Annotated in this window: 103 protein-coding genes (2 of these 103 running past the window's edge); 60 read left to right on the top strand and 43 right to left on the bottom strand. The window is 52.2% G+C overall.

What is annotated here, in order from left to right; all coding sequences use genetic code 11:
- Window positions 1–1,018, top strand: partial view of a YrzE family protein gene (locus F0P93_RS11960; protein WP_150876615.1) — the 3' portion only. Its footprint begins 17 nt before the window's first position; 1,018 of the gene's 1,035 nt are visible here — the last part of the coding sequence; its start codon lies beyond the left edge, outside the window; its stop codon occupies window positions 1,016–1,018.
- An 82-nt stretch (window positions 1,019–1,100) separates the two neighbouring features.
- Here the strand turns inward: F0P93_RS11960 and F0P93_RS11955 are convergent, their stop codons facing one another.
- From F0P93_RS11955 to F0P93_RS11945, 3 genes are all read right to left on the bottom strand, one after another.
- Complete coding sequence (locus F0P93_RS11955) at window positions 1,101–1,337, bottom strand: PspC domain-containing protein (RefSeq protein ID WP_150876614.1); 237 nt, start codon at window positions 1,335–1,337, stop codon at window positions 1,101–1,103.
- Between the two features lie 141 nt (window positions 1,338–1,478).
- Window positions 1,479–3,629 carry an FUSC family protein gene (locus F0P93_RS11950; RefSeq protein WP_150876613.1) on the bottom strand — a complete coding sequence of 717 codons (2,151 nt, stop codon included), beginning with the start codon at window positions 3,627–3,629 and terminating at the stop codon, window positions 1,479–1,481.
- 63 nt (window positions 3,630–3,692) lie between these two features.
- Entirely contained in the window at window positions 3,693–3,917 is a 225-nt protein-coding gene (locus tag F0P93_RS11945) for a hypothetical protein (protein ID WP_150876612.1), read from the bottom strand.
- A 514-nt stretch (window positions 3,918–4,431) separates the two neighbouring features.
- On the opposite strand from F0P93_RS11945, the gene darT reads away from it, so the two are divergent.
- The 4 genes from darT (at window position 4,432) to F0P93_RS11925 (ending at window position 8,509) form a co-directional block, all read left to right on the top strand.
- A complete protein-coding gene (darT, locus tag F0P93_RS11940; RefSeq protein ID WP_191908788.1) occupies window positions 4,432–5,040 on the top strand; it encodes a type II toxin-antitoxin system toxin DNA ADP-ribosyl transferase DarT in 609 nt (202 codons plus the stop codon).
- Window positions 5,027–6,088, top strand: coding sequence for a type II toxin-antitoxin system antitoxin DNA ADP-ribosyl glycohydrolase DarG (gene darG / locus F0P93_RS11935; RefSeq protein ID WP_225309459.1), 1,062 nt, complete (start codon window positions 5,027–5,029; stop codon window positions 6,086–6,088). The genes darT and darG overlap by 14 nt, the downstream gene beginning before the upstream one ends.
- Before the next feature lie 119 nt (window positions 6,089–6,207).
- A complete protein-coding gene (locus F0P93_RS11930; protein ID WP_150876610.1) occupies window positions 6,208–7,326 on the top strand; it encodes an AI-2E family transporter in 1,119 nt (372 codons plus the stop codon).
- A gap of 58 nt (window positions 7,327–7,384) precedes the next feature.
- Window positions 7,385–8,509 (top strand): DmpA family aminopeptidase, encoded by a 1,125-nt coding sequence (locus F0P93_RS11925; RefSeq protein WP_150876609.1) that lies wholly within the window; start codon window positions 7,385–7,387, stop codon window positions 8,507–8,509.
- Window positions 8,510–8,513: 4 nt separating this feature from the next.
- Here the strand turns inward: F0P93_RS11925 and F0P93_RS11920 are convergent, their stop codons facing one another.
- The 3 genes from F0P93_RS11920 to F0P93_RS11910 all read right to left on the bottom strand — a co-directional run bounded on the left by F0P93_RS11920 (window position 8,514) and on the right by F0P93_RS11910 (window position 11,702).
- A complete protein-coding gene (locus F0P93_RS11920; protein ID WP_150876608.1) occupies window positions 8,514–9,566 on the bottom strand; it encodes a methyltransferase in 1,053 nt (350 codons plus the stop codon).
- Between the two features lie 241 nt (window positions 9,567–9,807).
- Window positions 9,808–10,272: a hypothetical protein gene (locus F0P93_RS11915; RefSeq protein WP_150876607.1), complete on the bottom strand. Its 465-nt coding sequence runs from the start codon at window positions 10,270–10,272 to the stop codon at window positions 9,808–9,810.
- A gap of 158 nt (window positions 10,273–10,430) precedes the next feature.
- Window positions 10,431–11,702: an SGBP N-terminal domain-containing protein gene (locus tag F0P93_RS11910; protein ID WP_150876606.1), complete on the bottom strand. Its 1,272-nt coding sequence runs from the start codon at window positions 11,700–11,702 to the stop codon at window positions 10,431–10,433.
- 213 nt (window positions 11,703–11,915) lie between these two features.
- Here F0P93_RS11910 and F0P93_RS11905 point away from each other — a divergent pair, with 213 nt between their 5' ends.
- On the top strand, window positions 11,916–13,901 hold the full coding sequence (locus F0P93_RS11905; RefSeq protein WP_150876605.1) for a tetratricopeptide repeat protein: 1,986 nt from the start codon (window positions 11,916–11,918) through the stop codon (window positions 13,899–13,901).
- Here the strand turns inward: F0P93_RS11905 and F0P93_RS11900 are convergent.
- The 3 genes from F0P93_RS11900 to F0P93_RS11890 all read right to left on the bottom strand — a co-directional run bounded on the left by F0P93_RS11900 (window position 13,898) and on the right by F0P93_RS11890 (window position 15,834).
- Entirely contained in the window at window positions 13,898–14,365 is a 468-nt protein-coding gene (locus F0P93_RS11900; RefSeq protein ID WP_150876604.1) for a hypothetical protein, read from the bottom strand. The genes F0P93_RS11905 and F0P93_RS11900 overlap by 4 nt on opposite strands.
- A gap of 30 nt (window positions 14,366–14,395) precedes the next feature.
- On the bottom strand, window positions 14,396–15,037 hold the full coding sequence (locus F0P93_RS11895; protein WP_150876603.1) for a response regulator transcription factor: 642 nt from the start codon (window positions 15,035–15,037) through the stop codon (window positions 14,396–14,398).
- A 245-nt stretch (window positions 15,038–15,282) separates the two neighbouring features.
- Window positions 15,283–15,834, bottom strand: a complete 552-nt coding sequence (locus F0P93_RS11890) for a DUF4833 domain-containing protein (protein ID WP_150876602.1) — start codon at window positions 15,832–15,834, stop codon at window positions 15,283–15,285.
- 154 nt (window positions 15,835–15,988) lie between these two features.
- On the opposite strand from F0P93_RS11890, the gene gldG reads away from it, so the two are divergent.
- On the top strand, window positions 15,989–17,644 hold the full coding sequence (gldG, locus tag F0P93_RS11885) for a gliding motility-associated ABC transporter substrate-binding protein GldG (RefSeq protein ID WP_150876601.1): 1,656 nt from the start codon (window positions 15,989–15,991) through the stop codon (window positions 17,642–17,644).
- Window positions 17,645–17,825: 181 nt separating this feature from the next.
- Window positions 17,826–18,962, top strand: coding sequence for a DNA polymerase III subunit beta (gene dnaN / locus F0P93_RS11880; RefSeq protein ID WP_150876600.1), 1,137 nt, complete (start codon window positions 17,826–17,828; stop codon window positions 18,960–18,962).
- Between the two features lie 137 nt (window positions 18,963–19,099).
- Here the strand turns inward: dnaN and F0P93_RS11875 are convergent, their stop codons facing one another.
- From F0P93_RS11875 to F0P93_RS11855, 5 genes are read right to left on the bottom strand one after another with little or no spacing between them, the layout of a single operon-like run.
- Complete coding sequence (locus F0P93_RS11875) at window positions 19,100–20,473, bottom strand: FAD-dependent oxidoreductase (RefSeq protein WP_150876599.1); 1,374 nt, start codon at window positions 20,471–20,473, stop codon at window positions 19,100–19,102.
- A gap of 13 nt (window positions 20,474–20,486) precedes the next feature.
- Window positions 20,487–21,899 carry a RagB/SusD family nutrient uptake outer membrane protein gene (locus F0P93_RS11870; protein WP_150876598.1) on the bottom strand — a complete coding sequence of 471 codons (1,413 nt, stop codon included), beginning with the start codon at window positions 21,897–21,899 and terminating at the stop codon, window positions 20,487–20,489.
- Between the two features lie 12 nt (window positions 21,900–21,911).
- Window positions 21,912–25,340, bottom strand: coding sequence for a SusC/RagA family TonB-linked outer membrane protein (locus F0P93_RS11865; protein WP_150876596.1), 3,429 nt, complete (start codon window positions 25,338–25,340; stop codon window positions 21,912–21,914).
- 5 nt (window positions 25,341–25,345) lie between these two features.
- Complete coding sequence (locus tag F0P93_RS11860) at window positions 25,346–26,347, bottom strand: FecR family protein (RefSeq protein ID WP_150876594.1); 1,002 nt, start codon at window positions 26,345–26,347, stop codon at window positions 25,346–25,348.
- Window positions 26,348–26,374: 27 nt separating this feature from the next.
- Window positions 26,375–27,034 (bottom strand): RNA polymerase sigma-70 factor, encoded by a 660-nt coding sequence (locus tag F0P93_RS11855; protein WP_150876592.1) that lies wholly within the window; start codon window positions 27,032–27,034, stop codon window positions 26,375–26,377.
- A 393-nt stretch (window positions 27,035–27,427) separates the two neighbouring features.
- Between F0P93_RS11855 and F0P93_RS11850 the strand changes: the two genes are divergently transcribed.
- Window positions 27,428–30,433 (top strand): DEAD/DEAH box helicase, encoded by a 3,006-nt coding sequence (locus F0P93_RS11850; protein WP_150876590.1) that lies wholly within the window; start codon window positions 27,428–27,430, stop codon window positions 30,431–30,433.
- Window positions 30,434–30,438: 5 nt separating this feature from the next.
- Here F0P93_RS11850 and F0P93_RS11845 read toward each other — a convergent pair whose 3' ends face one another.
- The gene (locus F0P93_RS11845; RefSeq protein WP_150876588.1) at window positions 30,439–30,930 is read right to left on the bottom strand and encodes a GtrA family protein; all 492 of its coding nucleotides are present in this window, start codon (window positions 30,928–30,930) and stop codon (window positions 30,439–30,441) included.
- Window positions 30,931–31,271: 341 nt separating this feature from the next.
- Here F0P93_RS11845 and F0P93_RS11840 point away from each other — a divergent pair, with 341 nt between their 5' ends.
- The 6 genes from F0P93_RS11840 to F0P93_RS11815 all read left to right on the top strand — a co-directional run bounded on the left by F0P93_RS11840 (window position 31,272) and on the right by F0P93_RS11815 (window position 35,443).
- Complete coding sequence (locus F0P93_RS11840; protein ID WP_150876586.1) at window positions 31,272–31,766, top strand: Xre family toxin-antitoxin system antitoxin; 495 nt, start codon at window positions 31,272–31,274, stop codon at window positions 31,764–31,766.
- 3 nt (window positions 31,767–31,769) lie between these two features.
- On the top strand, window positions 31,770–32,300 hold the full coding sequence (locus tag F0P93_RS11835) for an RES family NAD+ phosphorylase (protein ID WP_150876584.1): 531 nt from the start codon (window positions 31,770–31,772) through the stop codon (window positions 32,298–32,300).
- A 76-nt stretch (window positions 32,301–32,376) separates the two neighbouring features.
- Window positions 32,377–33,534, top strand: coding sequence for a 5-(carboxyamino)imidazole ribonucleotide synthase (locus F0P93_RS11830; RefSeq protein ID WP_150876582.1), 1,158 nt, complete (start codon window positions 32,377–32,379; stop codon window positions 33,532–33,534).
- A 71-nt stretch (window positions 33,535–33,605) separates the two neighbouring features.
- Window positions 33,606–34,088 carry a 5-(carboxyamino)imidazole ribonucleotide mutase gene (gene purE / locus F0P93_RS11825; protein WP_150876580.1) on the top strand — a complete coding sequence of 161 codons (483 nt, stop codon included), beginning with the start codon at window positions 33,606–33,608 and terminating at the stop codon, window positions 34,086–34,088.
- 95 nt (window positions 34,089–34,183) lie between these two features.
- Complete coding sequence (locus F0P93_RS11820) at window positions 34,184–34,984, top strand: LysM peptidoglycan-binding domain-containing protein (RefSeq protein ID WP_150876578.1); 801 nt, start codon at window positions 34,184–34,186, stop codon at window positions 34,982–34,984.
- Between the two features lie 72 nt (window positions 34,985–35,056).
- On the top strand, window positions 35,057–35,443 hold the full coding sequence (locus tag F0P93_RS11815; protein WP_150876576.1) for a Dabb family protein: 387 nt from the start codon (window positions 35,057–35,059) through the stop codon (window positions 35,441–35,443).
- A gap of 63 nt (window positions 35,444–35,506) precedes the next feature.
- On the opposite strand, the gene F0P93_RS11810 is transcribed toward F0P93_RS11815, so the two are convergent.
- The gene (locus F0P93_RS11810) at window positions 35,507–36,085 is read right to left on the bottom strand and encodes a YcxB family protein (protein ID WP_150876574.1); all 579 of its coding nucleotides are present in this window, start codon (window positions 36,083–36,085) and stop codon (window positions 35,507–35,509) included.
- A 206-nt stretch (window positions 36,086–36,291) separates the two neighbouring features.
- Here F0P93_RS11810 and F0P93_RS11805 point away from each other — a divergent pair, with 206 nt between their 5' ends.
- On the top strand, window positions 36,292–36,801 hold the full coding sequence (locus tag F0P93_RS11805; protein ID WP_150876573.1) for a phosphoribosyltransferase family protein: 510 nt from the start codon (window positions 36,292–36,294) through the stop codon (window positions 36,799–36,801).
- Window positions 36,802–36,808: 7 nt separating this feature from the next.
- On the opposite strand, the gene F0P93_RS11800 is transcribed toward F0P93_RS11805, so the two are convergent.
- The 4 genes from F0P93_RS11800 to F0P93_RS11785 all read right to left on the bottom strand — a co-directional run bounded on the left by F0P93_RS11800 (window position 36,809) and on the right by F0P93_RS11785 (window position 42,267).
- The gene (locus F0P93_RS11800; protein WP_150876571.1) at window positions 36,809–37,726 is read right to left on the bottom strand and encodes a helix-turn-helix domain-containing protein; all 918 of its coding nucleotides are present in this window, start codon (window positions 37,724–37,726) and stop codon (window positions 36,809–36,811) included.
- Window positions 37,727–37,745: 19 nt separating this feature from the next.
- Window positions 37,746–38,645, bottom strand: coding sequence for an NAD(P)H-binding protein (locus tag F0P93_RS11795; protein WP_150876569.1), 900 nt, complete (start codon window positions 38,643–38,645; stop codon window positions 37,746–37,748).
- A 107-nt stretch (window positions 38,646–38,752) separates the two neighbouring features.
- Window positions 38,753–40,504 carry a M14 family metallopeptidase gene (locus tag F0P93_RS11790; RefSeq protein ID WP_150876567.1) on the bottom strand — a complete coding sequence of 584 codons (1,752 nt, stop codon included), beginning with the start codon at window positions 40,502–40,504 and terminating at the stop codon, window positions 38,753–38,755.
- A gap of 86 nt (window positions 40,505–40,590) precedes the next feature.
- The gene (locus F0P93_RS11785; RefSeq protein WP_150876565.1) at window positions 40,591–42,267 is read right to left on the bottom strand and encodes a M14 family metallopeptidase; all 1,677 of its coding nucleotides are present in this window, start codon (window positions 42,265–42,267) and stop codon (window positions 40,591–40,593) included.
- Window positions 42,268–42,464: 197 nt separating this feature from the next.
- Here F0P93_RS11785 and F0P93_RS11780 point away from each other — a divergent pair, with 197 nt between their 5' ends.
- A complete protein-coding gene (locus tag F0P93_RS11780) occupies window positions 42,465–43,397 on the top strand; it encodes a sugar phosphate isomerase/epimerase family protein (protein ID WP_150876564.1) in 933 nt (310 codons plus the stop codon).
- A gap of 117 nt (window positions 43,398–43,514) precedes the next feature.
- Here F0P93_RS11780 and F0P93_RS11775 read toward each other — a convergent pair whose 3' ends face one another.
- Together F0P93_RS11775 and F0P93_RS11770 are read right to left on the bottom strand one after the other, a co-directional pair.
- The gene (locus F0P93_RS11775) at window positions 43,515–44,747 is read right to left on the bottom strand and encodes an ABC transporter permease (RefSeq protein ID WP_150876562.1); all 1,233 of its coding nucleotides are present in this window, start codon (window positions 44,745–44,747) and stop codon (window positions 43,515–43,517) included.
- Between the two features lie 6 nt (window positions 44,748–44,753).
- On the bottom strand, window positions 44,754–45,380 hold the full coding sequence (locus tag F0P93_RS11770; RefSeq protein ID WP_150876560.1) for an ABC transporter ATP-binding protein: 627 nt from the start codon (window positions 45,378–45,380) through the stop codon (window positions 44,754–44,756).
- Window positions 45,381–45,454: 74 nt separating this feature from the next.
- Between F0P93_RS11770 and purN the strand changes: the two genes are divergently transcribed.
- Entirely contained in the window at window positions 45,455–46,054 is a 600-nt protein-coding gene (gene purN, locus F0P93_RS11765) for a phosphoribosylglycinamide formyltransferase (RefSeq protein ID WP_150876558.1), read from the top strand.
- 10 nt (window positions 46,055–46,064) lie between these two features.
- Window positions 46,065–46,481: a YbjQ family protein gene (locus tag F0P93_RS11760; protein ID WP_150876556.1), complete on the top strand. Its 417-nt coding sequence runs from the start codon at window positions 46,065–46,067 to the stop codon at window positions 46,479–46,481.
- A 3-nt stretch (window positions 46,482–46,484) separates the two neighbouring features.
- Here F0P93_RS11760 and F0P93_RS11755 read toward each other — a convergent pair whose 3' ends face one another.
- Window positions 46,485–46,721: a DUF4834 domain-containing protein gene (locus tag F0P93_RS11755; RefSeq protein ID WP_114405469.1), complete on the bottom strand. Its 237-nt coding sequence runs from the start codon at window positions 46,719–46,721 to the stop codon at window positions 46,485–46,487.
- Window positions 46,722–46,943: 222 nt separating this feature from the next.
- Window positions 46,944–49,838 carry a carbamoyl-phosphate synthase large subunit gene (gene carB / locus F0P93_RS11750; RefSeq protein ID WP_150876555.1) on the bottom strand — a complete coding sequence of 965 codons (2,895 nt, stop codon included), beginning with the start codon at window positions 49,836–49,838 and terminating at the stop codon, window positions 46,944–46,946.
- A 654-nt stretch (window positions 49,839–50,492) separates the two neighbouring features.
- Between carB and F0P93_RS11745 the strand changes: the two genes are divergently transcribed.
- Window positions 50,493–51,968, top strand: coding sequence for a hypothetical protein (locus F0P93_RS11745; protein ID WP_150876553.1), 1,476 nt, complete (start codon window positions 50,493–50,495; stop codon window positions 51,966–51,968).
- 15 nt (window positions 51,969–51,983) lie between these two features.
- The gene (blaOXA, locus tag F0P93_RS11740) at window positions 51,984–52,775 is read left to right on the top strand and encodes a class D beta-lactamase (RefSeq protein WP_150876551.1); all 792 of its coding nucleotides are present in this window, start codon (window positions 51,984–51,986) and stop codon (window positions 52,773–52,775) included.
- Window positions 52,776–52,834: 59 nt separating this feature from the next.
- On the opposite strand, the gene ggt is transcribed toward blaOXA, so the two are convergent.
- Window positions 52,835–54,592, bottom strand: coding sequence for a gamma-glutamyltransferase (gene ggt / locus F0P93_RS11735; RefSeq protein WP_225309458.1), 1,758 nt, complete (start codon window positions 54,590–54,592; stop codon window positions 52,835–52,837).
- A gap of 162 nt (window positions 54,593–54,754) precedes the next feature.
- On the opposite strand from ggt, the gene F0P93_RS11730 reads away from it, so the two are divergent.
- Window positions 54,755–55,060, top strand: a complete 306-nt coding sequence (locus tag F0P93_RS11730) for a GNAT family N-acetyltransferase (RefSeq protein ID WP_150876549.1) — start codon at window positions 54,755–54,757, stop codon at window positions 55,058–55,060.
- A gap of 111 nt (window positions 55,061–55,171) precedes the next feature.
- On the opposite strand, the gene F0P93_RS11725 is transcribed toward F0P93_RS11730, so the two are convergent.
- The gene (locus F0P93_RS11725; RefSeq protein WP_150876547.1) at window positions 55,172–56,524 is read right to left on the bottom strand and encodes a DUF418 domain-containing protein; all 1,353 of its coding nucleotides are present in this window, start codon (window positions 56,522–56,524) and stop codon (window positions 55,172–55,174) included.
- A 197-nt stretch (window positions 56,525–56,721) separates the two neighbouring features.
- Between F0P93_RS11725 and F0P93_RS11720 the strand changes: the two genes are divergently transcribed.
- Together F0P93_RS11720 and F0P93_RS11715 are read left to right on the top strand one after the other, a co-directional pair.
- Window positions 56,722–57,393: a DUF4369 domain-containing protein gene (locus F0P93_RS11720; protein ID WP_150876546.1), complete on the top strand. Its 672-nt coding sequence runs from the start codon at window positions 56,722–56,724 to the stop codon at window positions 57,391–57,393.
- A 93-nt stretch (window positions 57,394–57,486) separates the two neighbouring features.
- Window positions 57,487–58,410: a phosphate/phosphite/phosphonate ABC transporter substrate-binding protein gene (locus tag F0P93_RS11715; protein ID WP_150876544.1), complete on the top strand. Its 924-nt coding sequence runs from the start codon at window positions 57,487–57,489 to the stop codon at window positions 58,408–58,410.
- A 12-nt stretch (window positions 58,411–58,422) separates the two neighbouring features.
- Here the strand turns inward: F0P93_RS11715 and F0P93_RS11710 are convergent, their stop codons facing one another.
- Entirely contained in the window at window positions 58,423–59,349 is a 927-nt protein-coding gene (locus tag F0P93_RS11710) for a sugar phosphate isomerase/epimerase family protein (RefSeq protein ID WP_150876542.1), read from the bottom strand.
- A gap of 246 nt (window positions 59,350–59,595) precedes the next feature.
- Between F0P93_RS11710 and F0P93_RS11705 the strand changes: the two genes are divergently transcribed.
- The gene (locus F0P93_RS11705) at window positions 59,596–61,668 is read left to right on the top strand and encodes a caspase family protein (RefSeq protein ID WP_191908787.1); all 2,073 of its coding nucleotides are present in this window, start codon (window positions 59,596–59,598) and stop codon (window positions 61,666–61,668) included.
- A gap of 45 nt (window positions 61,669–61,713) precedes the next feature.
- Here F0P93_RS11705 and recG read toward each other — a convergent pair whose 3' ends face one another.
- Window positions 61,714–63,816, bottom strand: a complete 2,103-nt coding sequence (gene recG, locus F0P93_RS11700; protein ID WP_150876538.1) for an ATP-dependent DNA helicase RecG — start codon at window positions 63,814–63,816, stop codon at window positions 61,714–61,716.
- A gap of 235 nt (window positions 63,817–64,051) precedes the next feature.
- On the opposite strand from recG, the gene F0P93_RS11695 reads away from it, so the two are divergent.
- Both F0P93_RS11695 and F0P93_RS11690 read left to right on the top strand, forming a co-directional pair.
- Window positions 64,052–66,451, top strand: a complete 2,400-nt coding sequence (locus F0P93_RS11695; protein ID WP_191908786.1) for a T9SS type B sorting domain-containing protein — start codon at window positions 64,052–64,054, stop codon at window positions 66,449–66,451.
- A 179-nt stretch (window positions 66,452–66,630) separates the two neighbouring features.
- The gene (locus F0P93_RS11690) at window positions 66,631–67,101 is read left to right on the top strand and encodes a response regulator (RefSeq protein ID WP_150876535.1); all 471 of its coding nucleotides are present in this window, start codon (window positions 66,631–66,633) and stop codon (window positions 67,099–67,101) included.
- Here F0P93_RS11690 and F0P93_RS31725 read toward each other — a convergent pair.
- The 5 genes from F0P93_RS31725 to rplU all read right to left on the bottom strand — a co-directional run bounded on the left by F0P93_RS31725 (window position 67,087) and on the right by rplU (window position 71,335).
- Complete coding sequence (locus F0P93_RS31725; protein ID WP_225309457.1) at window positions 67,087–68,271, bottom strand: OmpA family protein; 1,185 nt, start codon at window positions 68,269–68,271, stop codon at window positions 67,087–67,089. The two genes, F0P93_RS11690 and F0P93_RS31725, sit on opposite strands and share 15 nt — an antisense overlap.
- 12 nt (window positions 68,272–68,283) lie before the next feature.
- A complete protein-coding gene (locus tag F0P93_RS11680) occupies window positions 68,284–69,687 on the bottom strand; it encodes a DUF5723 family protein (RefSeq protein ID WP_150876533.1) in 1,404 nt (467 codons plus the stop codon).
- A gap of 156 nt (window positions 69,688–69,843) precedes the next feature.
- Window positions 69,844–70,446, bottom strand: a complete 603-nt coding sequence (locus tag F0P93_RS11675; protein ID WP_150876532.1) for a NifU family protein — start codon at window positions 70,444–70,446, stop codon at window positions 69,844–69,846.
- 153 nt (window positions 70,447–70,599) lie between these two features.
- Window positions 70,600–70,908, bottom strand: a complete 309-nt coding sequence (gene rpmA, locus F0P93_RS11670; RefSeq protein ID WP_150876530.1) for a 50S ribosomal protein L27 — start codon at window positions 70,906–70,908, stop codon at window positions 70,600–70,602.
- A gap of 115 nt (window positions 70,909–71,023) precedes the next feature.
- Window positions 71,024–71,335 carry a 50S ribosomal protein L21 gene (gene rplU, locus F0P93_RS11665; protein ID WP_138990084.1) on the bottom strand — a complete coding sequence of 104 codons (312 nt, stop codon included), beginning with the start codon at window positions 71,333–71,335 and terminating at the stop codon, window positions 71,024–71,026.
- A 280-nt stretch (window positions 71,336–71,615) separates the two neighbouring features.
- Between rplU and F0P93_RS11660 the strand changes: the two genes are divergently transcribed.
- The 3 genes from F0P93_RS11660 to F0P93_RS11650 all read left to right on the top strand — a co-directional run bounded on the left by F0P93_RS11660 (window position 71,616) and on the right by F0P93_RS11650 (window position 73,842).
- Entirely contained in the window at window positions 71,616–72,245 is a 630-nt protein-coding gene (locus F0P93_RS11660) for a thioredoxin family protein (protein WP_150876528.1), read from the top strand.
- 152 nt (window positions 72,246–72,397) lie between these two features.
- Window positions 72,398–72,922: a sll1863 family stress response protein gene (locus F0P93_RS11655; protein WP_150876526.1), complete on the top strand. Its 525-nt coding sequence runs from the start codon at window positions 72,398–72,400 to the stop codon at window positions 72,920–72,922.
- Between the two features lie 224 nt (window positions 72,923–73,146).
- Window positions 73,147–73,842, top strand: a complete 696-nt coding sequence (locus F0P93_RS11650; RefSeq protein WP_225309456.1) for a DUF3291 domain-containing protein — start codon at window positions 73,147–73,149, stop codon at window positions 73,840–73,842.
- Here the strand turns inward: F0P93_RS11650 and F0P93_RS11645 are convergent.
- Together F0P93_RS11645 and F0P93_RS11640 are read right to left on the bottom strand one after the other, a co-directional pair.
- Complete coding sequence (locus F0P93_RS11645; protein ID WP_150876523.1) at window positions 73,837–74,529, bottom strand: YjjG family noncanonical pyrimidine nucleotidase; 693 nt, start codon at window positions 74,527–74,529, stop codon at window positions 73,837–73,839. The genes F0P93_RS11650 and F0P93_RS11645 overlap by 6 nt on opposite strands.
- A 77-nt stretch (window positions 74,530–74,606) precedes the next feature.
- A complete protein-coding gene (locus tag F0P93_RS11640) occupies window positions 74,607–74,912 on the bottom strand; it encodes a (2Fe-2S) ferredoxin domain-containing protein (protein WP_150876521.1) in 306 nt (101 codons plus the stop codon).
- A 405-nt stretch (window positions 74,913–75,317) separates the two neighbouring features.
- Here F0P93_RS11640 and F0P93_RS11635 point away from each other — a divergent pair, with 405 nt between their 5' ends.
- The 3 genes from F0P93_RS11635 (at window position 75,318) to nth (ending at window position 76,920) form a co-directional block, all read left to right on the top strand.
- Window positions 75,318–75,917 (top strand): RNA polymerase sigma factor, encoded by a 600-nt coding sequence (locus F0P93_RS11635; protein ID WP_114405445.1) that lies wholly within the window; start codon window positions 75,318–75,320, stop codon window positions 75,915–75,917.
- Window positions 75,892–76,128, top strand: coding sequence for a hypothetical protein (locus tag F0P93_RS11630; protein ID WP_150876519.1), 237 nt, complete (start codon window positions 75,892–75,894; stop codon window positions 76,126–76,128). Before F0P93_RS11635 ends, F0P93_RS11630 begins: the two co-directional genes overlap by 26 nt.
- Before the next feature lie 138 nt (window positions 76,129–76,266).
- Window positions 76,267–76,920 carry an endonuclease III gene (nth, locus tag F0P93_RS11625; RefSeq protein WP_138990077.1) on the top strand — a complete coding sequence of 218 codons (654 nt, stop codon included), beginning with the start codon at window positions 76,267–76,269 and terminating at the stop codon, window positions 76,918–76,920.
- A gap of 75 nt (window positions 76,921–76,995) precedes the next feature.
- Here the strand turns inward: nth and F0P93_RS11620 are convergent, their stop codons facing one another.
- Window positions 76,996–77,415, bottom strand: a complete 420-nt coding sequence (locus F0P93_RS11620; protein ID WP_114405442.1) for a nucleoside-diphosphate kinase — start codon at window positions 77,413–77,415, stop codon at window positions 76,996–76,998.
- Window positions 77,416–77,524: 109 nt separating this feature from the next.
- On the opposite strand from F0P93_RS11620, the gene F0P93_RS11615 reads away from it, so the two are divergent.
- The 4 genes from F0P93_RS11615 (at window position 77,525) to rdgB (ending at window position 81,305) form a co-directional block, all read left to right on the top strand.
- Window positions 77,525–78,541: a DHH family phosphoesterase gene (locus tag F0P93_RS11615; RefSeq protein WP_150876518.1), complete on the top strand. Its 1,017-nt coding sequence runs from the start codon at window positions 77,525–77,527 to the stop codon at window positions 78,539–78,541.
- Window positions 78,542–78,733: 192 nt separating this feature from the next.
- Window positions 78,734–79,648, top strand: a complete 915-nt coding sequence (locus F0P93_RS11610) for an FKBP-type peptidyl-prolyl cis-trans isomerase (protein WP_150876516.1) — start codon at window positions 78,734–78,736, stop codon at window positions 79,646–79,648.
- Between the two features lie 112 nt (window positions 79,649–79,760).
- Window positions 79,761–80,651, top strand: a complete 891-nt coding sequence (locus tag F0P93_RS11605; RefSeq protein WP_191908785.1) for an FKBP-type peptidyl-prolyl cis-trans isomerase — start codon at window positions 79,761–79,763, stop codon at window positions 80,649–80,651.
- A gap of 66 nt (window positions 80,652–80,717) precedes the next feature.
- A complete protein-coding gene (gene rdgB, locus F0P93_RS11600) occupies window positions 80,718–81,305 on the top strand; it encodes an RdgB/HAM1 family non-canonical purine NTP pyrophosphatase (RefSeq protein ID WP_150876513.1) in 588 nt (195 codons plus the stop codon).
- 112 nt (window positions 81,306–81,417) lie between these two features.
- Here the strand turns inward: rdgB and F0P93_RS11595 are convergent, their stop codons facing one another.
- Window positions 81,418–83,526, bottom strand: coding sequence for a peptidylprolyl isomerase (locus F0P93_RS11595; RefSeq protein ID WP_150876511.1), 2,109 nt, complete (start codon window positions 83,524–83,526; stop codon window positions 81,418–81,420).
- A gap of 289 nt (window positions 83,527–83,815) precedes the next feature.
- Between F0P93_RS11595 and F0P93_RS11590 the strand changes: the two genes are divergently transcribed.
- Complete coding sequence (locus F0P93_RS11590) at window positions 83,816–84,127, top strand: hypothetical protein (RefSeq protein ID WP_150876510.1); 312 nt, start codon at window positions 83,816–83,818, stop codon at window positions 84,125–84,127.
- Between the two features lie 264 nt (window positions 84,128–84,391).
- Here F0P93_RS11590 and F0P93_RS11585 read toward each other — a convergent pair whose 3' ends face one another.
- Both F0P93_RS11585 and F0P93_RS11580 read right to left on the bottom strand, forming a co-directional pair.
- The gene (locus F0P93_RS11585) at window positions 84,392–85,258 is read right to left on the bottom strand and encodes an alpha/beta hydrolase (RefSeq protein WP_150876508.1); all 867 of its coding nucleotides are present in this window, start codon (window positions 85,256–85,258) and stop codon (window positions 84,392–84,394) included.
- A gap of 168 nt (window positions 85,259–85,426) precedes the next feature.
- Window positions 85,427–85,978 (bottom strand): DUF4142 domain-containing protein, encoded by a 552-nt coding sequence (locus F0P93_RS11580; protein ID WP_150876506.1) that lies wholly within the window; start codon window positions 85,976–85,978, stop codon window positions 85,427–85,429.
- A gap of 557 nt (window positions 85,979–86,535) precedes the next feature.
- Here F0P93_RS11580 and F0P93_RS11575 point away from each other — a divergent pair.
- A complete protein-coding gene (locus tag F0P93_RS11575) occupies window positions 86,536–86,988 on the top strand; it encodes a hypothetical protein (protein WP_150876505.1) in 453 nt (150 codons plus the stop codon).
- 79 nt (window positions 86,989–87,067) lie between these two features.
- Entirely contained in the window at window positions 87,068–87,598 is a 531-nt protein-coding gene (locus tag F0P93_RS11570) for a DUF1684 domain-containing protein (protein WP_225309455.1), read from the top strand.
- Between the two features lie 66 nt (window positions 87,599–87,664).
- On the opposite strand, the gene F0P93_RS11565 is transcribed toward F0P93_RS11570, so the two are convergent.
- Window positions 87,665–89,137, bottom strand: coding sequence for a mandelate racemase/muconate lactonizing enzyme family protein (locus F0P93_RS11565; RefSeq protein ID WP_150876501.1), 1,473 nt, complete (start codon window positions 89,135–89,137; stop codon window positions 87,665–87,667).
- 279 nt (window positions 89,138–89,416) lie between these two features.
- Here F0P93_RS11565 and F0P93_RS11560 point away from each other — a divergent pair, with 279 nt between their 5' ends.
- The 6 genes from F0P93_RS11560 to F0P93_RS11535 all read left to right on the top strand — a co-directional run bounded on the left by F0P93_RS11560 (window position 89,417) and on the right by F0P93_RS11535 (window position 94,353).
- The gene (locus tag F0P93_RS11560; protein WP_150876500.1) at window positions 89,417–90,349 is read left to right on the top strand and encodes an RraA family protein; all 933 of its coding nucleotides are present in this window, start codon (window positions 89,417–89,419) and stop codon (window positions 90,347–90,349) included.
- A 126-nt stretch (window positions 90,350–90,475) separates the two neighbouring features.
- A complete protein-coding gene (locus tag F0P93_RS11555; RefSeq protein WP_150876498.1) occupies window positions 90,476–91,408 on the top strand; it encodes an RraA family protein in 933 nt (310 codons plus the stop codon).
- 190 nt (window positions 91,409–91,598) lie between these two features.
- The gene (locus F0P93_RS11550) at window positions 91,599–92,444 is read left to right on the top strand and encodes a helix-turn-helix domain-containing protein (protein WP_150876496.1); all 846 of its coding nucleotides are present in this window, start codon (window positions 91,599–91,601) and stop codon (window positions 92,442–92,444) included.
- 128 nt (window positions 92,445–92,572) lie between these two features.
- Window positions 92,573–93,166 (top strand): c-type cytochrome, encoded by a 594-nt coding sequence (locus F0P93_RS11545; RefSeq protein WP_150876494.1) that lies wholly within the window; start codon window positions 92,573–92,575, stop codon window positions 93,164–93,166.
- A gap of 56 nt (window positions 93,167–93,222) precedes the next feature.
- Complete coding sequence (locus F0P93_RS11540; protein WP_150876492.1) at window positions 93,223–93,843, top strand: YceI family protein; 621 nt, start codon at window positions 93,223–93,225, stop codon at window positions 93,841–93,843.
- Window positions 93,844–93,891: 48 nt separating this feature from the next.
- A complete protein-coding gene (locus F0P93_RS11535) occupies window positions 93,892–94,353 on the top strand; it encodes a regulatory protein RecX (protein ID WP_150876490.1) in 462 nt (153 codons plus the stop codon).
- A 181-nt stretch (window positions 94,354–94,534) separates the two neighbouring features.
- On the opposite strand, the gene F0P93_RS11530 is transcribed toward F0P93_RS11535, so the two are convergent.
- Complete coding sequence (locus F0P93_RS11530) at window positions 94,535–95,524, bottom strand: ribonucleotide-diphosphate reductase subunit beta (RefSeq protein WP_150876488.1); 990 nt, start codon at window positions 95,522–95,524, stop codon at window positions 94,535–94,537.
- 301 nt (window positions 95,525–95,825) lie between these two features.
- On the opposite strand from F0P93_RS11530, the gene F0P93_RS11525 reads away from it, so the two are divergent.
- The 4 genes from F0P93_RS11525 (at window position 95,826) to F0P93_RS11510 (ending at window position 101,763) form a co-directional block, all read left to right on the top strand.
- Window positions 95,826–96,587 (top strand): glycosyltransferase family 2 protein, encoded by a 762-nt coding sequence (locus F0P93_RS11525; RefSeq protein ID WP_191908784.1) that lies wholly within the window; start codon window positions 95,826–95,828, stop codon window positions 96,585–96,587.
- Window positions 96,588–96,750: 163 nt separating this feature from the next.
- Window positions 96,751–99,381, top strand: a complete 2,631-nt coding sequence (locus F0P93_RS11520; protein ID WP_150876484.1) for an XrtN-dependent VIT domain-containing protein — start codon at window positions 96,751–96,753, stop codon at window positions 99,379–99,381.
- Window positions 99,368–100,429: an exosortase N gene (xrtN, locus tag F0P93_RS11515; RefSeq protein WP_150876482.1), complete on the top strand. Its 1,062-nt coding sequence runs from the start codon at window positions 99,368–99,370 to the stop codon at window positions 100,427–100,429. The genes F0P93_RS11520 and xrtN overlap by 14 nt, the downstream gene beginning before the upstream one ends.
- A 278-nt stretch (window positions 100,430–100,707) precedes the next feature.
- A complete protein-coding gene (locus tag F0P93_RS11510) occupies window positions 100,708–101,763 on the top strand; it encodes a zinc-binding metallopeptidase family protein (RefSeq protein WP_150876480.1) in 1,056 nt (351 codons plus the stop codon).
- An 89-nt stretch (window positions 101,764–101,852) separates the two neighbouring features.
- On the opposite strand, the gene F0P93_RS11505 is transcribed toward F0P93_RS11510, so the two are convergent.
- Window positions 101,853–103,679 carry an ABC transporter ATP-binding protein gene (locus F0P93_RS11505; RefSeq protein WP_150876479.1) on the bottom strand — a complete coding sequence of 609 codons (1,827 nt, stop codon included), beginning with the start codon at window positions 103,677–103,679 and terminating at the stop codon, window positions 101,853–101,855.
- Between the two features lie 97 nt (window positions 103,680–103,776).
- On the opposite strand from F0P93_RS11505, the gene F0P93_RS11500 reads away from it, so the two are divergent.
- The 6 genes from F0P93_RS11500 to F0P93_RS11475 all read left to right on the top strand — a co-directional run bounded on the left by F0P93_RS11500 (window position 103,777) and on the right by F0P93_RS11475 (window position 109,235).
- Window positions 103,777–104,115 (top strand): PadR family transcriptional regulator, encoded by a 339-nt coding sequence (locus F0P93_RS11500; protein ID WP_114405403.1) that lies wholly within the window; start codon window positions 103,777–103,779, stop codon window positions 104,113–104,115.
- Window position 104,116: 1 nt separating this feature from the next.
- Complete coding sequence (locus F0P93_RS11495; RefSeq protein ID WP_150876477.1) at window positions 104,117–104,782, top strand: hypothetical protein; 666 nt, start codon at window positions 104,117–104,119, stop codon at window positions 104,780–104,782.
- 4 nt (window positions 104,783–104,786) lie between these two features.
- On the top strand, window positions 104,787–105,449 hold the full coding sequence (locus tag F0P93_RS11490; protein WP_150876476.1) for a hypothetical protein: 663 nt from the start codon (window positions 104,787–104,789) through the stop codon (window positions 105,447–105,449).
- A gap of 110 nt (window positions 105,450–105,559) precedes the next feature.
- Window positions 105,560–106,438 (top strand): PE-PGRS family protein, encoded by an 879-nt coding sequence (locus F0P93_RS11485; RefSeq protein WP_150876474.1) that lies wholly within the window; start codon window positions 105,560–105,562, stop codon window positions 106,436–106,438.
- 57 nt (window positions 106,439–106,495) lie between these two features.
- Entirely contained in the window at window positions 106,496–107,974 is a 1,479-nt protein-coding gene (gene crtD, locus F0P93_RS11480; protein WP_150876472.1) for a 1-hydroxycarotenoid 3,4-desaturase CrtD, read from the top strand.
- Between the two features lie 79 nt (window positions 107,975–108,053).
- A complete protein-coding gene (locus tag F0P93_RS11475; protein WP_150876471.1) occupies window positions 108,054–109,235 on the top strand; it encodes a cation:proton antiporter in 1,182 nt (393 codons plus the stop codon).
- Here the strand turns inward: F0P93_RS11475 and F0P93_RS11470 are convergent.
- Entirely contained in the window at window positions 109,232–109,570 is a 339-nt protein-coding gene (locus tag F0P93_RS11470) for a hypothetical protein (protein ID WP_150876470.1), read from the bottom strand. The two genes, F0P93_RS11475 and F0P93_RS11470, sit on opposite strands and share 4 nt — an antisense overlap.
- Before the next feature lie 239 nt (window positions 109,571–109,809).
- Here F0P93_RS11470 and F0P93_RS11465 point away from each other — a divergent pair, with 239 nt between their 5' ends.
- The 4 genes from F0P93_RS11465 to F0P93_RS11450 form a co-directional block, all read left to right on the top strand.
- The gene (locus F0P93_RS11465; RefSeq protein ID WP_150876469.1) at window positions 109,810–111,243 is read left to right on the top strand and encodes a M16 family metallopeptidase; all 1,434 of its coding nucleotides are present in this window, start codon (window positions 109,810–109,812) and stop codon (window positions 111,241–111,243) included.
- A gap of 38 nt (window positions 111,244–111,281) precedes the next feature.
- The gene (locus tag F0P93_RS11460; RefSeq protein WP_150876468.1) at window positions 111,282–113,369 is read left to right on the top strand and encodes a M16 family metallopeptidase; all 2,088 of its coding nucleotides are present in this window, start codon (window positions 111,282–111,284) and stop codon (window positions 113,367–113,369) included.
- A 196-nt stretch (window positions 113,370–113,565) separates the two neighbouring features.
- Window positions 113,566–113,997 (top strand): hypothetical protein, encoded by a 432-nt coding sequence (locus F0P93_RS11455; RefSeq protein WP_150876467.1) that lies wholly within the window; start codon window positions 113,566–113,568, stop codon window positions 113,995–113,997.
- A gap of 494 nt (window positions 113,998–114,491) precedes the next feature.
- Window positions 114,492–115,343, top strand: partial view of an SDR family oxidoreductase gene (locus F0P93_RS11450; protein ID WP_150876466.1) — the 5' portion only. It continues 21 nt past the right edge of the window; 852 of the gene's 873 nt are visible here — the first part of the coding sequence; its start codon is at window positions 114,492–114,494; the stop codon falls past the right edge of the window.

The raw sequence follows: 115,343 nt of genomic DNA, 5'->3' as shown, positions 1-115,343 counted from the left end.
TTACGAAGACCGGCCGAACCGGATGAATTTTATGAAGCGCATTTCCTGGAGTGCCGTCTTCGCTGGTGTACTTGTAGCTATCGTTACCCAGATGTTGTTAACCCTGCTTGGATTAGGTATCGGATTGGGCACGATCGATTCTGTCGAAGAGCGTAACCCAACAGCCGGATTAGGCATCGGAAGTGCGATCTGGTACATTATCAGTAGTCTGATCTCCTTGTTTTTGGGTGGCTGGGTGGCCGGACGGCTAGCCAGCACCCCCCGTCTGTTCGACGGTGTCATTCACGGAGTATTGACCTGGTGTCTGGTGACACTATTGACTATTTATTTTCTGACGACCACCATTGGCAACCTCATCGGGGGAGCCGGTCGGTTGGTTGGTGGAGTTGTCAGATCGGCTGGAAACGTGGCTGCTTCAGCCGCACCGGGCCTGGGAAATATGGTGCAGAACCAGCTCAAGGAAAATGGAATTGATGCCGACAAGCTCGATTTGAGCAGCCTGAAAAATGAGGTCAATACGATCCTTCGCCAAACGGGCGATCCAGATCTGAATCCAAACGTACTGGAACGGAAAGCCGACAGAGCCGCCGGTCAGGCTGAAAACACAGCCGAGCGGGCGGCATCGAATCCACAAGCTGCGGACGATATGGCCAGCGGATTGTTCAACCGGCTTTTTAAAGAAGGACAAAGCACCATCAACCAGGTTGACAGAGACGATGCCGTGAATGTGGTGATGAAGCGGACTGGCAAAAGCCGGGCCGAATCCGAGCGCATTGTAGACAACTGGATCAATACGTACAGGCAGGCGGCTGTAAAATTCGAGCAAACGAAAAAAGAGACCGAAGCCAAAGCGCGGCAGATCGCCGACGATACTGCTTCAGCCGCGTCGAAAGCCGCAATCTTTGGTTTTTTTGGTTTGCTCATTGGTGTCGTTGCTTCAGGCTACGGCGCCAAGATGGGTACTGACTCAAAAGACGATCACAACAGGTATGACCGCCCGGTGGGAGCAGCGCAATAAACCTGATTAAAAATTGAGTACGTAAGCAGCCAAAAAAAGCGGACTTTAGCGGTCCGCTTTTTTTTGTGATTTGCAATCCGTATTACCTGGGTGGATACGGTTGGTCGGTGTGCGCCGTCAAATACCGCTCGCCTTTTGGCATGACGATCCACAAAACGATGTAGATCAGGACGGTAGGAACGGGGTTGGGCACGACGACCATCAGGACGAAGAAAATACGGACTAAAACTTTATCAATTCCGAAATAATCAGCGAGTCCGGCGGATACACCACCCAGCATGGATTCGGAAGGAATGCGGTGCAACTGTTTCGTATTCATGGCTTTATTAGGCTGGTTGTTTACTGTTTTCTGTTCGTTTGCTGTTACTGTTGATTCAAAGGTACTGTGCAATGCCAAGTAGTAAAAGAACTTTCTTACCAACGGATTCGGGGCTATATGACAGGTGAAAAACCGGGATGTTCAGGTCAGAATGGTGTCGGTGAGTTTGCCGATGTCGTGGCTCACTTTCTGAATAAAATCGAGTTGTTCTTTCAGGGAGCGATCTTCTGTGACAACGGTTTCCGGTTTTTCCGGCAACACCGGCTCGGAAGCGGGAGGCTCGGCCGCAGGTTGGGGCGGGGCAGGGTCGAGTTTTTTCAAACTTTCGTTCAAGACCGTCAGCGAACGCCGGACAGGACGCAGGATTTCGGGTGGACAGGCCGAGGGATGTTCGGCGTTCAGCCGGGCGGAGGTAATGGTGGCGATGTTGGACGATAGAATGTGGTTCAACACCACGAATTGGTGGATTTCATTCTTATGCCATTGCTTGCTCTGCGGTTCGGAAGTCATGCGCTGAAAAGCCGCCGACAGGTTGGCCGAACTGACGTAGACGTCCTTGCGGACTAGTTTGTATTCCAGCAGCGTCAGCGGTTTTCCCGACAGGCTTTCAACCAGTTTGCGCAGATACGCGCGGTTGGCTACCAGCACATCACGCAGCAGATTTTTGAGTTGCTGCGATTCCCAGTGCGGAAAAAGGTAACTGGCGGCAAAGGCAATCACGCAGCCAATCAGCGTATCGACTACCCGCTCTTCGGCCACGCTGATGCCGCCCAAACCCAGAAACCGGAACAGGATGAGGATGTAAGGCGTCATCAGGATGACCATCACGATGTAGTTGGTTCGCTGGAAACTGTAGGCACCGATCATCAGAAACAGCATCACCCAGAACAAACCGGTGGTGTTTGGAATCAGAATCAGCAGCCCCACACCGATCAATCCGCCGATCACCGTGCCGATGATCCGTTCGTAATTGCGTTGTTTGGTCAGGCTGAACGCCGGTTTCAGAATCAGTGAAGCGGTCAACAGAATCCAATAGCCATGATTACCATACGCAATCAGTTTAGCGGCCACAAAGCCAACCAGACAGGCAATGGTGACCCGGAGCGAATGCCGGAAAATCGAGGAGCTGAGCGTCAGGCTGTTGACCGCCAGTTTCGGGTCGATTTCCTGATGCGAAACAAAGCGGGAATATTCGGCGGTTCTATTCTTTTGCGGTTTTTCGCTCAAAACCGTCGGCGAATACGTATGAATGTCGTTCAGCCGCTGGTTCAGGTTGCGGAGGGTGATCAGAATTTTTTTCAACACCAGGTTGCTGCCTTCGGTGTCTTGTTTGCCAATGTCGTCGATCTTCGTTTTGAGTCGTTCCAGGTGCCGCATGAGATCTTTCCGGCTTTTGTAGGGGCGGTTCGACTGGATGGCCAGGCCGATGTAGTCCATTTCGATGGCCAGTTGGCGGATAAGCCGCGCAATGTCGTCCAGAACCCCGGTTTTGCCAAACCGTTCCCGAATGGACGGATAATCGTAATACATCGCCGTAATCTGCTCGTACAGATCCAGGATGTCGCTAAACGTCAGCACCAGCAGGCGGCCTGTCCAGGTCGTTTCTTTCACGATCACGCGGGTTTTGAACAGGATTTCCCGGACGGCATCCTGTTTTTCGCTGACAATGGCCTGTTGTGCCATCAGTTTCCGGTAATCTTCCTGTAAATCGGTCCGAATGCTGTAAAAGTCGGCCTTGATCATCAGGAATTTCGAAATTTCGTGGATGCATTCGCCCAGGGCCTGCTGAGCGGCCCGGTAGGGGCGGAGTTGGGAAAACGTCAGGCTGATGGCTGTATACCAGAGCCCTCCCGCGCAAACGAGTGCGCCATACTGCCAGACAGCCGCCGGTTCGAGTTCCCGGTCCATGGTCAGAATCATCGCCAGCAAACCCGCCGTTCCGACGGCGGTGGCCCGGTTGCCGTAGAGGGCAAACATCGAGAAGAAAAAACTGAAGAGCAGAATTTCGACGCCCAGGAGCCAGACGTTCAGGCGGGCAAAACCGGTGATGAGCGAAACCAGCACCACCACCAGCAGGCCGTATAACATGCCATTCCGCCGGTGGACGACCGGGCCGGGCGCATCGGTAATGCTAACCCAGAAGGCCCCCAGCGAAATGATCAGACCGGTTTCGAATTGCCCAAACCGGTAAAGCACCACAGAAGGAATCAGGATGGCTAACGTAATGCGCAGGCCATCCGAAAAATGCTGACCAAATAGAAAATACCGGACTTCCCGGATCTGCCTTTTCATAGTGGCAAGGTAGGCGGTATTGCCCGTGTAACCAACTCCGAAAAGCGATATTCCCGTTTGTTCCTAACGAACTGCGACGGGATACCCGGCTTTTTCCAGTTGACGGACCCAGTGGGGAGGCACCACGCAGAACCGCCGTTTGTCCAGACGCAGAATGCTGTGGAGTTCGCCCGTGCGTTTGTCGATGCACTGCCGGCGGTAAAGCGCGTCGGAAAGGCAGTCGAACTGTGGAAATGTTTTCAGAAAATCAGAGGATTCAGCTTGCTGCTGGGTCAACGGTAACGACATACACACGTAAACTTAAAGGGGCGATTAGGTATAACACGGATCAAAAAAAGACGCTTCAAAAAGTGTTACGGTGGGGTAAATAGACGGTTGGAAAACCGAATGGTGTAGCGTTTTCGAGAAAGTACCCGATCACTTAAACACAGTTACAAAAATAGATGGTTTATTAAATAAATACAACTATTTAGAGGTGTAAATATTCCTGTATTAATATAATATTACGGGTATTTTTTACCGATCACTCACTTATTGTTATGATAATAGGGAGTTTGCTTCTAATCGGATTCTAATCTCAGTGCAGCATCTTCAACAAGAAATTTACTATTTCGGGATGATTTTATCAGACAAGAAGTAGGATAGATATGGAAGTCTGGCGTTCAAACGCTGGCCGGGACAGACGCCGTTGACGTTTCAGCCGGTCGGTATTTAACTTACTCGCTGCCCATTCGCGTGGGTTTCATTGCTTTTTGGTAATTTCGTCGCCATGTCACTGCCGTCCCCCATTTGGATTTATCGCATGACTCATCTTGCGAATCTGCCGTATCTGTTAAAGCATGGTTTGGTGACCCGGCATTCTCCGGTATTTAGTCCTGATTACCTGTCAATTGGTGAGAATACACTTATTCAGGAACGGGCAGAACGGCAAATTCCCGTGCCACCTCACGGGCTGTTCTCAGAGTATATCTCTTTTTACTTCGGTCACCGGTCACCGATGCTGTATCAAATTATAACAGGTTGGGAAGGGGTCACTAAAGTTCGGCAGGAAGATATTGTATACCTGGTTAGCTCATTGCAGAAACTGCAACAACAAAATTCGGTGTTCGTCTTTACGGATGGGCATGCTGCCAGCCGTTTGACTCGCTTCTTTACAAATTGGGAAGATTTAAGTCAGGTGGATTGGGATGTAATCACGAGTACTGACTGGAAAAACACTGAAGATGATCCGGACCGCCAACGGCGCAAACAGGCAGAAGTGCTGATTTATCAACAGGTTCCAATCGCGACTATCGAATTTTTATTGACGTACACCACTGAAAAACGCCAAATCGTTTTAGATTTGGTGGAACAAGCCGGGCTTACTATTCCCGTTCGTGTTTCAACGAAAGCCTATTATGATCGTCTATAAAACTGGAAATCTGCTGGAAGCCAACACCGAAGCCTTGGTTAACACGGTCAATACCGTGGGCGTAATGGGTAAAGGAATCGCTTTGCAGTTTAAAGAGGCATTTCCGGAGAACTTTCGGTCATATCAACAGGCTGTCAGGCAGGGCCAGGTTCGGATTGGGTCAGTACTCGTTGTGCCGATTACACAGATGAATGGTACCCGATTTGTTATTAATTTCCCGACCAAAGAACATTGGAAATCGCCATCGAGGCTTACCTATATTGAGAAGGGATTAGATGATCTGGTATACGTGCTGAATACGTATGACATTTATTCAATTGCGTTACCGCCTTTGGGGTGTGGTAATGGAGGATTAAATTGGCAGGATGTAAAACCGCTTATCGAGCAAAAGCTGGGCAATTTACCTACCGATGTAATTGTGTATGAACCGAATGACGCGGTTAGAGAAGTACTGGCTCGGCAAGAAAGCAGAAAAGAAGTAAAACTAACGCCCGCTCGGGCCATGATGCTGTATCTTCTGATCCAATACCGCCGACTGGGGGAATACGCTACAGAGTTTGCGGCCCAGAAACTGGGCTACTTTTTGCAGCGATTTGGGGATAAACAGTTAAAACTTCATTTTAAAAAACATCATTACGGCCCTTACTCGAATGAAGTGCGGCATCTTCTTTATTCGTTAAACGGCGCATTTATTCGCGGGTTTGAACAAAAAGATTTAAAACCGTTTGAACCTTTCGAGCTTATTCCGGAAAAAGCACCTGATATTTTAAGATATGTTGAGTCGAGCCTTCCAGAGCAGGACAGAATTCGTCTTAAGCAGGTTGCCGAATTGATCGATGGTTATGAATCGCCATGGGGACTGGAACTGCTTTCTACAGTTGATTATCTGGCACGTGAGCATGAAACGCTGGATGCATCCGATATTAGCAAATTTCTGATGCAATGGTCAGCCCGAAAAAGCCGGTTATTTAATCCGTATCAGACCGAGCAGGCGCTGGAGCAACTACGCATTTTTCCAGAATTGCTGGAAGCTCACAAGGTGGAATGACGTTTCCCCAAACAATTCCCCGCCAATCCCGTTAAAAGGTGATTCAACCAGTCCGAAACGTGCAGAAATGAGTGAGGTGACCGGGGCGATACACACAACTTACGTAAACGTCACTTACCATGTCTTCGGTTACACCCCCGCCGTTTTACCACCGGCTTTCGCACACGCTTCTGGCTTTGGGTCTGATCATGACCGCGTTTTACCTCGGTCAGGACATCATTGTGCCGTTTGCTATGGCCGGTTTGCTGGCGGTTTTGCTGCGCCCCGTCGAAGCCTGGCTCGTTCGGCGCGGTTTACCGAGAGTAGTGGCCATTAGTCTGGCATTGTTTCTGGCAATTGGAGCGATCGTGGGGCTGACCATGCTGATTTCGATGCAGATCGCCCACTTTGCCGACGACTGGCCAAAGTTGCAAAAAAACCTCAACGACTTCTACAACGATGCCCGGCGCTGGATTCGGCAGGAATACAATGTGAGCTACAGCAAACAGGATCAATACCTCAAAAAAGCCCAGGATCAAACGATGGATACGTTGCAGGGCTCCGGAACCCTCGGCGTCATCACCGGGCCGCTGGGAACGTTGCTGATTCTGCCGATTTATATTTTTTTGTTGCTGTATTACCGTGCCATGCTGATTCAATTCATCATCCGGCTGTTTACCAGCCAGCATACGGAACGCGTTCGTGAAGTGCTGGGCGAAATCCGGAGCGTCATTCAGAGTTACGTGGTGGGGCTGGTGACCGAAACCGTCTGTGTGGCCGTGCTGAATTCCGTCGGTTTGCTGGTTCTGGGTGTTCAATACGCGGTTCTGATGGGCGTGATTGCGGCCATTTTGAATTTAATTCCCTACATCGGTGGGTTGGTAGCAACTGGTCTGGCAGTGGCGGTAACCTTTGTCAATCATCCTGAACCATCGATGTTGCTGGGTGTCGTGGCGGTATTTCTGGTGGTGCAGTTCATCGACAACAACTTCCTGGTGCCGGTCATCATCGGTTCCAAAGTGCGGATCAACGCGCTGGTTTCCATCGTGGGTGTACTGGTCGGCGGGGCGCTGTCGGGTGTTTCCGGGATGTTTTTGTCGATTCCGATCATCGCCATTCTGAAAGTGATTTTCGACCGGGTCGAAGGCATGGAGCCCTGGGGCATTTTGCTGGGTGACCAAACCTCGGAGGAAGACATCAATAAAATGCTGCGATTACGACGGCGGAAGAAGAAAATTCCGTCGACCCAGCCGAGCTAGCCAAACCGGCGCATCGCCGACCTGTTGGAAAAGACCGCTTCTCTGCCTATTTTCCGGTATGAAAACCGCCTTCCGCGTATTCCTGACAGCCCTGCTCTTCATAGGCTGTTATACCATGCACGCTCAATCGACCAAACGCCCCCGCGACTACGGCATTCGCTTCGGCGTCATGCCCACCGGCCCTCTCAATGCCATCACCGATGTGCCAGGCGTGCGGGTCGGGCAGGTAACCTTGCAGGAAGGTCAGCGGGTGCGGACGGGCGTGACGGCCATTCTGCCCCACGGCGGCAATCTGTTTCAGGAAAAATGCCCGGCGGCTATCTACATCGGTAACGGTTTTGGCAAACTGGCGGGCTACACGCAGGTCGAGGAACTCGGCACGCTCGAAACGCCCATTGTGCTGACCAACACCCTCGGCGTTCCGACGGCCGCCGATGCCGTGATCGATTACACCTTAGCACAACCCGGTAATGAACAGGTGCGCTCGCTGAATCCGGTGGTCGGCGAAACCAACGACGGCGGTCTGAACGACATCCGCAGCCGCCCCGTTACGAAACAGCACGTTCTGGATGCCATCAAACAGGCCAAAACCGGTGCGGTGGACGAAGGCAATGTTGGTGCCGGAACCGGTACGGTTTGCTTCGGTTTCAAAGGTGGTATTGGCACGGCTTCGCGAAAGCTGCCGGTTTCGCTCGGTGGTTATACGGTTGGGGTGCTGGTGCAGACCAACTTCGGGGGCGTTTTGCAAATTGCGGGCGTACCCGTCGGCGTGGAACTGGGCAAATTCTCGTTTAAAGAAAAACTTGATGGTTCGTGCATGATGGTGGTGCTGACCGACGCCCCGCTGGACGCCCGGAATCTGAAACGACTCGCCAAACGAGCGTTCATGGGCATGGCCCGCACGGGCGGAATCGCGTCTAACGGCAGTGGCGATTATGTCATCGCTGTCTCGACCGCCAACCGCATTCCCAATGCCTCGAAAAGCACCTTCGATGAGGTGAAACTCCTTCGCAATGACGAGACTTCGCCCTGCTTTATGGCCGCCATCGAAGCCACCGAAGAAGCGATCATCAACTCGCTGTTTGCCGCCCGGTCGATGACCACCAGCAATGGGTATCAGGTTGAACAACTGCCGGTTGAGAAAGTGGTCGACCTCCTGAAAAAAGCCGGACAGGTGAAGTAACTCCTTATCGTTTCCGCGCCCAAATCAGCCCGTAATCCATCTGCGTTGGAAGGTTCTCGTCAGTGGGTTCCAGTCCTGCTTTGCTAAACCAGTTGCGGTATTCCCGGCGGCTATAGCAACGCCCTTTAGTACCCCAGAACAATTGGGCGGAATAGTCGGTAACGGCCAGCGGACCATCCAGCGCGTCGTTCAGAAACGCATCGTGTACCCACAATTCTCCACCCGAGCGAATGGCGGCAGCAAACCGGTCGGCCAAGAGCTGACAGGTTTCCGTCGGCCAGTCGTGAAACAGGCTGGCAGCCAGTAAAATATCCGTCTGCGGGATGTCATCGGTCAGCATGTCGCCGGGCTGGAACGTCACCCGGTTTTTAACGGTTTCGGCGCCAGGACGTCCGCTTTGGGCAAACGCATCGAGTAGTTCTTCGGCTACGGCCAGAACCGCCGGACGATCCAGAATCGTGGCCGTGGCCGATGGGTTGAGCAGCAGCCATTCGTAGGTATAAAAACCGGTGCCACCCGCCACGTCGAGTAAATGTCCCTCGCTTTTCGACAGCTTTCCGGCCACAATCGGCGCCAGTTTCTGAGCCCTGCCAGCCAGCCCGAGCGTAAACATCCGGCTCAGGTCAACATCGTCCATCGGCGATGGATCGTCGCCTTCCTTGACATACGAAATACCGCCTGACGTATCCAGCGGCCCATCGTTCCGCAGCCGAATCGCCATTTCCACGGCCCCCGGATCGTTCTTTTCCAAACCAACGTATCCGATCAGATTGGGGGTCTGGTTTTGGGTAAGAAACCGCCCTAATGCCGTGATCTGAAGCGCACCGATTTCGTTGACTTCCAGCATGTCCATCGCGCAAAGTGCCGGAAAAAGGACGCTGGCGGGGCGGCTTTTCAGTCCAATCCGCTGACTGAGTTCGGCGATCGACAGCGGGCCGCTGCTGAGTTCTTCAAAAACCGCCAGATGATGAACGGCGGCAATCAGCAATCGGGAGCCAAACATGGCGCGCAGGTGTCGGGTAATGGGAGCGAGGTCGGGTTGGGGAGCTTGTTGCATTCGTATGAAGTAAAAAGAATGATAAATTTAAAATGATGAACGCTAAATGTAAAAGTATTACCCAATCCAGCACTTTTGCATTCGGCGTTCATCATTTTAAATTTATCATTCTATTTTTATCCCTTCCAACTCCAAAAGCAGAAACGCTTACCGAAAGTCGCAGCGGTTTTTCGAAAACCGGTTCTTTTGACAGTCTCGGTCAGTCCCCGTTGGCAGAATCAAACCGATACGAAGGCTGCTGTCAGGGATTGATAAATTCGTTGAGGTCCAGCCGGGTACGTATTCTGCCAAGTTCAATGTCATCAAATTGGTAAACCTTGGTTACCGTGAAAAAAACTTTGTAATTGAAATCCTCATTAGCGGCCGAAAGGGTCTGCGTTGATCCAATTCCCCAGTCATTGGATTGACCCAAAGTCAGTTCATTCGCCGGGAGCGGATCATTGGCAGATGAATCGTCTATTTCAATTCCTGAACATCTGACCACAAACTGCGTCTTGTTGTTGTTCACATCAACGTAGAACTCCCGGCCGATTGGGTGGTCGCTATTGTCCCTGATATTGTTTGCCCGCCAGTTGTATTGTTGAGAATCAACCGTAATGTTGAGACTCCACTCGGCTGAATTGCCCGGTTCACTGAACCAGCCATCATAGCTCTCCGATTTCCTGACCTGAATACTGTCGATCGTTACTTTAATTCTCTTTTCCATTTTAGTAGATTAATCAAATATGTGATGAATACCGGGAAATGCTTGGAAATTGTGTTTTACGGCGGGTGATGAATCTGATTTACTGCACGGCTCCGCTCGAACCAGGCATGTATACTTTGCCTTTGATGACAGGTTTTCGGCAGGGCCTGTCCATCAAATCAATTGGGGCTCAATTGATAAAAGCCGACACCATTCACAGAAAAGTAGTAGATGGATTTTCCATCGGAAACATTCAGATAAGCCGGATTAACAAATTGAGACGGAGACTTAACGGTTGCCCATTTATCGGTATCGGAGTCATAGATAAAGGTTTCAGAATATCCCTGAGCATACAATTTTTTCCCGATTACAAACACCGCTACAGGAACCTCTTTAGCTAGGGGAGAGCTAGCCTTACTCGTCCATTTTTTGCCTGCATAATCAAATTCGGTAAGCTCAAAACTGGTAAGTGCCTTACTGTCTTTATCCGCAGTACCCAAGAAAAGCAGCTTTCCGTTACAGGCCCTCATAAACAACCCCTTATCACTGTTGGAACCAAGCCGGGCATTACCGGGATACGTATCTATTTTAAAGCTAGCCAATTCATTCTTATCCAGATTCAGCACACCCCAACCCCCATTAGTTGAATAGTAGTAAAGTTTACCGGCATCATACGAGTATTGAGCCACACTGCTGGCATTACCCAGCACTCCTAAGGTGGTAAAAACCGCCGGTTCCTTGGTAAAATCGCACTCACTGATGGTATTCTTGGCATCCCCACTGAAGCCAACGCCCACGTAACTTTTTCCATTGTGGGTAAATGCCAGTTCGATTCGATTCCTTCTATTCAGCGCGATATCACTTTTTTTCACCCAGTTGTCCGTAGCAGGGTCATATTGGTATAAGCGATCCAGCGTGCTACCAGAATTTGTTTTCGAATAGGCCAGTAGATAAATCTTACCATTATTAGCTAATAATGCGCCATCGTTAGCCAAATAACTTCCAATATCAGCACCACTAACCGTTGCTTTTTGGGTCATTTTGAGCAATCCTGTATTCACGATAGGCGTACTGACCACTATGGTCACCGTATACACCTGCGTGCTGGCGTCTTCCGCCGTCACCGTATAGGTGACGGCCTTGCTGAAATCCTGCACCACGCCCGTAGCGGGCGAAACCGTGGCTTTCTCGGAAACCGTGAGGGTCGGAACGAGCTTCGTCAGGTCAGTGCCAGTCGGGACCTCGGCTTTGACGGTTTTGGCCGTCGCGTCGATCGTGGCCGTAACGGCGGGCGTCAGCGTATTGAAGGCGAAGGTTTTGAGGTCTTTGGCCGAACTTTTGGTCGGCGTAACGGGGGTTGGGGTGACGGTGGTTTCTTTTTTCTTGCAGGAAATGACCCCGAACAGCAGCAAATAAAGAAGAACCGTGAAGAATGATACTGGTGATTTCATGATTGAGGTACGTTTATGGTCTATCTAAGCGAATGCGGTGCCGTGGCTGGCCGGTCGATGGCATCAAAGGTCGATACGAAGATGCTCCTCAGAAATCCCTGATACAGATGATTTTGCATCCTAGAATTTGAGGATATGCGCATCCGGAAACCGGCTGGCCGGTGCTATGAATAGTGTGGGGGATCGCTTATGTTTGCGAATTACCCGCCGAACATGAAGAAATTGCTGCTCATACTGTGTTTACTGGCCCGGATGGGCGCTGCCCAAACACCGGAGATCGACAGTTTGAAACAGAACCTAAAAGTGTTGCGGGCGCAGCCCGTGAGTCTCGGGCGCGACACCACGATTTACGGGTCGCTGAAACAACTGATGACGCGGTACGTCGAGGTCAATCTGGACTCCGCCCTTCACTACACCGCCCAGATGATTGCCCTGAGTCAGCAACCTAAATTGCAAAAGGACCTGATTTATGCGTACCAGTTTGAAGGGTATATCTACCAGATTAAAGGGGATCATTACCAAAGTATTCAAGCTCATTATAAAGCACTCCTGCTCGCTGAAAAATTAAAAAATCATACGCGGGCCGCCGTGTCATTAGGCGGTCTGGCCCACGCGTATATGAGCCTGAAAGACTATTCAAAAGCCATTGAGTTGTGTGAGAAAGGGCTGGGAATTCTCCGGGATCACCCGAACCCCAAAGCCCAGATGCCCATTCTGAATGTATTGGGTGGGGTTTACAAAGAACAGGGTCGGCTTGGCGAAGCGTTAACGGTTTATCAGGAACTCAATACGGTTTCCAAAGAAGCCGGGAATCTCTGGTATGAAACCCAGAGCCTGCACGCGATCGGGTGGGTGTATGACGGGATGGGAAACAGTCCGAAAGCACTAACGTTTTATCAGAAGTCACTGGCACTTTCCGAACAAACCGGTAGCGTGGATTTAAAAGGAAGTATTTTGCTCAACATCGCCGGTTTATACATCACTCAAAAGAAATGGAAGGAAGCGTTGGCGTATTGTAATCAGGCCCAAAAATTTGCGCGAAGCGTCAACAATTCGAGCGTTGTGGTGGAGGCAGAAGAAAAACTTTACCAGATTTTTAAACAGACCGGCGAGACCAGCAAAGCCCTGAAGGCACACGAAAACTTTACGGTTTTAAAAGATAGTTTGTCGAAGGAGCGAAATGAGCAGCGGATTGAAGCGTTGCAGGCTCAGTATGATAATGTTCAGAAACAGAACGAATTGCAGAAGCAGCAGGTGCAGTTACTGGCGCAGGAAAACCAAAACCAGGAGCTGGCCCAAACCCGGAACGTCCTGTTTCTGGGCATAGCGGGAATTCTGTTTCTGGCGGTATTGCTGTTCTGGAACAACCGGCGGCTGCAAAGTAAAAACCGGCAGATCAACCAGCAGAAAGTGCTGCTTGAACAGGCGCAGGAACAACTTTCGGATATCAACAAAACCCTGGAAGTGCGGGTGGAAACCCGAACTCAGGAGCTGGTGCAGGCCAACCGGGAACTGATTGAGAAAAATGAGGAAATCAAAGGAGCCCTTTTTAAAGGGCAAACCATCGAGCGGAAACGCGTGGCCATCGAACTCCACGACAACCTGAGTAGCCTGCTGAGTGCGGTCAACATGAGTATTCAGCACATCAACCCCCAAAATCTGTCGGATCAGGAACAATCTGTCTACCGGAATGTGAAGCAAATGGTGAAAAGTGCGTATTCGGAAGTACGGAATATTTCGCATAACATCCTCCCGGCCGAGCTTGAAAAGGAAGGATTAGCGAGCGTTTTGACCACGCTGATTGCCAAATTAAACCAGAATTCTCCGTTGCAGTTTCGGCTATCGACGTCGCTCTTTCGGGAACGTCTTCCCGCCGAAATTGAATTTAATGTATACAGCATTCTGCTGGAACTGATCAACAATGTCATCAAGCACGCTCAGGCGCTGAAAGTCGACATTGAACTGAAGCAAACCAGCCGCGGAATTGAATTATCCGTCGCCGATGACGGGATTGGCCTTCCTGCAGAATCCGGAAAACAAGGCGTCGGGCTGCAAAACATCAAAAGCCGTCTGGATGCGCTGGGCGGCACGTTTGAGGCCCGTCAGCGAATGCCTCAGGGAACCGAAATGGCGATAAACATCCCCATCGAAAGTAGGTACTCTGATGGGGATGTTCAGGGATTGGAATGGAGCGCTTAACTCATCCGTCTGCCGGATTCTACCCGGGCCAGGTTACCAGCTTCGAAGTGATTAAGATCGAGTGAAATAGCGGTAAATTGCTTCGGGGGAGCGCCGGGAGGCACTTTACTATCCCTAGCGGCTGCAGAGATCCCAGGGGCAGGAAGGATAAAGGGCTGAACAGGAGCCATACCAGCAGGAATATACCCGGTCAATGTAGAGAACCTTTCTTCCGTATAGGTTACAACCAGATTGAGGAAAGAAACCGCTTGCCCGCCAATCTTGCAGGAAAAAATTTCCTTTTCCAGAATATCCGCATACGGTATTGTAAAATCATGATAATTAGACTCTTCACCGTCAAAGAGTTTTACCTTAACTAGTCGGTTTACAGTATCATGATCGATTGTGGCAAAACCTTGCAGCCGGAGGGTTCTGCTCTCATGGGAGGAGTCGGGTACGGTTTGGTCGAGGGATTCGTCGGACATAGAATGAGCAATTTAAGGGTTGAAATGGTTTTAAATTAGCTGGAATTTGATGGCATACTTCACCAGTCCAATCGTCGTTTGGGTGCCCAGTTTCTGCATGAGGTGTTTGCGGTGGGTTTCGACGGTGGTGGGGCTGATGAATAGTTTTTCGGCAATCTGCGTCCCCGAAAATTCCTGAGCGATGAGCTTCAGCACTTCCAGTTCGCGTTGGGTAATCGTGATTTTCTGCGGTTTGTCGACCGCCGGGTTCAGCTCCTGTACGGGGTCGTGTGCCAGTTGCATCAACACGGCGTCGCTGTAAAATTTCCGGCCTTCGCAGATGGTTTTCAGGGCGGTTTCCAAATCTTCCCGTTCCGCACTTTTCAGTACGTAGCCGTCGGCTCCGGCCCGCAGGGCTTCCTTGATGGCTTCGGGCTGGTCGGCCACGGTGAGCAGGCAAATTTTGACGTCCGGGAAATGCGCCCGGATCTGGAGCGTTAGCTCGATCCCGCCCATCACCGGCATTTGCAGATCGGAAACCACCAGATCAATGCCTTTTTCGACCTCCAGCGCGGTCAGAACCTGCCTGCCGTTGGTGTATTTGCCTACCACTTCAATTCCGTCGATACTCGACAGCAGCATTGATATACTTTCCAACAGAATCCGGTGATCTTCGGCGACAAGAATGCGCATGACAGTGGTTTTTGGGACTAAATTGTCTGAATAACAGGCCGAAAATTAATAGTACACTATTTTTCTCGTTTGGACGCCTATTATCATACAATTTTTTGTACAAATATCCCAAACCGGGTGCTGCCTTGAAATCCTCAAATTCGGGGTTTTTGCATCCTTAAATTGGAGGATTGACACCGGTTTTCGGAGTTTCGGTTTCGCGGGCGCAGAAAGATCGGCTGATGGAGTGGTTGGGCGGGTTGTAATTACACCATCATGCGTTCGTAAACCGCATTTCCGGCCACCGGGTCGATGCCAAACAGTTCGACGTACAGCACCTTCGGCATCAGGCCCGAACCGGATTCGAGTTGCACGAAGACTTTTTGCAGACACGCTTTTCGCCCGTTAATGGTGGTGAGGGCTATTGGCTTTCCCTGTTGCATATCCACCCAGATGGTGCGTTTTTTGAAAGCGTTCAGGTAAATTTCAAAACTGTTTTCGCTGCGATTCACTACCTTGTGTTTGTAGCCGTACGCCAGTTTCCACTGAATCATCGACAGCGACTCGCGTTGACCCTGCTCGGCGTACCGAATCCAGTACACGCTGACCGGATCGTTCGCATCCAGCCGCCGACCGGCTGTTAGATTCGCTTCATAAATAACGGTGTTGGTGTTATTGCTCCGCTGAATGTAAAACAGCCGGTTGGGGGCAGACGGCGGCACTGGAAACTCGCGGACACCGGCCAAAACCGGGATGAACGCGCTGGTCAATTCCAGCAAAAACAGAAAAAAGACGGTGTGGAGGCTCTTTGTGATCATGATTCAGTAGTTTGTTGTTTACGACCCTAAGACCGCTATCGCCGATGTTACCCCTACGCCGGTTTTGAAAATTTAGCGGATCGTGCAGCGTGCAGCCCGTCATTTTTTCTTCTACTTTCGCACAACTTAACTGCTTTCAGCGTTTTACGCAGGTATGAAGTCATTCCTTTTTCGATTCTGTGTTGTTCTGGCCGTCCTGGTACTTGTCAACTTGCTGTCGTCGTTTTTGTTTTTTCGGGTCGATCTGACGCAGGACGGTCGCTACACGCTGTCGGAAGCCACCGAAAACCTGCTGGCGAATCTCGACGATGATGTGCACGTCAATGTGTACCTGACGGGCAAGCTGCCGGCTGGTTTCAAACGGTTGGAAACCAGCATTCGGGAAACACTGAACGAGTTTCAGGCGAGGTCCGGCAAAACCCTGACGTTCCGGTTTATCGATCCAACCGCCAATCCGGATGCCAAACAACGCGCCGAGCAACAGACGCAACTGATTCAGAAAGGACTGGCTCCCACCAGCCTGAATTTTACCGCCGAAGGCAATCAGCGCACCGAACAACTGATTTTTCCGTGGGCGATTGTCTCCTATCAGGGTCGCGAACAGCCGGTTTTGCTGCTGCGCGGAAACCGCTCCAATTCGTCGGAAGAGCAGTTGAACCAGTCGATTGAAAACGTGGAATACGAGCTGGCGTCGGCCATTCGTCGTCTGACCATTAAGGAGAAAAAAGTGCTGGGGGTGGCGGTTTCGTACACCACTATCGAACCGCTCCGGCTTTCCGATCTGCTGGCGACACTCAATGAGTTTTACGACATCAAGCTGATCAATTTGCAGGAATCCCGCGATCTGGTAGGGCTGGATGGGCTGATTGTTCCCAAACCCGACCGCGCGTTTTCGGAAGCCGACAAATACAAAATCGACCAGTTTGTGGTCAATGGCGGCAAGGCCCTGTTTTTTGTCGATGGCCTGAAAATCGACAGCGTAGGGCGGGAGGGAACCTACGCCCAGCCGCTCGACCTGAACCTGAACGACCTTTTTTTTCGGTGGGGAATCCGGGTTAACAACGACATTATCAAGGATTTGAGTTGCGCCATGATTCCGCTGAACGTCGGCGATATGGGCGACAAACCGAACGTTCAGATGCTGCCATGGCGGTTTTTTCCGCTGGTCAATACCTTTGGCAAAAGTCCGATTGTCCGCAATCTGGACGCGATTTACACCCGGTTTACGAGCACACTCGATACGGTACAGGCGGTGGGCATTGCGAAAACGCCCTTGCTGATGACCTCGCAGTATACTAAAATCCTGAAAGCCCCGGCGTTGGTGAGCTACAACGAAGCCCGTCAGCAACCCGATCCGCGCACCTACAACAACGGCGTTCAGATGATTGCCTGTTTGCTGGAAGGTCGTTTTCAGTCGCTATATGCCAACCGCATTCTGCCCGGCGATCCGCGCGCTGCGGCTTTCAAAGCCCAGGGAGAATCTACCAAAATTTTGGTTTGTTCCGACGGCGATCTGCTCATCAACGACATCAATTACCGCACCAACGCGCCCTATCCGCTGGGCTACGAACGGTTTTCGAGAAACACTTTCGCCAACAAAGATTTTGTGGTCAATGCGGTCAATTATTTGCTGGACGACAACGGCATCATTGCGGCTCGCACCAAACAGGTGACATTGAGGCCGTTGGACCGAATCCGGATGAAGGAAGACCGTTTACCGTGGCAGCTTTTGAACCTCCTCGGACCGGTCGTTTTAGTCGGTTTCGTGGGCGTCATCTGGCAATTCACCCGCCGGAGGAAGTACGCATAAAAGTTTAAAAGTTGTTTCGCAGAGTTTAGCGGAGAAAATTAGAGCTAAGCAGAGTTCTTAAAAAACTTTCTCCGCTAAACTCTTTTTTTCTCTGCTAAACTCTGCGAAACAACCCCTGAAAATTCGACTATTTTTCCTACTTTTGTTCTCATTGGACTAACGGCCCCAAACAAAATTGCATATGAAATTCATCGTTTCCTCCTCCGTATTACTCAAGCAACTTTCGGCCATCAACGGTGTGGTGGCAACGAATCCGATTGTGCCGATTCTGGAAAACTTTCTGTTCAAACTGGAAGATGACATCCTGACGGTCACGGCTTCTGATCTGCAAACGACCATGATCACCAACATTGCCGTGGAGTCGTCGGAGAAGGGAGCCATTGCCATTCCGGCCAAACTGCTGCTCGATACGCTGCGCGGTTTGCCCGAACAACCCATTACGTTCAACGTCAATACGGAAACCTTCGGAACGGAAATTCTGACGGATAACGGTCGCTATAAACTGTCGGGCGAAAATCCGATCGACTTCCCGAAAATCCCGACCGTCAATCGGAGCCTGACGGTCGAACTGTCATCGGATGCGTTGTTAAGCGCCATCAACAATACGGTTTTTGCCACCAGCACCGACGACCTGCGCCCGGCCATGACGGGGGTATATTTACAACTGACTGCCGGGAGCGCGACGTTTGTCGCTACCGACGGCCACCGGCTGATTCGCTACCGCCGGACCGACATCAGTTCGCCCAGCGATTCGTCAATGATCATTCCGCGCAAAGCCCTGACGCTGTTGAAGGCCTCTTTGCCCGAAGCCGCGCCGGTGAAAGCCGAGTTCAGCCAGTCGAACGCGTCGTTTACTTTTGCCGGATCGCCCGCCGGATCGACGCAAATGATCTGCCGGTTGATCGACGAGCGGTTTCCGGACTTCGAAAACGCCATTCCGACCAACAACCCGAACATCATGACCATTGGCCGGACGGACATTCTGAATTCGCTGAAACGGATCATGATTTACGCCAACCGGACGACGCACCAGATCCGGCTTTCGCTCAAAACCAACTCCCTGACGATCTCCGCCGAAGATCTGGATTACAGCAACGAAGCCAACGAAAAGCTGCTCTGCGACTACGACGGCGATCCGCTGGAAATCGGCTTCAACGCTAAATTTCTGACCGAAATGCTCAATAACCTGAGCGCCAAAATGCTCTCGTTCGAGATGTCGGCCCCCAACCGCGCCGGTCTGATCATTCCGGCCGACAAGGAAGAAGACGAAGATATTTTGATGCTGGTGATGCCGGTGATGCTGAATACATACGCGTAATTGGTGATCCGACAGACAGGCTTAAGGGTTTTAATTATAAATGTAAAATGGCAAATATCAAATGTAAAAATGCTGGAAATGAGCGACTTTTACATTTGATATTTGCCATTTTACATTTATAATTATTTTATTATTTTCTACTCCACGCTCCACTTCACATCCGCCCATTTGACGTCCTGCGGTAGCCGGTTGGACTGAACGGCCAGCGCGGCCACGCGACCGGCGGCTTGCCCCATAATGGCCGCATTGCCGGTAACGCGGTAGCTGGAGTGGGCGATAAAATCCCCACTGATGCACCGTCCGGCCATCATCAATCCCTGCACATCCTTGGCAATCAACGCCCGAACCGGAATGTCATACGGTTTGCTGGACGTTCCCCGCTTGTAGTTGGTGGTGGCTTCGTCGTCTTTTTTAACGGAGTGAACATCGACGCCAAATGTCACGCGGCAAACCGCATCCGGGTGGCGGATTCCGGTCATCAGATCCTGGCGGGAAACCGTGTAGAGGCCGTGAATCCGGCGGCTTTCCCGAACGCCAATCTGCTCGCCCGTGGCCACCAGCCGCAGGTTGCTCCAGACGCCCTTGAGCGATTGTAAACTCCCGATGATCTTGTGTACTTCGGCCCGGCCTTTCAACGTCGCCTGCGAAACCTGATTGGCGTCGGTGCCCTTAAAACCGTATTCGTGATTGGCCATCAGCATGTGCAAATCCTCGCGGATGGGGTGGATGCTGGGGTGCGTATACGAGGGCGAATGACCCCCGCGACGGATGGCTTCTTCCAGTCGTTTTTTGGACGGCGAACCGCCTTTGCTGTCGGCTGCGTCGCGAACATATTCCTTGATGTCCGCGTAGTTGACGCCGGTTATCAGACAGAGTAAGCTCATCGGTTGTCCCTGCCCTGAACTGTCGCCGTAGTCGAAACCGCAACCGGCCTGAGCCGCCAGATCGCCGTCGCCCGAGCAGTCGATGAATACTTTGCCCGACCAGGCTTCCCGCCCCGATTTCGATTCCGTGACGACGTGTGTGAGTCGCCCGGCTTTTTGAGCCGTCGCCACCACCCGCGTGAATAGCCGCACGGTGACGTTGGCTTTCAGGCAATATTCTTCCAGCAACAGTTTCATGCCTTCGGCGTCGAAGGAAAACGTGCCGCCCGTCGGAACCGTTGCGCTGTCTCCGCGTTTTTGCAGTTCGGTTTTGATTTCCTGGACCAAACCGGCTTTGTTGGTGTTGTCGAGAATCCACGTCAGGCAACCGGAGGTCCAGACGCCCCCCAGACAACCGTGGACTTCAAGCAGGAGCGTTTTGGCTCCGCTGCGTCCGGCTTCGATGGCGGCTGCGACCCCGGCAGGGCCGGAACCGCAGACAATGACGTCATAGTCGCCCACCACCGGCACCTCGCGGGCGGCTTCGGCCAGGGTGTTGGCATCGGGGCGGATGGTGGAATAGGCTGTGGCCGACTGGGAAACGGTGGCTCCTGCGAGGGCGGTGGTTAAAAAATCTCGGCGTTGCATGATTGTCAGGGGTTTAATAACCGGTGTTTTGCTGAAGCTCCCGGTTGGTGTCTAGTTCGCGTTGCGGAATCGGGTACAGATTATGCTTGGGTACGGTGGTCGTAACCGCTACTTTTTGCATCGCTTCCCGTAGTTTATTCATTCGAATCAGGTCATACCGGCGGTGGCCTTCGAAGCACAATTCCCAGCCGCGTTCCTGCAAAACCGCATCCCGAAACTGCTCTTTGGTGAGTCCGGTGGGCAGGGCTTTGAGTTTGGAGCGGCTGCGAACCTGATTGATCGGCGCATAGGCTTCGGGCGTTGGACCCGCCACTTCGTTCCGGGCTTCGGCCAGAATCAGCAGCAGGTCGGCGTACCGGATGACGGGCCAGTTGGTGTCCGTATTGCTGGGTGTGGTGCCGTTGGGATTGAAGTATTTCCAGACGTGGGGCTGAAACGTGGCTTTGCTGCCGTCCGAAAACGTGTAGGAATCCTTAATGCTGACGTCTTTGCGAAGGTCGCCCGTTTCGAAACTGCTAATAAACGCTTTCTTGACAAAAGCGCCACTGCCGCCCGTGATCGGGGTTTTGCCGCCCCGAACGCCGAAGGTTTCGTTAAAACCGCTGCCGACGACCCCGGCTTTGTACTGAACCGAGAAAATATGCTCCGGCCCGTTTTCCTTCTCGGCCGGCCACAGATCCGCGTAGTTAGGAACCAGACTGTACGCATTGGACTGAACCACTTCCTGCGCTTTTTGGGCCGCAGCCGCGAAATCCCGGTTGAACAGGTACACTTTAGCGAGTAAAGATTGAGCCGCTCCTTTTGTGACCCGGCCCAGATCGGCAGCCGCGTAGCTAACCGGCAAGCCTTTCTCGGCCTCCTGCAAATCCTGAATAATTTGGGTGTAAATTTCGGCGGCTGGCCGGCGAACCACCGACAGCGCATTCAGGCTCGTGGTTTCTTCCACAACCAGCGGCACATCGCCGAACGCTTTGACCAGATCGAAGTAAAATAACGCTCGTAAAAACCGCACTTCAGCCACCAGCCGCGCTTTCCGGGTGGCATCCATCGTCGTTCCCGGTACACGCCCAATAGCCGCATTGGCCTGATTGACCGCAACATACAATCGCTGCCAGAAATCAGCGAGAACGGCGTTCGTCGAGGCAACCGTGTACGTATTCAATTCCAGCGTTTCGGTGCGCGACACCGCGCCGTCGTCCAGCAGATCGGACGCCAGATCGCCCATCCGCCAGGCTCCCCCGCCGTAGTACGCGCCCGTTGACAGGTGGCTGTAAACCGCATTGACGGCAGCTACGGCATCGGCTTCGGTTTTGTAAAAATTGGCCGGTGCCAGAAAATCCTGCGGGTTTTCGTCCAGAAACTGGCAACTGCTGCCGAGCCATACGCTCAGGAAAAGGATAGGTAGGGTAGATAGTTTCTTTTTCATGGAAGTCGGGTGTTAAAGGCCCAGATTGACACCGATCATAACCGTTTTGGCGCGCGGATACGCCCCGTAATCAATGCCCTGATTGATCGGATTTTGCCCGTGCGAATTGACCTCCGGATCGTAACCGGTGTACTTGGTCCAGGTCAGGATGTTCTGGCCGCTCACGTAAATTTTGGCGGAACGCGCCCATTTGACCAGCTTGCCCGGCAGGTTATAGGACAGCACCACATTCCGCACCCGCAGGTAGGAACCGTCTTCCAGCGCCCGGGTGCTGATGAATTGCTCCTGACCACGGTAATCGGCTTTGGGCATGTAGGCGTTCGGATTCTGGGGTGTCCAGCGGTCCAGCGCCCGGATGTGGTTGTTGTGGGTGCCGCGCATGGATTCGAGTTCGTAGACCCGCAGCAGGTTCAGAATGTTGTTGCCGTAAACACCCTGCATCAAAACCGTCAGGTCGAAGTTGCCGTAGGTGAAGGTGTTGTTCAGACCGTAGATGAACTTGGGTTGGGCATTGCCGATGATGGTTCGGTCGGCGGGGGATAGCGTGCCGTTGCCGTCCACGTCTTTAAACCGCAGGTCACCCGGCTCCATGTACCGGTGAACCGGGCCGCTGGCGATTTCTTCCTGCGTGCGGAACAAACCGTCGCCGATATACCCAAAGAAGGAGTTGACCGGCTGGCCTTTCCGGATCAGAATGGCGGGGCCGGGCGAGTAGAAACTGGAACCCGATTCGGGGCCAAAAAACTCGTTTACACCGCCCAGACTCAGCACTTTGTTGCGGTTTTGGGAATAATTGGCATCCACGTTCCACTTGAATTTGCCGTTGACCGGCGTGGCACTGACCGAAAATTCGAACCCTTTGTTCTCAGTGCTGCCCACGTTCTGGAGCGACGTATTGTAGCCCGACGTCCAGGGAACACTCACTTCCAGCAGCAGGTCTTTGGTGCGTTTGTAGTAATAATCAGCCGTGAACCGCACCCGGTTATTCAGAACGCCGAAATCAATGCCGACGTCAAATTGCGCCGTTCGTTCCCATTTCAGGTTCGGGTTGGCAACCCGCGATGGGGCAATCCCGATGGCGAGGTTGTTGCCGATAATGGAGGAGGTGTTGCTGAGTGAACTCTGGGACCGATAGAGCGGGATTTCCTGAAAACCAGTGACGCCGTAGCTGGTTCTGAATTTCAGATCGGAAACGACCCGCTGGGCCTGCATGAACGGTTCTTCCGACACCCGCCAGGCCAGCGCCCCGGAGGGGAAATAGCCCCATTTGTTGCTGGCTCCAAACCGCGACGACCCATCGGCCCGCAGCGAAACCGTCAGCAGATACCGTTCCCGAAACCCGTAATTGATCCGGCCGAGGTACGACATCAGCGACCATTGGTTGGCCCCCGAAGCGGCTGGCTGCACGAGTCCGGCGGCTTCGAGGTTGTTGTACGTCAGAATGTCGTTGACGAAATTCTGCCCTTTCGCTTCCACTTCTTCACTGACTTCCCGCTGGATCGTAAAACCGCCCAGCACATTGATGTGGTGAACACCTACGGTTTTGTCGTACGTCAAGGTGTTTTCGTTCAGCCAGTTATACGATTGCTGGTCGCTTACGTTGGCAATGCCGTTCTGAAAATACGCGCGGTAAGTCGTGCGGGGAATGTAGAGGTTGTTTTTCGAAAACGTGGCGTCGGCCCCCAAACTGACGCGGGCGGTCAGCCCTTTCACGACTTCGTATTGCAGAAACATGTTGCCCAGAATGCGGGCGGTGCGCGTCAAGTTGGTGGTTTCATTGGCCAGCGAAACCGCGTTGTCCCGCCGGACGGAAGGGCCGATTTGCTGCCAGTCGACAAAATAATTGCCGTCCTGATCGTAGATCGGTAAATTCGGGCCGCTCGTCAAAGCCGTGTGAACGACGCCGTTGCTGCCGGTGCCGCCACTGTTGACCAGAACCGCATGGTTGTTGACGTAGCTCAGTTGCAGGTTGTTGCCAAACTTCAGTTTCGTGTTGATTTTGGTTTCCATGTTGAACCGCAGCGACAACCGTTTGAAATTGGAGTTGTTGATAATCCCGTCCTGATCGAAGTAATTGCCACTGACCATAAATCGGGTTTTCTCCAGTCCCTGCGAAAACGTAAGCTGGTAGTTTCGGATGGGGGCGGTTCGGTAAATGGCGTCCTGCCAGTCGGTGCCTTCGCCCAGCGCCTTCGGATCGGCGAACGGCAACGCCCGGTTTCGGAAGGCGGCCGCTTCGTTGGCGAGTTCGGCAAACTGCGTTCCGTTCAGCAGCGGAATTTTATAAATCAGCTTCTGAAAACCGGTGTAATATTCGGCGTCGAAACGCGACTGGCCCGCCTTGGCCTGTTTGGTCGTAATCAGCACGACGCCGTTGGAACCCCGCGAACCGTAGATGGCCGTGGCCGAGGCATCTTTCAGAATTTCAATCGATTCGATGTCCGACGGATTCAGGCTTTTGAGGGCCGTCACCGGAAAACCGTCCACGACGTACAACGGCTCGTTGTTGTTGGTGATCGAATTGCCGCCCCGAATCCGGATGGAAACCGTGCCGCCGGGAGCCGCGTCGGTTTGGGTCACCTGCACCCCGGCAGCCCGGCCCTGCAATCCCTGATCGAGCGTTGCCATCGGCAATTTGTGAAATTCGCTGCCCGAAACCGAGGAGACCGAACCCGTCAAATCGCTCTTTTTAACGGTTCCATACCCCACGACCACCACTTCTTCCAGCGAACGCTCACTCGGTTTCAGGATCACGCTCAGCGTTTGCCGCCTGCCCACCGTCACTTCCTGGGCTTCGTAGCCGATGGACGAAAACACGAGCACCGCCTGTTCGTCGCGCACCCGGAGCGTAAACGAGCCATTGGCGTCGGTGGTGGTACCGGTGGTCGTTCCTTTCACCTGCACATTCACGCCCGGAAGCCCTTCGTCCGACCCGGTGGCGGTCACGCGCCCCTGAACGGCCACGTCGGTGGGCTGCGTTGCGGTTTCAGTCGGCACGGTTCGGGTGGCAGCGTTGTTGTTGGCCCCGGAATGTTCGGGCTGCGTCATCGAGGTGGGTGCTTCGGACCGGTTGGGTGATGCGGTTCGCGCCGGTCGCATCCGGGCCGCGTTCGACACGATCAGGTAGGTTCCGTTGGACAGTCGTTTCACCTGAAAATCCGTGGTCCGCAGCAAGCCTTCCAGGTTCTTCTCCAGCGACCATTTGGGGTGGAACCAGCCGGTGGGAACGCTGACGCCCTGAAGCTGCTGTTCTTCAAAGGCCAGATCGACCTTGTAGCGACTGCGAAGTTCCAGCAGGGCGTCGCGCAGTTGAACCATCGAACCGGGCGACGACTGGATGACCGACCGGGTCGGCTGGACCGACGCCAGGGTTTGCGCCTGAACGGCCACCGAGAGCAGACAACCCGCCGTCGGCAGCAGGATTCTTAGAAATGGCACCATACGTTTTAAGGGTTTAGGGGGGAAAGAGGAATCATCACGTTGCCAGAATCGGTTTCGACAACCTGCGTGCGGGTCAGGGTGGTCAGCAAATCGAGCAGAACCGGGGCGGTTTCGGCGCGAAACGTGCCGGTAATCTGCCGGTGAACCAATTCAGAGTCAGCCAGTTGTACAGTTTCGCCAAAATGTTCTTCCAGCGTCGCCAGCACCTGCGATAAGGGCGTCCGGTCAAACAGAAACCGGTGTTCTTTCCAGACCCGGTAGCGTTCGACCGACTGGTGGGATTGCATCTGAACCTGACCGCCCGGCTTAACGGTGGCCACGTCACCCGGTTTCATCACCACCGGCGCGGGCGACGAGCCTTGCAACGACCGGAAAGCCACTTTCCCGCTGTTCAGCACAATGCGCGAACCTTGTCGGCGGCTCGAAACGACGAATTCCGTACCCAATACAACCACTTCCAGCTCATCGGGCGTCCGGACGATAAACCGCTGGTGGGTGGGCAAATGCCGGACCGAAAACTCGGCTTCGCCGGTGAGCCAAACTTCCCGGCTGGTTTGGCCAAACGTCCAGCGCGACAACCGCAGGCTGGAATGGGCATTCAGCGTCACCCGGCTGCCGTCGGGCAACCCAACGGTTTTCAGTTCGCCGTACTGCGTTGAATAGGTGCGGTAGAGCCAGCGGTCGCGCTGCCAGACGGCCAGCAGGGTGAGCAACGCCAGTGAAGCGGCAACGAGCCACGCCCGGCGGACGGAAGGCGTCGGCAGCGGCAAAACCGGTGTTTCGGGGGTTGATTCGAGTTGCTGAATCCGTTCCCGGAACTGGTGGAAGGCGGTTTCTGGGTCGGCTTCGTATTGCAGCCGCTGATTTTCCCATTCTTCCAGACAGGCGAAAAACCGCTCCCGGTTTTCGGGTTTCTGTCGCCATCGCTGAATCCGCTGGGTCTGGATCGGCGTGGTAGTCCCTTCAAAATAGGCAAAGAGCAGTGCCTTGGATAGTTCCGATTGCATGTTGTCGTCGAAAAGGAGGAGAGATACTTACCAGGTCAGCAGCAGGAGTAACACCAGCCAATAGTCGTGGAGGGCCTGTCGTAACCGGCTCAGGGCTTTGGTGAGGTGACCTTCTACGGTTTTGACCGAAATGTGCAGATCAGCCCCGATTTCGCTGTTTTTCCGGCCTTCAAACCGGCTCAGCACAAACACGTTGCGGCACTGGGGCGGCAGGGCGTCCAGCGCCCGGTGGATGCGGGTCGTGAGTTCTTCAAAGGCCAGATCTGTGTCGGATTGGGTGCTGTCTGCCGGGTCGATCCGCTCATTGTTTTCGGTAGGCTCGGTTCGGTTAAATTCCCAGCGGAGGTAGTTGATGGCGCGGTTGCGGGCGGCCGAAAACAGGTAGGCGCGGAAGGAGCCCGTGATCTGGGTGTACTGATTCGTTTGCCACAGGTGGAAAAACAGATCGCCGACCAGGTCTTCGCCAATTTCGCGGGAATACACCAGGCGGGTAACGTGGCTGCACAAGGGGCGGTAATACCGCTGGTAGAGCAACTCGAACCCCTTTACCGGGTCCGATTGCAGCATTCGCCGGATCATCCACTCCGGGTCAGCAGCGCGGTTTGGGTCCATCGATACCACCAGGCTTATTCGTGCGTCCGGGCGTCGTTCGTCCGAAAAATCCGGTTGCAGGGTCGATTCATTCATACAGTTCAGGGTCTACTACAAAGACAAGAAAAATTGGCACAACCCTCGCTCGGTTTCTGAATGAATTGCAATTTTTTCTCACTTAGGTACTAAGCGGTTTTGTGTTCAGGGGGATTCTATCGGCGAATCGGCCATTAAAATTTACCGCGTCAAAATGCCGCTGATCCCATTCTCAGGCCGTAAAATCAGTTCGCGCGGGCTTCCGTATTTTTCGATTTGCCTTTGTTGTAGCTCTTCGTATATTTGAGTTTGTTGCGTATTCTAACCGGACGGCAAATCAGCCTTTTTGCTTGCTTATTTGAAGCTTATCCTTTCCGTCCGGAAGCGCGATTTTTTACGACCAACCCGGTATTCCCGGGCCTGGTGCAGTCAGGCAGTAATCATTACGGTGTTATGAAAGTCTCTCCCGCGGAACCGTTTCAACTGGTCTATTCACTCCTGGAACACGAGTTTCTGGGGTATCTGTTTGAAGCCTTCGTCGTGCAACTCAATGCGCGGGGTGAGCTGACGTTGCAGAACCAGACGCTGTCGGCCAAAAATGCCGGGGAGTTTGCCAGTGAACTGGACGACGCTGATTTTGAGCTGATTCGCATCATCGACGAAATCCAGCAGGACGTCATTCTGAAAAAATTTAATCCCAAAAAATTACCGGCGGTCGATTTCTTTCTGAAGATTTACGACCCCCAGAAAGGGGATAAAGAACTGCGGGAACGGATTTGCGAATACCTCGAAACCCGCCGGGCGTTGATTCTGGAGCGGCTGGCCGAAAAACCGTTGTATGTCATGGGCAACGACGGCAACCCGGCCTGGATGTCCGTTGAGCGGATGCCGGACAAGGCCCGCGTCTTTTTCAATTTTGTGCGGACCGAAACCGCCACGGAATACTTTCCCATTATTAAATACGCCGGAGAACGGGTCGAATTTCAGTTTAAGGATGCGCTGTTGATTTGCGACGATCCGGCCTGGATGATGGTGGGGAAGCGGTTGTTTCATTTCGACAAAAATGTCGATGGCAAAAAACTGAAGCCATTTCTGCAAAAAAGGAATATCGTCATTCCGAAAAATATTGAGGATCAGTACTATCACCGCTTCGTGGCCCCCCTGATTGCGTCCTACGACGTATACGCCAGAGGGTTTGAGATCCGGAGCGAAGTGTTGCCCCCCGCGCCCGTGCTGACGGTTTCGGAACATGCCGTCGCGCACCGGACAACGCCCGCGCTGTTTGATCAGGCGGGTTCGACCGGCCTTCGGAACGGAAACGGGGCGTCGGAACGGATGAACAACGTGCTGACGGAAATGGCCCATGCCGCGCCCGTCGACGACTCGCAGGTGGTTTTCGACCTGCTGTTTCAGTATGGTCAGTTTACGTTTCGCTACGACGGTTTCACGGATTCGTCTAACGTCAGCATCGAAAAGAAGGGTGATGACTACGTTTTTCACAAGATTCGGCGGGATGTTCGGAAGGAGAAATCGACGCTTTTCTGGCTCAAGGAAAACGGCCTGGAACTAAAAGACAACGGGCATTCCAAACTCGGAAAAGCGACCGCTTTCGAGTGGCTCCAGCAAAACCACAACCGGCTCGTGGAAGCCGGTTTTCGGATTTCGCAACACGCTGATGACACGAAACGCTACTTTTTAGGCTATTCGTCCATCGTGGTTTCGATCAACGAAACCCGCGACTGGTTCGATATTTATGCCAAGGTGCAATTCGGGGAATTCGAGATTCCGTTTATCAAGCTGCGTTCGCTGATTCTGAACAAGAAACGGGAGTTTACGCTGCCCAACGGCGAGGTTGCTGTCATTCCCGAAACGTGGTTTACGAAGTACTCGGAACTCTTCGCGTTCATGGAACACGAGGTGGACAGCGACCGGCTGGTGCTGCACAAACACCACATTGCGCTGGTGCAGGAATTGCAGGAAGAGAGCCTGGCATCGGCGGTAATCAGCCGGAAGCTCGAAAAACTGCGGAGTTTTGAAGAAATCAATGCGCACCCGCTGCCCGCCGGGTTCAAGGGCGAACTGCGGCCTTACCAGAAAGCCGGGTACGACTGGTTGCAATTCCTGAACCAATACCGGTTTGGCGGTTGCCTGGCTGATGATATGGGGTTGGGCAAAACCGTCATGACGCTGGCGATGTTGCAGTCGCAGAAGGAAGCCGGTTTTACGGAGCCGACGTTGCTCGTGATGCCCACTTCGCTGCTGTATAACTGGGAGCTGGAAGCCAAACGGTTTACGCCCGGCCTGCGCGTCATGGCGTATACCGGCACCTACCGCGACAAAAATACCGCCCAGTTCGATGGGTATGACGTCATTCTGACCTCGTACGGCATTGTCCGGATCGACATCGATTTGCTGAAGATGTACCGGTTTCATTACATCATTCTGGACGAATCGCAGGCCATTAAAAATCCGTCGTCGCACATCACGCGGGCAGTCATGCAACTCGACTCGGCCCACCGGCTTATTCTGACCGGTACGCCGTTGGAAAACAGTACGATGGATCTGTGGACCCAGATGACGTTTATCAACCCCGGTTTGTTGGGAAGCCAGACGTTTTTCCGCAACGAGTTTCAGATTCCGATCGAAAAAAAGAACGACGAGCAGAAAACGCAGCGGCTTTACGGTATCATCAAACCGTTTATGCTTCGGCGGCACAAGTCGCAGGTGGCGCGTGACCTGCCCGAAAAAGTGGAGAATATTCACTACAGCGACATGTCGCCGGAACAGGAGAAGCAGTACGAAGAAGCCAAGTCGTATTACCGGAACCTGATTCTGGAACGCATTGAAGAAGACGGCATGGCCAAATCGCAGATGGTGGTCTTACAGGGATTGACCAAACTCCGCCAGATTGCGAACCACCCGCGCATGATCGACGAAACCTACGAAGGCAATTCCGGCAAACTGGACGACATGGTAATGCGGCTGGAAGGTGCGATGGCTGATAATCACAAGATTCTGGTATTCAGTCAGTTCATCAAACACCTGGACGTTGTTCAGCAGTATTTGCAGGAACGCGGGATTCAATATGCGTACCTGGACGGTTCGACGCAGGACCGCCGGGGGCAGGTGGATCTGTTTCAGAACAACGACTCGATCAAGCTGTTTCTGATTTCGCTGAAAGCGGGCGGACTGGGTCACAACCTGACGGCGGCCGATTACGTGTTCATTCTCGATCCGTGGTGGAACCCGGCCATCGAGGCTCAGGCCATCGACCGCGCCCACCGGATTGGGCAGAAACGGACGGTTTTTACCTACAAATTCATTTCCCGAAACACGGTGGAGGAGAAGATTCTGGCCCTGCAACGTTCCAAGCAAAAGCTCGCCAGCGACCTGATTACAACCGAGGAAAACTTCATGAAATCGCTGACGAAAGAAGACATTCTGGCGTTGCTGGATTGACCGGATCAGTTCAGATTCAGCAGCGATTTCAGCCGTTCGTAGAAACCGGTATTTTTGAAGGTAAAGGTTTTGTGCAGAATGTAATTGGAGATGAAACTCAGGCCCATTCCGAACGTGTGGGAAAACAACTTGTTGACATTCACGGTCTTGACCGATCCCGGCAGCGTAAACACGTAAATCCCGTTCTGACTGACCGAGAAGTTGTATAAGGCCGACGCGCCGTAGACCGTAATCAGGCAGGAAATCACTGAAACCATCGCAAATTTAACCATCTCCCGGCGGGTTTTGGCCGAGTTTTTAGCGTTGAATGCCAGCAGTTTGGTGAGAAAAAAACCAATGAAAAAGGAGCTGATGTAGCCCAGTAAGACGCCATTTTCGTAGGAAACCTTAAACCATTCCTGAAGCAACGAACTCACAACAATTTGCAGGGAGGCACCAATGGCCGCAACAATAAAATAAGCAATTAAGTCTTTTTGATTAAATAGTTTATCCTTCATGATTTACGATAGAGATGAAAGAGGTTAGACGTGAGAAATGAGACAGGTAGTTGATAGTCAAAGGGTTGATTTGTCTCTTGTCTTTCATCTCTTGTCTTGTACGCTACTTTTGGTACTTCCCGCTTCAGGTATGAACGTGCAAATTAACAGGAAGAGTTGGAATTGTTGAGAACCAGGCGGGTGTGGGAAAACGGATTATTTATTTAATGAACAAAAAAAGGCTAAAACGCGCGAAAATGGGCTATTCAAAGCGGTTTACCAGCAAGGCAAACCTTTTTTATGGACTCCGCGTTACGAATACGTAAAATGTCAGTACTATTACTGACAAATTGTAGATAGCCATGAAAGGAGCAGCGAACAAAACCGTCGAAACCGGAGGGAATAGGAGGAACAAGGAATCAAAAAAGGCTCAGGGTAAACTTGTTCTGTCCGCTCCCTCAACCGTTCGCGTGTTGCCGGAGCGGACCAGTCCTTTTGAACTGATTGCGCAGTCCCGCTCGGGTATAATCCATACCGAAGTCCGGAAAGCGGCTGATTTGCTGGAGTTAACCATTCGGGAATTGGCAACGCTTTTATCAACGAACGAACGGACGATGGCCCGACGGCTGGTTGCCGGTTCTCTAAATAAAGTTGAATCCGAACGGCTCCTTTTGCTGAGCGCACTGGCAGCGCATGGTTTACGGGTTTTTGAAGACCAGGGAAAGTTCAATCGATGGTTGCGCCGGCCGCTGGAGATTTTAGAAAACCAGTCGCCCCTGCAAATGCTGGACACCGCGACGGGTTTTCAAGTGGTGGATCAGGTTTTAGGGCGTATCGAATATGGTGTCTATAGTTAACGTATGGCTTTAGTCTACCGTATTCAGAAAAGACAATTTGTTGATTCAGTATTGACCGGAGAAGGTGCTCGTCTCAATGGCGGACGCTGGAATCCCCTGGGCACTCCGCTGGTTTATGTGTCGACAACGCCGGAACTCGCCTTACTGGAAACCCTGGTTCACTTGGATGGTACGCCGGTTCGTGATCTTCCTCCGTTCGTTCGGTTAACGATTGAGCTGCCTGATTCCATCGAAGAATTAGACCCTGAAACGCTGCCTACCGGCTGGGATCAAATCAAGTTTTCTGAGAATCTTCCTTTCTTTTTGTTGCCGAAACTTAGGCCAACGTATCCTATTTTAGCTTTTTCAGTCCCTTCCGTCATTCTCAAAAGCTCGCCCTCCCGCAACCTGCTGATCAATCCACTTCATCTGTTAATGAGTCAGGTGAAGATTTTGGAAGTGATTCCCCATGAGTTTGATGAACGGCTGCGTAAACCGGTTCAGCCGCCGGATGCTGCTTCTGTTAAAGGAAGAAAGAAGTCAACAGGACGCTAAGTAGATCGAATATAGTGTCTTAAAAAGTACGATAAAGTCCGAATTGGGGCTACTTTTGCGGAGGATTGTTACAAGTATGCATACATTCAACCCCACTACCCGCATTGGAATCCTCGGAGGAGGTCAACTGGGCCTGATGCTGATTCAGGCCGGGATCGACTGGAACCTGATCGTTCATATTCTGGACCCTGATGCCGAAGCGCCCTGCCGCCACCTGGCAACGTCATTTACGCAAGGGTCACTCACCGACTACGATACGGTTTATCAGTTTGGCCAGCAGGTCGATGTGCTGACGATTGAAATCGAGCGGGTCAATGTCGATGCCCTCGAAGCCCTGGAGCGCGAAGGAAAGCGGGTTTTTCCGCAGCCGTCGGTGATCCGGATTATTCAGGACAAGCGGGCGCAGAAACAGTTTTACCGCGACCACAACCTCCCCACGGCGGATTTCATGCTGACCGAAAACCGGGACGATGTGGCGCAGGCTTTAGCCGCTAGTCCGGATTTTCTGCCCGCTTTCCATAAACTGGGGCGTGATGGCTACGACGGTCGCGGAGTTCAGCGGGTTGCTTCGGTTGACGATGTGGAGAAGGCGTTCGATGCGCCGGGCGTACTGGAGAAAGCCGTCGATTTTGAAAAGGAACTGGCGGTGATTGTCGCCCGCAATGAGCAGGGCCAAACGGCGACCTTCCCGACGGTCGAAATGGTCTTTCACCCCGAACAGAATCTGGTGGAATACCTGTTTGCTCCCGCAGCGATTTCTGAAACCGTCGACCGGCAGGCGCAGGAAATTGCCCGAAAAACCGCCGAAGCCTTCGGGATCGTCGGTTTGCTGGCGGTGGAGTTGTTTCTGACGAAAGACCAGCAAATCATTGTCAACGAAGTGGCGCCACGTCCGCACAACAGCGGTCACCACACGATTCGGGCAAACGTGACGTCGCAATTTGAACAACACTGGCGGGCCATCCTGAACCTGCCCTTGGGCGATACGGCCATCCTGTCGCCAGCCGCGATGATCAACTTGCTGGGCGAACCCGGCCACAGCGGCCCCGCGCGGTATGAAGGCATGGAAGCCCTGCTGGCGATGTCGGGCGTGTTTCCTTTTCTATACGGTAAAAAAATCACCCGCCCGTTTCGCAAAATGGGGCATATTACCGTTATTAGTTCGGATTTAGAGCAGCTTCGGGCAAAAGCCGAAACCGTTAAGGAAAGCATAAAAGTTAAAAATGATGAATGATGAACGATGAATGATGAATTGCATGCGTCAGCTAATTCATCGTTCATCGTTCATCATTCATCATCATACATATGGTTGGAATCATCATGGGCAGCAGCTCGGACCTGAAGGTCATGCAGGAAGCGGCCGATATATTGACTGAGTTGGGAGTTTCCTACGAAATTGACGTCGTATCGGCTCACCGGACGCCGGAGAAAATGGTGGAATACGGCAAAACCGCCCGCCAGCGCGGTCTGAAAGTGGTGATTGCCGGCGCGGGTGGTGCCGCCCACTTGCCGGGGATGGTCGCTTCGCTGACGACCTTGCCGGTGATTGGGGTGCCGGTGAAATCCAGCAATTCGATCGATGGCTGGGATTCGGTTTTGTCGATCCTGCAAATGCCTTCGGGCGTGCCGGTGGCAACCGTCGCCCTCAACGGCGCCCGCAATGCCGGGATTCTGGCGGCTCAGATTGTGGGAACGTTCGACGAAACCGTCGCCCAACGGTTGCACGACTACAAGGAAGACATGAAAGCGAAAGTAGAAAAAATGAGTCAGGAGGTAAAGAACAGTTAACGGGTTTACGGTTTACGGTTTATGGGTGGCTGACGCATTCTTATTCGTGCGTCAGCCACCCATAAACCGTAAACCGTAAACTGTAAACCTTACATATGGAAACCGAAAATGCGAAGCGTAACCCCCGGCAGACGGAGGGTTCAAGTTTGCCCACCATTACGCTGGCCGTTCTGATTCTGACGATTCTGGCCCTGTTGTACGTGGGCTACGAGTACGTGGCCGATGACACGAAAGGGTCGGAAGAACTGACCAGCGTCGCGTTGGATACGACGGTGCAAAAACCGGTGGAACTACCGCTGGAACCGGAGCTGGTGGCGCCCATCGAAATTGATACGTCCAGCCGGAATGCCCCCGTCGATTTGTCGCAAACGGTTCCATCTCCCCTTGATGAGGAAAAGGAGGTCCCTAAAAAACCAGCTTTGGATTCTGAAGAACGCCCGGCTGTGGGCAAACCGGCGGAAAAACCGGTAGCGGAAGTCAAAGAAGAAAAACCGGTGCGGGAAGAGAAACCCGTTGAGGAAAAGCCGAAAGAAGAAAAGCCCAAAGAAGAGAAAAAAGAAACGCCCAAAGTTAATATTCCGGCGGGTGGGGTGTCGATTACGCATACCGTAAAACCGGGCGAAACGATCTACAGCGTGGCCACGAAGTATAATCTGAGTATCAGTACGTTAAAAGCGCTGAATCCGGATTTGAAAGACAACGCGGTGAAGGCCGACGTGACCAAACTGAAGGTGAAAGCCCGGGCGTATCATACCGTTGGTGCGGGTGATATTTTGCGCGTTGTCGCTGAAAAATACGGGGTTACGGTCGATGCACTGATGAAAGCCAACGGAAAGACCAAAAATTATGCCGCCCGGGGTGAGAAATTGGTCATCCCGTATGCCGAAAAACAGTAGACAGTAGTTTCCGAGTCAGATTGTCTTATTTGAAACGTTCTGCCTTCGCAGAGTCAACTTACGAATCCATCCATGAAAACCGTTTTTGCCACCCTTCTTTTTTTTGGTCTCGCCCTGACCGGCGCTTCCGCTCAAAACAAAATGACTCCATCGGATCTCACCCACGTTGTCCTGTTTAAATTCAAACCCGAGGCTACGCCCGCCAAAGTAGCCGAAATTGTAGCCGCTTTTGAAGCGTTACCGTTGAAAATAAAAGAAATCAAGGGCTTTAAGTGGGGAACCAACAACAGCCCGGAGAAACTCGACAAGGGCCTGACGCACGCCTTTGTGCTGACGTTTGCGAACGAAAAAGACCGGGATACCTACCTGCCGCACCCGGCTCACAAGGAATTTGGTAAACTCGTTGGCGGCTGGCTGGCCGACGTAACGGTGGTCGATTTCACCAACCAGGCGAAATAAAGAAGATAAAGGCAACGGGAAAGAACGGCTAAAACCGGCATTCCCCGTTGCCTTTTTTCAGGTCTACTCTTTTACCTTTTCGGGTTCTGCCAAAAAGCCCTTCCGTTTCAGGAGTGTATCCATGAATTTCAGTTCGTTTTCGGTGGTGAAGATCGAATACGGCAGGTAGAGGAACTGGGCATTTTTCATGCCTTTGGCCACGATTTTGGCCAGCCAGTTTACTTTCATGCCGTTCATCGCCTGGTCGTTGGAAACCACCATGACGTAAGCGGTTTTGTCTTTGGTCACGCTCCGGATCTGATCCCATTTCAGGATACCGCCTTCGCGGGCGTTCAGTTTCAGCATAATCTGGCGGCTGTCAATCTCGTAGACGTACTTCTGAAACAGCGATTTGGTCTGTTCCATTTGCGTGATGCCCGTAAACTGGACGGCCCAGAACAGCACATACAGGATGGTGAGGAGCACAATGACGAGGTAAATCCACCAGTTTGGGTAGACGCCCGTCACGTTCAGGATGGCATTGGCAAAAATGAGACCCAGTGGGACGAAACCCCAGTACCAGTTGTTTTTTACCCAGCTACGCATCGCCAGACTGATGTAGGTTTTCTGGTCGAGGGCGTATTTTTTGGTTTTGATAATCATTGAAATAAATAAACTTTTAGACAATAGAGAGTAGACAAGAGAGGTGAGAAAGGTCTTTTATCTCTTCTCTCACTTGTCTCAACGGTCCGCCGTCGCGGCTCTTTTCACTAACAAAGGTGCAAAAGTACGAAAAGGCTTCGTTTATTTTGAGCATTCGACGTTTTCGGGTAATTTTCATTTTTTACCATCGACTTCCCTGATCGGTTATGACTTCCGAGACTACCCAGATTCTGACCCGCGTACAAGTAGAGCAAAAAATACGCCGGATTGCCTTCGAGATTTACGAGAACAACTTTGAAGAATCCGACGTGATTCTGGCCGGCGTATCGGGCGAAGGCTACGTGCTGGCAGAACGACTGGCGGAGGTGTTGCGGCAGATTTCTCCGCTGGAGGTTAGGGTGATGAAAATTACGCTCGATAAAACGACGCTGGCCCAACCGCCGGTTCATCTGGATGGCGAGAAGTCGGTTTTCACCGGTAAATCGGTCATCGTGATCGATGACGTCCTGAACTCGGGCCGAACCCTGGCGTTTGCCCTGCAACCGTTTCTGAATGTGCCCGTGACCAAGCTGAAGGTGGCCGTGGTGGTCGATCGTGACCACAAACGCTACCCCGTTGCCGCCGATTACATTGGCTACAAACTCTCCACCACCCTGACCGAACACGTGCTGGTGGTGCTGAGCGACGAGGAACGCATCGGCGTGTACATGCGCTAGACCACGATTAGTTGAACGACTGCCGAAATTCCAGCGGAGAAAGGCTGGTTTTAGTCTTGAATAACTTGCTGAACGACTGCGGATGTTCAAATCCTAATTCGTAGGCAATTTCGCTGACGGACAAATCGGTAGCAGATAATTTCTCTTTGGCCTTTTCGATCAATTTGTCGTGGATGTGTTGCTGGGTGGTTTGTCCGGTTACTAATTTGAGCAGGCCACTTAAATACGTGGGGGATAGATTTAGATTTTCAGCAACGTATTGCACCGTTGGCAATCCCTGTTTCATTAAGTCATCGCTGTTGAAATAGTCGGCAATCAGCTTCTCCAGACGATTCAGGATTTTATGATTGGCTATTTTTCGGGTAATGAACTGTCGCTGATAAAACCGGTCTGCATATTTAAGTAACAATTCCAGTTGAGCAATGATGATTTCCTGACTAAACCGGTCGATGTTGGCGTGGTATTCCTGTTGAATGCTTTCGACAATCCCGGCCATAATGGCTTCTTCTTTCTCGGACAGAAACAGGGCCTCGTTCACCGAGTAGTCGAAATATTCGTAGTGCTTGATGGTTTTGGCTAAGGGTGTATTCCACAAAAAGTCGGGATGGACCAGTAGCATCCACCCCGACTGTTGCAGAGTCGTATCTTTCTCCATCTCAATTTTCAGAACCTGGCCCGGGGCCATGAAGAACATCAGACCTTCGTTAAAATCAAATTCCTGCTGCCCGTATTTCATCCGGGCATTGAAGTTCCTTTTCAGCGCAATGGAATAAAAATCCTTTACTAAACCGGTTTCGTTGGTGGGCAACTGCTTGACCAATTCCAGATTGATCACACTAATCAACGGATGTTCAGGTTTAGGTAATTCCCTGAACTGATGAAATTCGCTTATTGTCTTAAATCGGCGTGGTTGCAGAGTTGCCATACGTCAGGAAACTTATTTTTTAGTGAAAGGCGGCCGCAAACTCTTTCGCGAAATCCGTCAGTTTTACGTTGCCCATCACCGCTGGTTTATGGCGGTAATAGTCTTGGGCCAGGACACCTGTATACAGACTACCATACATTTCAACCAGCCCGGTCGCAATGGTCGGATTCATGCCTGCAGCAACCAGACCCTTCTGCGTTTGTTCGTCCGAAATAAGAACCCATTTCAACTCAGGCATTTCGAGAGCCGCCCCTAAAATGGCGGCAGTCTCGTTGCCCGTCAATTCTTCACTGGCTACATACCGCACGGTTCGGCCCACAAGCGGGGTTTCGAGTTCTTCCGCAATCGCAACTGCAATATCAACGGGCGAAACCCAGGGTATGGTGCCCTCTGCCCCGTAATTGGCGGCAATGATGACCTCCGCTTTGATCATTGCGGTATAGCCGTATAAATTGTAGTAAAAGGAAGTGGGCCGGATATGGGTGATGGCTACGCCCGTGGGTAACGCGTTCAGGATCTGCTCTACATCGTGCGCGCCCAGTAAAATACCCGAGCCCTCACCGGCTGCTAAATGAGCGCCAATCGTACTGAGATTCACCACCCGCTTTACGCCCGACTGGCCGATGGCCTGTGCATAGTTGGTGCCGATTTGGTGATAGTAGGCCAGCAGGTCGAGGGTAGGATCGAAATAATTGGCTGGTGGCACCATCGTATACACCGCATCGGCACCGGAGAACGTATCCGTCAGAAAGTCAGCGTCTTGCAGGGACCCAATGGCTGCGACGGCTCCCAGGGCTTCGATGGCGGATTGCTTGTCGGGTTTGCTGCTGATGACGGTAACCGCATGGCCTTTTTCTACCAATTCCTGCGTCAAAGGTTGGCTGATGTGTCCCAACGAACCGGTTAATATGATTTTCATTTTTCTATTTTTTTGTTTCTGCAAAGGTCAGCAGCCCCCAAAAAATAGATGTAGTCAAATCTATGGTTGTTGTAGTCGAAACTGGGTTTGTCTACGTTCGTTGGACGTCACAGCGTTTTTTCAACCACGCCACCCTTCCGGCTGTCGACCGAAACCGTGTATTTGCTCCCACTTCCTTTCACGATCCAGCGAACTTTCACGTAACCCATGCCCGGAATGTTCGGCACCTCGATCGTTGCGGGATTGGTTTTCTGCTCTTTTGTGATATTCAGATCGGCATTTTCGACAATCATAGCCGCCAGTGGCGTGGCACCTTTGAGCGTGATGTAGTCGGGTCGTTCAATTTTAAACCGGATGTCGTGCGAGGAGTGCGTGGGAATCACGCGCTGGTTCACGACGGTGGCCGTCACTTCCGTCAGGCCGTTGCCGAGCGGTTTCGTCGTGATGGCCTGAACGTCCAGCTTCGGCGTCTGGTGGGCGTGGAAAAGCGTGAACGACATGTTCCGGTGGGCGTCTTCTTCCAGCATAAAACCGGGGTGATTCCGGATGTAATTCTTCTTGGGGCCGCCAATTTCGATGTCGCCATACTGCGGGTGTTTGAACGGTTTCCAGGCCACATACGCGTCATCGAACAGCAGATATTTCCCAAACTGATTGAACTCATCGTTCTGAAACCGGTTGCTTTCTCCCGGTTTTTGCCGGAACAGCAGATACGACGACATCAGCTCGTTCGAGAATGTGAAAACGCCCCGGCCCAACGCCAGCCAGTCGATTTCGCCACCATAAACCGTATACAAATCCTTGTAAATCACGTAGTAATTGTAGCCGGGAATGATTTTTTCGCCCGTACGACCGATGACGTCATACACCGCAATGTCGCTCGGATTGTAATATTGCTGATCTTCTTCGGCACCCGGTCCGCGCAGCAGCATCCCGCCATAGTTGTGATAGCTCTGTGCCCCGGCGATGTTCGGGTGGCCGATGATGTATTTCTTGATGGCCTGCGTTTCGGGCAAGGTACCCGGATAAAAAAGCGCCCCGCCCTGAATGTAATCCGGTTGCCAGCCCCAGCCCCAGTCACGGTTGGGATCATAGCGTCCGGCTACATCTTCGTTTACCTGTCCGTCGCCGTCGTTGTCGATGCCTTCGTAGCCCAGCAGTTCGTATTCACCCGGTTCTTCGGGTTTGGCCGGAATCATGCGCGTCGGATCGTTGGGGTCCTGTTTCATACGGCCCAGCGGGGTTTTCCGGCGCATCAGCACGATGTTGCCGTCGCCGTCGAGGTCGTCGTATTTGTCTTCATCGATCTCCCCATCCCCATCATCGTCGAACGGCATCAGCCCCGAGCGGGGCGAATTGGGGTTGTTGGGATTTTTGATGAAGTCTTCCCGCGCGTCGAGGTTGATGCTGGGTGCGATGTAAAACACCTTGTCTTTCAGCAACTGGGTCGTAAACTCGATGGTGCCAAAATTCTCCGCCAGATACCAGGCTGTATACATCGCAATTTCCGACCCTTGCAACTCGTTGGAGTGAATGTTGCCGTCGATGTAAAAACCGGGTTTGCGATCGGCATTGCCGGTTTTGAAATCACTCACGACCAGCACCCACAAATCGCGGCCCTGAAACGTTTTGCCCATCGATTCGAGCTTCACCAGGTTCGGGTGAGCCTTCACCATATCCTGGCAAAACTTCGTAATCCCGGCGTAGTCGTTGTAATGATTCCAGCGCATCGGCACTTTCGGATTGGCGGGCGAACCCACGGCCCGCAACCCGGTCAGATCGTCGTTCTGAACCGGTTTCTGCTGCGCGGAAAGAGCGAGAGGAATTCCTGTTAGTAAAAGAAAGAATATCTTTTTCATAAAAGTTTTCTCTGATTCCCTCTGATGTTCTCTGGTCAACTCTGTGAAACAACTATTAATCAGAGTTGATCAGAGAACATGAGGGTTTATTTGAGGGTGATGTCGATTGATTTAAGGCCGGTCATGACGTTCCCGGCTTCGAGCGTTGCGCGGCCCGTGCCGGAGACGAGGAACGTGACTTCCATCGACTCGCTCGCGGCCATTGGACTGCGCAGAATCCGCTTCCGGCCCGACACCACGGTTTGGCCGTTGCTGGTTCGCAGCTCGATTTTCATCTTGGGAACAAACCTCACCCGGTCGCCGATTTCGGAACCCGTCGGGAGCAGGCCCCGGTTGATCACCTGCGCCGTGACGCGCGTTAGTCCGCCCGAAAGCGATTCCGTCCGCAGGTTCACCACGTCGATCACCGGCATCTGGCGAACAAAAGCCGTCATAAATTTCAGGTGTTTGTCGGCAATCTCGTTCAGAAATGAAACCGGTGGATTCAGTTTGGCAAACGGAGCGATCCCGCCCACTTCTGCTTTCCGGCCCGGAAAATCAGGGTGTTCGATGGGTTGCCAGTTGACAAACACCTCGCGGACGTTGTTGGCATCGGCCCATTTCAGAAACTTCACGTCGTCATTGTCCGACGGTTTCGGCGTGCTTTTTCCTTTCGTCGTATCCGCCGAAGCCGTGGCTTTGGGCACCCACCAGCCCGGTGTCGAGAAACTGAACCGACCGTAGTGGTAATAGGCGGTTTGGGCAAAATTGCCTTTGGTGGGTGGCATCGGTGGCGCATCTTTCAGCGCCGTCTGGCTGTTGTAGAGTTTTGAAACCTGATCGCCGACGGGGGCGTCTTTTTCCAGAATACCGGTAATAATCCGCCGGGCGGTTTTGGTCCGGTCGAATTTCGGCGCTTCCGAAAGGTTGTTGTACGGCCCGAAGGTAAAAACCGCGTAAACATTCGGGGCTTTGTAGAGGAAGTCGAGCAAGGCCCGGTTTTCCGGTTCCGACACCGGCATTTCGCCCGAACCGGGCGTGAAGAACGGATAGTCGAAGGTGAAATTCTTGTCTAGGGCCACCCCACCCGCGCCGTCTTCGTTGAAAGCGCCGTCTTTATCGTTGTCGGTTCCTTCCGAAATCACCAGATAACGCCCGGTTTCAGACTTTGCCGGATCGGCTTTAACCAGAACACGCGGGTCGTCTTTGCTGGGGATGAAGGTGCCGGTCGGATCTTCCACACGGATTTGCGTGATCAAACCGTCTTTGTTCAGGTCTTCAAAAGGATCTTCGTTCAGCCGGCCATCGCGGTCGTCGTCCGTATCGGCACCGTTGCCGGTTCGTTCGTAGCGTGGTTTGGCCACAAATTGTTCCTGCGCATCGGGGTTGACGCTGGGGAAAATATAAAACGTTTTGCTGTCGAGCAACCGGGCCACGCTATCCTGACCCGAAGCCGCCAACAGTTTTTCGGCGAGTTGAACAGCCAGTTCGGTACCGGCCAGATGAGCGCCCTGCACCCCCGCGACAATCGCAATGGCCGGTTTTTGGGCTGCCGTTCCGCGGCCCACCGTCAGCAGCCACACGTCTTTTCCTTCGCGTGATTTGCCGATGGACTGAAGGGTCGTCAATGCGCCGTAGCGGCTGGTCAGGGCTTTTAATCGGGTTGCAAGTTGAGCAGAAGAGGAGTATTGTCCGGCGGGTGGCGTTTGCGCAACGGCCTGAAAGAAGACCGCAAAGCAACTCAGAACGCCCGCCAGCCCAGTCGGGAGAAAACGGTGTTTCATGAAAAACAGGTAAACAAAGTTTGAAAGATGGAGCGAAGCGTTAAATTTAGATAATTTGCGGTAACTTTTTCACCGCTGTCAGGGTCTTCAACCGCTGACGGGGTGAAAAAGTTACCGCAATATTCTTGCTCAAAGAAACCAAAAGTTTAACCGCTGTCAGGGTCTCCGACCGCTGACAGGGTTTTCGCCCTAAACCCATGAACACAGATCGTCGTACTTTTTTACAGTCTCTGGCCGGTTTGGCCGCGCTGCTTCCGTTGACCAAAACCGCTGTGGCCGAAGCAAAAACCGCTGCCGCCGGGCGACCGCAGATTGCCTGCAACCAGTATACCTGGCATACGTTTTATCAACGGCAGGGCCGCAACTGGTCGGCGGATTTGGATGCGTCGCTGGCCGATTTTGCCAAATCGGGTATTGTCGGATATGAGCCGTCGATTACGTCGGCAGACGAAATCCAGAAGCTGGCACCCTTGCTGAAAAAGCACAAACTGGAAATGCATTCGCTGTATGTCAACAGCACCTTGCACAAGGCCGATGAAGCGGATAAAACGCTGGCAACGGTAACGGCCATTGCGGATGCGGCCCGTCCGCTGGGGGTGCGGCTGGTGGTGACCAATCCCAGCCCGATCAAGTGGGGGAGTGGGGAGGACAAAACCGATGTGGACTTAGCCACCCAAGCCGCCAACCTGGACCGGCTCGGAGCCGAACTCCGGAAGCGGGGCATGACGCTGTCGTACCATACGCACGACGTCGAAATGCGCAACGCTGCCCGCGAATTCCACCACATGATGCTGGGAACCGATCCCAAAAATGTGTCGCTTTGCCTGGATGTACACTGGATTTACCGGGGTTCGGGCAATTCGCAGATCGCTTTGTTCGACATCGTGAAACTCTACGGAAAACGCATCACGGAACTGCACCTCCGCCAGTCGAAAAACGGCGTTTGGGCGGAAACCTTTGGCGATGGCGATATTGATTACCCGCGTCTGGCCAAAGAACTAAAAGCCATGGGTGTTCATCCGCATCTGGTGCTGGAACAATGCATCGAAAAACAGTCGCCCAACACGATGGACGCCCTGACGGCCCACCGGCAGGATTTAAAGGAAGTGAAGGCGGTTTTTGGGAGTTAGTTTGCCGGTTTACAGTTTTCGGTATACGGTTTTCGGTTTACGGTGGCTGGCGCATTCATAGTAGCTCGCGTCAGTCCCGGCGGGGAACCGCACCGTATACTGAAAACTGTAAACTGATTACTCTTCCGCCAGCGTCTGCGAAATATTCATGCGGTAGACACCCAAAGCCGGAAGTGCTGCGGCAACAATACCGATCAGGACGGCGACGCCCAGCACCAGCCATTCTTCGGGCAGGATGTTCAGGTTGTTCAAGCTGTAATGGAAATTGCGTTCGGCGCGCATGGAGAACAGGAGCAATCCGATTCGGCTGAGAACCAGTCCTAACAAAAAACCGATCAGGGAAAGCGTCAACCCTTCCAGGAGCAGCATACCGAAGAGTTGTGTTCGGCCAGCACCCATCGAGAGCATCAGGGCCATTTCGTACTTGCGTTCTTTCAGCGAATTGTAGAGCGACACAAATACGCTGATCCCGGCGATGAGCATGATGGCCACCGCCAGTCCGCGCAGGGTATCGACGCCAATGCCGAGCAAATCGAACAGGCGGTTGATTTCGATGGCGGGCAGAGCCGCCAGCAGTTTAGAGTTGTCGTTGATGCCCCGGGCCACCATCATGCCCATTGGATTCCGGAACTTCACCAACATGCTGGTAATTTCGCGGGGCGCTTCGGCTTCGTGATCAGGGTCTTCGTCGGTATGTGCTTCGCCCTCGTGTTCCTCGCCTTCGTGTTCTTCGTGGTGCTCGTGAATCGCCCAGACACTCGATAAAGGCGTCAGAATCAACTGGTCGATGACGCTGCTGTTCGGATTGAAAATGCCGACGACCTTGTATTTCGTCTCGCCGTGTTCTTCGCCGTTGCCGTCCAGCCCGTGCGAACCGGCGAAGGTGTCGCCCAGTTTCAGACCAGTCGTTTCGGCCACGCGGGCGCCAATGGTTACTTCCAGGTCTTTCTGAAAGAGTGCACCTTGGCCGACAGTGGCTTCAAAGTGATCAACGTATTTTTTGTTCGTCCCGACGATCCGGAAGGTTTTGTAACTATCGCCCATCGACAGCGGAATGGCGGTTTTGATCATCGGGTTGCGGGTCAGCCGTTCGGCATCTTCCAGCGGAATGTTGCCCGTCGGCGAATCGATCTGGTAAATGCTCGACAGGATCAGTTGCAGCGGGCTGCCTTTCGCGCCCAACACCATGTCGATGCCTTTGACGTTGCGGGAAAACTGCTCGTCCAACTGCTTGTTCAACAGCAGCAACAGCGAAATGATCGTGATGCCCAGCGTCATCAGCAAGCCACTCAGGAAACTGCTGAGCGGTTTATCTTTCAGATTGGCCCAGCTTATTTTAAAGAGATTCATACGTTTCTAGAGAATCACCTGATTCGAAAATTCGTCTTTCAACCGCTGGTCGTGCGTCACCACGATCAGGCTGGCTCCAATTTGCTCGGATTGTTCGCGCAGCAACGCCACCACCCGGGCGCAGTTGACGTCGTCGAGACTGGAGGTAGGTTCATCGGCCAGAATGACCCCCGGTTTGTTCATGACGGCCCGCGCAATGCTCACCCGCTGCTGTTCGCCCTGACTCATCTGGTGCGTTTTCTTGCTCAGGTGATCGGCAAAGCCCAGATGCGCGGCCAGTTCGCGGGCGCGGTTTTTATCCTGCGGGTTTTTGGCCAGATAATTGGCCAGCAGGAGGTTGTCCATTACCGAAAGTGCGCTGACGAAATGCGGTTTCTGGTAGATGATGCCCACATGAGCGGCCCGGAAGGTAGCGGTTTTGGCCGGTGGCAATTGGGTCAGGTCGGTCTGGTCGATGGTGACCGAGCCGTTCTCCGGCCGAAGGAGTAACGCCAGCAGATGCAGCAGCGTGGTTTTGCCCGTACCGGATTTTCCCAGAATCAAAACCGCTTCGCGGTCGTTGCAGCGGATGTCCGGGAAGGCGAATCGTTTGGTCGGTGCGTACGAAAAGGTCAGTTGATGCGATTGAAGCATACGGCTAATATCATCAATTTTTTTCGAAAGATACGTAGGTTTGTAGCGTTATTGCGTTCCATTTTGATCAATCCATGAAGCGAATTGCCATTTTTGCCTCCGGCTCCGGAACCAACGCGGAGAAAATTGCCGGGTATTTGACGGATCATCCCGACATTGAGGTCACGTTGATCCTATCCAACAACCCGAAAGCCGGGATTATCGAACGGGCGCGCCGGGGGTTCGGTCCCGACCAAAAACTCCATGTGCCGGTTCTGGTGTTCGACCGGAAGACGTTTTACGAAACCAACCGCATTGTGGAACTCCTTCAAAAACAGGAGATTGATCTGATTGTGCTGGCGGGTTTCATGTGGCTTATACCGGAAGCGCTGGTCAAAGCGTTTCCTCAACGGATGATCAACATTCATCCGGCTTTGTTACCGAAATTCGGCGGCAAAGGCATGTACGGCCATTTCGTACACGAAGCGGTGGTCGAAGCGGGAGAACTCAAATCGGGGATCACGATTCATTACGTAAATGAGCATTATGACGAGGGAAACATCATTTTTCAGGCTTCCTGCGCGCTCGAACCGTTTGATACGCCGGAGGATGTGGCCCGAAAAGTGCAGGTGCTGGAACACCGGTATTACCCGGAAGTGGTGGAAAAGGTGTTAAGAATGATGAATGATGAATGATGAATGTAAAATGATAAAGTTAGGCAGATACGGTTTAACAGGCACAATTTTCCTGGTAGTCAGTCTGGTGGGGTGTTTTCGACCGGCGATTCCGATTTCGATGTCGCCCAATTATCCGGTGGATGTGTTCTACGAAAATCAGCAGCCTGACCGGCCCTTTACGGAAATGGAATGGCTGGAATACAAGGAAGAAGTGCCGCTGACCCAGCAACAGCAAGAGCCGATTAAGGGGCGCATGGTGAAACGGGGCAACAACATCGAGCAGAAAGAACTGCTGCTGGCGCGCTTAACGATGCAGGCGAAAAAACTGGGGGCCGATGCGCTGATTGCTGTTCGGTATCAATATTACAGTTCGGCAACCGTCAATGGATATTCCATGCGGGGAATGGCCGTGAAGTACCAGAAAGAACGGGAAGTGAGGCCGTGAGGGTTACTTCACTTCGTCGTAATCCACGTACTCGCCACCTTTCAACTTGGAGTCGGTAGCACCGGGCGTAGTCGTATAAACGCGGGTTTCGCCTTCGCGACCGCCCTGGTTGAAACGCTCATTGGCTTTACGCTGTTCTTTGGCAAGTTGGCGGCCAACCAGCAGCCAGAAGAAAAAGCGTCGTACCGGCGGCACAAAAGCAATCAGGAGCAGAAGAACGAATAAGAATTTAAAAATCATGCTGAACGACTGGCTGTTCGGGTTATGAGATAAAGATATAACGCAAAAGCGGATTAAACAGTTGCTCTACTGATATTATAAAATACTTAAAATTCAGCGCCACCCTGTCAGCGGTCGAAGACCCTGATCAGCGGTGGCGCTGAGCTTATAATTGATTATTTCCGTTCTCATCATTGTCCGGACAATCACCGCTGTCAGGGTCTGTGACCGCTGACAGGGTGACTACCGGCTCAAATACAAATTCCGCTCGGAGTAGACTTTCTGGAAAAACTCGTCTTCCAGGTCGTCGATGAAGTAAATGCCTTCACCCGTCGATTTCATTTCCGGGCCGAGTTCCTTGTTTACATTCGGGAATTTGTTGAACGAGAAGACCGGTATTTTGATCGCATAGCCTTCTTTGACCGGTTTGAAGTCAAAATCCTTCACTTTTTTCTCGCCCAGCATCACCTTCGTCGCGTAGTTAACATACGGTTCCTGATAGGCTTTGCAGATGAACGGCACCGTCCGCGATGCCCGTGGATTGGCTTCGATGATGTACACCACCTCGTCTTTCACGGCAAACTGAATGTTGATCAGGCCGACGGTTTTCAACGCTTTGGCAATCGTTCGGGTGTGGGCTTCAATCTGCTGGATTACGGCGTCGCTCAGGTCAAATGTCGGCAACAGGGCGTAGGAGTCGCCGGAGTGAATACCCGCCGGTTCGATGTGTTCCATCACCCCGATGATGTAGACATCTTCCCCGTCGCAAATGGCATCGGCTTCGGCTTCAATGGCATTTTCGAGGAAGTGATCGAGCAGGATGTTGTTGTCGGGAATATCGTGCAGAATCTTGACGACGTGCTGCTCGAGTTCCTTTTCGTTGAGCACAATCTTCATGCTCTGACCCCCAAGAACATAGCTGGGCCGCACCAGAAGCGGGAAACCCAGTTCGCGCGACAGTTCGACGGCTTCGTCGGAACCGCGCACCGTTCCGAATTTCGGATACGGAATGTTGTAATCCCGCAGCAGTGCCGAGAAGCGTCCGCGATCTTCCGCCAAATCCAGTGATTCGTAATCCGTACCGATGATCTTAATGCCGTAACGTGTCAGTTTTTCGGCCATTTTCAAGGCAGTCTGTCCGCCCAACTGCACAATGACCCCCACGGGATTTTCGTGCATGATGATGGCGTGAACGTGTTCCCAGAAAACCGGCTCAAAGTAGAGTTTGTCGGCAATGTCGGGGTCGGTCGAAACGGTTTCGGGATTGCAGTTGATCATAATCGTCTCATACCCACACTCCTTCGCGGCCAGAACGCCGTGTACGCAGGAATAATCGAACTCGATGCCCTGCCCGATGCGGTTAGGACCTGAGCCGAGGATCACCACTTTCTTGCGGTCGCTGATGATCGATTCATTCCCCGCCAGCATACCGACCGGCAAAGCCCCTTTTTCGGGGAATGCGCCACCGGCACTGGGCAACTGCGGGCTGTTGAAGGTCGAGTAGTAATAGGGCGTCCGGGCTTCGAACTCAGCCGCGCAGGTGTCTACGCATTTGAAAACGCGCCGGATGTTGTGCTCCTGACGGAAATCGTAAATATTGCTTTCCTTGACCCCCAGCAAATGGGCCAACTGGCGGTCGGCATAGCCTTTTTGCTTGGCTTTCAGCATCAAAGCGGCCGGTACATCGTCCAGATCAAACTTTCCGATCTCCTTTTCCAGCTCCACCAGTTCTTCGATCTGGTACAAAAACCACTTGTCGATTTTGGTCAGATTCTGGATGGTTTTGAACGACATGCCGATTTTGAAGGCGTCGTAAATGTGGAACAGCCGGTTCCAGCTTGGGTGTGCCAGGCTGTAGGTCAGCGCGGCCTGGTCGGTCAGTTCCCGGCCGTCGGCACCCAGACCGTTGCGCCGGATTTCGAGCGACTGGCAGGCTTTCTGCAAAGCTTCCTGGAAATTGCGGCCAATGCCCATGGCTTCGCCTACGGATTTCATTTGCAGACCCAGCGAGCGGTCGGCACCCGGAAATTTGTCGAAATTCCAGCGCGGGACTTTCACAATCACGTAGTCGATGGCGGGTTCGAAGAATGCCGAGGTCGAGCCGGTGATCGGGTTGATTAGTTCATCCAGGTTGTAGCCAATCGCCATTTTGGCCGCGATTTTCGCAATCGGATACCCGGTGGCTTTCGACGCCAGGGCCGAAGACCGGCTCACGCGCGGGTTGATTTCAATGGCGATGATGGAGTCGTCGGCCGGATTAACCGAAAACTGGACGTTACAGCCCCCGGCAAATTTCCCGATTCCATCCATCATTTTAATGGCCAGATCGCGCATTTGCTGGTAGAGCGTATCGGGCAGGGTCATTGCCGGAGCCACCGTGATGCTGTCGCCGGTGTGAATTCCCATCGGGTCGAAGTTCTCGATGGAGCAGATGATGATGAAGTTCCCGGCACCGTCGCGGAGGAGTTCCAGCTCATATTCTTTCCAGCCCATCACGCTCTGTTCAACCAGCACCTCATGCACCGGCGAAGCGTGCAACCCGTTGTTGAGGGCCTGATCGAAGTCTTCGGGTCGGTCGACAAAACCGCCCCCGGTTCCGCCGAGGGTATAGGACGGCCGGATGACGAGCGGAAAACCGATTTCCTGGGCAATTTCTTTTCCTTCGAGAAACGAACGGGCTGTGCGCCCTTTGCAAACGCCAACGCCCAGTTCGAGCATTTTCAACCGGAATTTCTCGCGGTCTTCGGTGGTCTCGATGGCTTTGATGTCTACGCCGATGATGCGGACGCCGTATTTTTTCCAGACACCCGCTTTGTCGCAGTCAATGGCCAGGTTCAGGGCCGTCTGACCGCCCATCGTCGGTAAAACCGCATCGATGGGGTGGCCTTCTTCCTGATGCTTTTTGAGAATTTCGACGATGGATTTTTTCTCAAGCGGTTTCAGATAGACGTAATCGGCATTGATCGGATCGGTCATGATCGTGGCCGGATTCGAGTTAATGAGCGATACCTCGATGCCTTCTTCGCGCAGCGAACGGGCGGCCTGGGAACCGGCATAGTCAAATTCGCAGGCCTGACCGATGACAATAGGGCCGGAGCCGATAATGAGAATCGAACGGATGGAGGAGTCTTTGGGCATTACAGTGAGACGAATGAATAATGAATCTGGCGACCGTTGCAACGGCAAACCGATGAAAAATGCGTGTCAATCCTTAACACACAATCACTATTCCTGACCCCCTGAAACGTACTGGCCCGAAGCGAAAACAGGTTGGCACAGCGACCGGAACGCAGACACAGGGCGAACCGTTTAGTTGCTTCCGAAGCCAATCTGTTTCGGTATGGTCAAAAATCCCACAAAATTAGTGGATGGAGACGAATTAGGAAGAAAAACTTTTAAATGTTTTTGTCGTTGCACCCGGAAACCGCAGGGCAACGACAAAAACGCTATTTTTTGGTCACAAAGATCAAATCCTGGTAATCAACGGTATTGAGTCGCCCACACCCGTTGCCAAACTTAATATCGCGAATGGTCAACCCGGCTTTTTCGAACGCTTTCCGGGCGTAGGTGGGTTAACACCGGGTTCAGGATGATGTCAGGGGGTAAGCGCTGTTTTATAGGGTTGGAAATCAGGCTTTTCAGAACCATTATTGAATTGCTTTTGGTTTAAATGGCGAGCGAGTTAAAGATTAAAGCCATTATTTTGTAAACTTATCCCCAAGTTTGCATTCTGCAAGAAACAGATAGTTGTTGATCGGAAAAATAACGGATTAGTCTCCTTTACGAAATATGATGATACGTCGACGTGCATGGATCCTGATAGCGGTGGTTGGTCTGACGTTTACAGGCTGTTACAAATACGAAGAGCGGGTTTGGCGGACGCCCTCCAACCAGGGTGGTACGTCCGGAACACCGGGTACGCCCGGAACGCCGGGAGGAAACACCGGCGGGAGCGGCCCCGGAACTTCGCCCATCACCGGTTTGCCAAATCCACCGGCCCGGCCTTCCTACATCGATAACGGCATGCTCCGCCTGAGCGTCGATCTGAACATGGGGGGCGCCATCACCTATCTGGCCACGTCGGCCAACGGGCAAAATGTGGTGAATAACTGGGATGCGGGCCGCCAGATTCAGGCGTCGTTTTATGCCGGGCCGACGCCCTTTGCGCCGGGGGGCAAACAACCCCACCCCTTGTGGCAGGAACTGGGCTGGAATCCGATTATGTCGGGCGATGTCTTTGGCAATCGCTCCAAGGTACTCGAATCGCGGAATGATGGCCGGGAAATTTACGTCAAAACCGTCCCGATGATCTATCCCAATGACAATGTGGTGGGCGAATGCACGATTGAAACCTGGATCACGCTCGATAAAAATACCGTTAAAGTGCGGCACCGGCTGAACAACAACCGGAGTGACACGAAACAATATTCGGCAAAACCGCAGGAGTTACCGGCCGTCTTTCTGAATGCGCCGTTTCGGAATGTCGTTGCCTACACGGGTGCGCGCCCTTTTACCAATGATGTGCTGACCAAAACGAGCAGCCAGACCGTCAACGAGATTTTTGGCGGACAGCCGCTGATCTCTCCGGAAAACTGGATGGCGATGGTCAACGATGCCAATTGGGGGGTGGCAGTGTATAAACCGAACCACCACTATTTTATCGGTGGTACGTTCGGAACCTCCGTTGTTGGGGGCGAATACGACTTCACGACGGCTTACATTACACCATCGGCCTATGAGGTTCTCGACTATAACATCCAGTATCAGTACGATTATACGTTGGTCGTCGGCACGCTCGACGACATCCGGAAGTTCGTGTATGCGCAACCCCGTCCCAAATCGACACCGGATTATCGCTTTGTGGCCGACCGGCAGTCGTGGTGGTACTATCAGGGAACCGATCGCGGCTGGCCCATTAAAAACGAACTGGATCTGCCGCTCGATAATGGGAGTTTCCTGATGATTGGCCCCAACGAAATGTATCAGGCCGCCGATGTGCCGAAGATGTACATCAAAGGGGCTTTCAAAACCGATGCAACGCAGGCCCGGCTCCGGTGGATGGTGCCGAAAGACCCCGAATTTGTGGCCGGAAACCTGGTTGATTTTCCGATTATTGGCGACGGTCAGTACCGGACCTATGAAATTGATATGACCAAAGTGCCCACCTGGAAAGGGTCCATTATCCAACTCGGGTTTGAGCCAGCCCTGGGCGAAAAAGGCGGAGCGGGCAAATTTGCCAAAATTCAGTCCATTTCGTCCAAACCGTAACGTTTTCCCTTCTTTATGAAGACCCTGGTTGCCTTCGCTTCGCTTTTTCTGCTGAGCTACCGCCCCGCTTCCGTGACGGAACGCCCGGATTTCGAACGTTTTTTTACCGAACAGAAACTGAAAGGGTCCTTTCTGCTCTACGATCCGCAGCGTGACCATTACACGGCGTATCAGTTTGAACGCACGCGGCAGGGCTTTCTGCCCGCGTCCACGTTCAAAATTCTCAACACGCTGATCGGCCTGGAAACCGGTGTGCTGAAAGACGAAAATTCCGTTATGAAATGGGACAGCGTTAAACGGGAAATCGAAACCTGGAACCGCGACAATACACTCGAAACGGCCTTTAAAGTTTCCTGCGTGCCTTGTTACCAGGAAGTGGCCCGGAAAGTGGGCCTGAAACGGATGCGCGAGTGGGTTGCTAAAGTAGGCTACGGAAAACTGGACATCAACGCCGACAACCTGGATTCGTTCTGGCTGGAAGGCAAATCCACGATTACACAGGAGCAACAAATCGATCTGTTGCACCGGATTCACGAGGGCAAGGTGCCGTTTGCACCCAAAAATCTGGCGGTTCTGAAAAAAATCATGCTGATCGACGAAAAACCGGGCATGAAACTTTACGGCAAGACGGGCTGGGCCGGAGGCAGTGCCAACCCCAACATCGGCTGGTTTGTAGGCTACGTCGAGAAAGGCGACAAGGTCTATTATTTTGCCACCAATGTAGAAAGTCCAAAACCGGTTCCTACTACGTTTGTCCCCGCCCGTCGCCAGATTACGGAAGCGATTTTGAAGGAACTGGGAATATGAGTGAAGAGTTATGAGTTATGGATGCGTCAGCTAATTCTTAACTCTTCACTCATAACTCATTAGTACCCCACCGCTTGCCCATCTTTCCGCATTTCTGAGGCCCCGTGATAGACTTTTTGCGTGGTATCGAATAGGATGGCCTGATAGCCACCGAAGAAATCCTTGGCAATCAGGTGGTGGCCCCTGCGCTCCAGTTCCTCGCGCACTTCGTTTGAAATACCGCTTTCCAGCGCCAGGTGACCGCCGTCCAGCATTCGGGTGCCAATGGGTTCGCTGCTGCCGGAGTGGCTGAACCGGGCCGCGTCGCCCGCTTCCTGCACGTTCATGCCGAAATCCAGGAGATTACACAGAATCTGAACGTGGCCCTGCGGTTGCATGGCTCCGCCCATGACGCCAAAACTCAGGAACGGTTTTCCGTCTTTCAGGACAAATGCCGGGATGATGGTGTTGAAGGGACGTTTGCCCGGTTTGTATTCGTTGGCATGGCCGGTTTGCAGGCTGAAACTCGTTCCCCGGTTGTGAAAGACAAATCCCAACCCGTCGGGCACCAGCCCGCTGCCAAATTCGAGCATGTTGCTTTGAATCAACGACACCATATTGCCTTCGTCGTCGGCCACGGTGAGGTAGGTTGTGTCGCCCTCCCGCAGCGGCAGCGCATCGGAATCGACGCGTTTGGCGGCCTGTTTCGGATCGATTAATTTCCGACGCCGGGCCGCATAGTCCTTCGATAGCAACCAGGATAGCGGTATTTTGGCGAAGTCCGGATCTGCGTAAAACCGGGCGCGGTCTTCAAACACCAGCTTTTTGACTTCCGTCAATACGTGCAGATACTCCGCGCTGTTATGTCCCATTTTCTGTAAATCATACGCTTCCAGCATGTTCAGCATCTGGAGCACGGCGATCCCCTGGCCGTTGGGCGGCAGTTCAAAAACATCGAAACCCCGGTAGTTGACCGAAACCGGATCGACCCAGGTACTTTTGTGGCTAGCCAGATCTTCTTTGCGCAGGTATAGCCCGGTTTTTTGGGCGTACCGATCGATGACTGATGCAATCGCCCCTTTGTAAAAAGCATCCCGACCGCCGTTGGCAATCTTTTCGTAGGTAGCCGCCAAATCCGCGTTTTTGAAGATTTGTCCTTCTTGGGGAGGTAACTGATTGATCAGAAAGGTTCGTCGGAAGTTATCGAATTCCTGAATCGTTGACCGGCTCGCTTCCAGCCGCCGAACGGCCTCCTGCCACGAATACGCAATGACCGATGGAACGGGAGCACCTTCGCGGGCGTAGCGAATGCCGGGCGCCAGCAGGGTTTTCATGGTGAGTTTGCCAAACCGCCGGTGCAATTCGAACCAGCCGTCTACGGTTCCCGGCACCGAAACCGATAGGGGCCCATAGAGCGGAATCGTCTTGCTATCGCCCAAAACCGCCTTCAATTTGTCGGATGTTAGTCCCCGGGGCGACCGGCCGCTGGCGTTCAGGCCATACAGTTTCCGGTCTTTGGCCGACCAGACGATGGCGAATAAATCGCCACCGATGCCGCAGTTGTTGGGTTCCAGCACGCCCAGGGCCGCGTTGGCCGCAATGGCTGCGTCGACGGCAGTTCCGCCCTGTTTCAGAATGTCGAGGCCGATTTGCGACGCCAGGGGATGAGCCGTCGCCACCATGCCGTGGCTGGCCACAACCGGACTTCGGGTAGCGAAGTTCAAACCGCTGATGCGATCACCTTTCCCCGTTTGCGCCAGTCCCGGCGTGGAAAAGAGCAGACACAGGGCATAGCCGGTAAAGAAAAGCGTCGTCAAACGTTCCATTTTTGATTTCATACCGTGATTGCGTAGGCTCGGTGGGTAAGTTATCAAATAATAAGAAGCGGGGTGGAATTTCGCCCAGAAAAGCGATCGGAATTCGATTTATTCCTATATTTCCGCAAACCGGCCGCCCTACTTTTCAACGACCGGTGCAGCATTCGTTTACCGTACCATACGATGGCAGAAATCAAACTAGACCTGGACCAGAAAAGTCCCGGCGCTTTTTACCTCTACGAAGAGGGCGTTAAAATTGGCGAAATGGTGGTCAATATCGCCGATGGTAACCTGACGGTTTATCACACGGAAGTGGTCCCGGAAGCCGAAGGAAAGGGCTACGCCAAACAGATGCTGGATGCGATGGTGGCGTATGCGCGGGAAAACCGCCTGAAAGTCATTCCGCTTTGTCCATACGTACACCTCCAGTTCAAGCGGCATCCGAAAGACTATGCGGATGTTTGGACGAAGGAAGAAGACGGATTGTGAAAAAAGGAATTTTAAATTTCAAATGAGAAATGATGAATGTTAAATGTAAAAGTGGTCGGACTTGAAACACTTTTACATTTAACATTCATCATTTCTCATTTGAAATTCCCTTCAACCCTGCATGGGCTGCCGTTTCCAGTACGTCAGCGATCGCCAGAGCCATTCGAAGGGGCCGAAGCGGAAGAACCGGAGCCAGAGGGCCGAGAAGATGAATTGAAACAACCACACGGCGGCTACGACGAAGTAAAGTTCATAATACGACAGCTTGCCGAAGTAGCCAAAACCGTATCCGTAGAAAAACAGGGTGCAGATGATGCTCTGCATCAGGTAGTTGGTGAACGCCATTTGCCCGACGTTGGCCAGGGCTTTCATCAGCCAGGGAACGATGCCCGAGCGGTAGATCAACAACAGCAAACTGGCATGTCCGAGGGCGGAAGCGGCCCGGCGAATCTGGTAGAAAGCCTGGAACGGAAACGAATCAGCATCGATCACTTTGCCGGGGTTCGTGAACCAGGCGACGCCATCCCAGAAGGCCAACCAGCCCAGCGATAGGCCGATGCCATAACCGGCAAGCAAGGTCAGGACGTACGTTCGGGTGGGCAGTTGATTGGAAAAGAAGCCCCATTTGAACAGCGCCATTCCGAGAAACATCAGCGCCCAGGCGTCCCAGATGAAATTCTGGTAGAATTTAACCGACTCAAATTTGGTATTCAGCGGCAGATACGCTTTGAAAATCGTGCCGTAATCGCCCTGCATGGTTTTGTTAATTTCGTCCTCTTTCTTCTGGTCGTATTTCGTGTTTTTTTCCACAGCCAGCCAGCCTTCTTTGGCTTTTTTGAGTTCGTCAGTCAGCGGTTTTTTCTGTTTCTCCAGTTGAATGGCTTTGAGGTAGCCTTCCCGATTCTCCTGGGTTTCCATCGCCTTGAAAAATCCTTTTACGCCCAAAACCGCCACGCAGAAAAACGCGATCAGGAGATGCGTCCGGGGCTTCATGTTCCGAAACGGAAACAGAAATAAACCGCAAACGCCGTAAGTATACAGAATGTCGCCGGGCCAGAGCAGCACAAACGCGTTGAACATGCCGAACACGATGAGCCAGAACAACCGCCGGTAGTAGTAATCCGGCATGCCGTAGCCATCGGTTCGGGTGTCTTTCTTGGCCATAAACAGCAACATCCCCGCGCCGAACAACATCGAAAACAAGGCCCGCATGGTTCCTTCAAAAATCACCGAAACCGTCAGGAAGGTCTTAAAATCCGGTGAATCGACCGGGGCCGTGAAAAACCGGGGGGTAGCCGTGTGCGACAGGCCAAAGTACGGGATGTTCATCATCAGAATGCCGAGCAGCGCAAAACCACGAATGACGTCGATGGTTTGAATGCGGTCGGCTTTGGCAACGGGCTGAACGGCGACGTAGCCGGGAGATTCGGAAGTCAACGAGACGGTGGGGGAAAGGGCATCCATGGAGCAGAAAGGTAGAGGTTGACGATACCGTTTTGATTTGAAAAGGCCAGAGGATAAGTTTACTGCCGGTTACGGACACCAAACGCAGACAGAAAGGGTATTTTTGTTGTTTATTCTTTGTAATATACCCGGTTACATGCTGGGTATCAAAACGTTTTATTTAACGGCAAATCTTAAAAGAGCCTCACCATCGTGTCATGAAAAAAAGTATTTATAGTCTCGTCCTTCTCCTCAGTCTTGGATTTTTTACGTCGGTTCAGGCCCAGAAAAACGTCAGGCTGCAGGGCAATGTCAACGGACTGGGTACGGTTATGGTTTACCTCAAAAAAACCGATAATGCCAACAGCAAGCCGTTGATCGTGGATTCGACCCGGGCGGTCGATGGCAAGTTTACGTTCAGCCGCACCATTCCTGAAATTGATTTCTACAACGTTGTGGCGGCCGGTTTGCCGGGGCAGGTGCAATTTATCTGGGACGGCGACCTGACCCTCGAAGGCACCCGCGACGCGTTTCGCGAAGCCGAGGTAAAAGGCTCACCACTGACCGACCGCTGGCTGAAATTTCAGAATGAAGTAGACCGCCCCTACCGCGAAGTGCTGATGGATTTGTACAACGACCGCCAGCGTTCGACCGGTGATACGGCCATTGCAAACCGGGTGGCGCGGGAAGAAAAGCGGCTGAAGGCCGAACAAAACCAGAAAGTGGCCGAGCAGATCAAGGCCAACCCTGATTCGCAACTGAGCCTGTATTTGCTGAACTGGTACTGGAACCAGTTTCCCAAAGCCGAAGCCCGCGCGATGTACGACAAGCTCAGTAGTTCATTCAAGAGCCACACGCTGGCCAAACGGTTGCAGAATCAGTTGAAGTAAAACCGGTTTTCATGTCCGTTTGCTAAATCGTTGTCAGCCCGTTTGGATTGCTTGGACTACTTTCGCGGTTTCATTTCAACCCATCCACGCTGTATGAGTCCTGTTTTGCTCCGAATCCGGCTGATCGTCCTGATTCAATGGTTTGCTTTTCCGGCGTTTTGCCAGACGCCGAAACTAACACTGGCCACGTATACTTACGCCGACAACAACCGCCTGGGCAATATTCAGCCCCTGGCCGATGTCCTGAGTCAGAAACTGGGGATGCCGGTTCAGACCAGAAGTTATGAGAATGTGGCCGGGTTCATTGCCGGTATCGAGGCCGGTGAAGTCGATCTAGCCCTCATCAGTACGTTTGGGTACTTGCTGCTCATTAACCGGGGGGCCAGCCCCTATACGCCGGTAGCGGCATTGCAGGTGCCGCCCGGTGTGCGCGACAACTACAAAACCGCCCTCATTGCCCACGCATCGTTGCCGGTCAACCGAATGGCCGATCTGACGAAACAGGCTGCTCAGTATCGCATGACCTTTGTGAGCGAAACCTCCACCTCCGGCAACCTCATTCCACGGGCTTATCTGTACGCCAACGGCCTACCGGAACCCGAGCGTCAGTTTAAGGCGGTCGCGTTCAGTAAAACCCACGCCAACGGATTGACGCAGGTGCTGGAGCGGAAAACCGATCTGGCGGCTTTTGGCAGTGAAGAGTACCACAAAGCCGTTCGGAAAGATTCGACACTGAAAAACCGGATTAAAATGGTCTGGGAGTCGGAGGAGATACCGCTGGGGCCAGTCTTGCTGAAAAACACGCTGGACGTTTCGTTGCAGAAAAAGATCACGGACGTTCTGTTAGCGTTGCACACCGAAAACCACGCTGTGTTGGTGGCGCTGCGTTCGGGCTGGTCGGAAGCCCGGCAAGCCGAGAAATTTCGGCCCATCGACCGGGCTTTTTACCAATCGTATCAGCAACGAATCGGCGCTCCGAAGACGCTGATCGAGCAGTTTGCCAATTTAATCCGGTGACGGCTTTTTTCACTACGCCAGCGGAATCCCCGCTTCGGTCGCTTTGCGGATAACGAATTGCCGGGCTTCGTCGTATTCTTCCGGGGTGCGGAGGTGTTCGAGCATAAAGGGGACTTCCTGCGGTAAGGCGGTGACATTTCGGATGTAGGCAACGTAATCAAGCGTTCCGCGACCCGGCATGGTTTCGGCAAAATGGACATCCTTGCCGTGGACATCCTTGGCATGAACTGCCACAATCCAGCGCCCTAACGTGCGGAAAGTCTCGTCGATCAGGGCCGTGTTGTTGTAAAACCGTTCGGGCGTGTTGATGATGTTGGCGATGTCGACGTGGGCGCCAAAAGCCGGGCGGTCGATGGCTTTGATGAATCTCAGGTATGAATCCGGCCCGTCGGGCAAACTCCAGCCCATCATTTCCAGCGCAAATTTGGCTTTTTTCGGTTTTACAGCATCGATGACCTTCCGGCAGTTTTCTACCGTCGCATCGAAGTATTCTTTCGTTAGGTTGCGGGCATCCGGGCCATCCCACTGCTTCGGGTTGTAGGAACCGGCGATGTTTACGCAGGTCAGCGCCCCGATCTCTTCGGCCAACGCCAGGCGCTCGGTGACATACGCCAGGTTTTTTCTCCGTTTTTCGGTATCCAGATCCAACATGTTAACCCAGGCACCGACTTCGGCGATGAGAACGTTCTGCTCCGCAAAAACCTTCCGAATGGCGGCAATTCTGGCGGTTTCCGTCAGCTTGACCGCCGGAACATACGCCGAGCTGTAATGCAGCCGCCGGTGTTCGCGGGCCAGTTCCTCCGGGTCGTCGCTTTTTAGAAAGATGGGGCCGCCGAGCCGCAGCGGTTTGGGGGCGGTTTTCAAAACCGGTAGCGGTGGCACGAGCAGACTGCCCGCCAGCAGGGTGGAGGATTGGAGGAAATGGCGACGGGAGAGCATCCGATTTTTTTGGGTAAATATACAAGGATTGGGGTAAATGTGATTTTGTTACCATTTATGCCTTTTTTTTCAATTCAGATGATAACTTATTGCCTGATTGGGCATTTTTAGCTGACGGTGTTTGATGACGTTTGTTCCGGATCGGTTCTCTTTTCGCCGGTTTAGGTCTTTGCAACCATACTACCCCTCCAACAGACGCCTATTGTTTAAGTCAGAACTTTGAAGCGAAATGAAAGCATGTTGAAAATGAACAGAAAAGCAGTTGTAATCCTACTGTGGCTTTTTATCAGTGTGTTTGAATGCATTCCGGCTGCTCAGGCGCAGAAAAATGATGCCAAAAAGTACAAGGATTTGATGGACCTGGGTGTTGCGGCTTTTCAGAAAAAAGACTTCACGGCCGCTATCCGATACATGTCGGAAGCTGGTAACCTGATGCCGACTGATACCATTGCCCCGCTTTATACCGGAATTGCCGCTCAACAACTAAAAGATGAGCCGGCCGCACGTAATCAGTTTGAGAAGTATGTTGTGCGTGGAGGGCGGGATGCCGCAGTTTTTTACGCCTTGTCATCGATTTATAAAGCCGATCAGGACTATGAAAAGGCCCTTTCTACGCTCGACAAAGCCATTGCCATCCACCCTGCTAACCGGGATCTTGCCAACGAACGAATCAATATTTTTTTGACAGCCAATCGGATCGATGAGGCAATTGACGATTTGAAAAAGGCGGTTGTGCGAAATCCGAACGATGTACAAAGTCTCGTTAATCTTTCCATTATCTACTCAAATATAGCTGCTAAAACGGACGAGGAAGTTGGCAAACTAGAAATCGAGACCAAGAGAGAAAGCGATCTGGGAAAACAACTGGCGGATACGAAAAAAACGCTGGACGTCTATCTGACTGAGCAGAAGCGACTCAATGCGCTCCTCAGGAAACAACCCCAAAATGCCGAATTGAAACGTCAACTAGGCATGGTAAAACAACGCATTACTGATAATCAGGCAACAATCGTTCAACTGGAAGCGAATGACCAATCGGCCATGCACGCTTCAGCCGCGTTGGAATCTGGCAGACGGCTGGCGGAGGTCAGGGAGAAATATGTCGGAGAAAAAAAACTGGAAAAAGCTTATCTGACCCGCGCGCTAGCCCTTGATCCTGGTAATTACGATGCCAATTTCAACATGGGCGTCTGGTATTTTAACCAGGCCGTTAAACTTAAAAAAGTAGTCGATGGCATGAATTCGGCGGAGTATGCCCAGTATGGCAGACGCATAGAAGGGCAGGTATGTGGCACGTTCAAAAAGGTCGTACCGTATTTTGAACGGGCCAGAGAGACCAAAAGTACAGAAGCTGATCTGAACGAGCATTTAACCAATCTGCAAAACATCCTGAAGCAGTTTGAGGAGAAAAAAGTGGCTTGTGTCATGCCCATCGGCGACGAACCATTTTTGACCGCAATACCCGCCGACCCGGTTACACAGCGCCCTCCCGAATCTAAACCAACTACCACGCCGGGCCCAAAACCGGGCCAGACCACCCCTACTACCACGGCGGCTGCCCGGCAACCGGTCGATTCGAAACCCGATAAGCCGACTGAACCACCGACCAGCCAGGCCGTTGTCGTAGCCTTTCCCCGACGCTTTGCGCTCGTGGTCGGCAACTCCGCTTACCAGAATGGGTCGTCGCTGGAAGGAATGCCCGTCAATGATGCCACTGATATCGCCGATCGGCTGCGCGCGCTGGGTTTTTTGGTGACGCTGGTGACGAATTCTACCAAATCCACGCTTGAAACAAGCATCGGTCAGTTCAATCAACAGCTTAAAAACGCCGATGTCGCGCTTTTTTTCTATGCCGGACACGGTATTGAGTTCGATAATCACAACTACCTGATTCCGGTGGATGCAAAGCTGACGGATCCGGACGATGTGGATCTCCAGGGGGTCGATGTGCAGAAACTGATCGACCGGATGCGCCGGAATACCCATGCGGCTTTTAACGTCATTATCATGGACGCCTGCCGCGATAACCCGTTTAAATCCTTCAGCCGGGGCGGTTCCCGGGGGTTTAAACCCGTTGGTGATCTTTCCGGCGAAGGCAATATGTATCTGGCCATGGCAACCGGCTGGGGAAACGTTGCCGAAAATAGTTCCGGAAGAAATGGCGTATACACCCGTTCGCTGCTCAACCACCTTCGGTCGGGCGAAGTGCTGGATGATGTCTTGTTACGCACACAGATCGAGGTGAAACGGCAAACCCAAAACCGGCAAAATCCGCAAGTTGTTACCGAAATGGCGCAGGAAATCAAGTTGAAATTCTGATAAAAACCGTGCGGATCAAGATTTGCAAATCTTGATCTGCGGACGCTAACTGATCCGGCTCCAGTTCGTTTCGTCTGCCCGCTGCATTTCGATCTGGTTCCGGATCGGGGCATGTTGGGGTAAAATCAAATCGGGATCTTCGTCCAGAATGTGTTGCGCCGACTCCCGGGCCGCCATCAGAATGGCACCATCTTTGGCCAGGTCGGCCAGAATCAGGTCGGCAATGCCGCTTTGCTGCGTGCCGGAGAGGTCGCCGGGGCCGCGAAGCTGGAGGTCCACGTCGGCAATTTCAAAACCGTTGTTGGTTTTCACCAGCGTCTCGATGCGGGTGCGGGTTTCCTTCGAGAGCTTATAATCCGTCATCAGAATGCAGTACGATTGCTCGGCCCCCCGCCCGACGCGCCCCCGCAACTGGTGCAACTGCGCCAGCCCGAACCGCTCGGCACTTTCGACCACCATTACACTGGCATTCGGTACGTTTACGCCGACCTCGATCACGGTTGTAGCCACCATAATTTTGGTCTCGCCCTTCACAAACCGGTCCATTTCAAAATCCTTGTCGTAGCCAGTCATCCGACCGTGCAAAACACCGATGGGGTGATTCGGAAACGCCCGCGTGATGCTTTCGTGCCCGTCCATGAGGTCCTTGAAGTCCAGTTTTTCCGATTCTTCGATCAACGGATACACGATGTAAATTTGCCGCCCCTGCTCAATTTGCTGCCGGATGAACCCAAACACTTCCAGCCGGTGGGTATCGTACCGATGAACGGTTTTGATCGGCTTCCGACCCGCCGGGAGTTCGTCGATCACCGACAGATCCAGGTTGCCGTAAAGCGTCATTGCCAGCGTCCGCGGAATGGGCGTGGCTGTCATGACCATCATGTGCGGGTAAATCTCCTGGTTTTTGTTCCAGAGCCGGGCGCGCTGGGCCACGCCAAAGCGGTGTTGCTCGTCGATGATGCACAACCCGAGGTTCTTGAACTGCACCACGTCTTCCAGCAGCGCGTGCGTGCCGACGATGATGTGCATCATACCGCTCTGCAACTGGTCATGGATGATCCGGCGGCCTTTGGTACGGGTTGAGCCCGTCAGCCGCCCGATGGTCAGGCCCAGTTGGTCGGCAAATACTTTCAGTCCATAATAATGCTGGTCGGCCAGAATTTCGGTCGGGGCCATGATGCAGGCCTGGGCGCCGTTGTCGATGGCCATGAGCATGGCAATGAAGGCGACGATCGTTTTGCCGCTGCCGACGTCGCCCTGCAACAGCCGGTTCATCTGTTTTCCGCTGACCAGATCGCCGTGAATTTCGCGCAAAACCCGCTTCTGGGCATCGGTTAGTGAGAACGGCATGAACTCCTTATAAAACCGGTTCAGCAGCGTCATGTTCCGGAACACCTGACCGGGGTATTCCGTTTTATGGATCAGCTTGTTTTTGATCAGCCGCAACTGGTTGTAAAACAGTTCTTCGAACTTCAGCCGCCGTTCGGCCTGTTTGAGCCAGGCCTGGCTTTTGGGCAAATGGATGTTCTCAATCGCGTCGGCTTTCGAAATCATCCGGTATTTTTCCAGCAGCGAATTGGGCAGCGTTTCGTGAATATGCGGATACGCTATTTCGAGCAACTGCTGCATCATGCGCGCAATCAGCTTGCTGTCGACCCGCATCCGGCGCAGCTTTTCGGTCAGGTTATAAATCGGGTGAAACGTACTTCCCTGCTCGTTTTCGGCCGTTAAGGGGTCGAGTTCCGGGTGGGTGATGCTGTATTTGCTGCCAAAAGCAATGGGTTTTCCGTAGGCGATGTATTCGGCACCGGGGCGCAGAAATTTTTCAAAATGTGAGATGCCCTGAAAAAAAACCAGATCCATCGAACCGGTATGGTCGGTAAACTCGGCCACCAGCCGTTTCTTGGGACCTTCACCGATTATCGCCCAGTCGCGAATGCGGCCGATGACCTGAGCCGCCGGGAGGGCTTCCGAGAGTTCAATGATGGTGGTAAACCGGGTGCGGTCTTCGTGCCGGAACGGGTAATACTGAATCAGGTCCCGGTACGTGAAAATGTTGAGTTCGGTATTGAGTAACGACGCCCGCTGAGGGCCCACACCCTTCAAATAGTCAATTTTTGTATCGAAAAACGTTACGCGCTCAGTCATACCCTCAGTTTGTTGAACAACCCCGCCGGGGCAGAATGGTTCCGGAGTCGGCCTTGTGGTTAACCAAAACTACAAAATTTCGTAAAAGATACTGTTTTTCGAATGAGTTGATGTGCAATGAGGCTTCGAAATCAGACTTCCTGCGCTAAAAAACAAAAATTTGTAGAACTATTCTTTTGATTTATCCCATAATGGCTTACTTTTTGTAAGAATATACCGGGATAGCATGTGGTCTATGGCTCAACGGAATACGTTTTTTTTACTCCTGGTGTTAATCGGCTTAAGTCGCTGGGCATCAGCTTCACACATCGTCGGCGGCAACGTTCGGCTTACCGCAAAGGGAACTCCTGATCAGTTTACATTGTCGCTGAATTTGTTCATTGACGAACAGAACAGCCGGGCGGGCGACATCAAGCCAAGCCTGAAACTGGCGATCTATCGCCGGCGGGACAATCTAAAAATGGGCGAGTTCGAACTGCCCTTGCTCAGTGAACAGGCCCTCGCTGTGTCCAATCAGGCGTGTGCGCAACTGCGTCCTCTGAAACTTCGCGAAATTATTTACAGCAAAGATATTGAGCTGTCCGGCGATCGTTTCGACGATCCCGATGGCTATTACGTCGTCCACGGCGTGTGTTGCCGCAGCGGAGCCATTGATAACATCGTTCAGGCTGATGAGTCGGGCATGGTTTTTTACCTGGATTTTCCGGCCATCAAAACCGTTCCGAATTCGTCACCGGTTTTTTCGGTCCCCACAGGTGAATATGCTTGTAAGGGACAGCCGTTCACCTTCAGTTTCAAAGCCACTGATGCCGATGGTGATCAACTGAAATATTCCCTCGTTACACCCTACAAAGGCTTTACGAACCAGGGTGTTGCCTTTGACAACCAGCCCAGTTCGGCTTATCCGACGGTTGGGTGGAAGGCCGGTTTCAGTGCGGCCAGTTCCGTCCCGGGCACTCCCGGACTACAGGTTAATGCCGAAACCGGCGTGCTCACCGTAACCGCCAGCCAGGTTGGCCTGTTTGCTTTTGCGGTTTTGTGCGAAGAATACCGGGGTGGAAAACGGATCGGTTCCGTTCGGCGGGATTTTCAACTGGCGGTCGTCGATTGCCCCAATACCACGCCACCCGCTCCAACGATTACGCTGGAGAAAGCCCCCGAAAATGCCCAGATTGGAAAGGCGGCAAACGGAGCCATTTTGAGCGTGTCGGCCTGCCAGGGTCAGAGTGTAACCCTCAAAACCGATGCATCCCCCTCCTGGTCGTTTCAGTGGCAGCGCGACGGTCTCAATCTGCCGGGCGATACCCTGCCTACGCTGGTGGCCAAAGAAACCGGAAATTACACGGTAGTCAAACAGTTCCGGAACACCTGCGGCAAACCCAGTCCGGCGCAAACCAGCGTGAAAGTCGACCTGTCGGAAGCCGAAACCCTGAAGCTGACAGCGACGGGGCCGACAACCTTCTGCGACGGAAAATCCGTTATCCTGAAAGCCCCCGCAGGCCGGTATTCCTACGCATGGTTCAAAGATGACCGCGTGTTTCCGGGGGCCGTTGGGCCAGATTACCAGCCGCACGAAACCGGCGAATACAAGGTTCGGATTACCAGTGCCACCACCGGCTGCGTCGTCACCGACAGCGTTATGGTTCGGGTGAAGCCCAAACCACAGGCGTCGATTGTGCCCCCGGCACTGACAACGGCCTGTTCCGGTGATACCATCCGGCTGAACGCCATCACCCGCCCAACCTATACCTACCAGTGGGCCAATACCGGGACCCTTATCGACCAGGAAGCAGGGGCATCGCTGGCGGTTACGCAAACCGGTCATTACGTACTGACCGTCACCGACACCAACCAGTGTCAGGCGACCTCCGAAGAAGTTCTGTTGCAATTTAAGACCGCGCCCACCGTTGCAATGGCGCCTTTACCGGCCCTTTGCGAAAATGCCACCGCTCGCCTGGTACTGAGTGCCGAACCCGGTGGCGGAACGTTTGCGGGGCTGGGAAGGGCGGCTGGAGCCGTGTCGGGGCTGGAATTCGACCCGGCTAAAACCGGTCCCGGCCAATTTGTGATTACGTACACGCTGTCGATGCCGGGCAATACCTGTCCGGGCCGGGCGCAACAGACCGTGGTCGTCCATCAGGCTCCGACCATCACCGTTGCCGACGCGACGGTTCGGCGGGGCAGCGAGGTTCAACTGAACAAAAACAGCATCGATTCGCTCCGGTATTACTGGACACCTTCCGTCGGATTAAGCAGCCCGGTAGCCGCCCGGCCTTTTGCCAGCCCCGACACTACCACCACCTATCGGGTGAGAGCTACTTCCCCCCAGGGCTGTGAGTACACTACCCGGCTGACGGTAACGGTGATGACGCCCCTTTTTATCCCCGATGCCTTTACGCCCAACAACGACGGCATGAACGACAATTGGGTGATCCGGGGCATCGTCGATTATCCGGATTGTCAGGTTGAAGTATATAATCGCTGGGGCAACCCGGTTTTTGTTTCCCAGGGCTATTCGCAGCCCTGGGACGGAAAAAGTGAAGGGCAGGATTTGCCCCCGGCGGTTTATCATTACGTGATTAAACCCGGCGGTTCGCAACCCCACCGGAGCGGCAGTTTGCTGATTACCCGGTAGAAATGAAAAACCGCCGTCGTAGAATCGACCCACTGTAGTCCCTAAGCGGCCTTCCACCTAGTAACTGCGGTATTTTGTTTAATTTTTCTTCAACATTCTTTATTTTTTGATTGAATGGGCTTAACCATTGCCCGTGATTGTCGATTTTTGGCGCTTCTTGTGAACAAAAATTGGATCGCATGGAAACACAGTATACTAATTCTGAGAGTAGACCAACGGTTTTGTTGGTAGATGACGACGAAGAGGACCGGATGTTGATGCGAATGGCGCTTGAATCGATGGAAATGGCGACTCCGATTCGGGAGTTTGACAGCGGAGAGCGCTTGCTGAGTTTCATGCAGCAGGAAGGTGAGTCGCCAACTGCGCTGAATTCATGGATTATCATTCTGGATAAGTATATGCCGGGCCTGAGCGGATTCGACACACTGCGGGAAATCAAGGACAATCCGGTCTGGCAACGCATTCCGGTGGTCTTGTTTGTCAATACCCAGAATCAGGGTGAAATGGAGCTGTGCGTCGACCTTGGAGCCACAGTTTGCATCAGTAAACCCCTTTATTTTGAGGAGATTAAAGAGCTGATGCGGCAGGTTTACCAGCATTGGCTGGCACTGACGTCGGCGTCATCAGCCAACAATTTATCCGTCCAGTAGCCGCACTTCGACCCGCCGGTTTTTCCGTTTATTTTCTTCTGTGTCGTTGGCCGCAATGGGTTTCGTCTGACCGTATCCTTTAAAACGAAGGCGGTTTTCGGGAATGCCGTTGGTAATCAGGTAGGTCGTAATGACCCGGGCCCGGTTTTCGGAAAGCGCCAGATTCAGCCGGGGGTCGCCCACGTTGTCGGTATGGCCCGAAATCTCAATTCGCAAACCCGGCCGGCTTTTCAGCAGGGCCATCAACTGATTCAATTGGGTGTAGGATTCGGGGCGCAGTAAATAACTGCTCTGGTCGAAATAAACGTTGTTGAGCGTAACGGTTTTGCCCGTCGTCAGCGTGGCCAAATCCGTGTTGACCGGAGCGGCTGCGATCGCTGGTTTGGCTTCCGGCACCACCGGTTTGGTCTCGGCAACCACCGGGGGAGTTGTTTGCTTTGGGCTGGGTGTCGACACCACGGGGGGCGAAGTCGTCGCGGGGGGCGTCACCACCGGCGGGGTGGTGGCTGGTGAAACCGGTTCTGTGGTGGGCTTCGTTTCAGCAACGACCGGATTTTTGGCCCGCTGCAACCGGATTGTGATGTCGTGCTGGTCTTTCACATCAACCGTATACTCGTAAGGCTGATACCCTTCAACTTCCACGGTAAACCGGATTTTTTGCCCGAATTCCGCCAGAAACGTAAAGCGTCCTTCACGCGGTGGCCCGGTCATAATCACCCGTTTTCCATTAAATTCCTGGATCTGGACATTCAGCTTCTGCCGGATGAGTTGCTTGGTGTCGTAGTCGACCACGGTGACATTAACGGGGGATTCGGTCGAAATCTCGCGTTCCATTTCCAGCACGATGGTTTGCTGGGATTGCTCCGGGTCCGTTACACGGTCGAGACGAAGAATTTTCTGCGCCGGCCGGTAGCCGGCATAGTTGGCATCGAGCCGGTAGCTATTGCCGGCTGGCAATGCCACCGTGTAGGAGCCCAACTTCAACGTACCGCGCTGAACCTTCCTGGTTTTTTCGTTGGTAATGGTCAGGGTTGCCGGAAGAAGGCGACCGCTGCGGTCTTTCGTTTCAATCCGAACGGTATATTCCTCCACCGAGTTGGTTTGTCCGGCACCCACTACGGCCTGCAGCGTCAGGAGCAGGGAAAGAATAAAAGCGTTAAAACCTTTCATTTCGCTTGAAGACTACGGTTTTCGGCGACGGCTACCCAGCGCCAGCCCGGCATAGACATCGGCCCCGCGCGGACGCAATTTGTTGGAACTACTGCCAATCATTCCAAACAAATTATCAGTTCCTAGAAAAACCGGGCCCACCCGAATGGAGGCACCGGCCATAAAAGCGTTGTTGAGGAACACGAGCGGAATGGCTACGCCAACCGTCGAGGTTTCGAGCCGGGGCGTGATCGCCAGCAGCGAGGGCTGGTGGATGGCAATCGCGTCTTTGGCCCGCAGATCCTGGAGTAAAGTCCCCGTCAGGTAGAAGCCCCGCCCAACGTTGACATCGGCATTGAGGGAAAGTGCCGTTGGCAGTCCGGACGTAAAGCGCCCGGTGTTGTTGGCTTCGGTCAGATTCAGTTCATCCCGAACCACTTCGGCAATGCCTTCGCTCCCCTTGGCTTTGTTAAAATCGTCGGAAGTAAATTGCTGGTTGGTCGTATTGATCGAATACCGTTGGACATACCGGTTATCCGCGTACCGGATGGCACCAATATCCATCAACGCTACCCCTAAACGCAGCGCATACTGGTCCGGGTCATCAGACGATTTAAGCTGGTACGAAAAACCAATATCGGCTCCCCAGCCTCTGCCGGGGTTGTTGCCGTCGAAAAATTGACGCAGGCTGACCGACCGCCCCTGATCCTGCAAATAGGTCGTGTAGCCCAGATCGGCGTTGAGCTGATCGACCTGCATGTAGTAGGAACCTGCGTTAGTGGTATCCGACAGGACGCGGTAAGACAGCCCTTTATTGTTCAGAAAACCGGCCGTGATGCCTTGCAGGCGCTTCACCGTGACGCCAATCGATAGCTGTTGATACTCGTCCTGTATGAGTGCTGCCGCCAGCGTCAGCCCGATTTCGGCGTAGGTATTGGTGTTGATGCTGAATTGATTGTCCTTGTTCGGAATGTTGTAGAGCTGTTCGTCCTGCAAACCCGCCCGCACCACCGACAGCAGCGATTCCGACGCGTTGCGGACCTGGGCCGTGGCCCGCAGCCGGGTTGTCAGCCCGATGGCCGCCCGACCGCCCAGTTGAAGCAGCAGAGACGGCCCGCGCAGATCGGTCCAGGCGGTAGCATTTTTAGGTTTTCCATTCGCAATTTCCTCCAGGTATTCGGGGCGGAACAAAACCGTACCGTCGGCCAGTTTATAGGAGCCGGGGACCCGTTTCAGCGCGAGGGAGGTCAGCGAATAAGGTGCCTGGTAGCGAACGTAATTGTTGTCGATGTGGGCATTGCCGGACCCCAGATTCAGGTAAAAACCGTATTTGGAGTCGGTGGCAAAAGCAGGATTCAGATAGAGACTCTGCGTGCCACCGTAGGGACTGGGCGCGACACCCAGAAAATTTTGGGCCGCAACCGAAGAAGCAAACAAACAAATCAGGAATAAACAACGCAGCAGGCGCAACCCCATAAAAAGTGAAGAGTTAAAAGTTAAAAGTTATGAGTTAGGAATGAAGAGTTGGCTGACGCGAGCTGAATACACGTGCGTTAGCCAACTCTTCATTCTTAACTCATAATTCTTCACTCTTTAAACGCCTTCTGCTTCGACTTGTTTTACTTCGGGCACTAAACGCGTCAGGAGATTTTCGATACCGGCTTTCAGGGTCAGGGTGGAAGAGGGGCACCCACTGCAGGAACCTTGCAGCAATACCTTGACGGTGCCGTCTTCGTCGTTGAACGAGTGGAAGCTGATGGCCCCCCCGTCGGATTCAACGGCCGGGCGAATATACTGATCCAGAACGGACTTGATTTTTTGAATGGTCGGCGAATCCGCTTCCACTTTGGTGGTGTTGGAGTCGATGGTTTGCTGGGCAAAAACCGGTTTCTGGTCGTTGAAATACGCCCGGATATATTGTTTTACCTCAATCAGAACATCTTCCCACTCGGTTTGTTCGTCTTTCGTAACCGTGATAAAGTTGCTGGCAATAAACACCCGCTTCACGTAATCGAAGCCAAATAAAGCCACGACCAGGGGCGAATTTTTCCCATTGAGCAGGGCTTCCGACGCATCGGCATAATCGAACGAAAGCCCTTCCGGTGCCAACGGGAAGTTCACCACGAACTTCATGGAGTTGGGGTTCGGGCTGCTTTCAGTATACAGCGATAGAGCAGGATATAACGTACTCGTCATTTTCGTAATCGTTTCAGTTGTGTATTAAAAACCGCTACTGGGCAAACACCCGTCCGGATTGATTAGTTTACCAACAATAAAAAACCTGTCCGGTATTCCCAGACAGGTTTTTAAGATCGTTGTGAAACCGTCCGGAATCACAAAAATAGTTGATTAAGCGGCCGGAGCTTCGGCTACTTCCGTTGCCGGAGCCGCTTCAACCGCGGGGGCTGATGTGATGATGCTCACGAAGGAACGACCACCTTTGCCTTTGCGAAACTGTACGGAGCCATCGACCAACGCAAACAGCGTGTGATCGCGACCGATGCCGACGTTTTTGTCGGGGTGATGCTTGGTGCCGCGTTGACGAACGATGATGTTACCGGCAATGGCCGACTGACCACCGAACAGTTTCACACCCAAGCGTTTGCTCATCGAGTCGCGGCCGTTCTTCGAACTACCTACACCTTTCTTGTGTGCCATTTTTTTAGAAAGTTTACGGTTTACGGTTTATGGTTTACAGTTTCTGGTTAGCTAATACATCCGAGACAAGCACGGGTCAACCAACCGAAAACCGAAAACCGGGAACCGAAAACGATTATACAGTTATGTCTTCGATTAATACTTTGGTCAGATACTGACGGTGGCCATTTTTTTTCTTGTAGCCTTTCCGACGTTTCTTTTTAAAGACGATTACTTTCTCGCCTTTCAGGTGTTCCAGAATTTTGCCGGAAACCTGGGCGCCTTCGACGGTCGGGGCGCCTACCGAAATAGTCCCGTCATTATCGACAAGTAGTACCTTGTCGAACACAAGTGCAGCGTCCGTGTCGCCTTCCAACCGGTGGGTATAGACGTATCGGCCCTTTTCAACTTTAAATTGCTGCCCTGCGATCTCTACGATTGCATACATGATTGATACAGAAAATGTTGTTTCTCAGAAATGAGGTGCAAATATAGGAGTTTTAGTTTGAAAAAAGAAACCAGAACCTTCTATTCACCAGAAATGTTAAATTAACAGGAAACACGCTGGGTATTTGTTGGTTAGCACGGATTTTGTGAAGAGTTTCCGGGTAAAACGGCTCGCGGAACGTAGGAGGGCTGGCCGTCTGGTTACCTGGCCGGAAAGGTATATGGGGTTCGGCACTGCATCGTCCTACGGAGAAGATTTTTCCGACTTTAACTCGATTCGTATGAAAGCATGGATAAGCCTGCTTGCTGTGCTGATGATTGCGGCAGCGGCCACGTTTGCTCCGGCACCCCCTTTTGCAGAGGAAAAAGTGTATGCCATTGGTGACGCCGTTGTGGATTTTAAGCTGAAAAATGTCGATGGTCGCCTGGTTTCATTGAGCGATTATAAAAACGGGAGAGGGGTCATTCTGGTCTTTACGTCCAACCACTGCCCGTTTTCGAAAGCCTACGAAGAGCGCGTGATGGCGCTGGATCGGAAATACGCCGTGGCCGGTTTTCCGGTGATTGCCATTCAGCCCAACGACCCGGGCGCCTACAGCGAGGATTCGTTTGAGAATATGAAAATCCGGGCGCAGGAAAAAAACTACTCATTCCCGTATTTGTCGGACGAAAGCCAGACTGTGGCCCATGCTTTTGGCGCCAACCGCACACCCGAAGTGTTTATTCTGAAACGGGTTGGCGACCGGTTCACGGTCGAGTATACCGGCTCCATCGACGACAGCCCGCAGATTCCCTCGGGCGTGCGACGACGGTATGTGGAGGACGCGGTCAATAATCTGCTGCTGGGCCGCCCCGTTGTTCTGACCACCACCAAAGCCATTGGTTGCGCCATCAAGTGGAAAAGCATTTGAGGAGTGGAGAATGAAGAGTCAAGAGTTAAAAATTAAAAGTATTTTACGCGTCAGCCTACTTTTAATTTTTAATTCTTAACTCTTAACTCTTCATTCCTTTTGGCACTGCTTTTGACAAGGGCTGATTACAAACCAATCAATCAGTAAATCGTATGAAAAAGGTGATCATGACGTTCAAACAGATTCGTATGTTGGCCGGGGCTGCTTTCCTTGTGGCTTCATTATCGCTGACGTCTTGTCAGAATGATGGGAAAAATGAATCCCGCACCGAAGATGCCATGGAAAAAACCGGTGAGGCCGTAGAGGCTGATGCCGAAGAAGCCGGTGATAAAATGGAAGCCAAAGGCGATGAAGCGGCTGCCGATTTTCGGGAGGAACGCGACAAAGTAGTGGCTGATATTAAAGAAGAACAACGGGATCTAGATGCCCGTATCGATAAATTAAAGGCGGATATCAACCGCGAAGGGGCGGAAGCCAAGGCAAAATCCAAAGAAAAACTAGCTGAGTTGGAAGAAGACCGGAAAGAACTGGGTCAGGATCTGGAAAATGCTCAGAACGCAACCGCAGCTGCCTGGAAAGACGTGAAGAAAGGCTTTAAGGAAGCGGGCAAAAGCATCGGCGATGCGTTCGACAAAGCCGGTGATAAACTCGACAACGACAAAAACGATAACGAATAATTTCAGTTAGGTAAGTAGAAAAGCCGCTCCGACCGCGCTGGTTGGGGCGGCTTTTTTGTGGAAAAATGTACACAGAGTGTTGGCGTAAATGAACAGTGTCGGGAAAAAAAGCGTTGGGAGTTCGGTGGTTTTGGAGACCTTGGTAACTTTTTTTTCAAGCCTCCCAAAAAAATACCTGGTGACAGCCACCTATCCAGCAAAAGTACTTAATCCGCATACACCCCTTGATTGTAACGTTCACTTTGCTGCGGTATCCGGCGCGGGGCTGGTATCCGGCTTTTGCCAACATGGGCCGGTGGGTCATGCGACCTTTTCAGGCCGAAGGGCTCCAATTTCAGAAGATGATGGGTTGTGGGCGAAACTTCGGCCTGATTCCGGACTTATCGGCCTATGTTTTTCTCGGCGTCTGGGCAGATGAACAAGCCGCGCGGTTATTCTTTGAGTCAGACCGCTGGAGAACCCTCTGCAAAAGCACGAAGGAGGTGGGCACGCTGTATATGAACCCGTTGCGGTCGCATGGCGCTTGGGACGGACAAAATCCGTTTGACGTGGCGTCGCCCTCGCGTTCGACCGGTTTTCCGGTGGCCGTGCTGACCCGTGCTACGCTTCGGCTGGCGGCTTTGCCCGATTTCTGGCGACACATTCCGCAGGCCCGCCAACGCCTGAAAGCTCATGCGGATGACCTGCTGCTTGCCATTGGCGTCGGCGAAAAACCGTTTACGCAACAATGCACGGTCAGCGTCTGGAAGGATGAGAAAACCATCGATCAGTTTGCCTACCGGCAGAGCGGCCACAAGGAGGTGGTTCGGCTGACGCGCGAACGGCGGTGGTATTCGGAGGAATTGTTTGCCCGGTTTGCCGTCGTCGGCAGCGAAGGGACTTTTTCCGGAAAACCGCTTCTACCGGAAACCGTTCTATAGAATTGCCATTAATTCTTTCAGATGCTGGATTTCGTACGTTGGCGCAGCTCCTTCGATCGGCAGGCTGGCGGTGTTGTAATACACCACATCCATGCCCGCGTTCAGGGCTCCGCAGACGTCGGCTTCGTAATTGTCGCCAATCATCAGGCTTTCACCGAGGGATGCGCCCGACACGTTCAGTGCAAACTCGAAAATGCGTGGTTCCGGCTTTTTGGCTTCGGCTTTCTGAATGGTGACAATGTGCTGAAAGTAGTCGGTCAGGCCCGAACTGGCCATTTTCAACGCCTGAATTTCGTCGAAACCGTTGGTGATGATGTGCAACTGATAGCGCTCTTTGAGGTAGTCCAGCACATCGGAGGCCGATTCCATCAGGTGTGGTTTGCGAGGCAGCAGTTGCAGATAAGCCTCGTTCATCTGGTCACAAACGGAATGGTCCGAAACACCGACGGCATCCATGACCATCCGAAACCGGTATTTCCGAATGTCGGTATGCGTCAGCCGGTTGTTGTAAAAATCAGACCAGAGCTGGTTGTTGATGGCAATGAAGTGACGGTTAAATTCGTCGGCGGAGGCAATACCGGCCTCTGAGAGCCGGAACACCTCATACAATTCAAAAATCGATTCCGTTGAGTTTCGGTCAAAATCCCAGAGGGTATGATCGAGATCAAAAAAAAGATGTTTATACATGGCTGAGAAAGTCAGGCGTCAGAACCGGCAGACGTTGCGTATCCATGCCCGGCCGGTATGTCCTGACGCCTAAACTCTTAAAACGGGAGCACCAGTCGCTCCACGGGTTGATCATTGACGAGGTGGCTTTCCACAATTTCTTCGACGTCCGAAAGTTGTACATTGCCGTAATACGTTCCTTCCGGATACACCACCATCGACGGCCCCAGGGCGCAGGTGTCGAGGCAACCGGCGCGTTGGGCGCGAATGTCGATTTGCAAACCGCGTTGTTTCAAGGCTTCCTTGAACGCGTCAACCAGCGCCAGGCCATGGGCTTCTCCGCAGCTTTTTTTGGGGGCCGGTTTTTGATTGGTACAAATAAAAACGTGTTTCTTAAATTTCATGAGAATGTATTCAATCGCACCGATGGCGAATTTCGTATGTAAGTAAGAATTGCAAAGTTCCGTTAAAAATCTCAGGAGTGCTACCCGAATTTTAGAGAAAGAATTTCAGAGGTTTAAACCCTTTGGCATCATTTTGGGTCTATCCAATAAGGCGGTGGAAAAAGTACAAATGAATCCTTGAATAAGGCAGAAATGTAGAAATGATCAGGAATTAAAGTTTTTTTTACAATTCACACAATAAAGTGTTGTATTTTGACTGATTAGTATGAAAATAATTTTTCCGCCTATTGCAAAGTACAATGAAAATATTTTACTTTGAGACAACCAATCAGATCTTTCACTAAAAATCCCAACGCTCACACACTATCGATACAAAGCTCTACGTTACCTAACTGATTACTGAAAATGGACAAATTGCAGGTTAGCGACAGTGAGCTTATATCCCTGTACATCCGCGGTAGTGAAAAAGCCTTCGAAAAACTGGTTCAGCGCCACAAATCGAAAGTTTATACCACGATTTATCTGATTGTAAAGGACCAGTACGTTGCCGAAGACTTAATGCAGGACACCTTCATCAAGGCCGTTGAAACATTAAAATCCGGTAAGTACAACGAAGAGGGTAAATTTTTGCCCTGGATTATTCGGATCGCTCACAACCTGGCTATCGACTTTTTTAGGAAAGAAAAACGCTACCCCAATGTAGTGTTTGAAGATGGTAGTAATGTGTTCAATACGCTGGAATTTGCCGAAGACTCGATCGAGTCGGTGCAGATTCGACAGGAGACACATGAACATCTGCGTGAGCTGATTCAACGGCTGCCCGAGCAGCAACGTCAGGTTCTGATTATGCGGCATTACGAGGAAATGAGTTTCCAGGAAATCGCCGATGCAACCGGAGTCAGTATCAATACGGCATTGGGGAGAATGCGTTATGCTTTAATTAATTTGCGTAAGCAGTTAAGCAAACGTTCCCCATACTATGATACAAATTTTTACCAACGATGACGTAATCCGGTATGTCTACGAAGAGACTTCCACCGAAGAAAATCTCCTGATCGAAGACGCCCTCATGGCAGAACCGGAATTGATGAGCTTCTATTTAGATACGCTCGAAATCAAGTGTTTGATGAATAAAATCGAACGCAAACCGGCCGAGCGCACCGTTCAAAATATCCTGAATTATTCGAGAAATTACGCGGCAAACCCGTCAGCCTGAATCCATCTGGCTGACGGGTTTCTGTTTTCTCCGCTTAACTCTTTTTATTCTGCTTAACTCCGCGAAATAGTTTAAAAATTGTTTCGCGGAGTTAAGCAGAGATAAAAAGAGTTAAGCGGAGTGGACTATTTTTGCTGTATGCTAAAGAAAGAACGGTTTCGCCATTTTCTCGATTACTTCATTACCCACTTCCCGGAACCGGAGACCGAATTGCATTACCGCAATCCGTATGAATTGCTGGTGGCGGTTATTTTGTCCGCCCAATGCACCGATAAACGGATCAATCAGGTGACCCCGAAGCTGTTCGAACGGTTTCCTGAACCGGAATCGCTCGCGGCAGCGTCGGTCGATGAAGTGTTTGGCTACATTCGGAGTGTTTCGTATCCGAACAACAAGGCGAAACACCTGGTGGGAATGGCGAAGGTGTTGACGGAGGAGTTTGGGTCAGAAGTCCCGGCGAAAGTGGACGACCTGCAGAAAATGCCGGGGGTGGGTCGAAAAACCGCCCACGTCATTGCGTCCCTCATTTTTAATCAGCCGACGATGGCGGTCGATACCCACGTCTTCCGCGTTTCGCACCGGCTGGGATTGGTGCCTAAAACCGCTACGACGCCCCTGGCGGTCGAGCTGGCATTAGTGAAATACATCCCGAAAGAATACGTTCCCAAAGCGCACCACTGGCTGATTTTGCACGGACGGTATGTGTGCGTCGCCCGGTCACCGAAATGTTCAGAATGCGCCCTGACGCATTTTTGCCAATACTTCGAAAAATTGATGGGAACGCGGATTTAGCGGATGGAACGGATAAAAAACAGATAAATGAGTTTAAATCCCTTCCATCCGGCAAATCCGCGTTCCCATTAGCAATTAGAACTGCTCGATACCGGCAAAGAAGAAATCACCCTCGATTTTCGCGTTATCATCGGAGTCCGAGCCGTGAATGGCGTTGGCTTCGATCGACTTGGCAAACCGTTTCCGGATGGTTCCCTCTTCGGCCTGGGCCGGGTTGGTGGCACCAATCAGCTTGCGGAAATCAGCCACGGCATTGTCTTTTTCCAGAATCATCGGAATGATGGCTCCGGACGACATATAGGCGCACAGGTCGTTGTAAAAAGGGCGTTCGCTGTGAACGGCGTAAAACTGTCCGGCCCGCTCTTTCGTCAGCAGGGCTTTCTTTACGGCTACAATCCGAAATCCGGCTTCTTCGATCATTTGAATGATTGCACCGGAATTCCCCTCCGCCACGGCGTCGGGTTTAATCATCGTGAACGTACGGTTGGTCGTCATCAGGGAGTGAAACAAAATATTATTTGGCTCCAAAGGTATAAAGATTAGAGAACAATTCTTCGTAATTTTGCGAATTGATACCTGCCCGTTCACCCGGGGTAATTCATAAATGCAAGACTTCGACGCTATCCGTACGCTGATTGACCAGCCCCAAACGGTGCTGATTACCACCCACCTAAACCCCGATGCCGATGCCATGGGCTCGTCGCTGGGCCTGGCGGGTTATCTGAAAAAACGGAATCACCATGTTACGGTGATCACGCCGACCGATTATCCCGAAAACCTGTACTGGTTGAGCGGTAACGACGACGTGCTGGTGTTTGACGAAAAGAAACGGGTCGAAATCAGTCAGTTATTTGAACAGGCCGACGTTATTTTTTGCCTGGATTTCTCAGCGCTCAACCGCATTCGGGATCTGGAACCAATGGTGCGGCAGTCGCGCGCCAAAAAGGTGATGATCGATCATCACCTGGAACCGGAGTCGTTTGCCGATTTTGCCTACTGGGATACGAAAGCTGCCGCAACCGCTCAGCTTATTTTTCAACTGATCGACCGGTTTGGTGATAAAAAACTCGTCGATGTGCCCATGGCCGAATGCCTTTATGCCGGTATTATGACCGATACGGGCTCATTCCGGCACGCCAGCACCACGGGGGATGTGCATCGGGTGGCGGCTGAACTAATCGACATTGGCATTGACGTGAGTCCCATCCATCGCCGGATTTACGACAACGTTTCGCTCGACAAACTGCGGTTTACGGGTTATGCGTTATCGGAAAAGCTGGTGGTTTTGCCGGAATACCGGTTTGCCTACATCACCATTACCGATGCGGAACTGAAGCGGTTCCGGTCGAAAATGGGCGATACGGAAGGTCTGGTGAATCAGGCGCTGGCGGTCGAAGGCGTCATTATGGCGGCCATTCTGATCGATCGGGGAGACGAGGTGAAAATGTCGTTCCGGTCGGTGGGTGATTTTTCGGTGCGTGACCTGGCCAGCCAGCATTTCAGCGGGGGAGGACATAAAAATGCCGCCGGAGGCCGGACAACGCTGACGCTCAAGGAAACAGAACAAAAACTACTGAGTGTATTGCCCGCGTATCAGGAGCAATTGCTGGAGTCGGTTTGAGATAGGTTCACGGTTTTCCGTATTCGGTTTACGGTGGCTGACGCATTCGTATTCTCACGTCAGCCACCGTAAACCGAATACGGAAAACCGTGAACCATATACTATTTTTGTCAACTAAACCAAGTTCCGTTTGTGGTGTGTAGTTAACCACAAATTCTAAAACCAAACTACGAACTACAAACACTAAATTTCATGACTATCAAAACCGTTAGTAAACTCTCTCTGCTGGTCGTGGTACTGGCTTCCTGCGACAACAACCGGGTGCAAGTAACCGAAACCGGCTTGAAGTACAAGTTTCACGAAGATGTTGAAGATACGCGTAAAGCGAAAGTCGGCGACGTGATGACCTTTAATTTAACGGTCAAAAACAGCAAAGACTCGACATTGGGCAGCAGCTATCAGAATGGGGCGCCGGTGAAACAGCCGTTGCAGGCATCGACCTTCAAAGGTAGCCTTGAAGAAGGCCTTGCTCTGTTGAGCAAGGGCGACAGTGCCACCATTTATGTCAACGCCGATTCGATTGCCGGCCGGTCGCAGCAACCTCTGCCGCCGTTTATTCCGAAAGGCTCCGACATTGCCTATACCATCAAAGTGATCGATATCCAGTCGATGGAGGAATTTCAGAAAGCGCAGGTATCGCTTCGGGAAAAGCAAAAAGGTACCGACGACAAAACCATCGCCGATTACGTAGCCAAAAACAAGCTGGCGGGGCAGAAAACCGCATCCGGTTTGTATGTCGTCATTACGCAACCGGGAACGGGCGCAAACCCGGGTTCGGGGGATGTCGTGAAAGTAAAATACACCGGTAAACTGATGAACGGAAAAGTGTTCGACAGCTCCGACAAAAATCCGCAGACGCAGGCCGGAATCGACTTTCCGCTGGGTCAGGGTGCCGTTATTCCGGGCTGGGATGAAGGCGTCCGCCAACTGAAAAAAGGCGGTAAAGGACTCCTGATCATTCCGTCGGGCCTGGCCTACGGCATTGAAGGCGCACCGGGTGCCATTCCGCCAAACTCCGTGATCATGTTCGATGTGGAACTGGTCGATGTTAAAAAAGGAGCCGCACCGACCCCACAGATGCCGCAAATGCCGCAGGGCGGACGGTAAGCAATACCCGAAATCTGTGAACGAACCCGATACCAGATTCGTATCGGGTTCGTTGTTTACGAATAGAAGTAGAATAAAGAGCGTATTTAGATTTACGAATGAGATGGCAGGAATGAAAAATTGGCCGAAATGGAGTTTTGCCGTTTCGCTGATTGGGCTACTGATCGCACAGGTAAGCTGTGCGCCGGATCCGGGCGAAGCGCTGAACGATCGCAAACGACGCGAAAACGAAGAGGAGATTAACGCCTATCTTGCTCAAAAAAACCTTCAGGCCGCCAAGGACGATGTGACCGGTTTGTATATCGCTAAAACCAAAGCTGTACCGACTGGTCAGGCTCCGGTGGCAGGCGACGAAGTTCGTTTTTATTTTGTGCAAACCCGGCTGGATGGTGTTATTGTCGACAGTTCCGAAACATTCGCCAAAAAGCCGAGTACCGTCACGATTGGCGCGCCCTCGCAGGGAACGATTACGGCCCGACTTTACAACGGCCTGCAATTGTTGAAAGAAGGCGAAGAAGCCATCGTATTGGCGCCCTACGACCCGACCGACAACAAGAGCGGCAATTTACTCCTCCCGGCTTATACGCCCGTCCGGTACGACATTACAGTGGTCAGCGTCCGGACCGAAGAAGAACAGATTCAGGATTATCTGGTTGCCAAAGGCTTGACGGCGGCCGAAAAAACCGCTTCCGGTCTCCGGTTTCTGCTGACAAAAGCCTATCCCGATTCAGCCCTCGTGAAAGTAGGGCAGTCGGTAAAAATCAAATACAAAGGTACCCTGCTGAATGGCAATCAATTCGATGCCAATGCCGATGGGGCCGATTTCAACATCGGAACGGGTGCAGTTATTGCCGCCTGGGATGAAGCGCTGGTAAAAATGCGGGAAGGTGAAAAAGCGACCATCGTTCTGCCATCTACCATTGGGTATGGGCAGTTAGGCAAGGCTCCCATTCCTCCCTATGCTTCGCTCGCATTTGATATAGAAGTCGTTAGTGCTAAATAAACAATCTTTCCAGATCAATAGGCTGCCTTTAGCGAGGCAGCCTATTTTTTTAACCCATTATTTTCTATGACGCTTTGTTTCGCCACCAACAACGCCAACAAACTGGCCGAAATCGCGGCTCTGCTGGGCGACCAGTTTACGTTGAAAACCTTGCAGGACATTGGCTGTTTCGAAGAAATTCCTGAAACACAGGACACGATTCCCGGCAATTCCCGCCAGAAAGCCGAACACGTCTGGGACCATTACCACGTCAACTGCTTTGCCGATGATTCGGGCCTGGAAGTCGACGCGCTGGACGGCGCACCGGGCGTTCACTCCGCCTATTATGGCGGGCATCCGCGCAGCTACGAACGCAACCTGAATTTGCTGCTGACCAACCTGAAAAACCAGACCAATCGCCGGGCGCGGTTCCGGACGGTGATCACACTGGTCATCGATGGGCAGTATTGGTCGTTCGAGGGCAATGCCGAAGGACAGATCCTGACTGAACCGCGCGGCACCGGCGGGTTTGGCTACGACCCCATTTTTCAACCCGACGGCCACGATCGTACGTTTGCCGAGATGAGCATGGAGGAGAAAGGAGACATCAGCCACCGGGGAAAGGCGTTTGCCAAATTGGTGGCGTTTTTGAACGAGTTGCCCCCAAACTCCTAAAGGGGGAGCTTGGAGTGCGAGAAAATTCCCCCCTTTAAGGGTTTGGGGGGCAAACAACAAAAAAGGCTTCCCGTTCGGGAAGCCTTTTTTGTTCAGATAAGATCAGATTCGATCAATAGAATTTCGCCCGGCGGTCTTTCACCTTGGCGCTTTCACGAATGGCTTCGTTGATCATAAAACCGGTACGGCTGCTGGCGTTTTGCTGAAGCTGGGTTTTGTAAACCGTGTAATCGGCTACGGTTGGGGCTGGCGTTACGGAGTTGGTTTCCACAATCAGGACACCAGCATCCCCCGCAAACGGTTTCGACCGTTTTCCGTTTTTCAGACCGAAGATTTTACCAACGGCCACCGGATCGACACCCGCGCTTTTCAGAAAACCGTTGGCCAGGTTCAGGTCAGGTACTTCTTCGACCAGCGCACCGGCACCGTATTTCTGGGCAATCGACTCAAGGGTTCCCGATGCACTGTTCAGTTTGGCAATGATCTGTTCCGCCTTCACCTGGTTGCGAACTTTCGCGGTCAGTTCCGGACGGAAGTTGTCGATCTTCACTTCGTCTTCGGAAGTTTCGCCGGTCAAAACTGCTACCACATACTGGTCATCTACTTCAACTGCCGAGGATACGTCGTTGAGGTCTGTGTCGTCATTGAACGCCCAGCGAACCAGTTCGCGGGCGTTCCCCAGCGCATTGACGCTGGTTGAGTTTTCCGGAATCCGTTCGGCCGTGGCTACGACCAGCGTTTTATCTTTCTTCGCGTTTTCGTCAAAGGCTTCCTTGGTTTGGCTTTCCGTCGCGAACTGTTCTGCTTTGCGATACACTTCATCGCGGGTTGCCTGGCTCGGGGTAATGGTTTTGCCGATGGTCGAAATCCGGTACAGCGTATTCGTTTTCGGCTCGGTTACTTTGATGATGTGGTAGCCAAATTCGGTTTCGACCAGACGCGGAATCAAACCGGTGCCGTTGAAACCGAAAATCGCATCCTGGAACGGTTTCACCATCTGGTTGTTATTTTTGAAATACCCCAGGTCACCACCCTGCTGAGCCGATCCGTCGGCGCTATTGGTTTGGGCGAGGGCTTCAAAACTGGCTCCTCCCTGAATTTGTCGCAGAATGCCTTCGGCGGTGATCCGGGCTGCGGCTTTTGCGGAATCGCTTCCGGCAGCACGAATCAGGATGTGGCTGGCGCGAACCGTAAAGTTGGTATCCTTTTTAACACCGCCGTATTTGTAAATAAAATAGGTGTTGCCTTCTTTGTAAGGGCCGTAGACACCACCCGGAGCAAACGTGCCGACCGTGGCTTTCAGTTGCTCGGGCATTTCGCCAAGCGTCATGTACAACGGAGCCTGAATGTCGGAGTTCATGCGGGCATACGATGAATCGTTCGTGGCTGTTGCCAGACCACGGGCCAGCGTTTTAATCTGATCGTATAAAGCCGTGCTGTCTTCTTTCGACGGCGCCACCGGGAAGGTTACATACTGAATCGTCCGGCTGTTGATGCTCTTGTATTCGTCCTTGTGCTTGTCCAGGTATTCCTGCAACTGGCCATCGGTTATTTTTACAGTCGTATCCGGAACGGAGTAATACGGAACCAGCAGGAATTTGGCGTTGGCGCGGGTGTTCTGGGCCTGGTATTCTTTCTGGGCTTCGGCGGTTGTGACAAACGACGATAACCGCAGCAGGTTTTCGTATTTGGTCCGGGTCCGGTCGGCGCTCAGATTTTTCTCAAAATTGGCCCAGGCCTGTTGTTGTTCGGCAGGCAGCGTTTTGAGGTTTTTCAGGTAGTTGATAACGGTATTTTTGTCGAAAGAGCCGGTTTTGGGGTCCGTAAACGTCTGACGGATGGCGGGGCTGATGTAATTCCCCTGCACCATATCCACCAGTTCGTCGGGCGTTACCGACAGGCCGAGGGCGTCGTATTCTTTCTGGTAGGCAATGTCTAAAATGAATTGGTTCCAGGCCTGATCACGGAGTTGAACCTGATCCTGTTCGGTAGCGGGGCGGCCGGTTTGTTGCTCATAAGCGGCCCGGGCTTCATCGACTTTCGCATTAAACTCCGGATACGAAATCTTTTGGCCGGCAATCTCACCCACGGTCTGGTCCTGTCCGCCAAACAGGCTTCCCGGACCGAGCAGATCACCTCCTACAATAAATAAAATCAAGCTGACGGCAATAACACCGACCGCAACGCCTGATTTTTCTCTGATCTTGTTAATTAAAGCCATTGTTAGTTTTACGCAAAAATTTGACCCGCAAAATAACACTTATTCTCACAGAAATACAAGGAGAAAACGGGGGCGAAAGGGCTGTGTTTCAAAATTAACACGGCCTGTGAAGACGGGATGGACGCTTCGGATTCGAGTCCTTTTTCTGCAGATCTTTTGGAAAGCAGCCCGCGGGGGCGTTATACGGTGGTCAGTGACGCCGATCGGGCCGGGAAACTTTGTTCGGTTTCAGAGGGGACGACGGCAGTCGGATTAGTCAGACTTTCGTTGTTTATGGCTTGATAATCAGATGAAAAAGCGTGGCTTTTTTGCGGCACAAGGTTCGCCACATGAGAACCGTTGGGACGCTGACCGGTTCCATTTTCCGAAAGGAGTGCGGGGCCATACCGAAGACCCCAAAGCGATAGAAGGAGTGAAGACCCGGAACCGTCAAAAATCAGGAAACCTGCCGGTTTTTGACCACCATCCTCTCCTTTTACCTCTCCATTCAGCGTATAAATGTCGGTTGCAACCGATTGCAACCGACATTTATACGCTGAAACCGCGTAATAAAAATGATTTTATACCCATACAAACAATAAGAACATCCGACGCTCGTTAACTCCTGAACAAATTTTGTCAGGCTTTATAAGACCTACCCAACCTTAGTTTACGGAAAAAGGGGAACGGTGAATTTCAATAAGTTACTGATTTGAATTATTTGGCCACATAATAACATACTAGTTCATCTTATTTGAACCGGATTTTAGAATTATCCCAGACAATAAAGGACGGTTTTTGGGAAACCGGTTGGCATACTAACGGTTTTCTTTTGAGTAATTATTACCATATGATTTTGGTAATAAAGCGCGCTTTTTTCGGAAACTCAAAACTGGTGAAAAGCAGCCGAAACAAATTCTAAAACCGTTGGCAAAGACGTCCGCCAATAGGTCCAGGTGTGGCCTCCGTCCCGAATCCGAAACTCGTGCGGAATTTCTTTTTTGCGCATGGCAATATGAACCAGTGAGTTTCCTTCATACAGGAAATCGTCGTCACCGCAATCGATGTACCAGCGAATTGCTTTTTTCTGGTTGTCGGGTATCGTGTTCACCAGGTTCAAGACGCTTTGGCGGTTAAAATAAGCCTGCAATTCCTCGTCTGTTGCGGTCTGGTTGGTTCGGGCCAGGCGGGTTCTGGCATCTTCGGTTGAGACCGGCCCCGTAGCAGCGCTCAGCGGGCAGGCCGACGAAAATAATTCGGGGTGATGGAGGGCGTAGGTGAAGGTTCCTCCGCCCCCCATCGACAGACCGGAAATGGCCCGAAACCGCTTTTCCGCTTTGATTCGGTAGTTTTTTTCAACGAAAGGCATCAGTTCTTCAAAGAAAAAATCTTCATAGCGCCATTCTCCTTTTACATCGTTTTCATAACCACGACGGCCGGTGTTGGCGTCGGGCATCACGATAATCATGGGAGTTGCTTTGCCCTCGGCGATGGTTCGGTCGGCAATGTGAAGCACCTCGCCGAACTGAACCCAACCTGTATGATCGTCACCGGCACCGTGCAGCAGATACAACACCGGGTAGGTTCGTTGCGAGGTTTCGTAGTCGGGGGGTAAATAAATGGCAAACTTCCGTTCACTCTTCAGAATTTTACTTTTTAATGACTGGTTGTCCAGTACTTTTCCGGTTTGGGCAACCACCAAAGCAGGCAAAACCGTCAGGAACAGCAGCACCTGAAACGTAGTTTTTTTCATAGACAGCAAGGTGTTAGGAGTAAGTTAAAACCGTTCGTCAAAGAGCTCTTCTACTCCCGTAAAATTGCCCGGGTAGGACAGCGCCGACGAATTTCCAAGATACAACAAAGAAATAAAAAAGGAACGCAAGTCGCCCTGCGTTCCTTTTCTACTAAGCTTTTTGTGATCTTACATCGCGTCCTGAATCGCTTTGATGGCATCATAATGTTTCTGAAGAGTCGGAAGTGTCTTTCCTGCGAAGGCTTTCACATCCGGATCTTTGGCGTTAAAGGAAGCATCTTTAAAAAGGTCAATATCTTCCTTGTGGTCATCCACCATCAATTTTACGTATTCTTTATCAAATTCTGCTCCCGAGAGTTTGCTTAAATCGTCCACATGTTTCTGATGATCTTCGCTCAGGGTTGCCGGTATGGTGATGTTCTTGGAGGTCGTCAGGGTTTTTAATTCCTCATTGGCTTTGGCATGATCGGAGGCCATCATGGCCCCAAATTCCTTCACTTTTGGATTCACGGCTTTCTGTTCGGCGAGCTTTCCAAGTTCCACTTCCATCATGCCCCCGCTGGCTGCTTTTACCGCAAATTCAGAATCATCTTCGGGCATGTCTTTCTCGTCATTGGCTTCTTCGGCCTGTTCTGCGCTGTCCTTATTGCTGGTACTATTACACGCCTGGAAGGTATACGTCCCTAATGCTAACAGTAAAAATAAACTTACTTTTTTCATGATCGTTGAGCTTTATTACGTGAGATGTTTTGTTAGACTCTGTGTAGTAAAACTCGATAGCGTGGGTAAAGTGTTTTCAATAATCCTGAATATTATCCAAAGGCCCGGGCATAGCCTCCGGGCCGGGCCGAATCCGCGCAGTCGCTTTTCTGCGTTCGTATTCGGAAAATGAATCCTGATTTGAGGGATAATTGCCGGGCTTGCTGTACCAAAAAAACAAGCTAATTAATGAATGATCAGGTAATGATGAAACAATACGACAATCCATGTTGAAAAATACCTAATTTTTTAAATCGTCTTTGTGCAACTTTATTTTTCCTTTTTTCTGATTTATCGTGAGACGACCGGATGAAACGGCTAGTTTACCAGACCTTTTTTTTATGGAAAGTAGCGCTGTTTTGCCTTGATAATTTTTCATGTGAACCGTTGATCTGTTCCTAAATGAGATTAATTAGTCATTAAAATAGCGTTTCTTAATACGAGCTATTTCGAACAAAAGTGAAATAAATTAAACAGAATTGAATAGCTTTGTGGGCAAACATTTTTCAACACACCCAATGAAAGTAAAACCGAACAAAATCCGATTCTTCTCACCAGAAGACAATACGGATGAAGCACCCAAAGTAACCCCGAAAGAGACTTCGTTTTCGACGTCTGTGACCAAAACCGGTCGCCTGGCTTTCCCCCAAAAACTGATGGAAGGATTGAGTATCGATCCATCGAAACCCCACTACAAAGTGGGAACGGTTAACCGTCGGAAAGGTGTAAAAGCGTTGTATCTGATTCCAACGGAAGCTGGTGATGATGAAGCGTTTGAGCTGTCAAAAACCGGTCGTGGTTATTCCATTCCCCTGAAAGGCGTTTTCCAGAAGATTGGCCTTAATTTTCAGGATCATGAATACACGTTCGTGATTAAACCGTATGATTATGGCGATGGCGTATCCGGTTTTGAACTGGTTTCTGACCAGCAAACTCCACGCACAGCAAACTCTGATGCATCGGAAGAATAAGCTTCGGATAGCCGGATTGGTGTTCGCTCTCGGGGCGAACCTTTCCGGCTTTTCTCAGTCAACGTATTCCCAGCAGCTAGTGGCGCACCGGGAAAATTATAAAGCCGAATTCCTGAAATCGCCGAAAAGTCCGTTAAAGAAAGAGGATTTAAAAAATCTCCGCTTCTACGACCCTGATTCTACCTATCGGGTTGAAGCCACGGTTCAGCGAACGCCCCAGGCCGAGCCGTTTGAATTGCCTACTTACGACGGTCAGAAAAAAAGTTACGTTCCGTATGCGGTTCTGACGTTCCGTATGCAGGGAAAACCGTACCACCTGACGGTTTACCGCAGCCTGCAACTGGCGCGTTTGCCCCAATACCGCGACTATTTATTTCTGCCGTTTAAAGATGCCACCAACGGCCGGGAATCCTACGGGGGTGGACGTTACATCGACCTGCGGATGGGGGATATCAAAGACGGGAAAGTGGTGGTCGATTTCAATAAAGCCTACAATCCGTCCTGTGCCTACAGCGACGGGTATGCCTGTCCGATTCCACCCAAAGACAACCATCTGGTGGTGGCGGTGGAAGCGGGGGAGAAGAATTATGAGTTAAGAGTTAAGAATTAAGAGTTGGCTGACGCGTTTGTTTTCTGCTTGCGTCAGCCAACTCTTAACTCTTAACTCTTAATTCTTTTAACTCCAATCCCGGTCCGACGAATCGCGGGTGTTCCAGCTATCGGTGGGGGCAAACCAGGTTGCGCCTTTCCGGAGGAATTTCTTGGCAACTTCTTCGTTGAGCTCAACGCCCAGACCCGGTTTGTCGGGTACTTTCACGAAGCCTTTCTCAACGATTGGTTTAATCCCGGTTACAATGTCTTCCCAGCCGTCCACATCGACACCGTGGTGTTCCAGCGCCACGAAATTTTCGGTAGCAGCCGCGCAGTGAATGTTGGCCATCATGCAGATTGGCGAACCGGCAAAGTGCATCGCCATCGGAATGCCGGCTTCTTCGGCGTAATCCCCGATTTTTTTCGTCTCCAGCAAACCGCCCGACGAAGCCAGATCCGGGTGGATCATGTCGACGGCTTTGGCATCGATGAGCTTGATGAATTCTTCCTTGGCGAAAATATCCTCACCGGTCAGCGTGGGCGTATCGATGGCATCCGAGATTTGTTTCCACTGATCGGTATAGAACCAGGGCACCAGGTCTTCGAGCCACGCCAGCCGGAACGGTTCCATGGCTTTGCCAATCTGAATGGCAGTATTGACGTCAAAGTGTCCGAAGTGGTCGGCGGATAGTGGTGTGTCGTAGCCCACAATATCCCGAACTTTGCTCACGTGCAGTGCCAGAGCATCGATGCCCTTTTTCGTCACCTGAATGCGGGTAAACGGGTGTTTGGTCTGCGCATAATTGCCCATCAGCCCCGGTTTTCCATCGTTCCACTGCTGCTTGACGTTCCAGTTTTTAGAACCCACCAGCATCCCCGGCGTATCGGCGATCATCCCGATGCCGAAGTCCATCTTCAGGAACGTATAGCCCTGATCCCGGCGCCGGACCATGTGTTTGGCAAATTCGTCGTAGTCCTTGCCTTCGGGCGTATCGGCGTAGAGCCGGATGTAATCCCGGTATTTACCACCCAGCAACTGGTAAGCCGGCACGTTATAGGCTTTGCCCGCCAGATCCCACAGGGCCATTTCGACCCCGCATACGCCCCCGGCAGCCCGGCCATGATTCCCAAATTGCTTAATCTGTTTAAAAATCTGCTCGACATTGCACGGGTTTTTTCCCAGAATGCGACTTTTCAGCATGAGCGCGTAGTTGGCACTGGCACCGTCACGCACTTCACCCCAGCCCACCAGCCCCTGGTTGGTATCGATCCGGATGATAGGGCTCGAAAAAGGAACGCCCTGCAAAACTGCAATGCGCATGTCGGTGATCTTGAGATCCGCCGGTTTCGATTCGCGCTTTACTTTCTGGGTGATGAACTCCAGCTCGCGCTCCGGTCTCCCATCAAAAAGCATTCCCATCGACAGGCCACCCAGAGCCGAGTTGCGCAGAAAACCACGCCGGTCGACGCCGGAAGACGCACCTCCTGGACGCGGTTCGGCAGCTGTCGGTGCCGGATACTTCTTCAATAAATCAAGTAAGTGTTGAATTTTTTTCATGCGATTAACCGGATTTAGGTACTACTATTTCATTCAATCGGTATTTACATAGAAAAGCAAATTTCAGTCTGGATATAATTCAATTTATTGAGAAAGTTAATGAAAAACCTCATTTTTTCGTTTTGGTAGCCTATTTTTTTACACCAGCCGCTTAGGTCAGTATTTTACCCAACCTCCTGTCTTTATGAGTAGACCTTTTTGACTTTTCTGATTCCTTAATCTTTCCGGATGCGGCAACTGCTGTTTGCAGTTTTGCAGACCGGCAACCCTTAAAAAGCGATGATAAAGAGAACACTCGTAGTACTGGCAATGGCCCTTTCGGGAAATCTGATGGCCCAGGCCCAGCGGATTGGCTCATCGGTTGAGCAGGTTACCGCCTTAACGTCGAACTGGAAAGGGGAACGTCTTCCCGACGGTCGGCCGAATGTACCGGAACTGGTTCTGGAGCGGCTGCAAAACTGTACGCTGGAGCAAATCTGGGGCTACCTGGGCAACAAAGGCTACCGCAATCAGGTCGAGAAAAACTGGGTCATTCTCAAACCCGGCGAAACCATGACCGGGCGGGTGGTCACGGCGCAGTTTATGCCAACCCGGCCCGACCTCGACAGCCTGGTCAGGAAGCAGGGCAAAGCCGAAGGGCGGTCGCAAAAAGGCGGTATCAACATCTGGCCGATCGATATTCTGACCAAAGGCGATGTGTATGTGGCCGACGGCTACGGAAAAATTAAAGACGGAACCCTGATTGGTTCGAGCCTCGGCAACGCGATCTACGGCAAAACCGGGAAGGGCGTGATTTTCTACGGGTCGGTTCGGGACATGCAGGAATTAAAAGACACCAAGGGGTTCAACGCCTGGGTGAAAGGGCACGATCCGTCATACATCAAAGACATGACCCCGACGTCCATCAATGCGCCGATTCGCATCGGTGAAGTGACGGTTTTTCCGGGCGATGTCGTGTTTGCGAACGAATATGGCGTGGTGTTCATTCCGGCGCACCTCGTCGAAGGGCTGGTGTCGGCTTCGGAGATGACGGCCTTGCGGGATGAATTTGAACGTGTACTTTTGCAGCAGGGAAAATACCCCTCGGGCGAGATTCACGGCGACTGGTCGGCCAAGATCAAAGATGAATTCAGAGCCTGGGTGGGTAAATACCCCAAAAAACTAGCGATTACCCAGAAAGACATCGACGCCTATCTGGCGAAAGAACATTGAAAAGAAAGGAAACAATAAATGTTAAATGAGTAATATTAAATGTAAAAGTAGTTTTCAATCCAGCACTTTTACATTTAATATTACTCATTTAACATTTGATATTGTTTATAGATTAATTGATCCCGTATGAAATCCAGAGTTACCGTTTTAGCTTCGTTGCTTGCCCTCGTATCTATCGCGCATTCGTTGGTTGCCCAAACCATTCCGAAGGAAGAATTGACGTTTTTGACGTCGGAGTGGAAGGGGGAACGGTTTCCCGACGGACGCCCTAAAATTCCGGATGCCCTCGTGGAACGGGCTAAAAAAATCGGAATCGACGATGCCTGGACGGTTTTGAAAAACGAAGGCTACACGAACCAGTTTGAGGGTGGCTGGAAATTCATCCACGACGACGTGATTGTCGTGGGCCGGGCCGTAACGGCCATGTTTATGCCTAGCCGACCGGATGTGGAGAAAAACATCAAGGAGCGCGGAACCACCAAACAGGGTCGCAAGGGAAATACCAACACCTGGCCCATTGAAACGCTGACGAAGGGTGATGTGTACGTGGCCGACGGTTTTGGGAAAATCGGCGGAGGAACGCTCGTGGGGGCGACGTTGGGGAACGCCATTTTCAGCAAAACCGGCAACGGCGTCGTCTTCAACGGAGCCGCCCGCGACTTGCAGGAATTGCAGAACATCAAGGGATTCAACGCTTTTGTGCGGGACTTCCACCCGTCGTTTCTGGAAGAAATGGTGTTGATGGGACTCAATACACCGATTCGGATGGGTGGCACGATGGTGTTGCCGGGCGATCTGGTGATTGCCCAGCGCGAAGGCATTCTGTTCGTACCGGCGCACATGGCCGAGCAGGTGATTGTTACCTGCGAATTTGTGACCCGCAAAGATCAGTTTGGCTTCGAGATGGTGAAATCAAACCGCTACACCACCGGCCAGATCGACAGCCAGTGGACCGACGAAATCAAGACGGAATTCCTGAAATGGCTGGGGCAACATCCCGAGCTGGGCGCCATGACCCGGCCGGAGCTGGACAAAGTCATGAGCAAACGAACCTGGTAAATTGTTATTTCAATCGATACGTACGATGGCCGGAGATCTCTTCGGCCATTTTTTTTGCCCGTCGGGCTCGAAAGAAAAATACATTCAGGGGTGTGACCGGTTGCGAAAATGTCGCATTTTTTCAATACCGGAACCGATTGGGGCTTTACTTTTACGGCACAATTCGCAACAACACTACGATTGAACAGGAATGAATACATGGTATCAGGAATTTAAACCGTCGGCCGCGCTGCAACCTTTCGTTGAATGTTACTGGCTGCATCATTTTGAAACCAGCGGTAATGAAGAGTCGCCCCTGCAACGTTGCCTGCCTTTCGGAACATTGGAACTGATCATGCACCTGGACGATAACCGCGCCTATGCGTTGTTTGATAACCAGTGGCAAAAGCTTCCGCAGGCGTTTTTTGCGGGGCTTTACCAGGATGCCGTGCAGTGGAAGTCGGTGGGAACGACCCGCAAATTCGGTATTCAGCTCAAACCGGAGAGCCTGCCGCAACTGTTCAAAGTGCCGGGCGCATCGCTGTTCAATAATTTCACGGATCTGGAAAGTCTCTTCGGAAAACGCATGAACCGCCTGGTCGACAGCGTCTACGGTTTGCCGGATATCCAGGCGGTGGTCAGCGCAGCGGAGACGTTTCTGCTGGGGCAACTCCGGAATCTGAAAGCCGAACGCAACTACGTGTTCGAAGCCACCCGGCTGATCCGGAAAGCGAAAGGAAACCTGTCGATCGAAGATCTGAGTACCCATCTATACGTGAGCAAGCGGCAGTTGGAACGCAGTTTTAAAGACAAATACGGCACCACGCCCAAGATGTACCAGCGGATCATTCGCTTCCGGAATGCCTACGAGTCGTTCCAGCAGGAAACGACGCTCCCCAACTGGCTGGATGTTTCGCACACGTTTGGCTATTCGGACCAGGCCCATTTTATCCGGGAATTCAGACTGTTTACCAATGACGCCCCGACGATGGTGTTTAATGATCAGGGCCACTATTATCGGGTTCCGGGGCGGCAACTGATCCGGACCCATGCCTAAGGCATCTGATTCCGGTTTTTGGTAGACGCTGCCGGTTTTATTCGTTCACTTTTTTACCGTTTCAATGACGGTCTGCCGGGAATCCGGCAGACCACAGGGGTCTTTTTTTCACTACAACCAAACACACCATGAGATGGATTTATCTGGCGGCTACAGCCGCCATCGGGCTTGCCTGTGCCTTTACCCAACCGCATAACGCCCCCCAACCGGAATTCAGTCCGGTTCTGGTACCCAAAAAACCAACCCAGGGCGAGCTGGTCAAACGGGGCGAATACCTGGTGACGATTATGGGCTGTGCGGATTGCCACGCGCCCAAGAAAATGACAGCCCGGGGTCCCGCACCCGATCCGGACCGCTTTCTGTCCGGTTACAACAGCGCTCAACCGCTGGGTTCGTACGACAAAAATCTGGTTAAGTCGGGTCAATGGGTGCTGTTCAATGGGCAGAATACCGCCTTCATCGGCCCCTGGGGCGTGTCGTTTGCGGCCAACCTAACGCCGGATGCCACCGGAATCGGCAACTGGTCGGAGGAGCAGTTCAACAAAGCCATGCGGCAGGGGAAATCCAAAGGGCTGGACAGCGGCCGACCCTTGCTGCCGCCGATGCCGTGGCCGAACTATGCCGGGATGACCGATGCGGACATGAAGGCGGTTTTTGCCTATCTGAAATCGCTCAAACCGGTTTCCAATGCCGTACCCGCCCCGATTCCGCCCGCGCCCTGAGTTCGAAAAATCCGCGTTCTAAATCTAATTTTTAAGTCAAAAACAACGAATACACCATGAAAAAAGTACGCTTATTTTGCGCCATTGCCTTGTCGTCCTTTCTGTTGAATTGCACAAAAGACCATTTAGATCCGTCGCAGGAGCAGTACCAGCTTGACGAAAAAACGTCCGTCGCCGTGTGGAAAGGCAGTCTGCGAACCGGTTATTTTGAAGAAGGCTCCATTGCCGTGACGAGCGATGCGCTGACGGTGAAAGACGGGAAAGTAACCGGCGGCTCGTTCACGATTCCGGTTTCGTCCATCGTCAGCACCAGTTTGCCCGATACGCTGAAACCGGTGTTGGTACACCATCTTCAAAGTGCCGATTTCTTCAACATGGCGTTGCATCCGTCGATTACCTACACCATCACCAGCCTGGAACCTTATGCGGGTGGAGAAGGCGTGGCCGGGGCCAATTACCGGGTGAATGGCAGTCTGACGATGCTGGGCAAGACCCATCCGGTGAACTTTCCTGCGAAAATTGCCTTGAAAGACAATCAGTTGGCCGTGGAAGCCACGCTCAAGGTGGACCGCACCCAATGGGGCATGACGTACAGCGCGGATCCCGCTTTACCCGATGCGCAATACATTCTGCCCGAAATCGCTATCCACTTAAAACTCGCCGGGAACAAACACTAAGGGCCGGGATGTTCTTTTGTCTCTACGCTTACGTCTTTCTTCCCAAAAATGACCGACCAAACAAAAGACATTCTGCGCCGGGCAGCCTCGTTTTGCGCTTATCAGGAACGAACCCAGCGGGAAGTCCGTGAACGACTCGGTGAGTGGGAGGTGTTCGGCGATGAGGCTGAGGAGATGATTGCGTGGCTGATCGAACAGAATTACCTGAATGAGGAGCGGTTTGCCAAAACGTTTGCGGGCAGCAAGTTCCGGGTGAAACGCTGGGGGCTGCACAAAATCCGGCAACACCTCAAGCAGCGCGGCATTACCGGCTACAACCTCGAACAGGCCATGAAGGAAATTGAACCCGACGATTACCGCCAGACGCTGATCGATTTACTCGAAAAAAAGAAGCGCAGTCTCCAGGGCGAAAGCCCACTGGTATTGAAGCAGAAACTGGTCCGCTACGCCATCAGCAAAGGCTACGAAAGCGAGATGGTGTGGGCGGTTATTGAGGAGAGTAAAGAGTAAAGAAAGAAGGCAGGAGAGGAATACAGGTGGACAATTTCTCCCTATTCCTCTCCTGCCTTCTTTCTTTACTCTTAGCTTTAGGACTTTCGCTTGTTGCCCCTAAATCCCCTAAAGGGGCACTTGGACACGGAATTCTCCGGGTGCCAAAAGTCCCCTTTAGGGGATTTAGGGGCAACAAGCATTAAAAATCAGCATCAAACGTAATTTTCTGATCTTCTTTTTCTTTGGTAGACGACATCACACCGGCTTTCTGGTATTCGCCGACGCGTTTCTCGAAGAAGTTGGTTTTGCCCTGCAGCGAAATCATATCCATAAAATCGAACGGATTCGTGGAGCTATACACCTTCTGCAAGCCCAGTGATACCAGCAGGTGATCGGCCACAAATTCGATGTATTGCTTCATCAACTCGGCGTTCATCCCGATGAGCGAAACCGGCAGTGATTCACTGACAAACTCCTGCTCGATGCTGACCGCATCCTGAATCATCGCGTATACCTCCGATTCCGGCAGTTTATTCTTGATGTGTTCCGTGTAGAGCATGCAGGCAAAGTCGCGGTGCAAGCCTTCGTCACGCGAAATCAGCTCGTTCGAGAACGACAGACCGGGCATCAGACCCCGTTTTTTCAACCAGAAAATAGAACAGAACGAACCGGAGAAGAAGATGCCTTCCACGGCCGCAAATGCCAGCAGCCGTTCCACGAATGAACCGTTTTCGATCCAGCGCATGGCCCAGTCGGCTTTCCGTTTCACGCACGGAATGGTATCGACCGCCCGCAGCATCTTGTCTTTTTCGACCGGGTTTTTGATGTAGGTATCGATCAGCAGCGAATAGGTTTCCGAGTGGATGTTTTCCATCATAATCTGGAAACCGTAGAAACATTTAGCCTCGGCGTACTGCACCTGCGATAGAAAACCGACCGCCAGGTTTTCGTTGACAATACCGTCTGAAGCGGCAAAAAACGCCAGGACGTTGGAGATAAAATGCCGCTCGCCGTCGTTCAGATTTTCCCAGTCGCGCTGGTCCTGCGAGAGGTCAATTTCCTCCGCCGTCCAGAACGATGCTTCGTGCTGCTTATACATTCTCCAGATGTCGTGGTGTCGGATCGGGAAAAGAACGAACCGGAGTGGATCATCTTGCAAGATCGGTTCGAGTGCTTCAGGTTGAGCCATGATTCTTATAGACTTAGTGGTATGTGTAACGTTCAGTAAACTAAAAAGCGGGCTAACAAAGTTATCGCATTGGCGGAGGAATGCAACTTAAAAATTGATGGGTGAAACTAGCCGGGTAGCCGCTTTCTGAATAACTCCATAGGTATCAAACAGTTGTTGGGCGGGCAAAAAAATAACTTCTTAGAAATCTGCTAAAATTTGATTTTTCGCCTTTCAAAACACTCATTTGTAGTCCCATCTCGATTTCAGTCTTTCTATGTCCGTGTTGCCATTGCCCAGCTCACCGCCAGTGAGTGCTGTCATGATTACCTTCAACTCCGCCCGCATTCTGCCGCTGGTTTTGAGTGCCTTACGTTGGTGTGACGAAATTGTCGTAGTCGATTCTGGCAGTACAGATCAAACCCTTCCCCTGGCGCAGCAGTTCGGTTGCCGTGTTCTCCACCGGGATTTCGACGGGTTTGGTTTACAGAAAGGATTTGCCGTCAGCCAGGCCCGGAATCCCTGGGTGTTGGTGGTCGATGCCGACGAAGTTGTGAGCGACGAACTCCGATCCGAAATCCAGCTTCGGCTGGCGGAAGTAGAAGCCGGGCAACGCGATTTTCACGGTTTTGAAGTTCCGATTTCGCTGGTTTTTCTCGACCGGCTGATGCGGTTTGGGGGAGAATACAAAATGCCCCACCTACGGCTTTTCGACAAACGGTTTGGCAACTACAACACCGCCCGGGTTCACGAAGACGTGGTGCTGACCGGCCCGGTCGGTAAACTGACGCACCACATGCTGCACGACAGCTACGGCAGCCTGCACGACTACTTCGAGAAATTCAACCGCTACACCACCGCCGGTGCCCGCGATTTGCTGAGCCGGGGCAAACGCGGTTCCATTGCTCAGATCATTTTCCGGCTCCCGATCACCTTCGTAAAAGAGTATGTGATTAAACGGAATTTCCTGAACGGCTATCCCGGTTTTATCTGGTCGTTGTTTTCGGCGATGTATCCGGTGGTGAAATACGCAAAGCTACGGGAGTTGCGGAGGAAACACGCTGGTCAGGATTTGCAATCCTGATCCACTCTGTCGCGGATTTGCAATCCGTCCCGTCTCTTTTAGATATTGTTTTAATGGTCTGAAAACCAATACTTAATTAAAATATAAAAATTATTTCCCATCCGCCCATTGACAATTCTGTGCTTTTTACTTTGATTTACAAAGTACTTTTAAATATAAAAAAATGAGCACACCTGTAACGCCCGTTACGAGCGAACCGGCCCAAACCGCTCCCGCTTTCCAGCCAACGGAACAACCCGAAGAGGTTCATCCGCTAACCGATCAAACGCCCTGGTGGTGGCTGGCTTTCCGGCAGCCGACCTTCCGCTGGGGACTCGGGTTTGTCGCGGTTTCGGCCACTCTCTTTGCCCTGTATGAGTATTACGTGGCCCGAAATGGATCACCCGCCCCGATGGTGGTATTTGTGTTTCATTACGGGCTTGCCATTGCCTACACCGCCTGGCTGCTGATGAAGAAGGAGTTGAGTGTGTATACGCAGCCACCCCAGGGGCACCCGGCCCGTATGCTCATGCTGCTGTTGTGGCTGATCAGTGCCTACGCCCTGAATCGGGACATACCGGTATTTCAGGAATCGGTTCCGTGGTTGAAAGTGATGTTGATTTTTGCGGGCTTTCTGATGATAGGTTCCACCTGGCTGGATGGTCTGTCGGTTCGGGGACAGCAGGCGTTGGTGTTTGGCCTGGCCGTGGTCTGGTGCCTGTTTCTTTACCAGACGGTTTATGTCGCTCCGCATTACCACCTCGGGCTTTTTGGAATCATCCTGCTGGGCATTGGCGGACATATTCTCGTTCCCCTGTTCATCACCATTGCGCTGGGTCGGCTTCTTCAACGAAGCTGGAATGAACACGAACACCGGCGTCCGGCCATCATCGCCGGTTTTTTCGTGCCACTCGTCGTTATCGCCTGGTTTTTATACCAATGGACGCAGATCGATACCCGGATTCGCTATGCCTCGAACGCCATTACGGCCCGGAAAGACGACGAACTGCCGTCCTGGGTGTTGCTGGCGCAGCACCTTCCGAACGACTGGATTACGGAGCGGTATCTGAAAACCGGGTCGATCTACAGCCAGCAGGGGAGCCGGATGAACAGCGTGTTTGGGCGGCAGGACGAACTGAAACGGCACGACCCCCTGGTGTTTATTGCGTCGGCGTACCGAAAACCGGCCGATTCCTGGAATCAGGACGTAGGAAAACTCATCGGAACGCTGTATACTTCCCGGCACCAGACCGAAGAACGGCTGTGGTCGGGGACCCACCTGCGGACGACCAATGTGCTGACCCAGGCCCGGATTTACCCGGAATACCGGCTGGCGTATACCGAGAAAACCCTGCACGTTCACAACGGCGGCCCGATGCAGCAGGAAGCGGTCTACACCTTTCACCTGCCGGAAGGCTCGGTAGTCACTTCGTTGTCGTTGTGGATCAATGGGAGGGAAGAAAAAGGCATCCTGACCACCAAAGCGAAAGCCGACACGGCCTACCGGACCATCGTGGGCGTGGAACGGCGCGATCCGTCGGTGGTTCACTGGCGCGAAGGAAACCGGATCAGCGTACGGGTTTTTCCCTGTCTGCCCCACGACGCGCGGCAGGTTAAAATCGGCATTACCTCGCCCCTGCGGCTGGAAAACCGGCTGGCCGGGCCGCCCCAACTGGTGTATGAAAACGCCTGGTTTGAAGGTCCCGATGAGCAGGGTGCCACCGAAACCGTAAAACTTGATTTTTCGCAGAAACCGCAAAATCCGGCGTGGCCGGACTCTCTGGAACCCGGCTTTTTTGAAAAACCAGTTGAAAATCAACGGATCAGCGAGTCGAATTACCAGCGGTATTGGGAATGTCGCTTTGACGCGCCGAAGCTGGCAACGGGCGGTTTTCGGTTCGATGGGCATACGTACCACCTGCAACCCGCGCGGACGATCACCGAACGATTCAACCCGCAGGCCGTTTTTCTGGATCTGAATCAGGACTGGGCGGAAACCGACATCGATGAAGTCCTGAAAATAGCTGGAAACCGTCCGGTCTGGGTCTACGACGAAGGCCTGGTTCAACTGACCAACGCCAACCGCGCCGAACTAACCAAACGGATTCTGCAACAGCGGTTTAGTGTCTTTCCGATCCATCAAATTCCCAATCCGGCGGTGGCCTTGCTGGTGACGAAAGGCGCTGAAATCGGGCCACAACTGAGCGATCTGGCCGGGAGTTCCTACGCTGAAACGCTGAAGACGCAGGCCAGAAACCGCCCGGCCTTGCGAACGTTTTGCCTCTCAAAACCGTCGGATCTGGTGAAAACGCTGAGCGAACTGGGCGTTCTTCAAACGGATTACGGTACGGTTTCGGAGCTACAAACGCTGGTGAAAAACAACCGGTTTATCCGGCAAACAGCCTCTGATCAGTCAATTTCGTTACCGCAGTCGGGCATTCGCATCATCCGAACAGCAACGGTAAATACAGAATCGTCAGCCGCTCAGGCACCCGATCATTTGTTTCGTTTGTATGCTTATACTCACTTGCTACACCAGTTGGGGACGCGGTATTTCGAGCCGGATTATGCGACGGAATCGCTCGTTGCCGAAGCGCAGCAAGCCAACATCGTTTCCCCGGTTTCGAGCCTCATTGTGCTGGAAACGCAGCAGGACTACGACCGGTTTGGGATCAAAAAATCAAAAGCCGGGCTGGATAATGCCACCCTGAAAAATACCGGCGCGGTTCCCGAACCGCACGAATGGGTTTTGCTGATCCTGGCCGTAGTGTGGGTTTTCTACCTCTGGCAAAAAGGCAGTTATGTGGGTCTTTGATCTGACTTTCCTCATCGGGCTGGCGTTGGCGGTTTATGTGCTGCTGACGCCAGCCCGTCGCCGGTGGATGGCCTTGCTGGGCGGTCTGGCGCTGGCGTCGCCCGGACTGCGCTGGCTAACGACGGTTTTCGGGTTTCCGATCCGTTTGCAACTGAGCGCGTGGGTCGTCGCGATTTTACAGATGCTGGGTGCCGATGCCACCGTGAGCGGCAATCTGATCCGGCTGAATGGCCTCGATTTTGCCGTCGATCCGGCCTGCATGGGGCTACAGATGACGGGTTTGTCGATGCTGGCGGGCTTATTTCTGGTCATTCACCTGGAAAACCGCACGCACACGCGGCTTTCGTTCGGCTGGCTGGTACTGGTGACGGCTGGAACAGTTGCGCTACTGATTCTGACCAACTTGCTGCGGATTCTGACCCTGGTGATTTTCCGGATTGCGCCCGAAGACCCGTTGCACGATCTGGTCGGTCTGGCGTGTCTGGCTCTGTACCTGCTCGTTCCGTTGACCTGGGGATTGCATCGGCTTTATGAGCGGGTCGGAAAACCGTTGCCTGCGCATTCAGATCGGGTCTGGGCGCGGCTGGCAGCGATGTACGGCGTCGTGGGACTGGCCGGTTTTGGGATCATTCACCGGAGTCAGCCGGTTACACCGGTGGCGGTTGATGTTCCGTCCGGCTATGTTTCTCGCCAACTCGATCATGGGTTTACCCAATACAGCAAGACCGGGTCACTGGTGTACGTCAAACCGGTTCGGACGGCGTACAGTGCTGAACACAGCCCGCTGGTGTGCTGGAAAGGAAGCGGATATGCGTTCGGGGCCGTAGCGGAAAAAGTGATCGACGGCCACCGGATTTACGTCGGGTCGTTGCAGCGGGGGAGCGAGCGGCTGTATACTGCCTGGTGGTTTACAAACGGCGTTCAGCAAACCATCGGCCAGTTCGATTTTCGCTGGCGGATGCTCCGGGGCGAACCGGCTTTTGCACTGGTAAACGTCACCGTAGCCCGACCTGCCGACCTGGAGAAAATCGTTCGCGACTGGTATTGAACGGTCTTTATCAGGAGTAGAATCTGATTCAAAGAAGAATGATGCGAAAATAAGGGTAACAGGCGTATAATTGAATGTTTCTATGTTATAATTATTAGTAACTTTCTGATTGTAAGACAAAAAGCTGTAATAGAATTTTTAATTTTTTGCATTATTACACCAAATAATAAGGACGTTTATCGAACCATTTTTCCGCAAAGACGTTAAAGAGAAAGTAATTTAGAGTAGGTTAGGGTTTAGAAGATGGGGAGTTTTGAGATTCCTGAGTCTGTTATCGTATGAAACTTTTTAAATGTACACACTGCGGAGAACCGATTTATTTTGAAAACAGTCGATGTACAAAGTGTGAATATCCGCTTGGCTTTGTCGCCGGGCAACTGGAGCTGCTGCCGTTGGAGGCAGCAGGCACCGATACATTCCGGATTTATAACCAGGGCGAAACCCTTTACCGCTATTGTGCCAACCACCAGTACGGCGTTTGCAACTGGTTGGTGGAAGATGGACAATCGCGCTATTGTGAAGCCTGCACGCTGAACCGGACCATTCCAAACCTGAGTAAACCGGAATATCTGCAACGCTGGAAAGTGATCGAAACCGCCAAGCACCGGCTTATTTATTCGCTCCGGCGCATGAAACTTCCCGTGATTGGCCGGTCGGCTGATCCGGAACGGGGGCTCTCCTTCGATTTTCTGGCCGACGGAACCCAGAAACGCATTCGAACGGGTCACATGCGGGGCCTGATTACCATCAATATCGTGGAAGCCGATGACATTGAGCGGGAGATGACCCGCCAGAAAATGGACGAACCGTATCGTACGGTTTTGGGCCACTTTCGGCACGAAATCGGGCATTATTACTGGGATCGTCTGATCCGCAACACCGACCGGATCGACCAGTTCCGGGAGCTGTTTGGCGACGAACGGGAGCTATACAAAGATGCTTTGCGGGACCATTACCAGCAGGGCCCTCCGGCGGGCTGGAACCTGAACTACATCAGCGCCTACGCCAGCGCACACCCCTGGGAAGACTGGGCCGAAACCTGGGCGCATTACCTGCACATTCTGGATACGCTCGAAACCGCTTATGCCTTTGGGCTAAGCGTTCAATTTCAGCCGGTTATGGACTCGATGAGTATGGCACAGGAAGAGAAAACCGATCCCTATGATCCGGAAGATTTCAAAACGCTGATGGATCTCTGGGGGCCGTTATCGTTTGCCATGAACAACCTCAACCGCAGCATGGGCCACCCGGATCTTTATCCGTTTATCATTCCGCCGGGTGTTTTGGAAAAGCTGAGTTTTATCCATCAGATTTGTTACCAGGCCCGCCAGTAAGATTGCCCCAACCCCATAAAGGCCGGGCGGCCGGTGCCGGGCTAAAATATCCGGATTTCGAAGACCCCTTTAGGGGTTGGGGTAAAACCCTACACCGTGAGTCGCCGGTAGAATCCTTCTTCCAGTTCCAGCAAATCCTGGTGCGTGCCGCGCTCGACAATCTCCCCGTTCTGCACCACCAGAATCTCATCTGCGTGCTGAATCGTGCTGAGCCGGTGGGCAATCACGAGCGTCGTGCGGTTGGCCATCAGGCGCGTGAGGGCCTCCTGAACCAGTTTCTCCGATTCGGTATCCAGGGCCGAGGTCGCTTCATCCAGAATCAGAATTGGCGGATTTTTCAAAACCGCCCGGGCAATGCTGATGCGCTGCCGCTGTCCGCCCGACAACCGCCCACCCCGGTCGCCGATAACGGTTTGGTAACCATCAGGTTGGGCCAGGATGAAGTCGTGGGCATTGGCAATTTCGGCCGCCCGCATCACGTCGGTTTCCGTGGCCTCGCTGCCGAACGCAATGTTGTTAAAAATAGTATCGTTGAACAAAATGCTCTCCTGAGTCACAATCCCCATCAGGTTGCGGAGGGAATGCATCGTACAATCGCGCAGGTCCACGCCGTCGATCAGAATCCGCCCGGCAGTGGGGTCGTAGAAACGCGGAATGAGGTCGGCGATGGTCGATTTTCCGCCCCCCGACGACCCGACGAGGGCAATGGTTTTGCCTTTTTCCAACGTAAAGCTAATTCCCTTCAAAACCGGCCGGTCGGGCTGGTAGGCAAAGGACACGTTCTGGACTTCGATGTTCTGCCGAAAACCGGGTAGCGTAAGGGCGTTGGGTTTGTCCTGAATAAGCGGCACGGTATCAATCAGTTCCAGCACCCGTTCGCCCGACGCAATCCCGCGTTGCGAACCACTGAAAGCATTGGAAATCTCCTTGGCCGGGCGCGTTACCTGCGAAAAAATCAGAATGAACGTGATGAAGTCCGAGGCCGACAATTCCGACTGCTGGGTCAGAATCAGCGAACCGCCGTAGAGCAGAATGATGGCGACAACCAGAATGCCCATAAATTCGGAGAAGGGCGACGCCAGCTCGCGCCGGTTGGCCAGCGAGCGGACGGCCCGGCGGTAGCCATCGTTTTCGGTTTGAAATTTCTCGGTCACGAAGCCCTCGGCGTTGAACCCTTTCACGACGCGCATCCCGCCGAAGGTTTCATCGAGCAGACTCAGAATACCGCTCAACCGCTGTTGTCCGGCCTGGGCGTCCTGCTTCATTCGCCGGACGAGCATGGCGATAAAACCACCCGAAACCGGGATGACCAGCAGCGCAAAAAACGTCAGGTTGGCCGAAATGTTGAACAGGGCGATGATGTAGGCGATGAGCAGAAAAAGCTCTTTGGAAGCCGCCGAGAGGCTGTTGGCGATGGAATTTTCGACTTCCTGAACGTCGGTGATGGTGCGGGCGATGAGGTTACCCTTGCGTTCATTGGAGAAGAAACCCAGGTGCAACTGAATGGCTTTGGTAAAAACCGTCTCGCGCAGCCGCGCCACCATCCGGGCTTTGAAGCTCTCCAATTGCCGGACCGACAAATACTTGAATAAATTGTTGAGCAAGACCGTTGTCACCACAATGCCGCAGACGAACTGCAAGGCTCCGAGTTTGCCGTATTGCCGGAAAAAAAGCGCGAAGTAATATTGAAAAACCTCGGTCGGCGAGGTTTCGAACGACAGCCTCGGAGCGGGTTGGCTCAGCAAAGCCTGCAACTTGGCCGGGTCGACTTTATCGAAAAGAACATCCAGCAACGGAATCAGCAGCGTAAAGTTCAGCACACCAAATACACTGGCCAACATGGAGGTTAGCAAAAAGGGCGTCAGAAAACGACCCAGCGGTCTGGCGTACGAAAGTAAGCGAAAATAAGTTTTCATTGCCTGCAAAGATAGCGGCTGAAACCGGGATTACCCAGTTTGAAAAATGATGCCTAAGATTTGTAGGTATACCGACATTTTTTGTATACTTGCCGGTATGAACAGCAATCAGCAGTTACTTAAAGGCAGTTTATCCGTCATAATCCTGAAACTACTCGAAGAACAGGAGCGCATGTACGGCTATGAAATCACGCAGAAGGTGAAAGCGTTGACGGCGGGGCAGATGGCGATTACGGAGGGAGCTCTTTACCCGGCTCTGCACAAACTCGAAGCCGAGGGCCTGCTGACCACCGAAACGCAGGTGGTGGAAGGGCGCGCGCGGAAATACTATTCTTTGACGAAAGACGGCCACACCGAAGCCGTCAGCCGCATTTCGGAACTAGGCATCATGCTGGAGAACCTGCAACGGCTTTTGACCTTAAAACCGGCAATTTGATATGGCACTGACACCCGACCAACTCACCGCGATCGATCGCCACCTGCGGAAAGAAAACTGGCTCCTCAACGAAGACCTGATTGCCGAACTGACCGATCACTACGCCAACGGCATGGCCGAACAACTGGCCAACGGCATTTCGTTTGAACTAGCCCTGATCGACATTCATAAGGGATTCGGGGGGCGGAAGGGGTTGTTGAAGATGGAGGAAGAGTATCATACTATGCAGGCGAAAGTTCACATTCGGCTGCTCCGATCCATTCTGATCAGCTATTTTAAAATGCCACGACTGGGTATCAGCGTTCTTTCCTCTCTGGTTCTGTATGGTTTAAATGTGATGTTTCCGCTTTCATTGAAATCGGATTATGTGGGATTTGCCCTCGCCACTGTCGCCTTGGTCACTTATTTCTTTGCTTTCAAACGATTGATGTACTGGCACAAGTCCGGATTTGGTCGAAATGATCTGGCTAATCTGGTCTTGCAGGGATCTAATGCTTTGTTTTTAAGCTTTTTTTACCTGCGATTATTTCTGCCGGATAAAATCTTGTTGAACTTACATCCGGCCGTGACTACGTTAATTTGTATCGTATTCTTTTTGTACGAAGTCAGTACCCTTGAACTATTAATGCAGTACAAAAGCAAACGATTGAAAAGCGTTCAATCTTAGATTTATGCTCACGCCACACCACCTCACCCATCTTCGTCAAGACTTCCGCACGCTGGCTCACATCGAATACGAAGAAGTTGAAAACGAGCTTCTGGACCACTATGCGACGCTTACGGAGCAGAGAATGGAAGTGGGGCAGGATTTTGAACATGCCAGCGCGAATGCCTGGGCGGAACTGGGAGCCGGACCCGGTTTGAATGCCATTCAGCGGGATTATGAAAAGAATATCCGCAAACAGATTTCAAGCCGGCATCTGGAAATTCTGAAGCGTTATTTCCGCTGGCCGACGGTTTTGACGACCTTGTTGGTGGGGGTTCTGGTATATATTGTTATACCTGTTTTAGCCGACGATGTGCTTGTCCTTATACTCTTGCTCTCAGCGTTTATCCAAATGGCTGTTGTTCAGTATTGCTGCTATAAAAGTAAAGAACTGGCCGGTACTTCTAAAAAGATTATTTGGGACTCATTGAGTTATCGAGCGGGGATTTTATTAAACAGTGCTGGCTTCTTTCTGAACATGCGTTCCACGGGCGTGATTTTTGGAGCGCAAGGCCCATTACAAATAAATGCGGGTATTGCTGCCATTCTCTGCTCCATCGCTATTATTTACTCGATGAGTTTCATCCAACTCTACCGCGAAAATTTTAGCTACAAAGTTGCTCATTAGCAAAGCTCCAGACTTGAGTCCGCCGACACGCTTACTCAAAATTCTCACGATTCTACAACTATATGCATCCGATTTCGCGTTATTTGTGGCATACAACCTTGTAGAAACGCATGTATCTTCGTTATCTGGCCGTTAGCCTGCTTTTGACCCTTTGCTCCTGCGGGATTATTTCGCCCAACTCGTCCAGTTCCGACCGGTTTTCGACCAGTCCGGAGAAATTTGCCGTTCAGCCGGGGTTGGTCGACGAAGCATCCGGGATGGTTGCCAGCCGCACGATGGATGGGCGGTTGTGGGTGCAGGAAGACAGCGGCAATCCCGCCGAAATCAATTTGTTAACCACCGATGGGAAGCTGGAAAAGCGGTTCCCGATACCGGGAGCCTCCAATCGGGATTGGGAAGACCTGGCCATCGGACCGGGGCCGCAAGACGGCGTTTCGTACCTCTACCTGGCCGACATCGGCGATAATCTCAAACAAAACGACCTCAATTACATCTACCGGTTTCCGGAACCGAAAAATGCCAACGAATCCGTCAATGGCGTCGAGCGCATCAGTTTTCGGTATGCCGACGGTGCCCGCGATGCCGAAGCGATCCTGCTCGACCCCCAAACCCGCGATCTCTGGATTGTGAGTAAAGCCGAAGAAAAAGTACGCATCTACCGCCTGCCATACCCCCAAAGTACGAGCGTTGAGATGAGGGCGGATTATTACGGCGAAATTCCGCTGACGCTGATTACGGGCGGCAGCGTTTCGGCGGATGGCAACGAAATCGCGTTGATCTCCTACCTGGGTGCGTACCACTGGCGTCGGAAAAGCGGGCAGTCGCTGGCGGATGCGATGCAAAAAAACAGCTTTAAAACCCTGGCGACCGATCCGCTCGGCATTCAGAGCGAAACCATCTGTTTCGATAAAAACAGCAACGGCTACTACACCCTGCCCGAAAAAGGAAACCAGGCTTCTGTCACCTTGAACTATTACAAACGGTTGTAAAGCGTTAAAACAGGGGAGAATAGTTCTCCGGTTCGAAACGCTCAAAACCCCATCGCCTTGTCTAAAACCGCTGCCATCGTTGGAGCCGGTATTGCCGGTATTGCCGCTGCTATTCGGCTGGCCGTCAAAGGCTACCGTGTCGATGTGTTCGAAGCCAATGCGTATCCCGGCGGGAAATTGTCCGGTTTTTCGCTCGACGGTTTTCGGTTCGATGCCGGGCCGTCGCTCTTCACCATGCCGCAGTTGGTCGAAGACCTTTTCCGGCTGGCGGGCCGAAATCCTGACGACTATTTTAAGTACAGTCGGCTGGATGAGACCTGCCGGTATTTCTGGGATGACCACACGCACCTGACCGCCTGGGCCGATCGCGACGGTTTTGCCCGCGAAGTGGCGACCCAACTGGGCGAACCCGCCGATCACCTGCTGGCGCATCTGGCCGACAGTGCCGCCAAGTACCACCTCACCGAAAAACTGTTTTTGCACCGCTCGCTCCATAAGCTATCGACCTGGTTTAACCGCGACGCGCTGTATGGCTATTTGAATTTGCCGAAGCTGGAGGTGTTCAAAACCATGAACCGGGCCAACGAACAGCGGTTTCAGAATCCGAAACTGGTGCAGCTTTTCAACCGTTACGCGACCTACAACGGCTCCGATCCGTACCAGACGCCCGCCACGATGAACATCATTCCGCACCTGGAATACAACATCGGGGCTTTTTTTCCGAAAGAAGGCATGATCGGCATCACCAACAGCTTGGTGCGGCTGGCGGAAGAACTGGGCGTAAGGTTTCATTTCAACACGCGGGTGACGGAATTGGTGACGGAAGGAAAACGGATTGTAGGCGTCAGAACCGGGAATGGAGACAATGCACGGAGCGAACCGAAACCTTACGATGTCGTCGTTTCGAACATGGACGTCGTCAGCACGTTCCGGCGGTTGTTGCCCAACGCCCGGCAGCCGGAGCGGATTTTACGCCAGCCGAAGTCCAGCTCCGGATTGATTTTTTACTGGGGCATCAGGCGGGAATTTCCGGAACTGGGCCTGCACAACATCTTTTTCAGTTCTGATTACCGCGCCGAATTCGACCACATTTTCAATCAGAAAACGCTGTCGGACGATCCGACGGTTTACCTCAACATCACCTCCAAACACAAACCGGACGATGCGCCACCAGGTTGCGAAAACTGGTTTATTCTGATCAATGCACCGAATAATACGGGGCAGGATTGGGAGGCTTTGATTACCAGAACCCGGCAGAATGTCATTCGGAAACTGAGCCGGAACCTCGGTGTCGACATTGCGCCCCTGATTGCCTGCGAAGCCCTTTTAGATCCTATTCAGATCGAAAATCGCACCTCAAGCTCGCAGGGCGCGTTGTATGGCAACAGTTCCAACAACCGGTTTGCGGCTTTTCTGCGCCACGCTAACTTCTCGCACCAGTTCCGGAATCTGTATTTTGTTGGCGGCAGTGTGCATCCGGGGGGCGGCATTCCGCTCTGTTTGCTGTCGGCTAAAATTGCAACGGATTTGCTATGAGTTGTCTGGTAATTCCTCCGGCTATCCGCTGAAAGGCTGAAAACCGTATATTGCAAGCTTTGCACTGAAACTCGACGGCATGGATACCTCGTACCTGATTATTATTTTCAGTTTATCGGTTCTCCTTTCGTACGTGTTCGACCTGCTCAGCAGCCGATACAAAACGCCGTCGGTGATTTTGCTGCTGGCGTCGGGCATGTTGATGCGGCAGGTGACGAATTATTTTGCGTTTCAACTGCCGTATGTCGACACCATTTTGCCGACTTTGGGGACGCTGGGGCTGATTTTGATCGTATTGGAAGGCGCACTGGAGTTGGAGTTGACGGGGGAGAAACTGGGAATGATCCGCCGGGCGTTCTGGGCGTCGCTGTCGTCCATCCTGGTCACGTCGCTGCTCATGGCCTCGCTGTTTTACGTGCTGATGGAAGCATCGTTTTTCAAGTGCCTAGTAGCGGCCACGCCGTTTGCCGTCATCAGTAGTGCCGTGGCTGTTCCGGGCAGCAACAACCTGAACCCAACGAGTCGGGAATTTGTCGTTTACGAATCATCGCTGTCCGATATTTTAGGAGTAATGATTTTTAATTTTCTGGTATACAACGCTTCCGGTGGCATTCTATCGATTCTGTCGTTTGCCAAAGACACCCTCATCATGGTGATTATCTCCCTGATCTGCTGCTTTTTTCTGCTGTATCTGATCAGTAAAATCAGCCATCGGATCAAATTCCTGCCGATCATTTCGGTTCTTTTTCTCGTCTACGCCGTCAGCCGGATTTACCAGCTTTCCCCGCTTTTGCTGATTCTGGTTTTTGGGTTATTCCTGAACAACACCGAACTGTTCATCCGGGGTCGGCTCGACCGAATCTTTAAAAATGAGCTGTTCGAAAAAGAACTGGATCAGTTTAAAAACCTGACGGCGGAGGGAGCCTTCATTGTCCGGACATTTTTCTTCCTGTTGTTCGGGTATGCCTCCGATTTCTACACCCTGATCGAGCCTGATGCTCTGATTGTTGGCTTTTTACTCCTCTTGATTCTCTACTCCGTTCGGGCGGGTGTGTTGCGGTTGTCGTTGCCGGGCAGCATCAATCCGGTGGTTTTCATCGCCCCGCGCGGGCTGATCACGGTGCTGCTGTACCTCAGCATTCCCGATAACCTCAAACTGGTGGGTTTCCGCGACGGGATTCTGATGGCCGTAGTGCTGTTGACGGCGTTGGTGATGATGGTGGGCGTCATCAGTTACCGGCATGACACCCCTGCAGACTAAACAGCACCGCCCGGCGGTTTGTCGGTACGATACGCCAGAAAACCGTACCATTTCCGCGTTTTCCAGTACGTCAGATTGTGCTCATTGTCAAAGGCTTCTCGCTCAAAGCTGATGTTACGGTACGCATCATAATGATGGGTGTATTGCCAGCGCCGGATCAGGTATTCCAGCAAATACCAGACGTAGAAGGGGAGTAGGCCCAGTTCCAGTTGCTGGCGAAGGTGTATGCGTTCGTGGTGGAGCAAGACCGCATCCGGGCGTTTCGTCCGTACCAATACGAACGGAAATAGTGCCATGCCACTGACCCACAAAAACGGTACGCGAACGATGATCATAAAGCAATTTTAAAAAGAAAACAGAAGGCCTTTCCTGACGTCCCATTCGTTGTCTGCTAATGGGTAAGGTAAGTCGTTCAGGTAACAAAATAAAACCGCTCACCATTCCTTTTCAGCCTTTTGACAAACTTTACACACCGGTTATTTCCGATCTGTTTCCCTCCGAAAAAAACATTGTATATTTGAGAAAGACCGGGTTGCCGGCGTTGTCATAACCTACATTTTAGTGTTCTTACTCTATGAAAAAAACCGTGCTTTACGTTGCGTTAAGCCAGTGCCTGCTCTGGTCGGCGGTGGCGCAAACGCCTAAGAAATCGACCCCAAACCGGCCTGCTCCCAAGCCAGCCGCCACGGTTTCGACCGCTCCGAAAAGCCCATCGACCGAGTCGGCGGCACGCATCAAATTTACTGAATACGATTTGCCGAACGGTTTGCATGTCATTCTGCATCAGGACAATACAACGCCCTTGGTAGCGGTGACCATGATGTATCACGTCGGCTCGAAAAACGAGCAGCCGGGGCGTTCAGGGTTTGCGCACTTTTTCGAACACCTGATGTTTGAAGGTTCCGATAACATCAAGCGCGGGGAATACATGAAGATCGTAAAGGGGGCCGGAGGACAGTTAAACGCCAACACCTCTACCGACCGGACGTTCTATTACGAAATCCTGCCTTCTAACAAACTGGAACTGGGCCTATACATGGAATCGGAGCGGCTTTTGCACGCTAAAGTCGATGAAAAAGGCGTTGAAACCCAGCGCGAAGTGGTGAAGGAAGAACGGCGGCAGCGGTATGAAAACCAGCCGTATGGCACGTTTTTTCCGCAGGTTTTGAGCCATGCGTTCAAAGTACACCCGTATAAATGGGCGCCCATTGGCTCGATGGAAGACCTGAATGCGGCCAAAATTGATGAATTCCGGGATTTCTACAAGGAGTTTTACATCCCGGGCAATGCCATTCTGTCCATCGCCGGTGACATCAATCCCGAGGATACAAAAAAACTGATTGAGAAATATTTTGCCGAAATTCCGAAAGGAACGAAAACGCCGTATCGTCCGACCGTAAAAGAGCCGGTTCAGAAAACCGAAGTACGTGACATCGTGTACGACAACGTTTCGCTGCCGGGCGTTTTCCAGGCCTATCACATGCCCGCCCAGGGTGATCCGGATTATTACGCGCTGGACGTGTTGCAAACCCTGCTTGCCGCCGGTGAAAGCTCCCGGATGAACAAGGAACTGGTTGATAAACAGCAGAAAGCGGTTCAGACCGGTGTATTTCCCCTCTCCACTGAAGACCCCGGTTTGTTTATCTCCATCGGCATTGCCAACATGGGCGTCAAAGCCGAAGACCTGGAAGCCGGTATGAACGCCGAAATTGAGAAATTGAAGAAAACCCTGGTTACCGATGCCGAATTTCAGAAGGTGAAAAACCAGATTGAAACCAATTTCGTGAACCAGAACGCGGGTGTCGCCGGTATTGCCGAAAGTCTGGCCAACTACAAAATGTATCTGGGTGATGCTAACCTGATTAACACGGAACTGGAGCGGTATAATAAGGTGACGAAGGAAGACCTGCGCCGGGTGGCCAACAAATACCTCACGAAAGAAAACCGCGTGGTGTTGTATTATCTGCCTAAGGCGATGGAGCCGAAGAAGGAAAGTAAAGGGGAATAATGAATAGTGAATAACGAATATTGAATTCTGAAAAAGGAATGATGAAAGCAAACTATATCCTGGCTGCGGGCTTGATGGCTCTTGGTCTGTCGGTGCAGGCGCAAACGCTTGACCGGTCAAAACTGCCCGCCGATGCTCCGGCACCGGTCATTAAAGTGGGCAAACCTGTGTCGTTTACGCTCGCTAACGGCCTGAAAGTGTTCGTGGTACAAAATAATAAACTGCCGCGCGTCGGTTTCAGTCTGCTGTTCGACTACCTGCCCATCCGCGAAGGCGACAAGGCGGGGTACGTCAGCATTGCGAGCCAGTTGATCAAAACCGGGACGAAAACCCGGACAAAAGACCAGATTGACGAAGCGGTTGATTTCATCGGTGGCAGCCTGAACACCTCGCCAACCGGCGTTTATGCGATGTCGCTGAAAAAGCACACGCCCAAAATGCTGGAAGTGATGTCGGATGTGGTGCTGAATCCGAAGTTTACGCAGGAAGAACTGGACAAGCTGAAAAAACAGACCAAATCCGGGCTGGCGTCGCAGAAAGACAATCCGGCGGCCATTGCCACGCGGGTGAGCAGCATGCTGGTTTACGGCAAAGACCACCCGTACGGTGAGCCGGATTCGGAAGAAACCGTTGACCGGATTACACTTGAAGATTGCCGCAAATTCTACGAAACCTATTACCGGCCCAACATCGGTTATCTGGCCGTGGTGGGCGACATTACGCCGGAAGAAGCACGTCCGATGGTGGAGAAGTACTTTGGCAAATGGCAGCCGGGCGAGGTTCCGAAACCGAGCTATGAAACGCCAAAACCGCCCGCCAAAACGACCATTGCGCTCATCGACCGGCCGAGTTCGGTGCAGTCGGTGGTCTACATCACGCATCCGGTTCTGTTGAAACCGTATACGCCCGAGTCGATTCAGGCCAGCCTGACCAACGACATCCTGGGCGGTGGCGGTGGCAACGCCCGTTTGTATAACAACCTGCGCGAAAAACACGGGTATACCTACGGCGCGTATTCCTCGCTGACGAGCGACCGGCTGGTGGGCCGCTTCCGGGCCAACGCCAACGTGCGGAATGCGGTGACCGACAGCGCCGTAGCGGAATTTATGACGGAACTGAAAGCGATCCGGAGTTCGAAGCCGACGGCTGAAGAACTGAAAAGTACGAAAAATACGTTTGCCGGCAATTTCATTTTTACGCTGGAAGACCCTGAGACGATTGCCAATTTTGCGATCAATACCGCCCGGTACAATTTGCCGGAAGACTTTTTCGCTAATTACCTGAAAAACGTCGATGCCGTCACGGAAGATCAGGTTGAAGCGTCAGCTGCCAAGCTGATCGATCCGGAACACGCCTATGTGGTAGTGGTGGGAAAAGCTTCCGAAGTGGCCGATAAACTGAAACGGTTTGGCGACGTTGTTTACTATGATGTTAACGGCACGAAAGTGGACGCACCGGCTCCCGGCAAACTGACGACCACGCCGGTGGGTGTGACGGCGGATCAGGTGATCGAAAAATACGTGACTGCGATCGGCGGGAAAGACGCTATTGCGAAAATCAAGGATGTCACCCAAAAGCTGACGACCGAGATTCAGGGCACGAAAATAGACATTGAAAGCAAGCAAAAAGGGCTGAACAAGTTTTCGCTGGCCGTAACGGCCCAGGGTCAGGTAGTGCAGAAAGTGACTTCCGACGGCACGAAAGTGAAAATGGAAGGCAGTGGCCAGTCGAAAAACGTGACGGACGAAGAAGCCAAGATGGAAATTCTGAAGAATGCCGCTTTCGCTGAATTGCTGTATCCGACGCTGGGAGCCAAAACGACGCTGGCCGGCACGGAGAAAGTGAATGGAAAAGACGCCTTCAAAATTGACGTGACGCTGGGCAAAAAGACCATTTCGGAGTTTTATGATACCGAAACCGGCCTGAAAGTGCAGCACACGGCCATTGAGCAGACTCCGCAGGGTGAAATGGCCATCAACACCGGTCTGAGCAATTACAAAGAAGTAAACGGCGTGAAGTTCCCGCACACCCTGACCCAGAACTTCGGGCCGATGGTGATGAAGATGGAAACCCAGTCGCTGGTGGTGAACACCGGGCTGGATGACAAGGAGTTTGCGGTGCAGTAAGCACGGTTTATGGTTTTCGGTTTACGGTGGCTGGCGCGTGCTTTTTTGTGCGTTAGCCACCGTAAACTTTTAGTATAAGCTTACCATTCCTGACTGGTAACAGAAAGTGATACGCTTCTATTGGCATCCCGAATACGGTTTTTGGGAAACAGTTGTTCCGGTCGATTGCGAGTGAGCTATTTGATAACTATGCCACATGATTGGTGCTTTTAAAACAAAGTTGATGCGTTTCTTAGTGATCTTCTTGCCACTTGTACTGCTTGTTTGGCAATGCAGTCAGTTTGGTTATCATTCTATTGGAGGGTTCCCAACCAGAGCGGCTGCTCATGCAAAAGCATTGGAACATCTGCATTTTTGGTATTACTGGATCACCACAGATATGTATAAAATAGAATATTCGTACCTTGAAAACGGCGCGTATAAACGCGAAGCCATGTGGTATTTTAAGGACGAAAATAGATTAGGGTTAGAAGAGGATATCGGTAGTGGTTTTTATGTACTGTGGCCCGGCATCAACCGTTCTGAAATAAAGCGGTTGATCGTGCAAACTCAACAAGGAATGCCACTAAACAGCATCCTTCGGAAATCAATTCTGCCTGGAGATACCCGGGATATTGAGGATAAGTAGAAAAGCCATAGAACTAGATAAATTACGTCTCATGGTGTACACTCTTACAAGCTTACTTCCTCAAGCCTTAGCGAAGCACAAATCACTACCTATCGTCGTCTCAATTACAATTTTGCAAGGCGTTCTTTTTTAAAGCGAACTATTAGATTTACAAATTGATTATGAGCTAATTAAGTGCCAGCGGCACGATATGTTTGCGTGCCTTTAGGTACGCAGCAGGTCCAGGAGATTGCGTACCTAAAGGCACGCGGGAGGGATCAGGCAATTGGTTTTGCTACAAACATCAGTCCGCTACGCGGCCAATAATCTCATAGTTCGCGTTTTTCTAGAGTTGATGGATCATCTACTAACGGAAATCAAACAGTGGGTTTAGAATTAACTAATCATAAGATTTTCCATTCCCAAATAATTAATTCGGCTACAACAACCCCAAATTCGGCTACGTTTGCTCATTGGAAAGGGCGGACCTTTGTCCTAACCAATAGAGCATAACCATGATCTTAATAACCGGAGCTACAGGCCAGCTAGGCACTGCCGTCATTGACCAACTCCTTCAAAAAATACCAGCCAGCCAGATTACCGCCTTTGTGCGGGACGAAACCAAAGCCGCCCCTTTGCTGAAACAGGGTGTGACGCTACGCGTTGGCACCTATGACGATCCTGACGCCCTAGATAGTGCCATGCAGGGTATCGTAACGGTTCTGTTGATTGCAGGTACGGATGAGGAAAACCGGGTTCGCCAGCACCAGAATGTCGTGGATGCGGCCCGAAAAGCTGGTGTTCAGCGGATTGCCTACACCAGTCGGGCGCTGAAAAACCCGGCGACGCTGGTGAACCGGTTGATGGCAGGCCACTTTCAGACCGAGGAGTATATCAAAGCCAGTGGAATACCCTACACGCTGTTTCAGAACATCCTGTATCTGGATGCGATTCCGCAGTTTGTGGGTGGCGACGCCGTTTTCGAGCGTGGTATCAACGTACCGGCCGATCAGGGCCGGGTTGCCTTTGCTCTCCGCAGCGAGATGGGCGAAGCGATTGCGAATGCGCTGGTCAATAACGATGAGAGCAACCGAACGTACCGGCTGACGGGCTGTGAGTCGTGCTCATTTTATGACGTAGCCGCAGCCCTGACCGATCTCTCAGTCAAGTCCGTCACCTACACGCCAGCGGAGCCAGCCACCTTTGAAGCGCAGCTAATTGGACGCGGTTTGCCTGAGGTCGTTGCCCGGCGAATCACCGGGTTTATCACCGACATCGCCAATGGCCAGGAAGACATCATTAGTCCCGACCTGGAAAAGTTGCTGGGTCGAAAACCGACTGGACTTAAAGACGGGTTAAGGGTGTTG

This window comes from Larkinella humicola (genome assembly GCF_008727875.1).
GTDB lineage: Bacteria > Bacteroidota > Bacteroidia > Cytophagales > Spirosomataceae > Larkinella > Larkinella humicola.
Note: the sequence above shows the minus strand (reverse complement) of the source record. Positions and strands in the feature narration are given on the sequence as shown.

Excerpts from the sequence above, each read along its gene's own strand:
- F0P93_RS11645 (WP_150876523.1), bottom strand. The coding sequence starts at position 74,529 with ATGTATAAACATCTTTTTTTTGATCTCGATCATACCCTCTGGGATTTT.
- F0P93_RS11830 (WP_150876582.1), top strand. The coding sequence starts at position 32,377 with ATGCATACATTCAACCCCACTACCCGCATTGGAATCCTCGGAGGAGGT.
- purN (WP_150876558.1), top strand. The coding sequence starts at position 45,455 with ATGAAGCGAATTGCCATTTTTGCCTCCGGCTCCGGAACCAACGCGGAG.
- F0P93_RS11690 (WP_150876535.1), top strand. The coding sequence starts at position 66,631 with ATGGAAACACAGTATACTAATTCTGAGAGTAGACCAACGGTTTTGTTG.
- F0P93_RS11775 (WP_150876562.1), bottom strand. The coding sequence starts at position 44,747 with ATGAATCTCTTTAAAATAAGCTGGGCCAATCTGAAAGATAAACCGCTC.
- F0P93_RS11710 (WP_150876542.1), bottom strand. The coding sequence starts at position 59,349 with ATGCTCTCCCGTCGCCATTTCCTCCAATCCTCCACCCTGCTGGCGGGC.
- rplU (WP_138990084.1), bottom strand. The coding sequence starts at position 71,335 with ATGTATGCAATCGTAGAGATCGCAGGGCAGCAATTTAAAGTTGAAAAG.
- F0P93_RS11850 (WP_150876590.1), top strand. The coding sequence starts at position 27,428 with ATGAAAGTCTCTCCCGCGGAACCGTTTCAACTGGTCTATTCACTCCTG.
- F0P93_RS11815 (WP_150876576.1), top strand. The coding sequence starts at position 35,057 with ATGAAAACCGTTTTTGCCACCCTTCTTTTTTTTGGTCTCGCCCTGACC.
- F0P93_RS11545 (WP_150876494.1), top strand. The coding sequence starts at position 92,573 with ATGAGATGGATTTATCTGGCGGCTACAGCCGCCATCGGGCTTGCCTGT.
- purE (WP_150876580.1), top strand. The coding sequence starts at position 33,606 with ATGGTTGGAATCATCATGGGCAGCAGCTCGGACCTGAAGGTCATGCAG.
- F0P93_RS11590 (WP_150876510.1), top strand. The coding sequence starts at position 83,816 with ATGAAAAAGCGTGGCTTTTTTGCGGCACAAGGTTCGCCACATGAGAAC.
- F0P93_RS11930 (WP_150876610.1), top strand. The coding sequence starts at position 6,208 with ATGTCTTCGGTTACACCCCCGCCGTTTTACCACCGGCTTTCGCACACG.
- F0P93_RS11705 (WP_191908787.1), top strand. The coding sequence starts at position 59,596 with ATGAACAGAAAAGCAGTTGTAATCCTACTGTGGCTTTTTATCAGTGTG.
- F0P93_RS11530 (WP_150876488.1), bottom strand. The coding sequence starts at position 95,524 with ATGGCTCAACCTGAAGCACTCGAACCGATCTTGCAAGATGATCCACTC.
- nth (WP_138990077.1), top strand. The coding sequence starts at position 76,267 with ATGCTAAAGAAAGAACGGTTTCGCCATTTTCTCGATTACTTCATTACC.
- F0P93_RS11915 (WP_150876607.1), bottom strand. The coding sequence starts at position 10,272 with ATGGAAAAGAGAATTAAAGTAACGATCGACAGTATTCAGGTCAGGAAA.
- F0P93_RS11575 (WP_150876505.1), top strand. The coding sequence starts at position 86,536 with ATGAAAGTAAAACCGAACAAAATCCGATTCTTCTCACCAGAAGACAAT.
- F0P93_RS11460 (WP_150876468.1), top strand. The coding sequence starts at position 111,282 with ATGATGAAAGCAAACTATATCCTGGCTGCGGGCTTGATGGCTCTTGGT.
- xrtN (WP_150876482.1), top strand. The coding sequence starts at position 99,368 with ATGTGGGTCTTTGATCTGACTTTCCTCATCGGGCTGGCGTTGGCGGTT.
- F0P93_RS11485 (WP_150876474.1), top strand. The coding sequence starts at position 105,560 with ATGTATCTTCGTTATCTGGCCGTTAGCCTGCTTTTGACCCTTTGCTCC.
- F0P93_RS11565 (WP_150876501.1), bottom strand. The coding sequence starts at position 89,137 with ATGAAAAAAATTCAACACTTACTTGATTTATTGAAGAAGTATCCGGCA.
- dnaN (WP_150876600.1), top strand. The coding sequence starts at position 17,826 with ATGAAATTCATCGTTTCCTCCTCCGTATTACTCAAGCAACTTTCGGCC.
- F0P93_RS11870 (WP_150876598.1), bottom strand. The coding sequence starts at position 21,899 with ATGAAAAAGAAACTATCTACCCTACCTATCCTTTTCCTGAGCGTATGG.
- F0P93_RS11505 (WP_150876479.1), bottom strand. The coding sequence starts at position 103,679 with ATGAAAACTTATTTTCGCTTACTTTCGTACGCCAGACCGCTGGGTCGT.
- F0P93_RS11835 (WP_150876584.1), top strand. The coding sequence starts at position 31,770 with ATGGCTTTAGTCTACCGTATTCAGAAAAGACAATTTGTTGATTCAGTA.
- F0P93_RS11490 (WP_150876476.1), top strand. The coding sequence starts at position 104,787 with ATGCTCACGCCACACCACCTCACCCATCTTCGTCAAGACTTCCGCACG.
- F0P93_RS11725 (WP_150876547.1), bottom strand. The coding sequence starts at position 56,524 with ATGGATGCCCTTTCCCCCACCGTCTCGTTGACTTCCGAATCTCCCGGC.
- F0P93_RS11890 (WP_150876602.1), bottom strand. The coding sequence starts at position 15,834 with ATGATCACAAAGAGCCTCCACACCGTCTTTTTTCTGTTTTTGCTGGAA.
- F0P93_RS11955 (WP_150876614.1), bottom strand. The coding sequence starts at position 1,337 with ATGAATACGAAACAGTTGCACCGCATTCCTTCCGAATCCATGCTGGGT.
- F0P93_RS11540 (WP_150876492.1), top strand. The coding sequence starts at position 93,223 with ATGAAAAAAGTACGCTTATTTTGCGCCATTGCCTTGTCGTCCTTTCTG.
- F0P93_RS11520 (WP_150876484.1), top strand. The coding sequence starts at position 96,751 with ATGAGCACACCTGTAACGCCCGTTACGAGCGAACCGGCCCAAACCGCT.
- F0P93_RS31725 (WP_225309457.1), bottom strand. The coding sequence starts at position 68,271 with ATGAAAGGTTTTAACGCTTTTATTCTTTCCCTGCTCCTGACGCTGCAG.
- F0P93_RS11555 (WP_150876498.1), top strand. The coding sequence starts at position 90,476 with ATGAAATCCAGAGTTACCGTTTTAGCTTCGTTGCTTGCCCTCGTATCT.
- F0P93_RS11525 (WP_191908784.1), top strand. The coding sequence starts at position 95,826 with ATGATTACCTTCAACTCCGCCCGCATTCTGCCGCTGGTTTTGAGTGCC.
- F0P93_RS11715 (WP_150876544.1), top strand. The coding sequence starts at position 57,487 with ATGAGTCCTGTTTTGCTCCGAATCCGGCTGATCGTCCTGATTCAATGG.
- carB (WP_150876555.1), bottom strand. The coding sequence starts at position 49,838 with ATGCCCAAAGACTCCTCCATCCGTTCGATTCTCATTATCGGCTCCGGC.
- F0P93_RS11510 (WP_150876480.1), top strand. The coding sequence starts at position 100,708 with ATGAAACTTTTTAAATGTACACACTGCGGAGAACCGATTTATTTTGAA.
- F0P93_RS11800 (WP_150876571.1), bottom strand. The coding sequence starts at position 37,726 with ATGGCAACTCTGCAACCACGCCGATTTAAGACAATAAGCGAATTTCAT.
- F0P93_RS11785 (WP_150876565.1), bottom strand. The coding sequence starts at position 42,267 with ATGAAACACCGTTTTCTCCCGACTGGGCTGGCGGGCGTTCTGAGTTGC.
- F0P93_RS11945 (WP_150876612.1), bottom strand. The coding sequence starts at position 3,917 with ATGTCGTTACCGTTGACCCAGCAGCAAGCTGAATCCTCTGATTTTCTG.
- F0P93_RS11760 (WP_150876556.1), top strand. The coding sequence starts at position 46,065 with ATGATAAAGTTAGGCAGATACGGTTTAACAGGCACAATTTTCCTGGTA.
- F0P93_RS11535 (WP_150876490.1), top strand. The coding sequence starts at position 93,892 with ATGACCGACCAAACAAAAGACATTCTGCGCCGGGCAGCCTCGTTTTGC.
- blaOXA (WP_150876551.1), top strand. The coding sequence starts at position 51,984 with ATGAAGACCCTGGTTGCCTTCGCTTCGCTTTTTCTGCTGAGCTACCGC.
- F0P93_RS11730 (WP_150876549.1), top strand. The coding sequence starts at position 54,755 with ATGGCAGAAATCAAACTAGACCTGGACCAGAAAAGTCCCGGCGCTTTT.
- F0P93_RS11865 (WP_150876596.1), bottom strand. The coding sequence starts at position 25,340 with ATGGTGCCATTTCTAAGAATCCTGCTGCCGACGGCGGGTTGTCTGCTC.
- F0P93_RS11550 (WP_150876496.1), top strand. The coding sequence starts at position 91,599 with ATGAATACATGGTATCAGGAATTTAAACCGTCGGCCGCGCTGCAACCT.
- darG (WP_225309459.1), top strand. The coding sequence starts at position 5,027 with ATGATCGTCTATAAAACTGGAAATCTGCTGGAAGCCAACACCGAAGCC.
- F0P93_RS11920 (WP_150876608.1), bottom strand. The coding sequence starts at position 9,566 with ATGCAACAAGCTCCCCAACCCGACCTCGCTCCCATTACCCGACACCTG.
- gldG (WP_150876601.1), top strand. The coding sequence starts at position 15,989 with ATGAAGTCATTCCTTTTTCGATTCTGTGTTGTTCTGGCCGTCCTGGTA.
- F0P93_RS11840 (WP_150876586.1), top strand. The coding sequence starts at position 31,272 with ATGAAAGGAGCAGCGAACAAAACCGTCGAAACCGGAGGGAATAGGAGG.
- F0P93_RS11795 (WP_150876569.1), bottom strand. The coding sequence starts at position 38,645 with ATGAAAATCATATTAACCGGTTCGTTGGGACACATCAGCCAACCTTTG.
- F0P93_RS11610 (WP_150876516.1), top strand. The coding sequence starts at position 78,734 with ATGACTATCAAAACCGTTAGTAAACTCTCTCTGCTGGTCGTGGTACTG.
- F0P93_RS11755 (WP_114405469.1), bottom strand. The coding sequence starts at position 46,721 with ATGATTTTTAAATTCTTATTCGTTCTTCTGCTCCTGATTGCTTTTGTG.
- F0P93_RS11660 (WP_150876528.1), top strand. The coding sequence starts at position 71,616 with ATGAAAGCATGGATAAGCCTGCTTGCTGTGCTGATGATTGCGGCAGCG.
- F0P93_RS11900 (WP_150876604.1), bottom strand. The coding sequence starts at position 14,365 with ATGTCCGACGAATCCCTCGACCAAACCGTACCCGACTCCTCCCATGAG.
- F0P93_RS11695 (WP_191908786.1), top strand. The coding sequence starts at position 64,052 with ATGGCTCAACGGAATACGTTTTTTTTACTCCTGGTGTTAATCGGCTTA.
- recG (WP_150876538.1), bottom strand. The coding sequence starts at position 63,816 with ATGACTGAGCGCGTAACGTTTTTCGATACAAAAATTGACTATTTGAAG.
- F0P93_RS11805 (WP_150876573.1), top strand. The coding sequence starts at position 36,292 with ATGACTTCCGAGACTACCCAGATTCTGACCCGCGTACAAGTAGAGCAA.
- F0P93_RS11875 (WP_150876599.1), bottom strand. The coding sequence starts at position 20,473 with ATGCAACGCCGAGATTTTTTAACCACCGCCCTCGCAGGAGCCACCGTT.
- F0P93_RS11475 (WP_150876471.1), top strand. The coding sequence starts at position 108,054 with ATGGATACCTCGTACCTGATTATTATTTTCAGTTTATCGGTTCTCCTT.
- F0P93_RS11635 (WP_114405445.1), top strand. The coding sequence starts at position 75,318 with ATGGACAAATTGCAGGTTAGCGACAGTGAGCTTATATCCCTGTACATC.
- F0P93_RS11780 (WP_150876564.1), top strand. The coding sequence starts at position 42,465 with ATGAACACAGATCGTCGTACTTTTTTACAGTCTCTGGCCGGTTTGGCC.
- F0P93_RS11720 (WP_150876546.1), top strand. The coding sequence starts at position 56,722 with ATGAAAAAAAGTATTTATAGTCTCGTCCTTCTCCTCAGTCTTGGATTT.
- F0P93_RS11630 (WP_150876519.1), top strand. The coding sequence starts at position 75,892 with ATGATACAAATTTTTACCAACGATGACGTAATCCGGTATGTCTACGAA.
- F0P93_RS11845 (WP_150876588.1), bottom strand. The coding sequence starts at position 30,930 with ATGAAGGATAAACTATTTAATCAAAAAGACTTAATTGCTTATTTTATT.
- F0P93_RS11855 (WP_150876592.1), bottom strand. The coding sequence starts at position 27,034 with ATGAATGAATCGACCCTGCAACCGGATTTTTCGGACGAACGACGCCCG.
- F0P93_RS11585 (WP_150876508.1), bottom strand. The coding sequence starts at position 85,258 with ATGAAAAAAACTACGTTTCAGGTGCTGCTGTTCCTGACGGTTTTGCCT.
- F0P93_RS11455 (WP_150876467.1), top strand. The coding sequence starts at position 113,566 with ATGATTGGTGCTTTTAAAACAAAGTTGATGCGTTTCTTAGTGATCTTC.
- F0P93_RS11615 (WP_150876518.1), top strand. The coding sequence starts at position 77,525 with ATGCAAGACTTCGACGCTATCCGTACGCTGATTGACCAGCCCCAAACG.
- F0P93_RS11500 (WP_114405403.1), top strand. The coding sequence starts at position 103,777 with ATGAACAGCAATCAGCAGTTACTTAAAGGCAGTTTATCCGTCATAATC.
- F0P93_RS11895 (WP_150876603.1), bottom strand. The coding sequence starts at position 15,037 with ATGCGCATTCTTGTCGCCGAAGATCACCGGATTCTGTTGGAAAGTATA.
- rdgB (WP_150876513.1), top strand. The coding sequence starts at position 80,718 with ATGACGCTTTGTTTCGCCACCAACAACGCCAACAAACTGGCCGAAATC.
- F0P93_RS11770 (WP_150876560.1), bottom strand. The coding sequence starts at position 45,380 with ATGCTTCAATCGCATCAACTGACCTTTTCGTACGCACCGACCAAACGA.
- F0P93_RS11595 (WP_150876511.1), bottom strand. The coding sequence starts at position 83,526 with ATGGCTTTAATTAACAAGATCAGAGAAAAATCAGGCGTTGCGGTCGGT.
- F0P93_RS11580 (WP_150876506.1), bottom strand. The coding sequence starts at position 85,978 with ATGAAAAAAGTAAGTTTATTTTTACTGTTAGCATTAGGGACGTATACC.
- F0P93_RS11470 (WP_150876470.1), bottom strand. The coding sequence starts at position 109,570 with ATGATCATCGTTCGCGTACCGTTTTTGTGGGTCAGTGGCATGGCACTA.
- F0P93_RS11605 (WP_191908785.1), top strand. The coding sequence starts at position 79,761 with ATGAAAAATTGGCCGAAATGGAGTTTTGCCGTTTCGCTGATTGGGCTA.
- ggt (WP_225309458.1), bottom strand. The coding sequence starts at position 54,592 with ATGAAATCAAAAATGGAACGTTTGACGACGCTTTTCTTTACCGGCTAT.
- rpmA (WP_150876530.1), bottom strand. The coding sequence starts at position 70,908 with ATGGCACACAAGAAAGGTGTAGGTAGTTCGAAGAACGGCCGCGACTCG.
- F0P93_RS11950 (WP_150876613.1), bottom strand. The coding sequence starts at position 3,629 with ATGAAAAGGCAGATCCGGGAAGTCCGGTATTTTCTATTTGGTCAGCAT.
- F0P93_RS11905 (WP_150876605.1), top strand. The coding sequence starts at position 11,916 with ATGAAGAAATTGCTGCTCATACTGTGTTTACTGGCCCGGATGGGCGCT.
- F0P93_RS11910 (WP_150876606.1), bottom strand. The coding sequence starts at position 11,702 with ATGAAATCACCAGTATCATTCTTCACGGTTCTTCTTTATTTGCTGCTG.
- F0P93_RS11860 (WP_150876594.1), bottom strand. The coding sequence starts at position 26,347 with ATGCAATCGGAACTATCCAAGGCACTGCTCTTTGCCTATTTTGAAGGG.
- F0P93_RS11675 (WP_150876532.1), bottom strand. The coding sequence starts at position 70,446 with ATGACGAGTACGTTATATCCTGCTCTATCGCTGTATACTGAAAGCAGC.
- F0P93_RS11495 (WP_150876477.1), top strand. The coding sequence starts at position 104,117 with ATGGCACTGACACCCGACCAACTCACCGCGATCGATCGCCACCTGCGG.
- F0P93_RS11620 (WP_114405442.1), bottom strand. The coding sequence starts at position 77,415 with ATGACGACCAACCGTACGTTCACGATGATTAAACCCGACGCCGTGGCG.
- F0P93_RS11820 (WP_150876578.1), top strand. The coding sequence starts at position 34,184 with ATGGAAACCGAAAATGCGAAGCGTAACCCCCGGCAGACGGAGGGTTCA.
- F0P93_RS11810 (WP_150876574.1), bottom strand. The coding sequence starts at position 36,085 with ATGATTATCAAAACCAAAAAATACGCCCTCGACCAGAAAACCTACATC.
- F0P93_RS11655 (WP_150876526.1), top strand. The coding sequence starts at position 72,398 with ATGAAAAAGGTGATCATGACGTTCAAACAGATTCGTATGTTGGCCGGG.
- F0P93_RS11640 (WP_150876521.1), bottom strand. The coding sequence starts at position 74,912 with ATGAAATTTAAGAAACACGTTTTTATTTGTACCAATCAAAAACCGGCC.
- F0P93_RS11790 (WP_150876567.1), bottom strand. The coding sequence starts at position 40,504 with ATGAAAAAGATATTCTTTCTTTTACTAACAGGAATTCCTCTCGCTCTT.
- darT (WP_191908788.1), top strand. The coding sequence starts at position 4,432 with ATGACTCATCTTGCGAATCTGCCGTATCTGTTAAAGCATGGTTTGGTG.
- F0P93_RS11745 (WP_150876553.1), top strand. The coding sequence starts at position 50,493 with ATGATACGTCGACGTGCATGGATCCTGATAGCGGTGGTTGGTCTGACG.
- F0P93_RS11465 (WP_150876469.1), top strand. The coding sequence starts at position 109,810 with ATGAAAAAAACCGTGCTTTACGTTGCGTTAAGCCAGTGCCTGCTCTGG.
- F0P93_RS11560 (WP_150876500.1), top strand. The coding sequence starts at position 89,417 with ATGATAAAGAGAACACTCGTAGTACTGGCAATGGCCCTTTCGGGAAAT.
- F0P93_RS11925 (WP_150876609.1), top strand. The coding sequence starts at position 7,385 with ATGAAAACCGCCTTCCGCGTATTCCTGACAGCCCTGCTCTTCATAGGC.